The organism is Pseudacidovorax intermedius, from assembly GCF_003350475.1.
In the GTDB taxonomy this organism is placed as follows: Bacteria; Pseudomonadota; Gammaproteobacteria; order Burkholderiales; family Burkholderiaceae_C; genus Xenophilus; species Xenophilus intermedius.
The window spans coordinates 152,395-264,695 of sequence record NZ_QQAV01000008.1 but is presented as its reverse complement, the minus strand read 5'-3'; the positions used below and the strand labels follow the sequence as shown (position 1 = coordinate 264,695).

Sequence of the window (112,301 nt, the reverse complement as noted above, 5' to 3'; positions counted from 1 at the left end):
TCGCGCGGCTCGATGGTCACCGGCTGGTAGACCACGCGCTGCATCTGCTCGTCGTAGCGCATCTCGACATGGCCCGACAGTGGGAAGTCCTTGCGGAACGGGTGGCCGATGAAGCCGTAGTCGGTCAGGATGCGGCGCAGGTCCGGGTGGCCGTCGAAGACGATGCCGTACAGGTCGAAGGCCTCGCGCTCGAACCAGTTGGCCGCGGCCCACAGCTCGTTGACAGAGGCGATCACCGGCAGGTCGTCGTCGGGGCAGAAGACGCGCACGCGCACACGCTGGTTGAGGCTCACCGACAGCAGATGCGCCACCACGGCGAAGCGCGGGCCTTCCCACACCTCGTCGCGCCAGGCGGAATAGTCCATCCCGCACAGGTCGATGAGCTGCTCGAACTGCATGCCGGCGGTGTCGCGCAGCGTCTTCATCACGTCCAGGTAATTGGCGGCGCTGACGATGATCGTCACCTCGCCCAACGCGAGGCTGACCTCGCGCACCTTGTCGCCCAGGGCGAGTGCAAGCTGGTCCTTCAGGACCTGCGGATCAATGGCAATCGATGTCATGGGAGGGGCGCGCTCAGGCACGCGCGATGGTGTTGGTGCGGCGCACCTTCTGCTGCAGCTGGATGATCCCGTAGATCAGCGCCTCGGCCGTCGGCGGGCAGCCGGGCACGTAGACGTCGACCGGCACGATGCGGTCGCAGCCGCGCACCACCGAATAGCTGTAGTGGTAGTAGCCGCCGCCGTTGGCGCAGGAACCCATGGACAGCACCCAGCGGGGCTCGGCCATCTGGTCGTACACCTTGCGCAGGGCCGGCGCCATCTTGTTGCACAGCGTGCCGGCCACGATCATCAGATCGGACTGGCGCGGACTGGCCCGGAACACTTCGGCGCCGAAGCGGCCGATGTCGTAGCGGGCCGCGGCCGCGTGCATCATCTCGACCGCGCAGCAGGCGAGGCCGAAGGTCATGGGCCACAGCGAGCCCGTCTTTGCCCAGTTCACCACCGCGTCGTAGGACGTGGTGATGAAGCCTTCCTTGAACACACCTTCAATGGCCATGGCCAGCTTTTCCTCTCGGGTTGCTTCGCCTCATTCCCAGTCCAGGGCGCCTTTTTTCCACTCGTAGGCGAAGCCCACGACGAGGATGGCCAGGAACACCACCGCCGCCCAGAAGCCCAGCGGACCCACCTCCTTGAAGGCGACGGCCCACGGGAAGAGGAAGGCGATTTCCAGGTCGAAGAGGATGAAGAGAATGGCGACGAGGTAGTAGCGGACGTCGAACTGCATGCGGGCGTTCTCGAACGCCTCGAAGCCGCACTCGTAAGGGGAATTCTTGGCCGCGTCGGGCCGGTTCGGGCCCAGAACGAAACCCAGAACTTGCGGGAGTATGCCTACCGCCACCCCCACCAGAATGAACAACAGAACGGGAAGGTAGGTCGCGAGGTTCATCGGGGGGCTCTATCACCGCTTGCCACCGACCGATGGCCAGACCCGTTGCAGGTTGGCGCATCAGCCGGTGCAGATTGGTGCCGTCGGCGAGACTCGAACTCGCACAGCTTTCGCCACTACCCCCTCAAGATAGCGTGTCTACCAATTTCACCACGACGGCGGTTTACGCTTGCCCCGGATGGCATGAGGAACCAAGAAGGTTATTGGCTTTCCGGGGCAGCCTTGGAGTTTACCCTGAAATGCCCCGGTTTGGACAGGACTGCATCACAAAGTGATGCCCGGGGCATGCCTGTGTCACTTGGCCGGGATCTGGGCCGCGTCCGAAGCGGGCGCAGCAGGTGCGGGCACGGCATTGCCGGCCGGGATCTGGGAAGCCGGCGCCGTGATGGGCGCCCGCTCGAGCAAGCTGTCGCCGCCGGCCGCCCGCGGCGTACCGAAATAGGCCAGCAGCAGCGTGCAGGCAAAGAACAGGGCGGCCAGCACGGCAGTGGTGCGCGACAGGAAGTTGGCACTGCCGCTGGCACCGAACAGGCTGCCGGCACTGCCGCTGCCGAACGCGGCGCCCATGTCGGCGCCTTTGCCGTGCTGCAGGAGGATCAGGCCCACCATGGCGATGGCGGCCAGGATCTGCACGGCGATGAGGATGTTGTGGACGATGGTCATGTGTGGAGAACTCCTTGAAGGGGGCGATCGCGTCAGCGCGCGGCCGCGATGATCTGGAGGAAGTCGGGCGCCTTGAGCGAGGCACCGCCGATGAGGCCGCCGTCGATGTCCGGCTGCGCCAGCAGCGATGCGGCATTGGCGGCGTTCATGCTGCCGCCGTAGAGGATGCGGACCCGTGCGGCAGCATCGCCGGCCGCATGCTGCAGTTGCGCGCGCAGCACGGCGTGCACAGCCTGCGCCTCCTCCGGCGTCGCGGTCTTGCCCGTACCGATGGCCCACACGGGCTCGTACGCGACGACGATCTCGCTGATGCAGTGTCCGTTGGTGTGGATCACGGCGGCCAATTGGCGGCGCACCACCTCTTCCGTCTTGCCGGCTTCGCGCTCGGCCAGCGTCTCGCCGACGCAGACGATGGGTGTGATGCCGCCGGCCAGGGCGGCACCCGCCTTGGCGGCCACCACCTCGTCGGTCTCGCCGTGGTACTGGCGGCGCTCGGAATGGCCGACGATGGCATAGCCCACGCCGAAGTCCTTCAGCATGGACACGGACTGCTCGCCCGTGAAGGCGCCCTGCGCATGTGCCGACACGTCCTGCGCGCCGAGCGCGATGGGCGAGCCCTGCGTCAGCACCTGCACCTGCGCCAGATAGGGCGCGGGCACGCACACCGCGACATCACAGACCGGCTGGCCCACTCCCTGACGAAGCGCACCAATCAGCGCCTCGTTGGCGGCCAGGCCGCCATTCATCTTCCAATTGCCAGCGATGAGTTGTTTTTTCTTGCTCATGGTTCTCGATGGATAAGCCGCCCAGCCCTCACCAGGTCAGCACGATCTTGCCGATATGCTGATTGGACTGCATGAGCGCATGGGCCTTGGCCGCATCCGCGGCCTCGAATGTGGAATGGATCACCGGCTGCACGCCTTTGCGCGTGGCCAGCAGCGGCCACACCTTCTCGCGCAGGCTGCGCGCGATGGCCGCCTTGAAGGCGACCGGACGCGGGCGCAGCGTGGATCCCGTGATCGTCAGCCGACGGCGCAGCACCAGCCCGGCGTTGAAGCCGCTCTCGATGCCGCCCTGCACGGCGATGATCACCAGCCGGCCGTCCTCAGCCAGGCAGCCCACTTCGCGCGCCACGTAGTCGCCAGCGACCATATCGAGGATCACGTCCACGCCACGGCCGCCGGTGATGCGTTTGACCTCTTCGGCGAAGTCCTGCTCGCGGTAGTTGATCGCATGATCGGCACCCAGGGACAGGCAGGCCTTGCACTTGTCGGCACTGCCCGCCGTGGCGATCACGGTCGCGCCGAATGCCTTGGCCAGCTGAATGGCCGTCACGCCGATGCCGCTCGTGCCACCCTGCACCAGGAAGGTCTCGCCCTGCTGCAGTCGGCCGCGGTCGAAGACGTTGCTCCAGACGGTGAAGAAGGTCTCCGGCAGCGCTGCCGCCTCGACGTCCGACCAGCCGTCAGGCACGGACAGGCACTGGCCGATGGGCGCGACGCACAGCTGCGCATAGCCGCCGCCAGCGACCAGCGCACATACGCGGTCGCCCAGCTTGAAGCCGGCCTGCGCCAGTTCGGCCGCATTGCCGCCGACGATCTCGCCGGCGACTTCCAGGCCCGGCAGGTCCGACGCACCCGGCGGCACCGGGTATTGGCCCATGCGCTGCAGCACATCGGGCCGGTTCACACCGCTGGCCGCGACGCGGATCAGCAGTTCGCCGGCGCCCGGCTGCGGATCGTCGCGCGTGCACAGGCGCAGCACCTCGGGGGCGCCATGGCTGCTGATCTCGACGGCTTTCATGCGATCTCCTGTTCAGGGCAGTGATGGACGAAAGCCGGCAGGCCACGCGAGGTGGTCTGCCGGCCTCGGGTCAAGGCCGATCAGCCTTGCTGCTCGGGCCCCTGGGCGCCGCCTTGGGCACCCTGCGGTGCGGCCTGCTGCTGTTGTGCCGCCGCTGCGGCCGCCGCGTCAGCCGTGGGCTCCTGGCTGTTGCCGGGCTCCGCGCGCGGTTGGCGCTCTTCGCGCGGCGGACGGTCACGGCGATCACCACGGTCGCCGCGATCACCACGCTCGCGACGATCGCCACGGTCTTCGCGCGGCGGGCGATCGCCGAACTCGGGCATGCCGGCCGGACGCTCGGCCAGGGCCTTCATCGACAGCTTCACGCGGCCCTTGTCGTCGGTCTCGAGCACCTTGACCTTCACGATCTGGCCTTCGCTCAGGTAGTCGGTGACCTTCTCGACACGCTCATGGGCGATCTGGCTGATGTGCAGCAAGCCGTCCTTGCCGGGCAGCAGGTTGATCAGCGCGCCGAAGTCCAGGATCTTGGTGACCGGGCCTTCGTAGATCTTGCCGATCTCGACTTCCGCCGTGATCTGCTCGATGCGCTGCTTGGCCACGTCGGCCTTGGCGGCGTCGGTCGCCGCGATGGTGATGGTGCCGTCTTCCTCGATGTTGATCTGGCAGCCGGTCTCTTCGGTCAGCGCGCGGATGGTGGCGCCGCCCTTGCCGATCACGTCGCGGATCTTCTCGGGGTTGATCTTCATCGTGTAGAGCTTGGGCGCGAAGGACGAGATCTCGGCCTTGGCCTCGCCCATGGCGTCCTGCATCTTGCCCAGGATGTGCATGCGCGCTTCCTTGGCCTGGGCCAGGGCGACCTGCATGATTTCCTTGGTGATGCCCTGGATCTTGATGTCCATCTGCAGGGCGGTGATGCCGTTGGTCGTGCCGGCCACCTTGAAGTCCATGTCGCCCAGATGATCTTCATCGCCCAGGATGTCGGTCAGCACGGCGAACTTGTTGCCGTCCTTGATCAGGCCCATGGCGATGCCGGCCACGTGCGCCTTCAGCGGCACGCCGGCGTCCATCATCGACAGGCAGCCGCCGCACACCGAGGCCATCGACGAGGAGCCGTTGGATTCGGTGATCTCGCTGACCACGCGGATGGTGTAGGGGAACTCGTCCTTCTGCGGCAGCACGGCCACCAGGGCGCGCTTGGCCAGACGGCCATGGCCCACTTCGCGGCGCTTGGTGGAGCCCATGCGGCCCACTTCGCCGGTGGCGAAGGGAGGCATGTTGTAGTGGAACAGGAAGCGGTCCTCGAACTCGCCGGCCAGCGCGTCGATGCGCTGCGCGTCGCGCTCGGTGCCCAGGGTGGTCACGACCAGCGCCTGCGTCTCGCCGCGGGTGAACAGGGCCGAGCCGTGGGTGCGCGGCAGCACGCTGTTGCGGATCTCGATGGGGCGCACGGTCCGCGTGTCGCGGCCGTCGATGCGGGGCTCGCCCTGCAGGATCTGGCTGCGCACGATGTTGGCCTCGATGGCGAACAGCAGGTCGCTGACCTTGCCGGCGTCGAACTCGGCGCCTTCGGCCTTCAGTGCCTCGAAGACGCTGGCATTGGCTTCACGCAGGGCCTGCGTGCGGGCCTGCTTGCTGCGGATCTGGTAGACGGCACGCAGCTTCTCTTCGGCCAGGCCCTTGATCTTGGATTCGAAGGCCTCGTCCTTGGCTTCGGGCGCCCAGGTGCCGTTCTCGGTCCACAGCGGCTTGCCGGCTTCGCGGGTCAGCTGGTGGATGGCCTCGATGGCGATCTTGCCCTGCTCGTGGCCGAAGACCACGGCGCCCAGCATGATCTCTTCGGACAGTTGCAGCGCTTCGGATTCGACCATCAGCACGGCGGCTTCGGTACCGGCGACCACCAGATCCATCTGCGAGTCGGCACGGGCGGTCTTGCCCGGGTTCAGCACATACTGGCCGTTGATGTAGCCCACGCGCGCGGCGCCGATGGGGCCGCTGAACGGAATGCCCGAGACCGACAGGGCGGCGCTCACGGCGATCATGGCGGCGATGTCGGCGTCGACTTCAGGGTTGAGCGACAGCGTGTGGATGACCACGTGCACTTCGTTCAGGAAGCCTTCGGGGAACAGCGGCCGGATCGGGCGGTCGATCAGGCGGCTGGTCAGCGTCTCGAGTTCGCTGGGCTTGGCTTCGCGCTTGAAGAAGCTGCCGGGGATCTTGCCGGCGGCGTAGGTCTTCTCGATGTAGTCGACGGTCAGCGGGAAGAAGTCCTGGCCGGGCTTGGCCGACTTGGAGGCGACGACGGTGGCCAGCACCACGGTGCCGTCGATGTCCACCAGCACGGCGCCGGTGGCCTGGCGGGCGATCTCGCCGGTTTCCATGACGACGGTCTTGTCGCCCCACTGGAAGGACTTGGTGACTTTGTTGAAGAGGCTCATGCTCTGCTCCTTGGGTGGTGCGGTGCCGGCGTCGAGGCCGGCCCGCGGGTGGCGGAGTGCAGGTGCGGAACACGATGCCATTCCAGCGGGGCCCTTGCGCAAGGGGCCTGTTGGAATGACACAGCTTCGATCCGTTCTGCGGTCTCCGAAGTTAAAAACGCCTGAGCTAGCGGGCTAACTCAGGCGTTCGTGCGATGCGAAGCGGCTTACTTGCGCAGGCCCAGCTTGGCGATCAGGGCGGTGTAGCGCTCGGCGTCCTTGGACTTCAGGTAGTCCAGCAGCTTGCGGCGGCGGCTCACCATGCGCAGCAGGCCGCGGCGACCGTGGTGGTCCTTGGCATGCTGCTTGAAGTGGGGGGTCAGCTCGTTGATGCGAGCCGTCAGCAGGGCGACCTGCACTTCGGGACTGCCGGTGTCGTTAGCAGCGCGGGCATTGGCCTTGACGACCTCGGCCTTCTTTTCGAAAGAAATCATGATGATGTGTCCTGTGATTCCCGACCTGAGGCGGCCTGCGGGGTTGAGACGCGTGGCCGTGGCGCGGGGTTGTTGACTTGCGGCACTCCCTGGAACCGGGGGTGCCGTGGAGCTTTGCAACGCGCAAAGCCTTGAAATTCTAGCAGTTTCTGGTCAGCCAGCCCGAAAGCCGCTCCACGCCCTGCACCAGCCGGCCGGTGTCCCGCGAGGCGAAACACCAGCGCAGCCAGCCCTGCGCCTCGGGCGCGAAGGCATTGCCGGGCGCCAGGCCCAGGCCGGCTTCGGTCACCAGGCGCTTGGCCAGCGCCAGCGAATCGGCCGCGCCCTCGACCTGGAAGAAGGCGTACATGCCGCCCTTGGCGGCCGACACCTTTAGGCCCGGCAGGCGCTGCAGCAGCGGCACCAGCGTGTCGCGGCAGGACTGCAGGTGGGCCACCACCCGTGGCGTGATCTCCGCCTCGTGCGCCAGGGCGGCGATGCCGGCGCGCTGGCTGAACACGCTGGCGCAGGAGGTGTTGAACTCGATCAGCTTGCCCACGGCATCCAGCAGCATCGGCGGCACCACCAGCCAGCCCAGGCGCCAGCCGGTCATGAGGAAGCTCTTGGAGAAGCTGTGCGCCACCACGAGCCGGTCGTCGGCGGTGGCGATGTCCAGGAAGCTGGGCGCGCAGCCGTTGGCGGTGTCGCCCGCGTAGTAGAGGCGCTCGTAGACCTCGTCGGCCAGGATCCAGGTGCCGGTGGCGCGGCAGTGGTCCAGGATGGCCTGCTGCTCGTCGCGGGTCAGCGTCCACCCGGTGGGGTTGTTGGGCGCGTTCAGGATCAGCAGGCGCGTGGCCGGCGTCACCGCGGCGCGCAGCGCGTCCAGGTCCAGCGTCCAGTCGCCGTCGACGGGCTGCAGCGGCAGGCAGCGCACCGTGGCGCCCAGGATGGCGGGCTGCGCCGTCAGGTTGGGCCAGACGGGCGTCACGGCCACCACCTCGTCGCCGGCATCCACCAGCGCCTGCACGGCGATCATGAGCGCGCTGACGCCGCCGGAGGTGACGGCGATGCGCTCCATGCCCACGGCCGGGTGCAGCCGCGAGCTGTAGCGCGCGATGGCCTCGCGCAGTTCGGGCAGGCCCAGGTTGTGGGCGTAGAAGGTCTCGCCGCGCTCGATGGAGTCGATGGCGGCGCGGCGCACCGGCTCCGGCGTGACCTCGTCGCTCTCGCCGAACCAGAAGGCCAGCACGTCGCTGCGGCCCATGCCGGCATTGGCGACTTCACGGATCTTGGAGGCTTCGAGGTTGTCGATGGCTTGGCGCATGGGTGTCCTCGGGATCAGGGCCGCTGCATGCGGCAGGTTGTCGGAAGCTCGGCCTGTTCGGGCGCGATGTCCTTGATGACGCGGAAGCCGTAGCCCGAGCCCTCGACGTCGAAGGCCACGCCCGGCGTGCCCTGGCGGTCCATCAGGCCCACGACCAGCGGCTGCTGGAACTGGTGGTCCGCGGCGCGCATGCGGCCGCTGCGGCCGGCGAGCGACACCCTGGCGTTCTCCAGCTTTGCAGCGACGGCCGCCGCCTCGGTGCTGCCGGCCTGGACGATGGATTGCGCCAGCGCCTCGATCATCAGCTGCATGCGCATGTGCACATAGTCGTCCGCCGGGTTCGGAAAGCGCGACCGGAAGCTGCGGTAGAAGGCCGCCGACTCCGGCGTCGGCACGTTGGGCAGCCAGTCCGCCACCGCGATCACCTTGCCCACGCCAGCCTCGCCCAGCGCAGCCGGCGCGCCCAGGGCGTTGCCATAGAAGGTGTAGAACTTGCCCTCGAAGCCCACCTCGCGCGCCGCCTTGACCAGGAGCGTCAGGTCGTTGCCCCAGTTGCCGGTGAACACGGCCTGCGCGCCGCTGGCCTTGATCTTCACGGCATAGGGCGCAAAGTCCTTGACCTTGCCCATGGGGTGCAGCTCTTCGCCCACGATGCGCACGTCGGGCCGCAACTCGGCGATGCGCCGGCGGCTCTCGCGCAGCACAGCCTGGCCGAAGCTGTAGTCCTGGCCGATCAGGTAGGCGCTGCCCACGGCGCGGTCATCCTTGAAGACGGCCATCAGCGCGGCGATGCGCATGTCGGCATGCGCGTCGAAGCGGAAGTGCCAGTAGCTGCAGCGCTCGTTGGTGAGGATCGGGTCCACCGCCGAATAGTTGAGGAAGAGCAGCCGCCGGCGCGGATCGCGTTCGTTGTGCTTGTCCACCGCATCGAGGATGGCCGCCGCGGTGGCGGAGGAATTGCCCTGCAGCACCGCCTGCGCGCCGTTGTCGATGGCGGAACGCAGCGCCGACAGGGCCTCTTCGGTCTGGCCCTTGCTGTCGTAGCGGTCCAGCTGCAGCGGGCGGGCACCGCCCGGCAGCGCGATGCCGCCGCGCGCGTTGACGCGCTCCACGGCCCACAGAAGATTGCGGAAGACGGCCTCGCCGGTGTTGGCGAAGGGGCCGCTGAGGCTCTCGACCAGGGCCAGCCGGATGGGCTGGCCACCCTGCGCGCGCACCAGGCCGCCGAGGGTCGATGCACATAGCGCCGCAGCGCCGCTTTTCAAGACGCGACGGCGAGAAATAAAGGTCTGGGACATGCTCTTGAAAGCCGTCTGGAGGCGCCTAGATAGGCCTCAAGCGGCACTCACGACTGAAAGGCCGCGCAGTGTAAGGGGCGCATGGTGCGCCCCTGAATCGACCTTCTTTCAGACAGGAGAAAGCACATGTTGTTCGCACCCGCCATCCGTTCCGCCGCCCTCGCTTCGCCCCGCAGCTTCGACCGCGGCTTCGAGCGCTTCGTCAACGACGCCTTCTTCCCGGCCGCCCGCGGCGTTCAGGTCGAAAGCACCGAGCAGGGCTGGACCCTGAGCCTGGACGTGCCCGGCATCGCCCGCGAAGACCTGGGCGTGGGCATCGAAGGCCAGGTGGTGCGCATCGAGACCCGCCCCGAGGCCAAGCGCCAGTACAAGGCCGCCTACGAGCTGCCGCAGGAGATCGACGCGGGCGCCAGCGAAGCCAAGCTGGAGAACGGCGTGCTGACCCTGAAGCTGGCCCGCCTGGCGCCGGTGAGCAAGGTCACGCAGCTGAGCATCGCCTGAGCCTCGAGGTGCACACGGGCGCTTGAGGCGCCCCATGAAGAAACGGCCTCCGCGGAGGCCGTTTCTTCGTGTGCGGCACAACGCAGCGCCGCTCAGCCCGCGCGTGCGAAGGCCGCCGCCTCGGCCACCCGTGCCGCATCCGGTCGCACGCCGGTGTAGAGCGCGAACTGCTCCACCGCCTGCAGCACCATGACTTCCTCACCGGTGATCACCGGCCGGTCCAGGCGGCGCGCGGCACGCACCAGCGGGGTCTCCGACGGCAGCGCCACCACGTCGAACACCCAGGCCGCCGCGGCGATCAGCGCATCGGGAAAGGCCTGCGCCTCCGACTCCGGTGCGCCCGCCATGCCCAGCGGCGTGACGTTGACCAGCACCGCGCCCGGTGCCTCTGCAGGCAACTCGGGCTGCCACTTCAGGCCATGCAGATCGGCCACGGCCCGGCCGCTATCGGTGTTGCGCGCCACCAGCGTGCCGGGGCCCAGGCCATGGTCGACCAGCGCCGCCGCCACTGCCCGCCCCATGCCGCCGCTGCCGCGCAGCACGAAGGGCGTGCCAGGCGACACACCATGCGACTTCAGCAGGGCCGCCACGGCGATGTAGTCGGTGTTGTAGGCCACCAGTCGCCCGTCGGTGTTGACGATGGTGTTGACCGACTGCAGCCGCTCGGCCGAGGGCGTCAACTCGTCCAGCAGCGGGATGCAGGCCTCCTTGAAGGGCATGGACACCGCGCAGCCCCGCACGCCCAGAGCGCGCACGCCGCCGATGGCGGCCGGCAGGTCGGTGGTGGCGAAGGCCTTGTAGACATAGTCCAGGCCCAGCGCCTGGTACAGGTGGTTGTGCAGCCGGGTGCCGAAGTTGCTCGGCCGGCCCGACAGCGACATGCACAGTCTGGTGTCGCGGCTGAGGGTCAGGCGCATGTCCTTCGCAGCACTCATGGATGGCTCTCCTTGGAAATCAGGCGGCGCAGCTTAGCGCGCAAAAAAAAGCGGCGGGCCCGCGCATGCACAGGCCCGCCGGCGGCGGAAGGCGGTGTGCGCTGAATCAGGTCGCCACCACCACCTTCTTCTTGAAGGCACCCAGCGCCAGCGCCGTCACCACACTGCCGATCAGGATGGCCAGCGCATACAGGACGACATGGTTGACCGCATTGGGAATGGCCAGCACGAACACCCCGCCATGCGGCGCCTGCAGGGCGATGCCCCACATCATCGACAACGCACCGGCAGTGGCCGAGCCCAGCACGCAGGCCGGGATCACGCGCAGCGGATCGCGCGCCACATAGGGAATCGCGCCCTCGGTGATGAAGGCCAGGCCCAGCACCGCGGCGGCCTTGCTGGCCTCGCGCTCATCGGGCGTGAACCGGCTGGCGAACAAGCGGCAGGCCAGCGCGATGCCCAGCGGCGGCACCATGCCGGCGGCCATGGCGGCGGCCATCGGCGTGGCCACGCCCGAGGCGATCAGCGTGGTGGAGAACACGTAGGCCGCCTTGTTGATCGGCCCGCCCATGTCGGCCGCCATCATGGCGCCCAGCGTGATGCCCAGCAGCACGGCGCTGCTGGTCTGCATGCCCTTCAGCCAGTCGGTCAGCGCCGCCATGATGGCCGCCACCGGCTGGCCGATGACCAGCATCATGGCCACGCCCGTGATGGCCGCACCCAGCAGCGGCAGGATCAGCACCGGCTTCAGCCCCTCCAGCCCGCGCGGCAGGCGGATCCAGCGGTTGAGCGCGTTCACCGAATAGCCGGCGATGAAGCCCGCCGCGATGCCGCCCAGGAAGCCCGCGCCCACGGTGCCCGCCAGCAGGCCGCCGATCATGCCGGGCGCGATGCCCGGCCGGTCGGCGATGGAGAAAGCGATGTAGCCCGCCAGCGCCGGCACCATCAGCGCGAAGCCGCCCTTGGCGCCGATCTGGAACAACGTCCAGCCCAGCGTGCCCTTGTGCGCGTCGTCGTAGACATAGATGCCGCCCAGCGCGAAGGCCAGCGCGATCAGCAGGCCGCCCGCCACCACGAAGGGCAGCATGAAGGAGACGCCGGTCATCAGGTGCTTGTACGGCCCGGTGGCCGCCACCTTGCCCGCGGGCTTGGCACCGGCCGCGGCACCGGCAGCAGCCGAAGCAGCCGCGCCCTCCCCGCCCCAGACGGCGGCCTCGGCCTGCGCCTTGGCGATCAGGCCCTGCGCATCGTGGATGGCGGCCTTGGTGCCGGAGGAATGCAGCCGCTTGCCGGCGAAGCGGCTGCGGTCCACCTGGGTGTCGGCGGCGATCAGCACCAGGTCGGCCTCGTCGATGGCCTGGGCGCCCAGCGTGTTCTGCGCGCCGACCGAGCCCTGCGTCTCCACCTGGATCTGGTGGCCCAGGGCCTTGGCACCCTGCTCCAGCGCCTCGGCGGCCATGAAGGTGTGGGCCACGCCGGTGGGGCAGGAGGTGATGGCGACGATCTTCAGCGGCTTTGCTGCAGCGGCTGCCACGGGCGCCGCAGCCACAGGCGCCGAAGCCGGCGCGCCGGCCAGGGCCAGCGCCTGGCGCAGCACGGCCCCGGCATCGCGGAACACGGCGTCGGGCGCCACGTCCAGCACGCGGCCGGCGGGCAACGCGCGGCGGTCCACCGCGGCACCGGCATCGGCCGCCACGATGACGGCCGAGGCCTGGGCGAGTTCGGCGGGCGAGAGCTTGCCCTGGGTGCCGAGCGAGCTCTGCACCTGCAGCTTCAGGTCGTGCCCGAGCTGGCGGGCGGCGTCGGCCAGCACCTCGCCCAGCATGAAGCTGTGGGCGGGGCCGGCCTGGCTGGCGGCAATGGCGATGAGTGAGGCCATGGTGTCTCCTGGCGAGGTCTTGGTGGGGTGAGTGACAGAAGGGAAAACGGAAGCTGGAATGCGTCGCCGGCGGGCTTCGATGCCGGTCAGACCGGCTGCAGCACGATGCGCGCGACCAGGGTCTCGATCTCGGCCCGCGGCGGCAGCCCGGGCGCGATCCGCTGGATGCGGGCGGCGGCGCAGGCCATGCCGAAGACGGCGGCCTCGGGAAAGGCCTGGCCTTCGACCAGCGCCGCCAGCGTGCCGGCCACCAGCGCATCGCCGGCGCCGACGGTGGTGGCCACCGGCACGCGCGGCGGCAGGGCCAGCCAGCAGCCGCCCTCGCCCGCGATGACGGCGCCGTCGCCGCCCAGCGAGACGACCACCAGCCCCACGCCACGCGCACGCAGCGCCAGCGCGGCGCGCGCCACGTCGGCCGCAGCGGGCAGCGGCTGGCCGACCAGCTCTTCCAGTTCGGCGCGGTTGGGCTTGAGGAAGTCGGGCGCGGCGGGCAGGCGGTCAAGCAGCTCACCCAGCACCTTGCCGCCGGTGTCCACCATCAGGCGGGCGCCGCGGGCGCGCAGCGCCTCGGCCAGGCGCAGCAGGCTCTCGACGCCCACGCCGGGCGGCAGGCTGCCGGCCAGGGTGCACCAGGTGCCCTCGCCCACCAAAGGCGCCAAGCGCGCCAGCAGCGCGGCCTCGGCCTGCGCGGTCGATTCGGCATCGAAGGCGATGCCGGCCAGGTTGATGTCGGTGCTGTCGCCACGCTCGGCATCGGCCAGCTTGATGTTGGTGCGGGTGTGGCCCGGCACGCGCACCATGGCGTCGGCGATGCCGCGCTCGGCGAAGGCGCGCTCGAAGAGCTGCGGGTTCTGGTCGCCCAGCCAGCCCGAGGCCGCGGTGCGCAGGCCCAGCGCCGCAGCCACGGCCGCCACGCCGATGCCCTTGCCGCCGGCCTCGAACTGCTCGGCGCGGGCGCGGTGCACGGCGCCGGGCTCCAGCCGGTCGAGCGAGACGGTGTGGTCGATCGCCGGGTTGGGCGTGACCGTGATCAGCTGCATCGCGGTGGCCGTCATGCAGCCACCTCGTCGCCGGCCGATGCGGTGTCGCGCAACTGGGCCGCCAGCGCGCGCACGGCGTCGCCGTCGTCCATGTCCAGGGCGGCCTTCGCCAGCGCCTGCAGCTCGGCCAGGCTGTGGCGGCGCAGCAGGGCCTTGACGCCGGCGATGTCGCCCACGCTCATGCTCAATTCCTGCACGCCCAGGCCGGCCAGCAGGGCCGCGCCCAGCGGCTCGCCGGCCAGGCCGCCGCACACGCCCACCCAGCGACCATGGCGCCGGGCGCCTTCCACGGTTTGCGCGACGAGGCGCAGCACGGCCGGATGCAGGCTGTCGGCCATGGTGGCCAGCTGCGGATGCTGGCGGTCCACGGCCAGCGCGTACTGGGTCAGGTCGTTGGTGCCGATGGAGAAGAAGTCCACGTGCGCCGCCAACCGGTCGGCCATCATGGCCGCGGAGGGCACTTCGATCATGATGCCCACCGGAATGCGCCGGCCGCCCTGCTCGGGCGCCAGGCCCAGCGATTGCTGCACCTCGGCCAGGCGCTCGCGCAGGCGGCGCACCTCGTCGAGGGTGCTGATCATCGGGAACATCAGCGACAGCGGCCCTTCCTGTGCGGCGCGCACCAGCGCGCGCAACTGGGGCAGCATCAGGTCGTCGCGGGCCAGGCACAGGCGGGCGCCGCGCAGGCCCAGGAAGGGGTTCTCCTCCACCGGCAGGTCCAGGTGCGGCACCTGCTTGTCGCCGCCGATGTCCAGCGTGCGCACGATCAGCGGTCGGCCGCCCAGGGCGCGCACCATGTCGCGGTAGACGGCGTACTGCTCTTCCTCGTCGGGCACGTGGTCGCGCTCCAGGAAGAGGAATTCGGTGCGCATCAGGCCGACGCTTTCGGCGCCATGGTCCAGCGCCTTGGCCACCTGCTCGGGCTTGTTGATGTTGGCGGCGATCTCCAGGCCGTGGCCGTCCAGCGTGGTCACGGGCTGCAGGCGGCTGCGGGCCTCTTCCGCCTGGCGGCGGGCCAGGCGGTCGATCATGGCCTGGGCCTCGGCCAGCGCCTCGTCGCTGGGGCCGATGTGCAGCTGGCCACGGTAGCCGTCGAGGATGGCGCGTTCGCCGCTGCGGGCCGAAAGCACGGCGGGACCGGCGGCCACCACGGCCGGCAGGCCCAGGGCGCGCGCCAGGATGGCGGTGTGGGCGGTCGGGCCACCGCGGGCGGTGCAGAAGCCCTTGACGCGCTGCACGTCGATCTGCGCCGTGACCGAGGGCGACAGGTCGTCGGCCAGCAGCAGGCTGTCGGCGGGCCAGCGCGACGGATCCTGCGCAGCGGCGCCGGCCTCGCCCACCAGGGCGCGCAGCACGCGGTCGCCCACGTCCTGCAGGTCGGCGGCGCGGGCGGCGAGCACCGGGTCGGCGACGGCGCGCTGGGCCGCCACATGGCCGGCCAGCGCATGGCGCCAGGACCAGGCGGCGCCGTGGCCCTGCACCACCAGCCGTGTGGCGTCGCGCAGCAGTTCCGGGTGGGCCAGGATCTGACGGTGCGCCTCGAAGATGCCGGCCTGCTCGGCGGCGTTCTTGCGGCGGGCGCCTTCGGCCAGCTCGATCAGCTCGCCCTCGGCCGAAGCCAGCGCCGCATCGAGCGCGGCGGCAGCGGCGGCCACGCCCTGGCCGGGCTGATCCGCCACCTCCAGCGCGGGCGCGTCGGCCATCACCAGCGTGCCGATCACCAGCCCCGGGCTGGCGGCGATGCCGCCGATGTGCTGGCGCGCCTCGGGCTGCCAGCCGGCCAGTTCGCGGCCCAGGCCGTGGGCCTGCTTCTCGCGGGCGGCGGCCTGCTCGGCCTGGCGTTTTTCGTCCTGCGCCAGGCGCACGATCACGTCCCTGAGGGCGGCCAACGCCTGCGCGGCATCCGGCCCGGCGGCCGAGATGCGCAGGCGGGCGCCGCGTCCGGCGCCCAGGCCCAGCAGCGCGGGCATGCTGCGCGCGTCGGCCACGGTGTCGCCGTGGCGCACCCGCAGCTCGGCCAGGAAGCGCGAGGCCACCTGGGCCCATTGCGTCGCCGGGCGGGCATGCAGGCCGTTGGGATAGTCGAGCACCACGTCCTGCACCATCGGCAGGTCCTCGGGCACAGCGGTGGCGACCGGCGAGGCGCCGTCGCGGGTGAGTGCGGCCACGATGTCGTCGGCGTCGGCGGTGGCGGCCAGGGCTTCGAGGCGCTGGCCGTCGGCCATCAGGCGCGTGAGGCGGCGCAGCACGGCGATGTGCTGGTCGGAAGCGGCGGCCACCGCCACCACGAGCTGCACGCGGTGGTCCGGCGCGTCCCAGACGACGCCGCCGGGCACCTGCACTACCGCCAGCCCGGTGCGGCGCACCAGGCCCTTGTCTTCCACCATGCCGTGCGGCACCGCCAGGCCGCGGCCCATGTAAGTGGTGGCGACCTGCTCACGGCGCAGCAGGCTGTCGGCATAGGCGGGGTCGCAGAAGCCGGCCTGGACCAGCAGGGCGCCGGCGGCGCGGATGGCGGCCTCACGGTCGGCGACCGCGGTGGCGAGTTGGACTTGCACGGGAAGATCCATACCGTCTCCTGGAAGTTTTGGAATCGATACCAATGATGGAATTATCGAAACGGGCGCCCGGCTGTCCACCAAAACCCGCTGATATGTCTCAAAAATCAGGGTAAACACCGAGATTCAGGCGATAGAACTTCATCGCCTCGCCGCCCTCGGAATGCAAAATCCTGGTATCGATTTCAGCTTTCACTCATGACGCAGCCCCTGCCGCATCGCCAGAGCGCCAGCATCAAGGACGTCGCCGAACGCGCCGGCGCCTCCACCACCACTGTCTCGCGGGTGCTCAGCCACCCGGAGGCTGTGCGGCCCGACCTGCGCCAGCGGGTGCAGCAGGCCATCGACGAGCTGGGCTACCGGCCCAACCTGGCCGCGCGGCGGCTGCGGCAGCAGCGGGCGTCGCTGATCGGACTGATCGTCTCGGACATCCGCAACCCCTTCTTCACCGAGATCAGCCGGGCGGTGGAAGACATCGCCTACCGGCACGGCCTGCGCCTGATCCTGTGCAACAGCGACGAGGACCCGGCCAAGGAGCAGTCCTACCTGGAGCTGATGGCGGATGAGCAGGCCAGCGGCGTGATCCTCTCGCCCACACTGGAGCTGACGCGGCGCTTCCGTGCCGGCCAGCATCCGTTTCCGGTGGTGATGGTCGACCGGGCGCCCGAGGGCAGCACGCCCGCCGACCTGGTGCTGCTGGACAACGCCCCCGCCGCCCGCCGCCTGACCGAGCACCTGATCGCCCAGGGCTGCCGCCGCATCGCGCTGCTGGCGGGCTCGCGCAGCAGCACCGGCCGCGAGCGCCAGGCCGGCTACGAGGCCGCCATGCGCGAGGCAGGCCTCACGCCACAGGTGGTGGCACTGCGCCCGTTGGCGGCCGAAGGTCAGGCGGCGGCCGCCACGCTGCTGGCCCAGGCCGAGCGTCCCGACGCATTGCTGGCCACCAACGGTCTTCTCTTGTTGGGGGCGTGGAAGGCCGCGCGCGAGGCGGGCCTTGCCATGCCGCAAGACATCGCCATCGCCGGCTTCGACAACAACGACTGGACCACCCTGCCCGAGCCCGCCGTCACCGTGATGGCCCAGCCCACCGCCGACATCGGCCGCACCGCCGCCGAACTGCTGCTGCAGCGCATGGCCGAACCCGGCCGGCCACCGCGGCGCATCGTGCTCGAAGGCGAACTGCTGGTGCGCGGCTCGAGCGCGTTCAGGCCGTCGGCGACGGCTGCGGCGTCTCGGCCAGCGCATCCAGCGGCCAGCGCGGCTTGACGTCGAAGGCATAACGCGCCTCCGGCCGCGACAGGCCGGACTGGATGCGCATGGCCGCGGCCAGCGCGATCATGGCGCCGTTGTCGGTGCACAGCGCCAGTTCCGGGTAGTGCACGCGCACCTTGCGCCTGGCGCAGGCTGCATTCAGCTGCTCGCGCAGCAACTTGTTGGCGCCCACCCCACCGGCCACCACCAGGCGCTTGAGGCCGGTACGCTCCAGCGCCGCAAGCGACTTGCGCACCAGCACCTCGACGATGGCCGCCTGGGTCGATGCGGCCAGGTCGGCCTTGCGCGCCTCCAGGTCCGCGCCCAGCTTCTTGGTCTGCGTCAGCACGGCCGTCTTGAGGCCAGCGAAGGAGAAATCCAGGTCGCCGCTGTGGAGCAGCGGACGCGGCAGCTTGAAGGCCTGCGCATCGCCGCCCTCGGCCAGCTTCGACAGCCACGGCCCGCCGGGATAGGGCAGGCCCATCAGCTTGGCGCTCTTGTCGAAGGCCTCGCCGGCGGCGTCGTCGATGGTCTCGCCCAGCAGCTCGTAGCGCCCGACGCCTTCCACCCGCATCAGCTGCGTGTGGCCGCCCGACACCAGCAGCGCCACGAAGGGGAACTGCGGCGGGTCGGCGCTGAGGAAGGGCGAGAGCAGGTGCCCTTCCAGGTGGTGCACGCCCAGCACGGGCCGGCCCAGCGCCGCGCCCAGGGCGCAGGCCACGCCCGCGCCCACCAGCAGCGCGCCGGCCAGGCCGGGGCCGCGGGTGAAGGCGACGACGTCGATGTCGGCCCGCGTCCACCCGGCCTCGGCCAGCACCGCCTCGGTCAGGGGCAGCACGCGGCGGATGTGGTCGCGGCTGGCCAGCTCGGGCACCACGCCGCCGTAGGCCTGGTGCATGGAGATCTGACTGTGCAGGGCGTGGGCGGCCAGACGCGGCACGCCGCCGTCGGCCAGGGTCTCGACGAGGGCCACGCCCGTTTCGTCGCAGGAGGATTCGATGCCCAGGATGCGCATCGCGGCAGTGTAGGCGGCGCTCCGTCGCGGAGCCGCCCGCGCGCGCCATGCCCCTGCGCCGACGCGGTGCGCAAAGCCGGCCGGACGGCCCGGTTGCACGTCGAGGGGCATGGAATTTGCGGCATGCTCACGCCCCCGCGTTTTCCTGCTTCATTGCCGCCTCACCCATGACGACCAGCCTTGGCTTCCTGATCGCCGCCCGCCGTTGCGAGATCGACGAGCTCGACCAGCTCGCCCGCACCAGCGAGCTGGTGGGCACGCTGGGCCGGCTGGTGCATGCGCTGCAGCGCGAGCGCGGCATCACCAACGTCTTCCTGGGCTCGGGCGGCCAGCGCTTCGCCGCTGAGCGCGCCGCGCAGGTGGCCGACTGCCTGGCCCGGGAGCAGCAGGTCCGCGTCGCCCTCGATCCGCTGGTGGACGACCCGCGGCGGCTGGCCGGCGGCGCGCGGCTCTTTCCCCGCGTCGCCTATGTGCTCCAGGGGCTGGACGCCCTGCCTGCCCTGCGCGCGCGCATCGAGGCGCTGTCGATCGGGCCGGACGTCTCCACCGCCGCCTTCGTGAAGCTGATCGCCGGCTTGCTGGCGGTGGTGTTCGAGGCGGCCGACGGTGCCACCGACCCGGACATCTCACGCTGGCTGGTCGCCATGTTCAATTTCATGCAGGGCAAGGAATTCGCCGGCCAGGAGCGTGCCTTCGGCGCCGCCGCCTTCCTGCGCGGCGGCAACGACGACGCCCAGCGCCAGCAGTGGCTGCACCTGATCGAATCGCAAGAGCGCTGCTTCGGCCTGTTCTGCGAGTTCAGCGACGAGACGCTGCGCACCCAGTGGCAGGCGAGCCAGGCACCGGCACAACTCGCCGAACTGGAGCGCCTGCGCCGCATCGGCTGCACCTCGCCGGCCGGCACGGTGCTGGACGCCAACCTGAGCCCGCTGTGGTTCGAGGGCTGCACCCGCCGCATCGACGCCATGCAGGCCATCGAGGATGGCCTGGCGCGCGAGCTGCGCGCCCTGTGCGGCCGGAAGATCGAACAGGCCCGCGCCGAGCTGCAGCGCTACGAGGCGTTGCAGGCCGAGGCGGTGAAGCCCGGCGACTTCTTCGCCGACGCCGCCAGCGAGACCGCCGAAGCCCCCGCGGCCGGCTACGGCCGCAATCTGGAGCGCTCGGTACTGCAGATGGTGCAGGAGCAGTCGCGTCGCCTGCAGGCCATGAACGACGAGCTGCAGACCGTGCGCGCCTCGCTCAACGAGCGCAAGGTGGTGGAACGCGCCAAGGGCCTGCTGATGGCCCACCGCAAGCTCAGCGAGGAAGAGGCCCACAAGATGCTGCGCCAGACCGCCATGAACCAGAACCGCCGGCTGGTGGACGTGGCCGAGTCGGTGCTGGCCATGGCCGACTTCCTGCCGCTGGGCGCCAGCGCGCCGCGCTAACTTCGGCCTCTGCCGAGCCGCGCCCCAGGTTGACACAGACCCGGCGCCGACGCCCGCACCGCAGCTGCTTTTGGTGCACAGCAGCAATGCGCGGTGCACGTCCGTGGCGCATAACGGTCGCCCGGGGACGCATGCGACAGTGGGCTCGGCAAGCCCTGTCCGGCCGTTCTCCCTCTGACGAAGCCACCTTGGACCGCCCATCAGCCCATCCTGGCACACCGCTTGCGTAGTCCTGACCACAGACCGGAAACGGTCGTCCGGCAGGTGGTGCCCAATGGCGGGCGCGGCAGGCCGGATCCAGGACAAAGGCGTCCTCACCCGCTGGTCCCATGGCATGCACCGCATGCGATGGGCCCGGCGCGGCGAGGACGCCTTTTTGTTTTTCCCCTTCGCTGCCCTTCTTGCCCCGGAGTCTGCCCATGACCGACGCCCACCGCCCCGCCCCGCTGAGCCGCCGCCGCGTGCTGCAGGCCGCCGCCGCCAGCGCCCTGACCATCGACCCCGCCCTGCGCGCCGCCGTCTGGGCGCAGGGCTCGGACAAGCCCGAAAAGGAGGAGGTGAAGATCGGCTTCATCCCGCTGACCGATTGCGCGAGCGTCGTCATGGCCTCGGTGCTGGGCATCGACAAGAAGTACGGCGTGAAGATCGTCCCCAGCAAGGAAGCCAGTTGGGCCGGCGTGCGCGACAAGCTGGTCAACGGCGAGCTGGACTTCGCCCACGTTCTGTATGGCCTGGTCTACGGCGTGCACCTGGGCGTCGGCGGCCCCAAGAAGGACATGGCCGTGCTCATGACCCTCAACAACAACGGCCAGGCCATCACGCTGTCGAAGAAGCTGGCCGACAAGGGCGCGGTGGACGGCGCCTCGCTCGCCAAGCTGATGGCCACCGACAAGCGCGAATACACCTTCGCCCAGACCTTCCCCACCGGCACCCATGCCATGTGGCTGTATTACTGGCTGGCCGCCAACGGCGTCAACCCGATGAAGGACGCCAAGGCCATCGTGGTGCCGCCGCCGCAGATGGTGGCCAACATGCGCGTGGGCAACATGGACGGCTTCTGCGTCGGCGAGCCCTGGGGTCACCGCGCCATCATGGACGGCATCGGCATCACCGCCGTGACCACGCAGGACATTTGGAAGGACCATCCCGAGAAGGTGCTGGGCACCTCGGCCGACTTCGTCAAGAAGTACCCCAACACGGCCCGCGCCGTGACGGCCGCCATCCTCGAAGCCGGCAAGTGGATCGACGGCGGCCTCTCGAACAAGAACAAGATGGCCGAGACCATCGCCGAGAAGAGCTACGTCAACACCAGCGTGGACGCCATCAACCAGCGCATCCTGGGCCGCTACCAGAACGGCCTGGGCAAGACCTGGGACGACCCGAACTACATGAAGTTCTACAACGACGGCGCAGTGAACTTCCCCTATCTGTCGGACGGCATGTGGTTCCTCACCCAGCACAAGCGCTGGGGCCTGCTCAAGGAGCATCCGGACTACCTGAAGGTGGCCACCGAGATCAACCGCATCGACATCTACAAGCAGGCCGCCGCCGCCACCAAGACGCCGGTGCCCGCCAGCCCGATGCGCAGCAGCAAGCTCATCGACGGTGTGGTGTGGGACGGCAAGGAGCCGGCCAAGTACGCCGATTCGTTCAAGGTCCGCGCCTGAGGCCGGACTCCACCCAGCAGGAGCCCTTCATCATGGTTGCCGCCGTCTTCCATCTTCCGCGCGAGGCCGACATCGCGGCCCCGATCCCGGCCGTGCATGCGCAGGCCAAGCCCCTCGCCGTGGCGCCCTCGTCCGAAGCGCCGGCGGCCGCTGCCCAGCCGGTCAAGGCACCGCGGGCGCCGCGCGACTTCAGCGGCCTGTGGCTGCGCATAGTCCCGCCGCTTCTGGGTTTCGGCCTGCTGCTGCTGGTGTGGGAGCTGGTGGCCGCGCGCAGCAGCGGCAGTTTTCCGGGCCCGCGCGAGACCTGGGCCCAGGCCGTGACGGTCTTCTCCGATCCCTTCTACAGCAACGGCCCCAACGACCAGGGCGTGGGCTGGAACGTGCTGGCCTCGCTGCAGCGCGTGGCCGTGGGCTTCGGCCTGGCCGCGCTCGTGGGCATTCCCGCCGGCTTCGCGGTCGGCCGCTCGGTGTTCCTGGCGCGCATGTTCAACCCGCTGATCAGCCTGCTGCGCCCGGTGTCGCCGCTGGCGTGGCTGCCCATCGGCCTGCTGGTGTTCAAGGGCGCCAACCCGGCCGCCATCTGGACCATCTTCATCTGCTCGATCTGGCCGATGGTCATCAACACCGCCGTGGGCGTGCAGCGCGTGCCGCAGGACTACATGAACGTGGCCCGCGTGCTGGACCTGTCGGAATGGAAGATCCTGACGCGCATCCTGTTCCCCGCCGTGCTGCCCTACATGCTCACCGGCGTGCGCCTGGCCGTGGGCACCGCCTGGCTGGTGATCGTGGCCGCCGAGATGCTGACCGGCGGCGTGGGCATCGGCTTCTGGGTCTGGGACGAGTGGAACAACCTCAACGTCAAGAACATCATCATCGCCATCTTCGTGATCGGCATCGTGGGCCTGCTGCTGGAGATGGCCCTGGTCAAGCTCGCCACCGCATTCACCTTCGAGGAGGTCAAGTCGTGAACACCGCCGCTTCCACCACCACCTCCGCTGCAGACGCCCGGTTCATCCAGATCCAGGGCGTCGAGCAGGCCTTCAAGACGCCCAAGGGCCGCTTCGTCGCGCTGCAGGGCATCGACCTGACCGTCGCCAAGGGCGAGTTCGTGGCCCTGATCGGCCACTCCGGCTGCGGCAAGAGCACGCTGCTGAACCTGATCGCCGGCCTGACGCAGCCCACGCAGGGCGCGCTGCTGTGCGCCAACAAGGAGATCGCCGGCCCCGGCCCCGAGCGTGCGGTGGTTTTCCAGAACCATTCGCTGCTGCCCTGGCTGACCTGCTTCGAGAACATCTACCTGGGCGTGGAGCGGGTTTTCGGCGGCAGCGAGTCGAAGGCGCAGTTGCGCCAGCGCACCACCGACGCGCTGGCCCTGGTCGGTCTGGACCACGCCGCGCACAAGCGCCCCGGCGAGATCTCCGGCGGCATGAAGCAACGCGTGGGCATCGCCCGCGCCCTGGCCATGGAGCCCAAGGTGCTGCTGATGGATGAGCCCTTCGGCGCGCTCGACGCCCTGACCCGCGCCAAGCTTCAGGACGAGCTGCTGGCCATCGTGCAGAAGACGCAGAGCACCGTGGTCATGGTCACGCACGACGTGGACGAGGCGGTGCTGCTGTCCGACAAGATCGTGATGATGACCAATGGCCCGGCCGCCACCATCGGCGAGGTGCTGGCGGTGGACCTGCCGCGCCCGCGCAACCGCGTCGAGCTCGCCGAGGACCGCGACTACGTGCACTACCGCAAGGCGGTGATCGACTTCCTCTACACCCGCCAGGGCCACGTGGAGAAGCAGGCCGCCTGAGGGCCGCCACGCGGGAACACGGCACGCAGGAGACAAGAATGCGGCAGAAACTGGTGGTGATCGGCAACGGCATGGCCGGCATGCGCACGGTGCAGGAGCTGCTGGCCATCGCGTCGGGGCTCTACGACATCACCGTGTTCGGCGCCGAGCCGCATCCGCACTACAACCGCATCCTGCTGTCGCCGGTGCTGGCCGGCGAGCGCAGCCTGCAGGACATCGTGCTGAGCGACTGGAACTGGTACCGCGAGCAGGGCATCACCCTGCATGCTGGCCGCACCGTCACGCAGGTGGACCGCGCCCGCCGCATCGTGCGCGCCGACGACGGCACCGAGGCCGCCTACGACCGGCTGCTGCTGGCCACCGGCTCCCAACCCGTGCTGCTGCCGGTGCCGGGCGCGGGCCTGCGCGGCGTGCTGGCCCACCGCGACATCGCCGACACCGAGGCCATGATCGAGGCCGCCCGCACGCACCGCCATGCCGTGGTGATCGGCGGCGGCGTGCTGGGGCTGGAGGCCGCCAGCGGCCTGGCCCGGCGCGGCATGGCCGTGACGGTGGTGCACCGCAACGACTGGCTGATGGAGCGCCAGCTCGACGCCGAGGCCGCCACGCTGCTGCGCGAGACGCTGGAAACACAACAAGGCCTGAACTTCCGCCTGGGTGCACAGACCGAGGCGCTGCTGGACGACGGCCAGGGCTGGGTGCGCGCGGTGCGCCTGACGGACGGCAGCGAGCTGCCGGCCGACCTGGTGGTGATGGCCATCGGCATCCGGCCGCACATCGCGCTGGCCCAGCAGATGCGGCTGCATTGCGAGCGAGGCATTGTGGTCAGCGACACGCTGCAAACCGTGACCGACGGCCGCATCTACGCCGTGGGCGAATGCGCCCAGCACCGCGGCGTGGCCTACGGCTTGGTGGCGCCCCTCTTCGAGCAGGGCCGCGTGGCCGCCAACCACCTGGCGCAGATGGGCATCGGCCGCTACGAGGGCAGCACCGTGTCGGCCAAGCTCAAGGTCACGGGCGTGGAGCTGCTGTCGGCCGGCGACTTCATGGGCGGCGAAGGCACCGAGCAGCTGCTGCTGCGCGACCCCGACAGCGGCGTCTACCGCAAGCTGGTGCTCAAGGACGAGCGGCTGATCGGCGCCTGCCTCTACGGCGACGCCGAGGGCGGCGGCTGGTACCTGGACCTGCTGCGCGAAGGCCGCAGCGTGGCGGAGTTGCGCGAGCAGCTGATCTTCGGGGAGCCCGTCCATGGCTGAGAAAACGCGCTCCACCTGCCCGTACTGCGGCGTCGGCTGCGGACACGCCTGCGGCGGTCCGCTTCGCGGCGCATGTGAACACCGCAGCCTGTCCCTGTCGAGCCATGTCTGAAACGAAATCCACCTGCCCCTACTGCGGCGTCGGCTGTGGTGTGCTCATTCAGACCGAGGGCGACCGCATCACCGGCGTGCGCGGCGACCCCTCCCATCCCGCCAACTTCGGCCGCCTGTGCACCAAGGGCAGCACGCTGCACCTGACGGCATCGCCCGCCATCGCGCAGCAGGCGCGGCTGCTGGCACCGGCGCTGCGACCCGCGCGCGGCGAGACGCCCCGGCCCATCGGCTGGAACGAGGCGCTGGACCTGGCCGCCGATCGCTTCGCCCGCGTGATCGCCGAGGACGGCCCGGATGCCGTGGGCTTCTACCTGTCGGGCCAGCTGCTCACCGAGGACTACTACGTCTTCAACAAGCTGGCCAAGGGCCTCGTCGGCACCAACAACCTGGACACCAATTCGCGTCTGTGCATGAGCAGCGCCGTGGCCGGCTACAAGAAGACGCTGGGCGCCGACGCCCCGCCCGCCTGCTACGACGACGTGAAGGACGCCGGCTGCCTGTTCATCGCCGGCAGCAACACGGCCTGGGCCCATCCCATCTTCTTCCGCCGCATCGAGGAGGCGAAGCGCGCCAACCCGGCCATGAAGATCGTGGTGGTCGACCCGCGCCGCACCGACACCTGCGAGATCGCCGACCTGCACCTGGCCCTGCAGCCGGGCAGCGACGTGATGCTCTTCCACGGCCTGCTGCACGTGATGCTGCACGAGGGCTGGACCGACACCGCCTTCATCGACGCCCACACCCAGGGCTTCGAGGCGCTGCGCGAGACGGTGCGTGACTGCGCGCCCGAGCGCGTCGCCGAGGTCTGCGGCCTGGCCGTGGACGACATCGTGCAGGCCGCACGACTCTTCGCCACCGGCGGCAGCGGCGACGCGGCGCAGCGCGCGCCCACGCTCAGCCTCTACTGCATGGGCCTGAACCAGTCTTCGCACGGCACGGACAAGAACGCCGCGCTCATCAACCTGCACCTGGCCACGGGCCAGATCGGCCAACCGGGTGCCGGGCCCTTCTCGCTCACCGGCCAGCCCAATGCCATGGGCGGGCGCGAGGTGGGCGGCCTGTCGAACCTGCTGCCGGCCCACCGCGACATGGCCAACGCCGATCACCGGGCCGAGGTGGCCGCCTTCTGGGGCGTTCCCGCCATCCCGGCCACGCCGGGCCTGAGCGCCATCGAGATGTTCCGCGCCGCCGCCGAAGGCCAGGTGCGCGCGCTGTGGATCGCCTGCACCAACCCGGCCCAGTCCATGCCCGACCAGGCCCTGGTGCGCCGGGCCCTGGAACGCTGCGAATTCGTCGTGCTGCAGGAGGCCTTCGCCACGACCGCCACCGCCGCCTTCGCCGACCTGCTGCTGCCCGCCACCACCTGGGGCGAAAAGGACGGCACCGTCACCAACAGCGAACGACGCATCTCGCGCGTGCGGCCCGCCGTGGCGGCACCCGGCGAGGCGCGCCATGACTGGGCCATCGCGGCCGACTTCGGCCAGCGGCTGCAATCGCGGCTGGCCCTGCAGGCACTGGCGCCCGCCGTGCCCGCCCTCACCGCCTATGACACGCCCGAGCAGGTCTGGAACGAGCACCGCGCCACCACGCGTGGCCGCGACCTCGACATCACAGGCCTGTCCTATGTGCTGCTTGACGAACTCGGCCCGCAGCAGTGGCCGATGCCCGAAGGGCAGGCGGCCGGCACGGCGCGCCTGTACCAGGACGGCGTCTTCGCCACGCCCGACGGCCGCGCCCGCTTCAGCCCCGAGCCCTGGCGCCCGCTGGCCGAGGCGCGCGATGCCGACTGGCCCTATTCCCTCAACACCGGCCGCCTGCGCGACCAGTGGCACGGCATGAGCCGCACCGGCACGCTGGGCCGGCTCTTCGGCCATGTGGCCGAACCGGCACTGCAGATGGCGCCGCAGGACATGGCCCGGGAAGGCCTTGCGGCCGGCGACCTGGTCGAGGTCGCCTCCCGCCGCGGCAGTGCGGTGCTGCCGGTGCAGCCCGATGCCACGCTGGCGCCGGCGCAGACCTTCCTCGCCATGCACTGGGGCGAGGAGTTCCTCGGCGGCCGGGATGCGCAGGGCCGCGAGATGACCGGCGTCAACGGCCTGACGACGCCCACCTTCTGCCCCACTTCCAAGCAGCCCGAACTCAAGCACGCGGCCGTGCGCATCCGCCGCGCGGCCCTGCCCTGGACGCTGCTGGGCATCGCCTGGCTGCCGGCCGACCGGGCGCTGGCCGTGCGGCAGGCATTGCGCGAGGCGGCGCGCGACCTGCGTTTCGTCAGCTGCGTGCCCTTCGGCGACGAAGGTGCAGGCGGCGGCGAAGGCGGCGTGCTGCTGCGCGCCGCGGCCGATGCGCCGCCACCGGCCGCGCTGGTGGACCGCATCGAAGCCCTGCTCGGTCTGGGCGACGGCCAGGCCCTGCGCTACGCCGACCCGGCCCGGGGCCACCGCCGCGCCGTGCGGCTGCAGCGCGACGGCGAGCTGGCGCACGTGCGCGCCGTGCTGCTGGCCGGCGACACGCGGGCCGAGGGCTGGCTCAAGACCCTGATCCAGGACCGCCTGCCGGCGCAGGACTTCGGCCGGCGCCTGCTCTCCTACCAAGCCACGCCGCCGGTGGCCGTGGTGTCGCGCGGCAAGACCGTGTGCAATTGCTTCGGCGTGGCTGAACAGGACATCGCCGGCCACCTGGCCGCCTGCGACGGCAGCGAGGCCGCGCGGCTGGCCGGCCTGCAGCAGGCACTGCGCTGCGGCACCAACTGCGGCTCCTGCGTGCCCGAACTGCGTCGCATGGTGCGCGAGACGCCAGTGCGCCTGCACCGCCAGGCGGCATAAGCGCCCGCGCATTCCGGAATAAGCGCTGCGGGACAATCCAGGCACCCATGGGAAGCATTGCGCACTACATCAAGGACATCGGCCGCGGCGCCCGCGGCGCGAAGCCCCTCGCCCGCGAACAGGCGGCGGACCTCTTCGGCCAGGTGCTGGACGGCAGCGTCACCGATTTGGAGATCGGTGCCTTCTGCCTGGCCATGCGCGTCAAGGGCGAGACCACGCAGGAGATGGCCGGCTTCCTCGACGCCACCCATGCGCGGCTGGCCTGCGTGCAGAGCCTGGCCGGCCCGGTGGTCGTGCTGCCCAGCTACAACGGCGCGCGCCGGCTGCCGGTGCTCACGCCCCTGCTGGCGCTGCTGCTGGCCCGCGAAGGCCTGCCGGTGCTGGTGCACGGCAGCCGCACCGAAAACAGCCGCGTGACGGCCGCCGAGGTGCTGGCCGAACTGGGCCATGCCGAAGCGACGACGCTGACGCCGCTGGACGCCGGCCAGATCGCCGTGGTCGACACCGGCCTGTTGCATCCCGGCCTCAAGCGCCTGCTGGAGGTGCGCCGCGTGGTCGGCCTGCGCAACGCGGGCCACAGCGTGGTCAAGCTGATGCAGCCGGCGGCCGGCCCGGCCGTGGTGGTCGGCAGCTACACCCATCCCGCCTTCGGCACGGTGATGACCGAGCTGTTCGAGCTGCTGGGCATGACGGCCATGCTCTCGCGCGGCCTCGAAGGCGAGGTGGTGGTGGACCCGCGCCGCACGCTGCACATCGAAGGCTTCGTGCGCGGCCAGCGCCAGCCGCTGCAGACGCAGCAGCCCGGCACGTTGGCCGAGATCCCGGGCCTTCCCGCCGGACTGGACGCCGCCGCCACCGCCGCCTACACCCGCCGCGTGCTGGTGGGCGAACTGCCCCTTCCCGACGCGATCGCCGCCCAGGTCGCGCACATCCGCCATCTGGCTGCCCACGCATGAACACGCCCACGAACGCCTCCCGCCCTCTCGGCCGCTGCACCCTCGTCGGTGCGGGGCCCGGCGATCCGGAACTGCTCACCCTCAAGGCCGTGAAGGCCATCCAGGCCGCCACCGTGCTGCTGGTGGACGACCTGGTCAACGACGAGATCCTGCAATGGGCCCGGGCCGACGCGCGCATCGTGCACGTCGGCAAGCGCGGCGGCTGCAAGAGCACGCCGCAGGCCTTCATCGAGAAGCTGATGATCACCGCGGTGCAGGAGGGCGAGACCGTGGTGCGCCTCAAGGGTGGCGACCCCTTCGTCTTCGGCCGCGGCGGCGAGGAGGTCGAGCATCTGCGCGAGGCCGGCATCGCCTGCGAGGTGGTCAACGGCATCACCGCCGGCCTCGCCGCCGTCACCGCCCTGGGCGTGCCCCTGACCCACCGCGACCATGCGGCGGGCGTGGTGTTCGTCACCGGCCATGCCAAGACCGGCGCGGCCGACGCCGCCCGCCACGACAGCACGGACTGGGCCGCCCTGGCCGCCACGGCGCGCGACGCGCGGTTGACGCTGATCATCTACATGGGCGTGGCCGGCGCGGCCCACATCCAGCAGCAGCTGCTGGCCGGCGGCCTGCCGGCCGCCACGCCGGTCGCGGTGGTGCAGCATGCCAGCCTGCCGCGGCAACGACAGATCGTCGCCACCCTGGGCACGCTGGTCACCGACCTGGCGGCGAGCGGGCTGGGCAGCCCGTCCATCATCGTGGTCGGCGACGTGCTGCGCGGCATGGAGGCGGCCGGCGCGCCGGCTGCCTCGCGCTTCGGCACCTGAGCGGCTCACGACGCGACGCCGTGGGGCCGATACTGCGCGGCCCATGTCCTCTTCCTTCGACGCCATCGTCATCGGCGCCGGCGCCGCCGGCCTCTTCTGCGCGGCGCAGGCCGGCCAGCGCGGCCTGCGCGTGCTGCTCATCGACCATGCCGAGCGCGTGGCCGAAAAGATCCGTATCTCCGGCGGCGGCCGGTGCAACTTCACCAACCGCGAACTCGACCCACGCGCGCCGCAGCGCCATTACCTGGGCGAGAACCCGCATTTCTGCCGCTCGGCCCTGGCCCGCTACACGCCGGCCGACTTCATCGCCCTGGTAGATCTACACGGCATCGCTTGGCACGAGAAGCACAAGGGCCAGCTCTTCTGCGACGGGCCCTCGCAGCAGATCATCGACCTGCTGCTGGCCGAATGCGCCGACGGCCACGTCGAGCGCTGGCAGCCCTGCGCCGTGCAGTCGGTCGCCTTCGACGCCGACGCCGGCCGCTACCGCCTGCAGACCGCACGCGGGCAGGTCGAGGCGCCGCAGCTGGTCATCGCCACCGGCGGCCTGGCCATTCCGCAGATCGGCGCCACCGACTTCGGCTGGCGCATCGCGGCGCAGTTCGGCCTGAAGACCATCGCTCCGCGGCCCGCGCTGGTGCCGCTGACTTTCGGCGGCCAGGCCTGGGCGCCCTATGCGCAACTGGCCGGACTGGCGCTGCCCGTGGCCATCAGCACCGGCACCGGCAAGGCGCGCATGCGCTTCGACGAGGATCTGCTGTTCACCCACCGAGGGCTCTCGGGCCCGGCCATCCTGCAGATCTCCACCTACTGGCAGCCCGGCACGGCGCTGACCCTGGACTTTGCACCCGGCACCGACGTGCAGGCCCGCCTGACCGAGGCAAAGCGCGATTCGCGCAAGCGGGTGGCCAATGAACTCGCGACGCTGGTGCCCTCGCGGCTGGCCGACGCCTGGACCGGCGAGGACCCGGGCCTGCAGCGGCCCATCAACGAGGCGGCCGACAAGTCGCTGGCCCAGCTGGCCGAGCGCATCAGCCGCTGGTCGCTGGTGCCCGAGGGCACCGAGGGCTACAAGAAGGCCGAGGTCACCGCCGGCGGCGTGGACACGCGCGAGCTCTCCTCGCAAACCCTGGAAGCCGCGCGCCAGCCCGGCCTCTTCTTCATCGGCGAGACGGTGGACGTGACCGGCTGGCTGGGCGGCTACAACTTCCAGTGGGCCTGGGCCAGCGCCCATGCCTGCGCGCAGGCGCTGCAGGCTGGCTGAATGCGCGAGGCCCCTGCCGGCGCAGCGCGGCGCCGCGGGCCTGCCTTAATGCAGCGCTTCGGCCCCGGCGTCTCCCGCATCGTGCTGGGCCCGGTCGCCAGACTCCCGACACAGCTTGAGCGGCAGCCCCAAACCTGCTACATTAGCCGGCTAACTTTGGCCTACCCCTCAGCGGGCCGCAAATCTTTCGAGTTGAGGACCACCGGCCGGGGGCCTCGATCTTCCCTGGTCACATTCAACACCTCTTTGAATCAATGACCACCATCCGCGTTAAAGAAAACGAGCCCTTCGACGTCGCACTGCGTCGCTTCAAGCGCACCATCGAAAAGATCGGCCTGCTGACCGACCTGCGCGCCCGCGAGTTCTACGAAAAGCCGACCGCCGAGCGCAAGCGCAAGAAGGCCGCTGCCGTCAAGCGCCACTACAAGCGCGTGCGTAGCATGCAGCTGCCCAAGAAGCTGTACTGATCGATCCGCGGGCAACACCGGCACGTCCTCGACGCCGCCGGTCGCGCAACACGCAAGCCGCGCCGGGGAAACCTGCCGCGGCTTTTGTTTTTGTCGCCAGCCGCTCGCCGGCACGACATCGCCCGATCCACGGGCCGGGGCCGCACGCCACGGGGAGCGCGCCGCTCTTTCCTCTCTTCCCCCTGCAGCAAGGACGCACCATGAGCCTCAAGGCCCGCATCACCGAAGACATGAAGACCGCCATGCGCGCCAAGGAAGCCGAGCGCCTGGCCACCATCCGCCTGCTGCTGGCCGCGATGAAGCAGAAGGAAGTGGACGAACGCATCGAGCTGGACGACGCCGCCGTGGTCGGTGTCATCGACAAGATGATCAAGCAGCGCAAGGACTCCATCACCGCCTTCAACCAGGCCGGCCGCACCGAGCTGGCCGACAAGGAAGCCGCTGAAATCGCCGTGCTCGAGGCCTACCTGCCCCAGCGCCTGGGCGCCGACGAGATCGCCGCCGAGGTGAAGGCGATCGTGGCCGAACTGGGCGCCAGCGGCCCTGGCGACATGGGCAAGGTGATGGGCGCCGCCAAGCAGCGCCTGGCCGGCAAGGCCGAGATGGGCCAGGTCAGCGCAGCGGTCAAGGCTGCCCTCGCCGGCTGATCGCATGGACGTGCCCGCCGTCGCGCCCATCGGCAAGGCCTGCGCCTGCGTGGTGGACGCGCGCGGCCGGCTGCTGGTCTTCCACCATCCGGGGGACCGCGGCATGCAACTGGTCAAGGGCACCATCGAGCCCGGCGAGTCACCCGAAGAAGCCGTGCGCCGCGAGCTGCTGGAGGAATCCGGCCTGCGCTTCGACGGTCCGCTGCAGCCCCTGGGCACGCTGTTGCGCCACTGCGATGCGGGCCACGAGGGTAACGACCATACGCACGAGCAGCTGTGGCACCTGTTCCTGATGCGCATCGACGCGCCGTTGCCCGAGCGCTTCGAGCACACGGCCCACGGCAGCCCGGAAGAGGACGGGCTGGTGTTCGCGTTCCGCTGGCTGACGCCACAGGAGCCGCTGGACGGCTTCACGCTGCCGTACCGGCAGACCATCGAGCGGGTCTGGCAGGCGCTCGGCAGGAAATAGCCCACCCCGTTTGGACTTCCTCGCTGCGCGTGGAAGTCCCATCCCCCTCGAGGGGCGCACCCGGCGGCCGGGCCAAGCCCGTTCCGCGGGTGCACTGGCATGGCCTGCTCCGCGGCCCTTCGATCAGAAAAGCGGCGCCGGTTTCATGCCCTGCGGGTAGCGCTCAGCGCCCTGGATCACTGGCATGAACGACGGCTGCCTCAGGCGCGCAGCACCATCCAGCCGCCGAGCACCGCCAGCGCTGCGAAGAAGCAGCGGCGAAACAGGAGCACGGGCATGCGTGCCTGCAGTCGCTGGCCCAACGCCATGCCCAGCCAGGCTGGCACGAGCATCGCCGCCGACGTCCAGCCGCCCCCCGCGGCCATCATCCCGGACGACCCGCCCAGCCCCACGCCCAGTGCCAGCGTGCAGGTGCTGAACGAAAGACCCATGGCCCGCATCAGCGCCGCGCGATCCAGCCCGAGGCTCTGCAGGTAGGGCACCACCGGCATCACGAACACGCCGGTGAGGGCCGTGAGCAGGCCGGTCAGCACGCCCACGACGGGCCCGGCCCAGCGGGCCTGCTCCGCCGTCAGGGCATGCGCCCGACCTGCCAGGCCCCATCCCGCGTAGGCGATCAGCGCCAAGCCGAGCAGCAGGACGCCGGTGCGGCCGGCAGGCGCTCCCCAGACGAGCAGCCCGCCCAGCGTGCCGGCCGCCATGCCGAGCTGCAGGCCGGCCGTGCGACGCAGCAGCGCCAGGGCCTCGCGCCAGGGGCCCGCCTGCCACAGGTTGGTCACCAGCGACGGCAGCACCAGAAAGGCTGCCGCCTCGGCCTGGGGCATCCACAACGCAAGCAGCGCCATCGACACGGTGGGCAGACCCAGGCCAAGCAGCCCCTTGACCGCACCGGCCAGCACGAAGACGCCGGCGGTCAGCGCCCAGGTCGCAAGCGCGGCGGCGTCAACGGCCATGGCGTGCTCCCGGCCGCGGAGCGTTGTTGGATACGGGGACGGGCATGGGGTGTTGGGGAAGGCGCAGCGGCACTGCGGAAGACCGCGAGTCTGGCGGCGGCGCTGCACGGCGCCAATGCGGAAGAGGCGCAGGCGCCTATGGCCGAAACTGAGCCCCTGGCAACCGAAGAGAAGCATCGGCCGATGCATGCCAGAGCCAGAGCGGAATGGACCTGCGCGGATCCAGCCCAGGCGCCCGCGAACCCGCGCTGCGCACCGCCCCGCGTGCTACCTTGCCCCCATGCGATTCGACCTGACCGATCTGCGCCTCTTCGTCCACGTGGTGGAAGCCGGCAGCCTCACCCGCGGCGCCGACCGGGCCCACATGACGCTCGCCTCCGCCAGCCAGCGGGTGCGCGGCATGGAGCAGGCGCTGGGCGGCCCACTGCTGCAGCGGCATGCGGCCGGCGTGACGCCCACCGAGGCCGGCCGCACGCTGCTGCACCATGCGCGCACGGTGCTGGCGCAGATGCAATGCCTGTACGGCGAGATGGCCGAGCACGGCCAGGGCCTGCGCAGCCGCGTGCGCCTGCTCGCCAACACGGCCGCGCTGATGGAGCACCTGCCCGGTCCCCTGGCAGACTTCCTGGCGGCGCATCCGCAGGTCTCGGTGGATCTGGACGAGCGGGCAAGCGCCGACGTGGCGAATGCGGTGCGTGCCGGCCTGGCGGATATCGGCATCGCCTCGCAGCTCGCCGACTTCGGCGGCCTGGTACACCACGCCTTCCGCCGCGACGACCTGGTGCTGGTGCTGCCGCGCGGCCATGCGCTGGCCCGTCGACGCCGCGCAACGCTCGCCGAACTGGGCGACGCGGAATGGGTGGGGTTGGCCGCCGGCAATCCGCTGCAGGAACACATCAGCCGCCAGATCCGCGCAGCCGGGCTGCCGTCGCACTACCGGGCGCGGGTGCGCAGTTTCGACGCGGTGTGCCGCATGGCAGCGCAGGGCATCGGCGCCGGGGTGGTGCCGCACACGGCGGCATCGCGGTGCGCGCGCACCATGGCGCTGGCCCGGGTGCCCCTGGCGGAGGAATGGGCTGGCCGCGAATTGCGGGCCTGCGTGCGCGACGAGGCGGCGCTGTCGCCCCAGGCGCGGGCGCTGCTCGCGCACCTCACGGCACTGCCGCAGGCGGCGCGCTGCGCCTGAAGCCTCAGGCCCCGGCCACCTTCATCCGGTCGATCAGCATCGAGCCGACGGTCTTGGCGCCGTAGTTGTAGGCATCGGCCCCCACGGCCTGGATGCCCATCAGCATCGACTTGAGGTTGCCGGCGATGGTGATCTCCTGCACCGGGAAGGCGATCTGGCCGTTCTCGACCCAGAAGCCGCTCGCGCCACGCGAATAGTCGCCGGTGACGTAGTTGACGCCCTGGCCCATCAGCTCGATGACGAACAGGCCGGTGCCCAGCTTGCGCAGCATTGCATCCAGGTCGTCGGCCGGATCGGTCAGCCGCGAGCGCAGCGTCATGTTGTGCGAGCCGCCGGCATTGCCGGTGGTCTTCATGCCCAGCTTGCGGGCCGAATAGGTCGACAGGAAGTAGCCCTCCAGCCGGCCGGCGTCGACCACGGTGCGCGCCCGGGTGATCACGCCCTCGTCATCGAAGGGCGCGCTGCCCTTGCCGCGGCGGATGTGCGGGTCTTCCGTCACGTCGATGTGCGACGGCAACACGTCCTTGCCCAGCGAGTCGAGCAGGAAGGTGCTGCGCCGGTACAGCGCGCCGCCGCTCACGGCCTGCACCAGCCCGCCGAGCAGGCCGGCGGCCAGGGGCGACTCGAACAGAACCGGGCATTCGGTGGTCTTGATCTTGCGCGACTTCAGCCGGCTCAGCGCCCGCTCGGCCGCATAGCGACCCACGGCCTGCGGCGAGGCCAGTTCGTCCGCCGAGCGCATGGAGCTGTACCACGCGTCGCGCTGCATGTCGTCACCGCGCCCGGCGATGGGCGCCACCGAGATCGAATGGCGCGAGCTGGCATAACCGCCGCGGAAGCCATGCGTGTGCGCACTGAAGAAATGGCTCTGCTGCGCCGACACGCCCGCGCCCTCGCTGTTGGTGATGCGGCGGTCGGTCGACAGGGCCGCCGCCTCGCACTCCAGGGCCAGCTTGGCAGCACCTTCGCTGTCGATGGCCCAGGGATGGAAGAGGTCCAGCTCCGGATGGTCCTTGGCGATGTCCGCCTCGTCGGGCAGGCCGCCGACCGGGTCCTCGGCCGTGAAGCGGGCGATGTCGTAGGCCGCCTGCACCGTCTGGCGGATGGCCGCTTCCGAGAAGTCGGAGGTGCTGGCGTTGCCGCGCCGGTTGCCCACGTAGACGGTGACGCCCAGCGACTTGTCGCGGTTGCGCTCCACGTTCTCGAGCTGGCCCTTGCGCACCGAGACGCTCAGTCCGCAGCCTTCGGACGCCTCCGCGCCGGCATCGGTGGCACCCAGCTTCTTGGCATGCGCCAGGGCGGTGTCGACCAGGTTCTCGAAGTAATCTCGGCTGTAGGCGAAGCCGCTTTCCGCGCGCGAAGTGGTGGTGCTCATGTGAGGGACAATGATAGCGACGCGCCCCCGATGGCCGGGCGGCGCACCCAATTCCCCCGCCATGCCCCGCAAACCCAAAAAAGGCTACTTCGTCCGTGGCCAGTTCGTTGCCGAAGGCAGCGAACTCGACATCGAATACAAGCGCGAGCTCAAAGGCGGCATCGAGACCAGCAAGACTGACCTCAAGCGCGAAAGCGCGGAGCTGCAGGCGCTGGGCGAGGCCCTGCTCACGCTGCGCGGCGAGGCCCGCGAGCGCCTGCAATTGCCCGATCAGCTCATCGAAGCCCTCAAGGAACTCGGCCGCATCACCAACTTCGAGGGCCGCCGCCGCCAGTCGCAGTTCGTCGGCAAGCTGATGCGCAAGCTGGACCCCGAGACGCTGGAGGCCGTACGCACCGCCCTCGACGAGCAGGCCCGCGGCCCCGCCCAGGCCACCGCCATGCTGCACGAGGCCGAGCAGTGGCGCGAGCGCCTGCTGGCCGACGACGACGCCCTGGGCGCCTGGATCGAGACCCACCCCGGCACCGACGCCCAGCAGATGCGCGCCCTGGTGCGCCAAGCCCGCAAGGACCACCAGGCCGGCAAGCCCGGCGAGGCGCCCCGCCAGGGCAAGGCCTTCCGCGAGCTGTTCCAGCGCATCCGCGAGCAGCTGTCGGTGCATGGCGACGACGACCATGCCGACCAGGCCTCGGCCCAGTCGCGCGAGGAAGACGCCTGATGGTCGCCGCCGATTTCGAGCCGGTCAGGATCGGCATCGTCTCGGTCAGCGACCGCGCCAGCAGCGGCGTCTACGAGGACAAGGGCCTGCCCGCCCTGCAGGACTGGCTGACGCGGGCGCTGAAGAACCCCATCGCCTTCGAACCCCGCCTGATCCCCGACGAGGCCGCGCGCATCAGCGCCGCGCTGATCGAGCTGGTGGATGCCGGCTGCAGCCTGGTGCTGACCACCGGCGGCACCGGCCCCGCACCGCGCGACGTCACACCCGAGGCCACGCTGGCCGTCGCCCACAAGGAGATGCCCGGCTTCGGCGAGCAGATGCGGCAGATCGGCCTGCGCTTCGTGCCCACGGCGATCCTGTCGCGCCAGGTGGCGGTGGTCCGCGAGCGCAGCCTGATCATTAACCTGCCCGGCCAGCCCAAGTCCATCGCCGAGACGCTGGAAGGCCTCAAGGCGGCCGACGGCAGCCAGATCGTGCCCGGCATCTTCGCGGCCGTGCCCTACTGCATCGACCTGATCGGCGGGCCCTACCTGGAGACGCACGACGACGTCTGCAAGGCCTTCCGGCCCAAGTCGGCGATTCGGCCGGCCCGGGACTGAGCGTCTTTCGTTCCTGCTCGCCTGGGCACGCCAGGCGCAGGGACGCGGTCAGAACTCCGCGTCGAGTTCGTCGATCTCTTCGGGCTCCTGCAGGGCCGCGGCCATCCATTCGCGCATCGCCGGCAGTTCCAGCACCTGCTGGCTGTAGGAAGCGCACAGATCGTCCAGCTCCACACCGTAGCTGCGAAAGCGCGTCACCACCGGCGCATACATCGCATCGGCCAGGCCCGGCCGGTCGCCGAAGAGGAAAGGGCCGCCATAGGTCGACAGGCATTCGCGCCAGATCGCCACGATGCGGTCGATGTCGGCTTGGGCGCGCGACCACACCTTGAAGTCCTTGAAGCGGGCCTTGATGTTCATGGGCAGCGCACCGCGCAGGGCAGAGAAGCCCGAATGCATCTCGCCGCAGATCGCCCGGCAGTGCGCGCGGGCGGCCGCGTCGGTAGGCAGCAGGCCGGCCTTGGGGAAGTTCTCGTGCAGGTACTCGCCGATGGCCATCGTGTCCCACACCCGGATGCCCCGATGCTCCAGCGAGGGCACGAGCATGGACGAGGACAGCAGCAGCATCTCCGCCTTCATGGCCGGATCGTCGGGCGGGATGACCTTCTCGACAAAATCCAGACCCGCCAGCCTGCACATCAGCCACCCGCGGAGGGCCCATGCGCCGTAGTTCTTGCTGCTGATGGTGAGAACGGCCTTGGCCATGTCGCATTGCTCCAATCGGTGACTCCACCGGCAGCAGTGCAAAGCCTGTGCCAGAACAGTGCATCAGCCGCCGCCCGCCCATGCACCGGCTTGGCCCGCAACTTGCCTTGACCGGGGCATGCTGTACCAGGCCTATCAAATGCAGGCCGACCTGCTGTCGCCGCTGCGGCAGCTGTCGCACTTCTTCGGACATGCCCTCTTTGCCGCGGGCAACGAGCGCACCATTCCCCGGCGCCTGTCGGCGGCGATGGACGTCTTCGACCGGCTCAAGCTCACCCACCAGCGCCCCGACTACGGCATCCGCGAGGTGACGATCAACGGCGAGGCCGTGCCCGTGGTCGAGGAAAAGGCCCTCCAGGCCCCTTTCGGCACGTTGCTGCGCTTTCGCAAGCTGCGGCCGGCCGATGCTCCAGCGGAGCCCCCCGTGCTGTTGGCCGCACCGTTGTCGGGCCATTTCGCCACGCTGCTGCGCGAAACGGTGCGCACCCTGCTGCGCGACCACGATGTCTACATCACCGACTGGCACAACGCGCGCGATGTGTCGCTGGCCCATGGCCGCTTCGGCCTGGACGAGTACACGCTGCAGCTGATGGACTTTCTGCGCGCGGTCGGGCCGGGCGTGCACCTGGTGGCGGTCTGCCAGCCTTGCGTGGCCGCCCTGGCCGCCACCGCGCTGATGGCCGAGGACGACGACCCCGCCACCCCTCGCAGCCTGACGTTGATGGCCGGGCCGGTGGACTGCCGCATCAACCCGACGCAGGTCAACCGCCTCGCCACCGAGCGGCCCATCGACTGGTTCGAGCGCAACCTGATCAGCCATGTGCCGCTGCCGCATGCCGGCTTCATGCGCCGGGTGTACCCGGGCTTCGTGCAGCTGTCGGCGTTCATGAGCATGAACATGGAGCGGCACAAGGAGCAGTTCCGCCGCCTCTATGCTCATCTTGTCGAGGGCGAAATGGACAAGGCCCAGGCGATCCGCACCTTCTATGAAGAGTATTTCGCGGTCAACGACCTGCCGGCCGAGTTCTACCTGGAGACGGTCGAGCGGGTCTTCCAGACCTACGACCTGCCACGCGGCGAGCTGACCGTGGCCGGCCGGCGGGTCGATCCGCGGGCCGTCCGCCGCACGGCCCTACTCACCGTGGAAGGCGAGCGCGACGACATCTGCGCCGTCGGCCAGACGGTGGCCGCGCAGGACCTGTGCAGCAGCATCCGGCCCTATCTCAAGGCGCACCACCTGCAGGCGGGCGTGGGCCACTACGGCGTGTTCAGCGGCAGCAAGTGGAATGCGCAGATCTATCCGCGGGTGCGCGAGACGATCCACCAGGCCACCGAATTGGGCTGACGCAAAAAAGCCGCGTGCCCGGGCGGGCCACGCGGCTCGTCGTGACGGTACTCTGCCTCAGAGCGAGGGTTGGTTCTGCGCGCCTTCCTCCTCGGCCGGCCAGTCGCGGATGTAGGCCTTGAGCATCTTGTTCTCGAAGTTCTGGCTGTCCACCACGGCTTTGGCCACGTCGTAGAAGCTGATCACGCCCATGAGCATGCGCTTGTCCATGACCGGCATATAGCGGGCATGACGCTCCAGCATCATGCGGCGGACCTCGTCGAGGTCGGTGCCGTTGGTGCAGGTCAGGGGCGCGTCGTCCATGGCCGTGCGCACACGGGTGTCGCCGATGGCGCCGCCGTTGCGCTGGATCTGCAGGATCACCTCGCGGAAGGTGAGCATGCCTACCAGGTCACCATGGGACATGACCACCAGGGAGCCGATGTCCTTGTCCGCCATGATGCCCACCGCCTCGGCCAGCGGATCGTCGGGGCCGATCGTGTAGAGCGTGTTGCCCTTCACGCGCAGGATGTCGCTGACTTTCATCGGGTGCTCCTCAAGAAACCGTCCTGAAAATATAGCCCACAATCCCTTGCGACTGGCGCCCGGCCTCGACACTTTTCTCAGGGCCAGCCCGCAGGCACTGACAAGGAGACACGCTTGATACCTCGCCTTTCCGCACGCCCCCTGTTCGGAGCCAAGCCATGAGCGGCTATTCCGACCCCGGCTTCGACACCCTGGCGCTGCATGCCGGCGCAGCGCCGGATCCGACCACGGGTGCCCGCGCGGTGCCCATCCACCTGACGACCTCCTTCGTCTTCGAATCCAGCGACCATGCGGCGGCGCTGTTCAACCTGGAACGCGCCGGCCACGTCTACAGCCGCATCAGCAACCCCACCAACGCGGTGCTGGAGCAGCGGGTGGCCGCCCTCGAAGGCGGCATCGGTGCCATCGCGACCGCCAGCGGCCAGGCCGCGCTGCACCTGGCCGTGGCCACGCTGATGGGCGCCGGCTCGCACATCGTGGCCAGCACGGCGCTCTACGGCGGTTCGCAGAACCTTCTGCACTACACGATGCGGCGCTTCGGCATCGAGACCACCTTCGTCAAGCCTGGCGACATCGACGCCTGGCGCGCCGCCATCCGCCCCGAGACCAAGCTGCTCTTCGGCGAGACCGTCGGCAATCCCGGCCTGGACGTGCTGGACATCCCCACCATCGCCCAGATCGCGCGCGAGGCCAGGGTGCCGCTGCTGGTCGATTCGACGCTCACCTCGCCCTACCTCATCAAGCCCTTCGACTGGGGCGCGGACCTGGTCTACCACTCCGCCACCAAATTCCTGTCGGGCCACGGCACGGTGATCGGCGGCGTGCTGGTCGACGGCGGCAGCTTCGACTGGGAGGCCTCCGGCCGCTTCCCGGAGCTGACGCAGGGCTACGACGGCTTCCACGGCATGGTGTTCAGCGAGGAGAGCACCGTGGGCGCCTTCCTGCTGCGCGCCCGCCGCGAGGGCCTGCGCGACTTCGGCGCGGCCATGAGCCCGCACACGGCCTGGCTGATCCTGCAGGGCATCGAGACGCTGCCGCTGCGCATGGAGCGCCACGTGGCCAACACCGAGCGCGTGGTGCAGTTTCTGGCCAGCCATCCCTTTGTCTCACGCGTGGGGCATCCGCTGCTGGAGTCGCACCCCAGCCACGTGCTGGCCGGCCGGCTGCTGCGCGGCGGCGCACGCGGCGCGGGCGCGGTGTTCAGCTTCGACATCAAGGGCAGCCGGGCGCAGGGCAAGGCCTTCATCGAGGCGCTGCGGCTATTCAGCCACCTGGCCAACGTGGGCGACTGCCGTTCGCTGGTGATCCATCCGGCCAGCACCACGCACTTCCGCATGAGCGACGAGGCGCTGGCTGGCGCCGGCATCGGCCAGGGGACGATCCGCCTGTCCATCGGCCTGGAGGACGCGGACGACCTGATCGACGACCTCAAGCGTGCCCTCAAGGCCGCCGAGAAAGCGGGGGCCTGAGATGGAATTGCAGGTCAACGGCCATCGCGCCTATGCCTACACCGGCGGCAAGCCCTTCGACGCCGCCAAGCCCACCGTGGTCTTCATCCACGGCGTGCTCAACGACCACAGCGTGTGGATCCTGCAGAGCCGCTGGTTCGCGCACCATGGCTGGAACGTGCTGGCGGTCGACCTGCCGGGCCACTGCCGCAGCGCGGGCGCGCCGCCCACTTCGGTCGAGACGGCGGCCGATTTCGTGCTCGCGTTGCTCGATGCCGCGGGCGTGGCGCGCGCCGCGCTGGTGGGCCACAGCTTCGGCTCGCTGATCGCGCTGGAGGCGGCGGCGCGGGCGCCGGACCGCATCACGCATCTGGCGCTGGTGGGCACGGCCTATCCGATGGCGGTGTCGCCGGCCCTGCTCGACAGTTCGCTGAACGCGCCGCAGAAGGCCATCGACATGGTCAACGTGTTCTCGCATTCCATGCTCGCGCCGCCGCCCTCCTCGCTCGGGCCGGGCACCTGGCTGATGGGCGGCTCGCGGGCGCTGATGCGGCGGGTGCTGGCGAGCAACCCGGCCGTCAACGTCTTCCACACCGGCTTCAAGGCCTGCAACGACTATGCGGGCGGCGAGGCGGCGATGGAGAAGGTGCGCTGCCCGGTGCTCTTCCTGCTCGGCGGCGCCGACCAGATGACGCCGCCCCGCGCCACCAAGGCGCTGCGCGACAAGGCGCCGGGCGCCCGCGTGGTGACGGTGAAGGCCGGGCATGCGCTGATGAGCGAGGCGCCCGACGCGGTGCTGTTCGCGCTGCGCGACTTCCTCAGTTGAGGACGATCAGGCGCTCGACCTCCACCTCGGTGGTGCGCAGGCTCTTCTCGAATTCGCCGTGCAGTTCGACGCGCTGCTCGGCGCCGAGCGTGCGGCCGGCCGGGAAGTGCTGCGGCTCGATCTCCACGCGGATGCGGCCGGTGTCGTCGGCGAAGGTGTAGTTCTCGCCACCATCGTGCGACACGATGCGGCCCTGCAGCCGCACCTGCTGGTCGTCGCGGCCGCTGTCGAGCAACTGGCGCACGGTGCTGACGGGCACGGTGCTGGGGCCGCTGTAGCCGCCGGGTGCGGCCGCCGCCTGGGCCGGCGCGGCGCCCGGCGCGGAGGCAGCACTGCCTGCGGCACCGGCCGTGCCGGCGGCCAGCAGCGAGAGGGCGAGGGTCGAGGCGAGGATGGAAGAACGCATGGGGCGAGGCTCCTGAAGAGGGTTGGGACGAGGCCGGTTCGGCGGGACGAATCGACGGGACGAAGGCTGTGCCCGGAATCCCGGGCCAGTGAAGTCATTAGGCGGCCCGAAGATGAAGGCCAACTGATGGCCCTCGGTGCGTGTCAGCGCGGCGGAAAGTCCACGATGGCCGAGAGCCCGCGCCCGTCCAACCCTTCTTCGAAGTGCAGCCGCGCCCCGTGCAGCGCCGCGATGCGCGCCACGATGGACAGGCCCAGCCCATTGCCCGGCTGGCCGCTGCCCAGCACGCGGAAGAAGCGCTCGCCCAACCGCTGGCGCTGCGCGGGCGGCACGCCGGGCCCGTCGTCGCGCACGGCCAGGCGCGTGCCGCCGCCGGGCAATGCGGTGCTTTCCACGCGGATGCGCACGTCGGGGCCGCCGTAGCGGCGGGCGTTGTCGACCAGGTTGCGCACCAGCGTGGCCAGCAGCGCGGGATGGCCGACGATGACCGGAACCGACAGTGCCGCTTCCACGCGCGCGGTGTCGACCGCTTTCGCGCCTGGGTCGCCCCGCCCCGGCCCGACACCCGCCAGCGCGTCATCCACCAGCGGTGCCAGCGACACCGGCTCGACCGCCTCCAGCGTCTTCACCGGGTCCAGCCGCGCCAGCGCCAGCAGGCTTTCGACCAGCTGCGTGCTGCGGTCCACGTCGGCGCGCAGCTGGCGCGCTTCCTCCGCCGGAAGGTGGCCCTGGCGTGCGAGCAGCTGCACGCGGTTGCGCAGGGCGGCCAGGGGCGTGCGCAGCTCGTGCGCGGCGTCGCTGGTGAAGCGGCGCTCGTTTTCCATCGCCATGCCCAGCCGGGCCAGCAGGCCGTCCAGCGCGCCGAGGATGGGACGCAGCTCCTGCGGCATGCCTTGCGCGTCGACGGGCGTCAGATCCTGCGGCGACTTGGCGGCGATGCCGGCCGCGGCGGTCTCCAGCGGCCGCAGCAGCCGGCGGATGGCGAACCAGCACACGGCCACCAGCAGCAGCAGCAGGCCCAGCGCCGGCCACGCCAGGCGCTCGGCGATGTCCTCCAGCAGGTCCAGCCGCTCCTCCCAGGGCTGGCCGACCTGGGCCTGCAGGCCGGTGGCGGGGTCGCGCCGCACATGCACACGCCAGTAGTGGCCGTCGACCCGCACGTTGTAGTGCTCGTCGTCGCCCGTGAGCTGCGTGACGAAGGGCGTGGCCGGCGCCTCCCTGCCCCGCTGCAGCACGCGGCCGTCGGGCGACACCAGTTGGTAGTAGATGCGCAGGCGCAATCCATCGCTGCGCGCGCCGGCCGTCGCCGCCGTGGCGGGCTCGCGACCCAGGCGCAGCACGAGCTGGGCGCTTTCCTCCAGCGCTTCGTCGAAGGTTTCGCTCACGCCGTGCCAGGCCACCTGGATGACGATGGCCAGGCTGACCAGCCAGACCACCACGCTGGCGGCCACGACGGTGGCCAGCAGGCGGCGGCGCAGCGACCAGGGGCGGTCCGCCCTCATGCAGGTGCCAGGCCGTAGCCCTGGTTGCGCACCGTCGTGATGAAGCCGCTGCCAAGCTTGCGCCGCAGGTTGTAGATGTGGACCTCGATGGCGTTGCTTTCCACCTCTTCGCCCCAGCCGTAGAGCGCCTCCTCGATCTGCGCGCGGCTGAGGATGTGGGTGGGCCGGCGCATCAGCGCTTCGAGCACGGCGAACTCGCGCGCCGTCAGCGACACGGGGGCGCCGTCCCGCGTCGCGCGCTTGGCGACCGGGTCGAGCGTGACGCCGCCATGCTGCAGCACCGGCGAAGGCTGCCGGGCTTCGCGCCGCAGCGCCGCGCGCACGCGGGCGGAGAGTTCTTCGAGGTCGAAGGGCTTGACCAGGTAGTCGTCGGCGCCCAGGTCCAGGCCTTCGACGCGGTCGGCCAGCGTGTCGCGGGCGGTGATCAGCAATACCGGCAGCGTGGCGCCGCGGGCGCGCAAGGCCTGCAGCACACCGTCGCCGTCCAGGCCCGGCAGGCCGCGGTCGAGCAGCACGCACTGGTAGTCGTGCGTGGCCAGCGCCGTCACGGCCTGATCGCCGCGCTGCAGCCAGTCCACGGCATGACCGTCCATCTGCAGCCATGACTGCACGGTGGCGCCCAGCGAGGCATCGTCTTCGACCAAAAGGATCCGCATGGGCGCAGGCTAGGGCCGGCAGATGAAGCGAATCTGAGGGCGGTTACGCCCCGTCCACCGCAAAGGCATCGTCCGGGCGCGCCGCCAGCGCCTGCAACAGGGCCGTGACGGCGGCATCGGCGGGCCGGGCGGCCGGCGGCGACTCCAGCATGCGCGCCAGGGTGCCGGCATGCGGCAGCATCGGCCCCAGGAAGTGCACGCCCTGGGGCCCCGCCAGCAGCAGCGTGGGGAAGGTCTCGACGTCGAACTCGTCGGCCAGGTCGGCATGGTCCTCGACGTCGACCCAGGCGAAGCGCAACTGCGGATGCATGCGCTGGGCCTCGGCGAACAGGGGACGGTAGTCGCGGCAGGTGCCGCACCATTCGGCGCACAGGCACACGGCCCAGGTGGTAGCGGCAGCGGCGTCGGTCACGGTGCAGTCGTCAGGGTCTTGGGGGAGGATTTTGGCCCAGGCAAGGGCCGTCGCTATTATGGGCAACGCCCTCAGAGGCGACAGGAGACAGCGATGAATCCCTCCCACGCCGCCACGCGCGCGCCGGCCGGTGCCGCCGTCGATCCGCGCCAGTTCTCGAGCTTTGCCGAGTTCTATCCCTTCTACCTGAGCGAGCATGCCGACCGCACCTGCCGGCGCCTGCATTTCATCGGTTCCACGCTGGCGCTGGCCAGCCTGGCGGTGCTGGTGGTCACGGCCAACCCGTGGTGGCTGCTGGGCGCGCTCTTCGCGGGCTATGGCTTCGCCTGGGTCGGCCACTTCGTCTTCGAGAAGAACAAGCCGGCCTCCTTCAAGCGCCCGCTCTACAGCTTCATGGGCGACTGGGTGATGTACCGGGACATCTGGGCGGGGCGCGTCAAGCTCTGATCGGGGTCCTTCGCGCCGGCTGGCCGCTCGAAGGCCGTCCGGACGCTCAAGCGCTGATGCCGTCCGCCAGCGGGATGCCTTCGGCGGGCACCGCAGACCGCTCCGACGCCAGGGCGTCGGCCAGGGTCAAGCGGGCCAGCGGGCCGCGCTCCCAGATCGGTTCCAGCACCGGCTTGCGAGGCAGAAGCAGCGCCTCGACCATCGGTGCCAGCGCCGTGACCGACGGGTCGACCAACAGCACGTAGCGCGGATCGCCGCTCGCCGGCTCCTCGGCCAGCGGCGCCACCCAGTCGAGCAGGACCAGGGCGTCGACGACCGGGGTCAGCTGCAGCACGTCGGCCCGCAGCCGCCTGGCCATCTCCTGGACCCCCAGCCCCCGCGCCGGCCCCTTTCGGGCCTGCGCCAGCAGGCGCAGCGCCTCGATGCCGAGCTGCATCGGCCAGCCCGGCCGCCCCCCGCGCCGGGCCACGCCGGCGAGCAGCATCGGCAGGTAGGCCGCGATCACCGCACCCAGCAGCACGATCACCCAGGCGGTGTAGATCCAGATCAGCAGGATGGGCGCCGTGGCGAAGGCGCCGTAGAGCACCGAATAGGTGGGCACGAAGCTCAGGTACAACGCGAGCACCCGCTTGGCCACCTCGATCGCCGCCGCGACGAACAGGCCACCCGCCCAGGCATGGGCCCAGCGCACCTGCGTGTTGGGCACATAGTGGTAGAGCGAGGCCATGCCCAGCGCCAGCAGCAGGAACTCGGCGCCGTCGAACAGCCAGCGCAGGTTGAGCCCCGCCTCGCCGATCAGTCCTCGCGAGGCGCTGAACACGTAGGCGGTGGTCGACAGGCTGACCGCGAGTAGCAACGGCCCGAGCGTGATCGACGCCCAGTAGATGAGCACCCGCTGCGCCAGCGGTCGCGGCCGCGGCACGCGCCAGATGCCGTTGAGCGTCTTGTCGATGGTCAGGATCAGCGCAATGGCCGTGATCAGCAGCACGCCCAGGCCCACGATGCCCAGGCCGCTGGCCGCGCCCGCGAACTGCGTGAGGTAGCCCAGCACCTGCCGCGCGATGTTCTCGGGGATCAGGCTCTGCACCAGCCAGCGCTGCAGCCGGTCCTGCAGCGTGGCGAAGATAGGAAAGACGGTGAACAGCGCCAGCGCCACCGTAAAGAAGGGCACCAGGGCGATGGTGGTGGTGAAGGTGAGGCTGCCGGCCGTGAGGGCCAGCCGATCGTCGCGGAATCGCTCGCCCAGCACCGCCGCGGTGCTGCGCCACGGAAAGCGCGTCAGATCCCTCCAGAGCCGATGGCGAATCATGCTGGGTATCATGCCACCGCCCTCCGACACCGCCGTCGCCCTCGCGTGCCGCGGCCCTTTTCCTCCCCTGGTTTGAACACATCCTCCGCCCGTCCCTCGGCGTCCGTCGCCGCCACCCGCACGCTGGCGGTCGGCTGCCTGCTGGGGCTGATCGGGCTGGGCCTGGCCTGGGAGCTGTGGCTGGCGCCGCTGCGTCCCGGCGGCAGCTGGTTGGCGCTGAAGGTGCTGCCGCTGGTGGTGCCGCTCGCCGGGCTGCTCAAGTGGCGGCTGTACACCTACCGCTGGCTGAGCCTGATGATCTGGCTCTATTTCACCGAAGGCGTGGTGCGCGCCTGGAGCGACACGCTGCCGCTCAGCCGCGCGCTCGCGGGCATCGAGATCGCGCTGTGCCTGCTGCTCTTCGTGGCCTGTGCCTGGCATGTGCGCCTGCGGCTGCGGGCTGGCCGGCAGATGCGCGCCGCCGATCCATCGACCTCCTGAGACCATGACCACCCCTGCACTGATCGACTCGCTGCGCGCCCTCGTCGGCGCCGCCCATGTGCTGACCGACGGCGACCTCACCGCCTACGAACAGGACTGGCGCAAGCGCGCCCGGGGCAAGGCCCTGGCCGTGGTCCGCCCCGGCAGCACGGCCGAGGTGGCGTCGGTGGTCAAGGCCTGCGCTGCGGCCGGCACGGCCATCGTGCCGCAGGGCGGCAACACCGGCCTGGCGGTGGGCTCCATCCCCGACGCCAGCGGCTCACAGGTGGTGATGAGCCTGGCGCGCATGGCCGCCGTGCGCGAGATCGACGCCGCCAACCTCACCGTCACGGTCGAGGCCGGCTGCGTGCTGCAGGTGCTGCAGGAGACCGCCGCCAAGGCCGGCTTCCTGTTCCCGCTCAGCCTGGCGGCCGAGGGCAGCTGCACCATCGGCGGCAACCTGGCCACCAACGCCGGCGGCACCCAGGTGCTGCGTTACGGCAATGCGCGCGAACTGTGCCTGGGCCTGGAGGTGGTGACCGCGCAGGGCGAGGTGTGGGACGGCACCAGCGGCCTGCGCAAGGACAACACCGGCTACGACCTGCGCGACCTGATGGTCGGCAGCGAAGGCACGCTGGGCATCATCACGGCGGCCACGCTCAAGCTCTTTCCGCAGCCGGCGGCGCGGCTCACGGCCTGGGCGGCGGTGGGCTCTTTCGATGACGCCGTGCAGTTGCTGGGCCAGGCGCAGCGCCACCTGGGCGCGGGCCTCACCGGCTTCGAGGTGATGGGTCAATTCGCCCTCAGCCTGGTTCGCCGGCACATGCCGCAACTTCGCGTGCCCTTCGCCGACGAGGTGGGCGACGGCCATCCCTACTTCGTGCTGCTGGAGAACTCCGACAGCGAATCCGAGGAACACGCCCGGGCCCGCTTCGAATCGCTGCTCGAAGCGGCCTTCGAATCCGGCTGCGTGGCCGATGCCGTGGTGGCCGAGAACCTGTCGCAGGCGCACGAGCTCTGGCACATCCGCGAGAGCATTCCGCTGGCCCAGGCCGAGGAAGGCCTCAACATCAAGCACGACATCTCCTTGCCGGTGTCGCGCATCCCGGCCTTCTGCGCCGAAACCGACGCCCTGCTGGCGCGCGAGATTGCGGGCGTGCGGCTGGTCAACTTCGGCCACCTGGGCGATGGCAACCTGCACTACAACGTCCAGGCACCGGCCGAGGGCGATGCCAAGGCCTTCCTGCGCGACCAGGAGAAGCGGGTCAACGAACTGGTCTATGCGCAGGTGCAGAAGTTCGGCGGCTCCTTCTCGGCCGAGCACGGCATCGGCAGCCTGAAGGTCCAGACCCTCGAACAGCACAAGTCGCCCGTGGCGCTGGGCATGATGCGGGCCATCAAGTCGGCGCTGGACCCCCAGGGCCTGCTCAATCCAGGCCGGGTACTGGCCGCCTGAACGCCTGCGCGCCCCGGAACCCGGGACACCCCTGCATGCCCCATTCCGTCGCCCGCCTGCGTGCGGACCGTCTCGCGCGCAGCACCAAACCATTCATGGCGCGCGGCGGCTTCAAGCGCGAGCGTTGCCCGGCCTGCCGCCTGGTGCCCAGCCACTGCCTGTGCGCCCTGCGGCCGGCGTTGACCGTGCGCGCGGGCGTGTGCCTGCTCATGGCCGACATCGAGCCGCTCAAGCCCACCAACACCGGCTGGCTGGTCGCCGATGTGGTGCCCGACACCTTCGCCTTCGGCTGGACCCGCACGCAGCCCGACCCCGCCCTGCTGGCGCTGCTGCGCGACCCGCAATGGCAGCCGTTCGTGGTGTTTCCCGGACAGTACGCCGCGCCCGAACGCGTGGTCGAAGTCCTGCCTCCAGCGGCGGGAGGCGCAGAGGCACGACGGCCGCTATTCGTGCTGCTCGATGCCACCTGGACCGAGGCGCGCAAGATGTTCAGGCGCAGCCCCTACCTCGACGACTTTCCCGTGCTGAGCCTGTCGCCCACGCGGCTGTCGCAGTACCGCCTGCGTCAGACCTGTCACGAACACCATCTGTGCACCAGCGAGGTCGCCGCGCTGTGCCTCGAACTCGCCGGCGAGCCGCAGGCGGCCCGCACGCTCGACGCCTACCTGGACGTCTTCACCCACCACTATCTGCAGGCGAAGAACCAGCAGCCGGTCGACCCGGCAAGCGAGGCCCGGCAGCGCCTGCGGGCGCTCTCGGCGCCGCTTGCTGAAGTCGGCACCGGCCCTGCGCTGCCAGAGGGCGCCTTCTAGAATCCCGCCTGCTTTTCCGACCGCCCATGACCCGCGCCGACACCCGCCCCATCCGCTCCCAGTACGAAGACTTCATGCGCCATGTGGACACGCACGGCGTGTTCAAGGCGGACCGCACCGGCACGGGCACCAGGAGCGTGTTCGGCCACCAGATGCGCTTCGACCTGCGCGAGGGCTTTCCGCTGGTCACGACGAAAAAGGTCCACCTCAAGTCCATCATCCACGAGCTGCTGTGGTTCCTGGCGGGCTCGTCCGACAACAACTGGCTGCGTGAGCGCGGCGTGACGATCTGGGACGAATGGGCGCGCGAGGACGGCGACCTCGGCCCCGTGTACGGCGTGCAGTGGCGCAGCTGGCCCACGCCCGATGGCGGTCACATCGACCAGATCGCCCAGGTGGTCGAACAGCTCAAGACCAACCCCGACTCGCGCCGCATCATCGTGAGCGCCTGGAACGTGGCCGAACTCTCGAAGATGGCGCTGATGCCCTGCCATGCCTTCTTCCAGTTCTACGTGGCCGAAGGCCGGCTGTCATGCCAGCTCTACCAGCGCAGCGCCGACATCTTCCTGGGCGTGCCCTTCAACATCGCCAGCTATGCGCTGCTGACCCACATGCTGGCGCAGCAGTGCGACCTGGAGGTGGGCGACTTCATCTGGACCGGCGGCGACTGCCACATCTACAGCAACCATGCCGAGCAGGTGGCGCTGCAGCTCTCGCGCGAGCCGCGCCCCTACCCGACGCTGCACATCAAGCGCCGGCCCGCGAGCATCTTCGACTACCAGTTCGAGGACTTCGAGTTCGAAGGCTACGACCCGCACCCGGCCATCAAGGCGCCGGTGGCCGTCTGAAGCAGGCGCTTCGCCGATGGGCCGCTTGAACCTGATCTTCGCCCGTGCCGCCAACGGCGTCATCGGCAAGGACAACGCCCTGCCCTGGCACCTGCCCGAGGACATGGCGCACTTCCGCGCCCAGACCCGCGGCTGCCCGGTCATCATGGGCCGCCGCACCTGGGATTCGCTGCCGCCGCGCTTCCGGCCGCTGCCCGGACGCACCAACATCGTCGTCACACGTCAGGCGGCCTGGCAGGCGGAGGGCGCCGTGCGCGCCGGCAGCCTGGCCGAAGCCATCGCCGCCGCGGGCGCCGTACCCGAACTGTGGGTGATCGGCGGCGCCCAGCTCTATGCCGAGGCGGCGCCGCTGGCGCAACGGGCCGTCGTCACCGAGATCGACCGCGACTACGAGGGCGATGCCTTCGCACCGGTGCTCGATCCCGGCTGGCGTGAAACGGTGCGGGAAGCACACGTCAGCGCCGCGCCCGAGGCCTTGCCCTTTGCTTTCGTGACCTACGAGCGGGGCTGAGCGCCGTCCGGCGTCCACCGCGTCCGCCGATGAAGCTCAAGCACCTCGAGGTCTTCCACGCCGTCATGCTGACGGGCAGCGTGAGCGCCGCCGCCCGGCTTCTGCATGTGACGCAGCCAGCCGCGACCCAGACCCTGCAGCACGCTGAACTCCAGTTGGGCTATGCCCTGTTCACGCGGCAGCGCAACCGGCTGGTGCCGACGGCCGAGGCGCAGGCGCTGTATGCCGAGGTGCAGCCGCTGATGGCGCAACTGGAGCGGGTGCGCCGTGTGGCGCTGGCGCTCGGCCGCGACGAGGGCACACCGCTGCGCGTGCTGATCGTGCCGTCGCTGGCGGTGCGGGCGCTGCCCGATGCGTTGGCCGTCTTCAAGCGCCGCCATCCCGACATGCCGGTCACCATCCGCACCCTGCATTCGCGCGAGATTGCGCAGGCAATGGCGCTGCACGAGGGCGACGTGGGTGTGGTCTATGGCAGCGCGCCGCATCCGGCCCTGCACGAGGAAGCCATCGCGAGCGGCCGGCTGGTGTGCGTCTCGCGCGTGGACCATGCCGGCGCCGATGCCCGCCCCACCGTGGCCCTGGACGAGGTGCTGCGCAGCCCCATCATCCGCATCGACGAGCGCGACCCCATCGGCACCATGCTGGCCGAGCAGTGGTCCCGCCTGGGCGTGGCGCCCACCGGCGGCATCACGGTGCAGACGCACCACATCGCGCTGGTGCTGGCCGAGCAGGGCTTCGGCCCGGCCATCGTCGATTCCTTCACCGCGCAGGCACGGCGCGACGAAACGCTGCATGTGCGCACGCTGCTGCCCGAGATCACGGTCGAGGTGCGCGCGTTGCTGCCGCAGGGGGTGCGCTCGCCGCGGGCGGTCGCCGACTTCCTGAAGGCGCTGCGGTCGGTCACCGCCGAGCCCCGCTGATCGGCCGGCGGCAGCCTCGCCGGGTCCACGGGCCGGCACGCCCAGGCAGCAGGGCGCCCAGAAGGAGCCGGGGGTCAGGCCGGAACGTTCGCCCGCACCGGCGCTGCTGCGCGTTGCGCCAGGGCCCAGGCCACCGTGGCCCGCGCCAGGGCGGCCGTGGCATCGATCACCGGCAGCCCGGCCCGCTCGGCATCGAGCGCCAGCGGGATCTCCGTGCAGCCCAGCACCAGCGAGCCTGCGCCGCGGTCGGCCAGGGCCTGGGCCGCCTGCCGCAGGCAGGTCGCGCCCTGCGCCAGATCGCCGGCCTTGATGGCCTGGATGCCCGGCATCACCCACCGCGCCAATTCGTCCGGCGTCGGCATCAGCCAGCGTACGGAGGCGTCGGCGCGCTGCACGTACAGGCCCGACGCCTGCGTGGCGCGCGTGGCCAGCAGCCCGATCGCGGCCCCTGCCGGCGTCTGGCTCACCGCCTCACCCAACGCCGCATCCACCAAGTGGAGCATGGGCAGGCCCAGCGTGGCCTGCAGCGGCTCGAACCAGAGGTGCGCCGTGTTGCAGGGCATGACCAGCAGCCGGGCGCCCGCATCCGCCAGCCGCCTGGCGCTGGACACCAGGGCTGGCAGCGGCGACGTGCCCTCGCCGAGAAAGGCGGCCGTCCGATCAGGAATCTGGGGAATGGAACTGACCAGCAGCGGCAGGTGTTCCTGGTCGCAGCGAGCGGGCGTCGCCGCCAGGATCTTGCGCATGAAGTCCACGGTGGCCAGCGGGCCCATGCCCCCCAGGATGCCGATGGGCGCCAGACCAGGCTGCGCCTCTGCGCCGGGCGAATCCAGGGTCGAGAAAGGCAGGGCAGCGCGCATGGGCCCGATGCTAGGCGGCCGAGCGGCGCCGCGGCCATCGCGTCTGCGGCGGCAGCCATCAGCACGGCTTATGGTCTTCGTCATCACCAAACACGGGTCTGGCCGCGAAAATGCGCGCGATGAATGCAGACCCCCTGCGCCCGCGCGTCTACCTGGCGGGCCCGGACATATTCCGGCCCGACCATCCGGCCGTGTTCCGCGAACTCAAGCGGCTGTGCAGTGCCTGCGGCCTGGAAGGCGTGGCGCCTTCCGATGCCGAGCTCGACCTGGCCGGTGCCGTGGGCGACGACGAGGAGGCCCGCCGCATCTACCAGGGCAACGTCGACCTGATCCGCGGTTGCGGCGGCGTGATCGCCAACCTGCAGTGCTTCCGTGGGCTGGAGCCCGATTCGGGCACGGTCTTCGAGGTCGGCTTCGCCATCGCGCTGGGCAAGCCGGTGGTGGCCTACGGGGTGCCGGTCGGCAGCTATGCGGACCGGGTCCGGGCCGCACGGCCCTGCCACACCGATGCCAACGGCGTGCTGCGCGATCAGGCGGACGGCACCGAGGTCGAAGGCCGTGGACAGCGGCTGAACCTGATGCTCACGGGCTCCACGCCATTGGCCGAGGACGCCGCCAGCGCGATCCGGCTGCTCGCCCGTCTGCTGGGGGCCGGCGCCCCATGAGGCCCAACGCTGCGGCAGGTGCACGCCACTGGCGCAGGCTGTGCCTCGGCGCGCTGCTCTGGCTGGGGCTGACGGCCTTGGCCGTGGCGCAGGCCATCGCCCCCTCGCCGTCCGAGCGGCAGGCGCCCGTCGCCATCAGCCGCCAGGCTGGAGGCCTGCCGCTGGCCTGGCACCTGCAGGTGCTGGACGACACCAGCCGCCGCCTCACGCTCGACGACGTGCGCCAACCCGAATGGCAGTCGCGCTTCGCCCTGCCTGACGATCCGCTGCTGGGACGCGAGGCCGACCGGGTGCTGTGGTTCAAGTTCCAGCTGCGTCTGGCGGACCCGGCCGACGCGCCGCAGGAATGGCTGCTGCTGGTGCCCTCGGTGTCCACGCACGAAATGCGCTTCTACGGCCCCTTCGCGCCCGACGGCCATGCGCTGGCCGAGCCCGTGGTAACGGGCATGCGCCATCCGTGGCGCACGCGCCCGGCCTCGTCCGAGCAGATGGCCTGGCGCTTCCACCTGCCCGACGCGCAGCCCTACACGGTCTACGTGCGCGCGGAGTCCACCTTCTCCCGCGTCTACGACATGCGCGTCTGGCGCACCGCCGACTACCTGGAATCCACCCAGGACAAGCGCATGTTCGACGGCATCAGCTACGGCATCCTGATCGGCCTGCTGGTGTACGGCCTGGTGCTGCTGCTGGTCTTCGGCGAGGCGATCTACGTGTATTACCTGCTCTCCTGCCTGTGCGCGCTGGGGGCCATCGCGGGCTTCAACGGACATGTTCTGCGCTATCCCTTCGCCAACTGGCCGTGGGCCGCGGGCGTCTCGTACACGCTCATGCCCGCGCTGTGGGCGATCTGCAAGCTGCAGTTCGGGCGTCGACTGCTCAACCTGCGGCAGTTCGCGCCCTGGCTCGACCGGCTGGTGGTTGGCCTGCTGGCCGCGCTGGGCGTGGCAGCCATCTACGGTCTCTTCGGGCCGCATCCGCTGCTGACCTTCAACCTGGTGCAGGCGTCGGTCGTCCTGGCCTCCGCCGTGCTGCTGGCTGGCGCCATCGTGGCAGGTCGGCGGCGCTACTGGCCGGCGGTGCTGTACTGCGTGGGCGTTGCACTGCTCCTGCTCGCCGTGGGCGCCATCGTCTTCGCCAGCTGGGGCTGGCTGAGCTGGCGGCCCGGTCAGATGAACCTGACCCAGGGGGCACTGGTGCTTGAACTGGTCGTGTTCGCCGTGGCGACCGCGTCGCGCCTGCGGCTGGTGCTGCGCTCCGAGCAGGCGCTGGCGGTCCACAACCTTGAACTGGTCGACGCCCTGCGCACCGACTCGCTCACCGGCGTGGCCAGCCGCGCCGGCCTGGAAGTTCAGGCCGACCGATGGCTGCGCGAGGGCCGCCCCTTCGCCGTGCTGCTGCTGGACCTGGATGGCTTCAAGGCCGTGAACGACCGCCACGGCCATGCAGCCGGCGACGCCGTGCTTGCGGCGCTGGCGGGGCGCCTGCGCGAGTCGGTGCGCGATTCGGACCTGGTGGCGCGCCTCGGTGGCGATGAATTCGCCTTGCTCGTGGCGGGCGACCCCCACCGCGAGGCGCTGGCCGCCCTGGCGCAACGCCTGCTCGCCCAAGCCGCACTGCCGGTCGACTGGGAAGGCCAGGGCCTGCGCGTCGGCATGAGCATCGGCATCGCATGCCGTCCGCAGGAAGGCGACAGCCTCGACGCGCTGCTGCGCGCCGCCGACCGGGCGATGTACCACAGCAAGCAGCAGTCGCACGCGCCCGGATTCAGCTTCGCGGGCGACATGGCCACCCCCTGAAAGCAACAGGCCCGGACATGCCGGGCCTGGTGGATCGCGACACAGCCGGCCGCAGGGCCGACCGCAACAGCAGGGATCAGCGCTCGATGGTCAGCGCCACGCCCATGCCGCCGCCGATGCACAGCGAGGCGATGCCCTTCTTGGCATCCCGGCGGGCCATTTCATGCAGCAGTGTGACCAGGATGCGGCAGCCGGAGGCGCCGATCGGGTGGCCCAGCGCGATGGCGCCGCCGTTGACGTTGACCTTGCTCATGTCCCAGCCCATTTCCTTGTGCACGGCGCAGGCCTGGGCGGCGAAGGCTTCATTGATCTCCAGCAGGTCCAGGTCGGCGGTCTTCCAGCCGGCGCGCTCCAGCGCCTTCTTCGAGGCCGACACCGGGCCCATGCCCATGATGGCCGGATCCAGACCGGTGGTGGCGAAGCTGGCGATGCGGCCCAGGGGCTTGAGGCCCAGAGCGGCCGCCTTCTTCGCGCTCATCACCACAACGGCGGCGGCGCCGTCGTTCAGGCCGGAGGCATTGCCTGCCGTCACGCCGCCAGCCTTGTCGAAGGCGGGACGCAGGCCGGCCAGGCCTTCGGCATTGGTCTTGCGGTTGATGAATTCGTCGGCATTGAAGACGATCGGGTCGCCCTTCTTCTGGGGGATGTTCACGGCCGTGATTTCGTCCTTGAACTTGCCGGCGTCCTGAGCGGCCGCCGCCTTCTGCTGGCTGGCCAGCGCCAGCTCGTCCTGGGCAGCGCGGCTGATGTCGTACTGCTTGGCCACGTTCTCGGCCGTGATGCCCATGTGGTACTGGTTGTACACGTCCCACAGGCCGTCGGTGATCATGGTGTCGACCAGTTTCCAGTCACCCATGCGCTGACCGTTGCGCGAATTGGGCAGCACGTGCGGCGCCATGCTCATGCTTTCCTGGCCGCCGGCCACCACGATCTCGCTGTCGCCGGCGTTGATGGCCTGGGCGGCCAGCATCACGGCCTTCAGGCCCGAGCCGCAGACGGCATTGATGGTCAGGGCCGGCGTCTCCTTGACGCCGCCGCTCTTGAGCCAGGCCTGGCGGGCCGGGTTCTGGCCGGCACCCGCGGCCAGCACCTGGCCCATGATCGCCTCGCCCACCTGGCCGGCCTCGACCTTGGCACGGGCCAGGGCTTCCTTGATGACGATGGCGCCCAGCTCGGTGGCCGGGATGCCGGCCAGCGAACCGCCGAACTTGCCGATGGCGGTGCGGGTGGCCGAGACGATGACGATGTCTTCCATGGTGCTCTCTCTTCAGTGAAATCGAATGGGATGGGTGGGAGGATCAGGCCTTGGCCTTGACGTAGCGGCCTGGCGCGGGCTCGATGGCCTTGTAGGCGGTGCCGTTGCCATAGGCCTTGGGCGCGGCGATCTGCTTGCCGGCATGGCGCTTGAGCCAAGCGTCCCAGTCGGTCCACCAACTGCCCGGGTGCTCGGTGGCGCCCTCCAGCCATTGGGCATGCGTGGTCGGAAAGCTGTCGTCCTCGCGCAACCAGTGGCTGCGCTTCTTCTTGGCAGGCGGGTTGATCACGCCGGCGATGTGGCCCGAGGCGCCCATCACGAAGCGCATCGGCCCCGACAGCAGCTGCGTGGTGGCGTAAGCGCCGCCGATGGGCACGATGTGGTCCTCGCGCGAGCCGTAGATGTAGGCCGGGATGTCGATGCGGCCCAGGTCCACCTTCTCGCCGCAGACCGTGACCGCGTCCTTGTCGGCCAGCTTGTCTTCGAGGTAGGTGTTGCGCAGGTACCAGGCGTACATCGGCCCGGGCAGGTTGGTGGCGTCGCTGTTCCAGTACAGCAGGTCGAAGGGCGGCGGCGACTCGCCCTTGAGGTAGTTGCCCACCACGTAGTTCCAGACCAGGTCGTTGGGCCGCAGGAAGCTGAAGGTGGCCGCCAGGTCGGCGCCGGGCATCAGGCCACCCTGGCCCATCTGCATCTCGCGGAAGCGCACGAAAGCCTCGTCGATGAAGACGTCGAGGATGCCGGTGTCCTCGAAGCGCAGCAGCGTGGTCAGGAAGGTGACCGAGGCCGCCGGCTTCTGGCCGCGCGCCGCGAGCACGGCCAGCGCCGTGCCCAGGATGGTGCCGCCCACGCAGAAGCCCAGCACGTTGATCTTGCCGCCGCGCTTGTCCTGGCCGCTGATGGCCTGCACCGCGCGGATTGCGGTGATGGCGCCTTTCTCGATGTAGTCGTCCCAGGTGGTGTGGGCCAGCGACTCGTCGGGATTGCGCCAGCTGACGACGAAGGTGCGGTGGCCCTGCTCGACGGCATGGCGCACCAGGGAGTTGTCGGGCTGCAGGTCGAGGATGTAGAACTTGTTGATGCAGGGCGGCACCAGCAGCAGCGGGCGTTCGTGCACCTTGTCGCCCAGCGGCTTGTATTCGATGAGCTGGAACAGTTCATTCTCGAACACGACGGCACCTTCGGTGGTGGCCACGTTGCGGCCGACCTCGAACGCGCTCTCGTCCGTCATGCTGACATGGCCCTGGCGCATGTCGTGCATCAGGTTCTGCATGCCGCGGGCGATGCTCTCGCCCTGCGTCTTGAGGGCCTTCTGCTGCGCCTCGGCATTGAAGGCCAGGAAGTTGCTGGGCGCCGAAGCGGCCATCCACTGCTCGACCGCGAAGCGCAGCCGGGCCTGGGTCTTGGCGTCGGCCTCGACCGCCTCGGTCATGGCCAGCAGCGTGCGGGCATTGAGCAGATAGGCCGCGGCCGAGAAGGCGGCCATGGGGTTGGCCGCCCAGCCTTCGCCCGCGAAGCGCTTGTCGCCCGGCGGCGGCACCGAGAGGCCCTGGCGCCACAGGGCGCCGGCCTCTTCCACATACTGCTGCTGGATGGCCTGCAGGCGCCCCGGATCGAAGGAGAAACGCGGCAACTCGGGCTGCGCTGCGCCGCCGAAGCTGCCGCCGTTGCCGAGCTGGCCGAAGGCGCTCATCGCCTTGCCCCAACCATCGGTCAATGCCTGCTGAAACGGCCCGAACATGGCGTTCATCTGGGCCTTCGCGTCTTGCTGGTTCATGGAGTCTCCGGTGCCTCACCTGACGGATGGTCCGGCGGAGTATCCTGCATTTTCGAGACCCTTCTTCCCCCGGAAAGCCTACCTCTAAAGCCGCCCCGTGTTCCTCCATCTCGTCGTGATCGCCTGGCTCTACGTGGCCGTGATGATGGCCGTGGCCGAGGCCACGAACACCAACGGTAGCCTGCTCGGCGCCATCGTCACCTTCGTGCTGTACGGGCTGCTGCCCATGGGCATCGTTGCCTACATCCTGGCCACGCCGGCGAGGCGCCGGGCCCGGCGTGCGCGGGAGGCGGCGCAGGAGACGCCGACGGAACCTTCCGCCTCAGTCCCGCCAGACCAGCGCCGCGAAGCGCCCGCTGACGCGCCCGTCGCGCCGGTACGAAAAGAAGACTGAGGGATTGCCGACGGTGCACCAGGCGGCGCTGCCGTCGTTGCCGTGCACGCTTTGCACGCCCAGCGCGGCCAGGCGGCGTCGCGCCAAGGCCGGCAGGTCGGCCAGCCATTTGCCCTCGGCGACGCCCGGCACGAAGCAGGCCTGCGCGCCTTCGTCACGCGCCAGGAAGGCGGCGCGCACCTCGGGCCCCACCTCGAAGGCCGTCGGGCCGATGCAGGGCCCGAGCCAGGCCATCAATTCGCTGCCGGGCTCGAAGGCGGCGCAGGCGCTGTCGAGCACGCCCGCCGCCAGGCCGCGCCAGCCGCAATGGGCGGCGGCCACCCGCCGGCCCATCGCGTCGCACAACAACACAGGCAGGCAGTCGGCCACCATGATCGTGCAGGCGATGCCGGGCTTGGCGGTCGTGCAGGCGTCTGCCTCGAGGCCATCCGGGCTGCGTGCGTCGAGCGGCGCGCAGGCCGTGCCATGCACCTGCTGCAGGTAGACGGGACGCACACCAGCGGCCTCGGCCAGCCGGGCGCGGTTCTCGGCCACGGCCGCCGGGTCGTCACCCACATGCGTGCCCAGGTTCAGGCCCGCCCAGCCGCCACCCTGCGCGCTGCCGGAGACGCCGCCGTCGCGCGTGGTGCACAGGGCATGCACGCCAGGCGGCGCCGGCCAGTCGGGGCAGATCATTTGCATGCCCGCGCTCCGGCCATCGATCCGAGGCTCATTCCGCGTCGGGACATTGCGAAGGCTGCGCCGCCTGGAAGGCCGGCAGTTCCATGCAGGCGTCGTACGCGGCCATGGTGCGCGGCAGGCCCGACAGGTCGCTGTCGAACCGGCGGGCGTTGAAGATCTGCGGCACCAGGCAGCAGTCGGCCAGCGTGGGCGTGTCGCCCCAGCAGAAGCGGCCCTCGGGTGAGGCGGCCAGCTGGCGTTCGAAAGCCAACAGCCCGTCGCGCACCCAGTGGCGGTACCAGTCGTTCTTGGCCTCTTCGCTCAGCTTGAGCTCGCGCACCAGGTACTTGAGCACGCGCAGGTTGTTCAGCGGATGGATCTCGCAGGCGATGGACTGCGCCAGCGCGCGCACGTGGGCGCGGGCGGCCGCGTCGCGCGGCAGCAGGGCCGGCTCGGGATGCAGCTCGTCCAGGTACTCGATGATCGCCATGGACTGCGAAAAGCGCTGGCCGTCGTCCGTCTCCAGCAGCGGCACCAGCTGGTCGGCCGACAGTTGCGAATACGGCGCGGTCTTGTGGTCGCCGCGGGCGATGTGCACCGGCACGTAGTCGTAGGCCAGGCCCTTGAGCTGCAGGGCGATGCGCACGCGGAAGGAGGCCGAGGAGCGAAAGTAGTTGTGCAGCTTGATCATGGTCGCCGAGCATACGACGGCGCCGCCTCTGGCACACTCGCCCTTCCCTTCCTCCAACCCTCCCAAGAGCAGTCTCCATGGCTTCCCAGGATTTCGTCTTTGCGCCGGCACCGGTGGTGTCGGTTCCCGTGGCGGGCGGCGCCGCGCGCTTCCCGATCCATCGCATCTACTGCGTCGGTCGCAACTACGAGGAGCACGCCAAGGAGATGGGCTTCACCGGCCGCGAGCCGCCCTTCTTCTTCATGAAGCCGGCCGATGCGGCCGTGGTGGTCGATGCCGGCACCACCGGCACCGCGGCTTACCCCACGCTGACCAAGAACCTGCACCACGAGATCGAGCTGGTGGTGGCCATCGGCACCGGCGGCAAGAACATCGCCGCCGCCGACGCCCACAAGCACATCTTCGGCTACGCCGTGGGCCTGGACATGACCCGCCGCGACCTGCAGAACGACATGAAGAAGCAGGGCCGCCCCTGGGACATCGGCAAGAGCTTCGAGCAGAGCGCGCCCATCGGCCCGATCGTGCCCAAGGCCGAGGCCGGCGACATCGAGAAGGCCGCGATCTCGCTGCAGGTCAACGGCACCGACCGCCAGCGCAGCAACGTGAGCCAGCTGATCTGGAACATCGCCGAGACCATCGAGCACCTGTCGGCCGCCTGGGAGCTGCAGCCCGGCGACCTGATCTATACCGGCACGCCCGAGGGCGTGGCCGCGGTCGTGAAGGGCGACCTGCTGGAGGGCGAGGTGGCCGGCCTGCCGCGCCTGTCGGTCCGCATCGCCTGATCGGCCACCGAGGAGCCGGCGCCCCATGTTCGAGCGACCCCGCATCAAGCACTGCAAGGCCTGCGGCACCGCGGTGGTCTACCGCGTGCCCGACGACGGCGACACGCGCGAGCGCGCCGTCTGTCCGGCCTGCGGCACTATCCACTACGAGAACCCGCTGAACGTGGTGGGCACGGTGCCGGTGCTGGGCACGCGCGTACTGCTGTGCAAGCGCAACATCGAGCCGCGCTGGGGCAAGTGGACACTGCCGGCCGGCTTCATGGAGCTGGGCGAGACCACCGCCGACGGCGCCGCGCGCGAGACGGTCGAGGAGGCCGGGGCCCAGTTCAGGATGGGCGAGCTCTTCGCCCTCATGAACGTGATGCGCGTCGGCCAGGTCCACCTGTTCTACCTGGCCGAGCTGCAGAGTGATCGCTTCGACCCTGGCCACGAGACCATCGAAGCCAGGCTGTTCGAGGAAGACGAGATCCCCTGGGACGAGATCGCCTTCCGCACCGTGCGCGAGGCGCTGCGCTGCTTCTTCGAGGACCGGCGCGCCGGCCGCTTCCAGTTCCACACGCTGGACATCCAATGATGCGCGCACCGCTGCTCCTGCCGCTGCTGCTGGCTGCCGCCGCCGGCGTGGCCCAGGCCCAGAACAGCAAGGTCGGCGAGGTCAGCACCGCCTTCAAGCTCATCGGCCCCGACCACAAGGTGGTGGTGGAGGCCTATGACGATCCGAAGGTCACGGGCGTGACCTGCTATGTCTCGCGGGCGAAGACCGGCGGCCTGTCGGGCGCCGTGGGCCTGGCCGAGGACAAGGCCGAGGCCTCCATCGCCTGCCGCCAGGTCGGGCCCATCGCCATCGCCAATCCCCTGCCGCAGCAGGAAGAGGTCTACAGCGAGCGGCAGTCGATCCTGTTCAAGCGGCTGCGCGTGGTGCGCATGGTCGATGCCAAGCGCAACACGCTGGTCTACCTCACCTATTCCGACAAGCTGATCGACGGCTCGCCCACCAATGCGGTCACCGCCGTGCCGGTCGACCGCGGCACGCCCATCCCGCTCAAGTAAGGCCGCGCGGCGATGGCGACGTCGTCTCCCGCCCATGCGGTCCGCGAGCTCTACCAGGCGCTGTGGTGCCATGCCTCGGGCGTGCGCACGCACCTGGTGGGCGCGACGACGCTCATCTCGGCCTCGCAGCTCATCCGCCTGACCCTGCCCTGGCTGGCCGGTCGCGCCATCGACACGCTGCAGCGCGGCGACATCGCCGGCTCGGGCCGCTGGATCCTGCTGCTGCTGGCCATCTACCTCGTCTCGTGGATGCTGCACGGCCCCGGCCGCGTGCTGGAGCGCAACGTGGGCCTGCGCGTGCGCGAGCGGGTGGCCGACCAGCTCTATGCCCGCATCGCCGCCGCGCCGCTGGTGTGGCGCGACGGCCACCATTCCGGCGAACTGCAGCACCGCGTGCACCAGGCCAGCCGCGCGCTGTCGGACTTCACCCAGAACCAGTTCGTCTACGTGCAGAACGCCTTCAGCTTCATCGGCCCGCTGGTGGCCCTGGCGCTGCTGGCGCCGGCCAGCGGGCTGATCGCGCTGGTGGGCTTCGTCGCCATCGCGGTCGTCATCGTGCGTTTCGACCGCACGCTGATGCAGCTCGCCCGCGCCGAGAACGACGCCGACCGGCGCTATGCCGCCGCCCTGTTCGATTTCATCGGCAATGCCGGCACGGTGATCGGGCTGCGGCTGCAGGCCGCCTCGCGCCGGCTGCTCGGGCGGCGCATGGGCGCGGTGTCGGCGCCGCTGAAGCGGGCCGTGGTCGTGAACGAAGGCAAGTGGTTCACCGTCGACCTGCTGGGCCTGGGCCTGACCTGGGCGCTGGTCATGGAATACGTGTGGCAGAACCGCGTCCCCGGCCAGCCGGTGATGCTGGGCACCGTGTTCATGATCTACCAGTACGCGCAGCAGGCCGCGTCCGTCGTGGGCTCCATGGCGGCCAACTTCCAGAGCTTCGCGCGCATGCACACCGACTGGGGCAGTGCGGCCCCCATCTGGGCTGCGCCGGGCGATCCATCGCAACCCGTGCCGCCGGTGGACAGGCAAGCCGCCTGGGCGACGCTTTCGCTGGAGGCGATGCAATGGCGCTATGCCGATGGCAGCCGCGGCCATGGCCTGCAGGGCATCGACCTGCAGTTGCGGCGCGGCAGCCGGGTCGCGCTCGTCGGCCCCAGCGGGGGCGGCAAGAGCACGCTGCTGCGCGTGCTGGCCGGGCTGTACGCGCCCCAGGCGGGATCGCTGCTGCTGGACGGCCGCCCGGCCGATTGGGCCAGCCTGCGCCAGATGGCCACCCTGATCCCGCAGGAGGCCGAGGTCTTCGAGGCCAGCGTGCGCGAGAACCTGGACTTTGGCGAAGACCGGCCCGATGCCGACCTGCAGGCGGCAGCCACCGCCAGCGCCTTCGACGAAGTGCTGGCGCGCCTGCCGCAGGGCCTGGACAGTCCGCTCACCGAGCGCGGCTTCAATCTTTCCGGAGGCCAGCGGCAGCGCCTGGCCCTGGCGCGCGGCGCCCTGGCCGCTGCCGGCAGTTCGCTGCTGTTGCTGGACGAACCGACCAGCGCCCTCGACGCCGCGACCGAGGCCCAGGTGCTCGAGCGGCTCTCGGCCGCCTTCCCCCAGGCCTGCGTGGTCGCCTCCATCCACCGGCTGGCCCTGCTCGGCCGCTTCGACACGGTCGTTCTCATGGAGGCGGGGCGTGTGGCCGATGCAGGCCCGCGCGATGCCGTGCTGGCGCGGCACCCGGCGCTGGCGGCGCAGGTCGCTGGCGCCTCCGCCTGAGCGCCTGAACTCCCCTCCGGCATGCTTCGCGCACACCTCCGCACCCTGCGGCGCTGAACCCTCGGCCCGCCAATCGCTCCAAGCGCCCCATGTTCAATCCCATTTCCCTGCTGCTGCGGCGCCGCCCGCGGCCAACGCGCCCGCCATCGGCGGGCTGGGCCGCCCTGCTGGGCGGCAGCCTGATGCTCGCGGCCAGCCTCGCCATGGCCGCCCCGGCCAGCCACACGCCGGCCAAATCGGCGAAACCCGCCGCTTCCAAGCCGGCCGCCTCCAAGTCCAGACAGGCCGCGCCGGCACGCAGCGCCGGGCGGGCCAAACCCGCGCAGGCCACCCGCGGGACGAGCGCGCGGGGCCGTCCAGCCCCCGGCAAGAAAGGCCGTTCGGTCGCCCGCCGCGCCGCCCCGGCCGCGGCCGGCGCTGCCGCCCTGAGCGCCGCGCCCGGCGAGATGCCGCGTTTCGCCGCGCCAGCACCCGGCGCCGTGCTCCAGGCCTTCGATGGCGAGCAGAACAAGGGCGTCGACATCGCCGGCCATGCCGGCGATCCGGTGGCCGTGGCCGCCGACGGCAAGGTGGCGTTCGTGGGCACCGAGCTGGCGGGCTACGGCCGCACGGTGATCGTGGAACACGGCGGCCAAGTGATCAGCGCCTATGCCCATGTGCGCAACATCCGCGTGCGTGAGCAGCAGATGGTCCGCCAGGGCGAGGTGATCGCCGAGATCGACGACGGCGATGCGGGCGAAGAAAGCCGCCTGCACTTCGAGATCCGACGCCAGGGTGTGGCGGTCGATCCGCAGCTGTACATGTCGCGCTGACACGTCCCTCGGGTGCCCGGTGATGCAACCGGGCGTCGGCGATGCACCAGCATGGGGCAAGGTCGCGGCACGCAATTTGCAAGAAATTGTGTCCAAAAGCATCCCTCATGTTGAACTTTCTTTCGCGCCGCCTCGGACGGCTCAGCGTCGGCCGCAAGCTCCTGGTGATCTATCTGCTGGACCTCACGGCGGTGATCTTCATCAGCGGCATCCTGATCAACGAGAAGTTCATCGCCATCGATTTCGGCCGCAAGGAAGCCGCAGGCACGGCCTACATCGACGGCGTGCGGCCCACCCTGATGGCGCTGGCCGGCTGGCAGGGCGCGCGGGCGGCGGACGACGCCACGCTGGCGCGCGTCGAGCGGCACTGGGGCGAAGGCATGCAGAGCGCCGAGGCCAGTCGCCACTTCCGCCATGACGCCCAGGCCTGGCGGCGGGCGCCGCAGCCCGAGCGCGACGCCGCGGCCCGGGCGGCACTGGAGAGCGGCCGGGCGCTGGTCACGCGCGTGGGCAACCAGTCCAACCTGATCCTCGATCCGGACCTGGACAGCTACTACACCATGTCGCTGCTGCTGCTGCGCTTTCCGGAGCTGATGGAGCTGGGCGCGGCCATGCGCAGCCAGCTCGTCGCCCATCGCCAGACCCGCACGCCCCTGGAGCGGACGGAATCGAACACGCGCTTCTTCATCCTGGAGGGCCGGCTCGACACCGTGGCCGCCGCCATCCGCAGCGACTACGGCGAGGCCTTCGCCGCCGCGCGGGGTCCGCTGGCCGGCGCGCTGGATGCTTCCCGCGGCCGGCTGCTGTCCGCCATCGAGGACTTCCGCCGCGCTGCCCGCGCGGCCCAGGAGCAGGACAGCGCACCGCTGGCCGCCTTCGACCCCGCCCAGCAGGCGCTGTTCGCCCGGCTGGACGAGGCCTGGAGCGCCACCAGCCGCGAGATGAGTACGCTGCTCGCCGTGCGCGAACACGGCTTCTTCACCCGCATGTGGCTGCACCTGGGCACGGCGCTGTTCCTGCTGCTCTTGATCCTGAGCGCAGTGTTCTATGTGGCACGGCAGATCTCCAAGCCGCTGCGCCGCCTGTCGGACGTGGTGGACACGGTGCGCCGCACCGGCGACCACACGCTGCGCGCCAGCTGGCACAGCAACGACGAGATCGGCCGCCTGGTGGTGGGCTTCAACGACATGCTGGCCCAGCTCGACCGCGAGCGCCGCATCCAGCAGGAGCTGGCGGCCTCGGCGCGGGCGGCGGATGCCCAGCGCGAGCTGGTCGAATCGATCCCGATCCCGCTGATGGTCACGGCCATCCCGGGCCACGAGGTGCTCAACGCCAATGCGCCGGCGCAGGCCTGGCTGGGCGGCCGCTCGCAGGATCCGTGGGCCCAGGGGCTGGAGCCGGGCGTGCGCGCCCGCTTCTTCCAGCAGCTGGCCGACCGCCGCGCCGTCGACGAATTCGAGGTGCGCTGGCAGGGCGGCGGCGCCCCGGGCTGGGCGGTGCTGTCGGCCCGGTTGATCCACTACCAGGGCCAGGAGGCGATGCTCACCGCCTTCACGCCGATCAACCAGCTCAAGCACATGGAGCAGCGTCTCAAGCTGTGGGCCAAGGTGTTCGAGGCCTCGTCCGAAGGCATCCTGATCATCAATGCCGAGCACGACATCATCACCGTGAACAACGCGCTGTGCCGCGGCACCGGGCACGACCTGGCCGACCTGGTCGGCCAGAGCCCGGCCCTGCTGCTGGCCGACGACGGCGCCCACCTGCGCACGCTGTGGCCGGCGCTGGACAAGCGCGGCGCCTGGCAGGGCGAGGTGCTGATGCGCCGCCGCGACGGCCATGCCTACCCGGCCTGGATCGTGGCCAGCGTGGTGCGCGACGGGCCGGACCGCATCTCGCACTACATCTTCACCTCCATCGACATCAGCGACCGCAAGCGCAGCGAGGAGCGCATCCGCTACCTGGCGCTGCACGACGTGCTCACCGGCCTGCCCAACCGCTCCCTGTGTGCCGAGCGGCTGCGCGAGGCCATCGACCGGGCGCAGTCCGCCGGCCGCGGCGTGGGCGTGCTCTTCATCGACCTGGACCGCTTCAAGAACATCAACGATTCGCTGGGCCACCATGTGGGCGATGCACTGTTGCGCTCGGTGGCGCAGCGCTTTGCCGACTCGGTGCGGCCCGTGGACACGGTCAGCCGCCTGGGCGGCGACGAGTTCATGGTCATCCTCGACGGTGTGCGCGGCAGCGACGACCTGGCCGCGGTGGTAGAGCAGCGCATCCTGCCCGCCGTGCGCGAGCCGCACGAGGTGCACGGCTCGCGCCTTTACGTCTCGTGCAGCGTGGGCATGGCCATGTACCCGGAAGACGGCGCCGACATCGACACGCTGATGCGGCATGCCGACATGGCGATGTACGACAGCAAGTCCAGCGGCCGCGACACCGCCCGCTTCTTCACGCCGGCCATGAACGCCCGTGCGCAACAGCGCCAGCAGGTCGAGTCCTGCCTGCGCCACGCCATCGAGCGCGGCGAGCTGTGGCTGGCCTACCAACCGCGCATCGAGGCAGGCTCGGGCCGCACCATCGGTGTGGAGGCGCTGCTGCGCTGGCACAGCCCCGAGCTGGGCGCCGTTCCGCCGGCCGAGTTCATTCCCATCGCGGAGGAAAGCGGACAGATCGTGGCGCTCGGCGACTGGGTGATCCAGCAGGCCTGCGCCCAGCACGATGCCTGGCGACGCTCCGGCCTGGGCGAGCTCACCGTCTCGCTCAACATGTCGGCCGTGCAGCTGCGCACCAGCGGCGTGCCCGAAGTGCTGCGCGCGGCACTGGCTCGCCACCAGGTCAATCCGGCCCACCTGGAGGTGGAACTGACCGAGTCCACGCTGATGGAGACGGCCGAGGAGACCATGGCCCAGCTGCACGCGCTCAAGGCCCTGGGGCTGACGCTGTCCATCGACGACTTCGGCACGGGCTACTCGAACCTCAACTACCTCAACCGCTTCCCCATCGACAAGCTCAAGATCGACCGCTCCTTCGTCCAGCAGATGCTGGAGGACCCGGCGCAGCTGGCCATCGCGCGGGCCATCATCGGCCTGGGCCACACGCTGGGCCTGCGGGTGGTGGCCGAAGGCGTGGAGCGGCCCGAGCATGCGCAGATGCTGCATGCCGCGCGCTGCGACGAACTGCAGGGCTTCCACTTCGGCCGGCCGATGCCGCCCGCCGAACTGGAGCGCTGGCTGCGCAGCCAGCGGCCGGCGGAGCTCGTAGCGGCCTGATCGCCTGGCGCGGTTGGGTCGCGAGGGCTTCCTCAGACGCCGGGCGCGGCGCACTCGGGCGCCACGCGGTCCATCGCCTTCGCCAGTTGCGCCGTCAGCCGCTCGGCATAGCGCGGCCCCGGGTGCACGCCGTCGGCCATGTCGGCCGGATCGAAGTGCACCGCGCCCCAGTCGGCGAACACGCTCCCGGTCTCGGCAGCGATGCGGCGGGCGATGGCGTCGTTCTCGTCGCGGCCTGCCATTCCGCCGATCACCCGCGACAGCCCGGTGATGAGCGGCGTGCGCCCCTGGGCCTTCACATGCGCCACCATCGCCCGGAATGAGGGCTCGTAGGGATAGTGGTGGCCGGCATCGTTGATGCCGTACTGCAGCACCACGATGCGGGCCCGCAGTGTGAGCCGTTCGAACTGCGGCTGGCGCGCATAGGCGCTGTCGCCGGGCACCGAGTTGTCCTCCACTCCATAGAGCGGTCGCAGGCGCTTGAGGATGGCGGCCGGCGGCTCGGCCAGCCGATGGGCGCCGTTGTGGGCGCCATGCAGGATGGAATCGCCCCACAGCGCGACGCTGCAGTCGGGCTGCTGCTGCAGCTTCTGCTGGCGGCTCCATTGCTCCTCGTCCTGCGGCGACAAGTTGCGCCACGCAACGCGGCTGGGTGCACAGCCCGCGAGCGCGGCTGCCAGCACCAGCCACGGCAACGCCCGCGCCACCGCGCCGGCAGTTCTTTCATTCATTGCCCTACTCCCTGAAGAATCTCGCCGCGGCGGGGCTGCAGCGGCGGGCCCGGTCAAATGCCGGGCGGCAGGAATGTTAGGGCGATTCTGGAAAGCAACCTTGAGGTGAACTGGGAGAAGCCAGGCCACGCAGCGGTGCAGCGCGCAACCGTCCGCTCATGGCGAGCCTCAGCCCGGGCTCAACGCGTCGACCTGGGGAGGTCGGACGCGGCGGCTGCCGGCGTGCGCAGCCAGTCGGCCTCCCATCCGCCCCCGAGCGCCTGGATGAGCGCCACCGCCGAGGCCTGCCGCGACAGCTGGGCATTGAGCAGGCTGCGCCGCGCGCTCAGGGCCGAGGCCTGGGCCGTCACCACGTCGGTGTAGTTCACCTGGCCAGCGCGGTAGCGGTTGAGAATCTGCTGCTCCGTCAGGTCCGCGGCTTCCGAGGCCTGGCGCAGCAGCACGGCCTGCTCGGCCTGCGCAGCGGCATTGCTCAACTGGTCCTCCACCGCCTGGAAGGCAGTCAGTACGGTCTGCCGGTAGCTGGCCACCGCGCCCTGGTAGGTGGCGCCGGCCGCATCCACCTGGGCCGCGATAGCGCCGCCATCGAACACCGTCTGCGCGGCCGAGAGGCCCAGCGCCCACAGCAGGTTGGAGGCATTGAACAGGTCGCCCACCCGGCTCGCGCTGCCGGTGACCGAGGCCGTGAGATTGAGGCTGGGAAAGTAGGCGCTGCGGGCGATGCCGATCTGCGCATTGGCCCGCGCCATCGCGCGTTCGGCCGCCGCGATGTCGGGCCGGCGCTGCAGCAGTTCGGCCGGCAGGCTGAGCGGCACCGCGGGCACCACCGGCAGCCAGTCTGCCTGCGGTGCGATGCGGAAGTCGGCCGGCGCCACGCCCACCAGCACGGCGATCGCATGCTCCAGCACGGCCCGGTCGCGCACCAGGCCCGCACGGTCCGAACGCGCGCTGACCAGTTGGGTCTGAGCCTGCAGCACGTCGGTCTGCGCCGCGATGCCCGCCTGGTAGCGGTTGCGCGTGATGGTCAGCGAGCGCTCGTAGCCTTCGAGCGTGCGATCCAGCAGCGCGATCTCGGCATCCGTCGCGCGCAGCTGCAGGTAGTTGGTGGCCAGCGCGCCCGTGGCCGACAGCCGGGCCGCCGCCAGGTCGGCCTGGCTGGCCTGCGCGCTGGCACTGGCGCTTTCCACCGACAGGCGCAGGCGGCCCCAGAGGTCGGCGTCCCAGCTCGCCGTGAGCCCGGCCGAGAAGCTGTTGGACGGCGACGTGCCGCTGTTGCTCCGGACAGGCCCGCTGCGGCGGCCGCTGCCGCTGGCCGTGAGCGACGGCAGCAGCGAGGCGCGCTGCTCGCGCACCAGCGCCTGGGCCTGGCTGTAGGCGGCCACGGCAACGGCGATGTTCTGGTTGTTCACCTGCACGCGCTCGGCCAGCGTATCGAGCTGGGCATCGTCGAAGCGCTTCCACCACGGCCCCTTGTCCAGCGTGTCGCCCGGCGTGGCGGGCAACCAGCCGGCCACGGCCGGTGCCTCCTTGAAGGCCATGGGGGCGGCATCGGCCGGCTGCATATAGCGCGGCCCCACGGCGCAGCCGGCCAGCAGGACGGCTGCCGGCGCCGCCAGCAGCAGCTGCCGGCGCGCGAGGAAGGCGGAAGGAGCGAGGCGGGTCATCATCGGGTGGGAGCGTGTTCGTGGATGCCGATGGGCGGCACGCGGCCGCCGCCGGGACGCAGGCGGTCCATCAGCACATAGATGACGGGCACGGTGAGCAGCGTGAGCAGCTGGCTGGCGACGAGGCCGCCGATGATGGTCACGCCCAGCGGCTGGCGCAGTTCCGAGCCCACGCCGAAGCCGATGGCCAGCGGCAGCGCGCCCAGCATGGCGGCCAGGGTGGTCATGAGGATGGGCCGCAGCCGCAGCAGGCTGGCCTCGCGCACTGCCTCGGTGGCCGTGAGACCGCGCTGGCGCTGCGCCTCCAGCGCGAAGTCGATGATCATGATGGCGTTCTTCTTGACGATGCCGATCAGCAGGAAGAGACCGATGAGCGCCATGATCGACAGGTCCATGCGCAGCATCAGCAGCGCCAGCACTGCACCCACGCCGGCCGAGGGCAGCGTGGTGAGTACCGTCACCGGATGGATCAGGCTCTCGTACAGGATGCCCAGCACGATGTAGATGACCACGATGGCCCCGACGATCAGCAGCGCCTGCTGGTTGCCGCTCTGCTGCGCCGCGCGCGCCGTGCCGCCGAAGCTGCCACGCACGTTGATGGGCAGGGCCACGTCGTTCTCGGCCTGCTTGATGGCCGCCTGCGCCTCCTGCAGCGTCACGCCCTCGGGCAGGTTGAAGGAGATGGTGCTCGACAGCTCGGTGTCTTCATGGCTGATGGAGCTGGGCACCGCCCTTTCCTTTAGCGTGGCGAAGGCCGACAGCGGGACCAGGGTCGTCGTGCTGGTGGCCAGCGCCTGGCCGGTGGAGGCGCCGCGCTGCCCCGGGTTGGCCGAGGTGGTGGTCGAGGTGCCGGTGCTGGTGTCGGTATTCGCCTGCAGCGAGGTGCTGCCCGTGCTGCCGTCCGCGTTGGTCGTGCTGCTGAGCGTCGAAGGCACGTACAGGTCCTTCAGCGCCAGCGGCGAGGTCTGGAAGCGCGGCGCCCATTCCATGATCACCGAGTACTGGTTGAGGTCGTTGTAGATGGTCGCCACCGAGCGCTGACCGTAGGCGTTGTAGAGCGCACTGTTGAGGGCCGTCGTGTTGACACCCAGCCGCGCGGCCGCGTCGCGGTCCACCGACAGAAAGGTCTCGACGCCGTTGTCGTTGGAGCTCTCGCCGTCCACATCGGCCAGCTGCGGCAGCTCGGCCATGCGCGCCGCCAGCTTGGCCGAGGCGGCGCGCAGATCGGTGATGTTGTCGGCGCGCAGGGTGTACTGGTAGGTGGAATTGCTGGAGCGTCCGCCCATGCGCAGCTCCTGCACCGGCCCCAGGGAGACCCGCAGGCCCGTGAGCTGGTTGAGCTGCGGCCGCAGCCGGTCGATCACCACCTGGGTCTTCACGCCGCGCTCGGCCAGCGGCTTGAGGTTGACGAACATGAAGCCGCCCCCTGCACGCGTGCCGCCGGTGAAGCCCACCACCGTGTCCACGGCCGGGTCGGCCTTGATGATGTCCACCGCCTGCTTGAGCTTGGCCGACAGCGCGACGGACGAGATGCTCTGGTCGGCCCGCAGGCCGGCGTTGATCTGCCCGTTGTCCTGCTGCGGGAAGTAGCCCTTGGGCACGTGGACGAACAGGTAGACGTTCAGGCCGATCACCGCCAGCAGCGAGATCACCACGATGGTCTTGCTGGCCAGCGCCCAGTCCAGGCTGCGGGCATAGCCACGAAGGATGCCGCCCCACAGACGGTCGCCCTGGCGGCCCAGCCAGGCGCTGACCGGGGCCCAGCGGCGGCCCAGCGGCCCGGGCGGGCGGCGCTGGTACCAGCTCTCGGCCCGCAGCAGGGCCGCGCACATCATGGGCGTGGTGGTGAGCGAGATCACCAGCGAGATCAGCACCGCCACCGACAGCGTCACGGCGAATTCGTGGAACAGCCGCCCCACCTGCCCGCCCATGAACAGCAGCGGGATGAACACCGCCACCAGTGACAGGCTGATGGACAGCACGGTGAAGCCCACCTCGCGCGCGCCCTGCAGCGCCGCCTGCAGCCGGCCCATGCCGTTCTCGATGTGGCGCTGCGTGTTCTCCAGCACCACGATGGCGTCGTCCACCACGAAGCCGGTGGCCACCGTGAGCGCCATCAGGCTCAGGTTGTTGAGCGAGAAGCCCAGCAGGTACATCACGCCGAAGGTGCCCAGCAGCGACACCACCGTGGCCACGGTCGGGATGATGGTGGCCCGCGCCCGGCGCAGGAAGAGCCCCACCACCAGCACCACCAGCGCGACCGAGATCATCAGCGTGAACTCGACCTCGTGCAGCGCCGCGCGGATGGAGGCGGTGCGGTCCGAGGCCACCTGCACCTCGATGTCCTGCGGCAGCTGGGCCTTGAGCGAGGGGATGAGCGCGCGCACCGCGTCCACCGTCTCGATCACGTTGGCATCGGCCTGCGCCCGCAGCAGCACCACGATGGCTGGTTGGCCGTTGAACAGGCCCAGCGTGCGCGTGTTCTCCACGCTGTCGATCACCTCGGCCACGTCCTTCAGGCGCACCGCCGCGTTGTTGCGCCAGGCGATCACCAGGTCGCGGTAGTCGGCCGCGCGCAGGCCGGGGGATGGCGTGTAGATCTGCAGCCGCCGGTCCTCGCTCTCGATCACGCCCTTGGGACGGTTGGCGTTGTTGGCCTGGATGGCGGCACGCACGTCCTCGGTGCTGATGCCCAGTCGGTTGAGGCTGAAGGGCTCCAGCTCCACCCGCACGGCGGGCAGCGAGCCGCCGCCGATCTCCACGTCGCCCACGCCCTCGACCTGCGAGAGGCGCTGGCTCACGATGTTGGAGACCGTGTCGTAGATCTGCCCGGGCGTTCGCGTCTTGGAGGTGAGCGCGATGATCATGACCGGCGCCGCAGCCGGGTTGGCCTTGCGGTAGGTCGGGTTGCTGCGCAGCGTGGCGGGCAGGTCGACGCGGGCCGCATTGATGGCGGCCTGCACCTCGCGCGCGGCCGAATCGATGTCGCGGTCCAGGTCGAACTGCAGCGTGATGCGCGTGGAGCCCACCGAGCTGGTGGAGGTCAGCTCATTCACGCCGGGAATCACGCCCAGCCGCCGCTCCAGCGGCGTGGCCACGCTGCTGGCCATGGTGTCGGGACTGGCGCCGGCGATGCTGGCACTGACGCTGATGACCGGGAAGTCCACCTTGGGAAGCGGCGACACCGGCAGCTTGAAGAAGGCCAGGATGCCCGCCAGCGCGATGCCGAGTGTCAGCAGCACCGTGGCCACCGGCCGCAACACGAAGGGGCGCGACAGGTTCACGCGCGTGCCTCCGGCGCATGAACCGCAGGACCGCCGTCGTCGTCATCCTCGGGACCGCGCTTGCGCGAGAAGCGCCGGCCCAGCCGGTCGAAGGCCAGGTAGATCACAGGCGTGGTGAACAGCGTGAGCAGCTGCGACAGCACCAGCCCGCCGAAGATCGACAGGCCCAGCGGCCGGCGCAGCTCGGCGCCCTCACCCAGGCCCAGCATCAGCGGCACCGCCGCGAACAGCGCCGCCAGTGTCGTCATCAGGATGGGCCGGAAGCGCAGCAACGCGGCCTGGCGGATGGCTTCTTCCGGCGGCTTGCCCTCGTTGCGTTCGGCGTCGATGGCGAAGTCGATCATCATGATCGCGTTCTTCTTGACGATGCCAATCAGCAGGATGATGCCGATGATGCCGATCACGCCCAGGTCGTTGCCGGTGAGCATCAGCGCCAGCAGCGCGCCCACGCCCGCCGAGGGCAGCGTCGAGAGGATGGTCATCGGGTGCACATAGCTCTCGTACAGCACGCCGAGCACGATGTACACGCACACCACCGCCGCCAGGATCAGCCACAGCTGGCTGGTGAGCGAGTTCTCGTAGGCCCCGGCCGCGCCCAGGAAGCGCAGGTTGATGCTGGCGGGCACGCCGATCTCCTTCGCCGCCGCGCGGATGGCGGACACCGACTTGCCCAGCGCCACGCCCGGCGCGGTGTCGAAGCCGACGGTGGCCGCGGGGTACTGCGCCACCCGCGTGATCTGCAGCGGCGCGGGCTGCTCGCGCACAGTGGCGAAGGCCGACAGCGGCGTGGCCGTACCGCCGCCGGTGCGCAGCTGCAGGCTGCCCAGGCCCTGGGGCGAATCGAGCCCCTCGCGCTGCGCCTCCAGGATCACGCGGTACTGGTTGGTCTCGGTGAAGATGGTGGAGACGATGCGCTGGCCGAAGGCGCTGTAGAGCGCATCGTCCACCGAGCTGGCCGTGACCGACAGGCGCGAGGCCGTGTTGCGGTCGACGTCCACATAGGCGGCCAGGCCCTGCGCGCCGGCGTCGGTGGTGGCATTGCGCACCAGCGGCTCGTTGCCCAGGCGCGCCACGAGCTTCTTCGCCCAGTCGTTGACAGTGGCCGTGTCCGAGCCCTCCAGCGCCACACGGAATTCGGTGGGGCCGGATTCGGCATCGATGGTCAGGTCCTGCGTGGGTTGCAGGTAGAGCTTGACGCCCGCCACCTGCGCCCGCACCGCCTGCGTCAGCCGGTTCATCACCACGTCCTGCGCGTCGCGGCTGCGGCGCAGGTTGATGAGCATGCTGCCGGTGTTCAGGGCCATGTTGCTGGCGCCGTCCACGCCCACCACCGAGCTCACGCTCTGCACATCGGCATCGGCCAGCACGACGGCGGCCGCGCGCTCCTGCAACTGGGCCATGCGCTCGTACGACACGTCCTGCGAGGCCTCGATTCGGGCCTTGAGCTGGCCGGTGTCCTGCGTGGGGAACAGGCCCTTGGGGATGACCACGTACAGCAGCGCCGTGAGTGCCAGCGTGGCCACCGCCACCACCAGCGTCAGGCCCTGGTGGCGCAGCACCCAGCCCAGGCCCACGTCGTAGCGGGCGATCACGCGGTCGAAGAAGCGCTGCACCGTACGCCCGAGCCGGCCGCCGCTCTTCGATTCGGGTTCGAGCCAGCGGGCGGCCATCATCGGCACCAGCGTGAGGGAGACCACGGCCGAGATCAGGATGGTGATGGCCAGCGTGACCGCGAACTCGCGGAACAGCCGGCCGACGACGTCCTGCATGAACAGCAGCGGGATCAGCACCGCGATCAGCGACACCGTGAGCGAGATGATGGTGAAGCCGATCTGCGAGGCGCCGTCGAGCGCGGCCTTGAACGGCGGCTCGCCCTCCTCCAGCTTGCGGGCGATGTTCTCGATCATCACGATGGCATCGTCCACCACGAAGCCAGTGGCGATGGTCATGGCCATCAGGCTCAGGTTGTTGAGCGAATAGCCCAGCAGGTACATCACGCCGGCCGTGCCGATGAGCGAGATGGGCACCGCGATGCTGGCGATGATGGTGGCGCGCAGGCTGTGCAGGAACAGGAAGATGACCAGCACCACCAGCACCACGGCCAGCACGAGTTCCATCTGCACATGCTCGACCGAGGCGCGGATGCCGGAGGTGCGGTCCGACAGCACCTCCACCCGCACGTTGGCCGGCATGGCCGCCTGCAGCTCGGGCAGGCGGGCGCGGATCGCATCCACGGTCGAGATCACGTTGGCGCCCGGCTGGCGCTGCACGTTGACGATGATCGACTGGCGCAGCGAGCCGTCGCCGGCCCCGTTGGCCTGGGGCTGGTCGTCCTTGAGGCCGGCCCAGGCGCCCAACTGCGCGTTCTCGGCGCCGTCGACCACGCGTGCCACGTCCGACAGCCGCACCGGCGCGTTGTTCTTCCAGGCGACGATCAGCTTCTTGTAGTCGGCCGCGGTGAGCAGCGCGTCATTGGCGTTGATGGTGTAGGCGCGCTGCGGCCCGTCGAAGCTGCCCTTGGCGCCGTTGGCATTGGCCGCGGCGATGGCGTTGCGCAGCGTGTCCAGCCCGATGCCGGCCGAGGCCAGCGCCTGGGTGTTGGCCTGGATGCGCACGGCCGGCCGCTGGCCGCCTGCCAGCGTGACCAGGCCCACGCCGCTGACCTGGCTGATCTTCTGCGCCAGCCGGGTGTTGACGATGTTCTGCACCTCGGTCAGCGGCAGGGTGTCGGCCGTGACCGCCAGCGTCATGATGGGCGCGTCGGCCGGGTTGACCTTGGCATAGACCGGCGGCGCGGGAAGGTCGGTGGGCAGGAAGGAACCGCCCGCGTTGATGGCGGCCTGCACCTGCTGCTCGGCGACGTCCAGCGTCTGGTCCAGGTCGAACTGCAGCGTGACGATGGACACGCCCGCCGCGCTGGTCGAGCTCATGCGGTTGAGGCCGGCCATCTGGCCGAACTGGCGCTCCAGCGGCGCGCTGACCGTGCGGCTCATGACCTCGGGGCTGGCGCCCGGGTAGAGCGTCTGCACCTGGATGGTCGGATAGTCCACCTGCGGCAGCGCCGCCAGCGGCAGGAAGCGCAGGCCCACCAGGCCGGCCAGCACGATGGCCAGCATCAGCAGCCCGGTGGCGACCGGCCGCTCGATGAAGGGACGCGAGGGATTCATCGGCCTTCACCGCTGCCGCCACCACCGCCGCCTTCGCGCCGACGCTGTTGCAGGCGCTGCCAGCGCTCGATGGCTTCGGGATCGCCCTTGTCCAGGCCGTCGAGCATCGCCTGGATGCGGGCCAGCCGTTCGGGGTTGTCGCGGGCACTGTCGAGCATGCGCTGGCGCTGCTCGGGCGTGGGCAGTGCGGGCGCAGGCGAGGCGGCAGCGGACGCAGGCGCGCCGGCAGCGGGCGCCGAGGCCCCTGCTTGCGGCGCCGACGCACCGGCGGCGGGCGCGCCCGTACCCTCGGCCCCGCGGCGGCGTTGCCCGCCCTGGCGTGGGCCGGTGGCCGGGCGCTCACCCTGCAGTTGAACGCGTGAGCCGTCGTTGAGCCGGTCGCCGCCTTCGGTCACCACCTTATCGCCGGCTTGCAGGCCCGAGGTGATGGCGATCACCTCCGGCGTGGACTCGCCGCGCTTGACGGGCCGCACCTCCACCGTGCGGTCGTCGCGGATCACATAGACATAGGGGCCGGTGGGCCCGGTGCGCACCGCGGTCACCGGCACCACCAGCGCGTCAACCGTGCGCAGCGTGAGCCGCAGGTTCACGAACTGGCTGGGAAAGAGCTTGGCCTGCGTGTTGTCGAAGCGGGCCTTGGCCTTGACGGTGCCGGTGCCCACGTCGACCACGTTGTCGAGCGTGGAGAACACGCCTTGATCGAGCACGTCGCTGCGGGTGCGATCCAGCGCCGTGGCCTGCAGCCTGGACCCGGTGGCCTGCTGCGCCTGGATGTCGGGCACGCGGTCCTGCGGCACCGAGAACTGCACGTCGATCGGGTTCATCTGCGTGATGACGGCGACGCCGGTGGTCGCATTGGCCGCCACGTAGTTGCCCGGGTCCACGGCACGCAGGCCGATGCGGCCCGTCACCGGGGCGGTGATGCGGGTGAAGTCGAGGTTGAGCTGCGCACTGGCCTCGGCGGCCTTGTCGCTGACCACCGTGCCTTCGAGCTGGCGCACCAGCGCGGCCTGGGTATCCACGTCCTGACGGGCGATGGAGTCCTGCGAGAGCAGCGTGCGGTAGCGCTCCAGCGTGACGCGGGCAGCAGCCAGTTGGGCCTCATCGCGAAGACGCGTCCCACGCGCCTGGTCCAGTGCCTGCTGGTAGGGGCGCGGGTCGATACGGGCCAGCAATTGGCCCTTTCGCACCATCTGGCCTTCGGTGAACAACACCTCGGTCAGCACGCCGCCGACCTGCGGCTTGAGCGTGACGGTCGCCAGGGGCGTGACCGTGCCGAGTGCGTCAAGCGTGATCGGCAACTGCATGCTGCGCACCACGGCATGGCCGACGGTGACGCTGCCGAAGGCACCTGCCGCCCCACCAGGCCCACCAGGCCCACCGGGACCGCCCGGGCCTCCGGGGCCTCCGGGTCCACCGCGGCCCGGCGGCCCGCCGAAGGCGGCGCTGCCTTCGGCAGCCGGGCGGTGCACCAGGTACCAGCCGAGCCCCACCAGGCCGGCCACCAGCACGAGCACCGCCGCGCCCCCCAGCCAGCGGCTGCGCCGCCCCGGAGGCCGCGCGGGCGGCACCACCGGCTCTGCGGCGTTCGAAGTCTCGGAAGGGGGAGTGTGGCGAGGGTCCATGGATGCGTGGCAGGCGTGCGGCTGGGCGTGCCGCGAGTAGAGCGGGAAATCGTAGCTGCGATGTGGGAGCGACCGTAAAGCGGCGGTAAAGCCTCGCCCCTGTCGGCCGCCGCCCCGTCGGGCGACTCGCGGGCGGCCGCCGCGCAGCCTCAGCCCGCTGCCGTTCGCGCCGCCATCCTGCCGTTCGCGCCAAGCTGGCGCCATTCATCGCAGGCCGGTGGCGGCGGGCCCGGGCCGCCGGCACAGTCCCCTCCCATCGCAGCCTGCCTGCCGGCGGCCCTCATCCACCTGACCTCACTCAAGGAGTTTCCATGCTCACCGATTCCATGCTCTTCCAGATCGTCGCGCACACCCCCACCTGGGTGTTCGCCGTCTTCGCGGTGCTGGCCTGGCGCGGCGCGCGGCAGTTGGTGACGCGCGAGGTCAGCCTGGCCGGCGTCACCGTGCTGCCGCTGGCGCTGGTCGGCTTCGCGCTCTATGGCGTGGCCTCGGCCTTCGGCCATTCGCAGGCTGGCCTGCTGGCCCTGGTGGCCTGGGTGGTCGCTGCCGCCGCCAGCGGCTTCTGGATGCAGGCGCGGCCGCTGTCGCCGCGCACCCAGTACGACCCCGAGCTGCGCGAGTTCCTGCTGCCCGGCAGCCCCTGGCCGCTGGTGCGGATGATGGGCATCTTCCTCACCAAGTACGTCGTCGGCGTGACGCTGGTCTTCCATCCCGGCCTGGCGCAGGACAGCGGCTTCGCCCTGGGCATCAGCGCCCTGTACGGCCTGTTCAGCGGCATCTTCGCGGGCGGCGCCCTGCGGCTGTGGCGCCTTGCGATCAGCGCCGACCGTGCCGCGTCGCTGGCCTGATCCTTCTCCACCCATTGCCGCGAATCCATCATGCGCCCCGAACTGTCTTCCGCCGCCCTCGATGTCCTGGCACAACGCCGTGCCCGGGCCAAGCTGGGCTGGTTCTGCCACGCCGCCATCTATGCGCTCGTGAACCTCGGACTGATCGTGCTGTCGCTCGCGCAGGGCCGGCACTGGGCAGTCTTCCCGCTGCTGGGCTGGGGCCTGGGCCTGTTCTTCCATGGCCTGGGCGTGTGGGTCTTCGCGCCCGGCAACCCGGTGATGGCACACATGGTGCAACGCGAGCGGGAGCGACTGGCCCGGACCGGCCGCTGACGTCCCGTCCCTCCTTGCTTTCTGAGGCAACATCGCGCCCCATGATCACCGTCCATCACCTCGAAAACTCCCGTTCCCAGCGCGTACTCTGGCTGCTGGAAGAACTCCAGCTTCCCTACGAGATCGTGCAGTACAAGCGCGACCCGGCCACCATGCTGGCGCCGCCCGAGCTCAAGCGGGTGCATCCCCTGGGCAAGGCGCCGGTCGTCACACTCGACGACGGCAGCGTGCTCGCCGAATCCGGCGCCATCCTGGAGACGCTGGCCGAGCGCTACCCCGCGGCCGCCCTGCTGCCCGAGGCCGGTAGCCCCGAGGCCCTGCGCTGCCGCTACTGGCTGCACTACGGCGAGGGTTCGGCCATGCCGCCGCTGCTGCTCACGCTGGTGTTCAACCGCATCAAGGGCGCGAAGATGCCCTTCTTCGTCAAGCCCATCGCCCGCGGCATCGCCGACAAGGCCATGGCCAGCTTCGTGCAGCCACAGCTGCGCCAGCACCTGGACTTCATGGAGTCCGAGCTGGCCCAGCGCGACTGGTTCGCCGGCCCGTACTTCAGCGTGGCCGACATCCAGATGAGCTTCCCGGTCGAGGCGGCCCGCGCCCGGGCCGGCTTGGACGGCAGCCGGCCGAAGCTGATGGCGTGGCTCGAACGCATCCACGCACGGCCGGCCTACCAGCGCGCGCTGCAGCGTGGCGGCCCCTACGCCCTGATGGATTGAGCGCAGCGCCGGCGTCCTTTCCCCAACACCTCGTCCGGAGCGCGCCGCTATGCCCGTTCTTCTGCTCATCCTCAAGTTCGCCGTCGTGACGGTGCTGGTCGCCTCGCTGCTGGAGGCCGCGGTACTGTCGTGGCGCCACACCCGCGGGCTGGGGCCGGCCTACGACTGGAAGTCCGCCGGGCTGTCGGTGATCGACTTCCTGGTGCGCGAATACCCGCTGCGCTGGCTGCTGCCGCTGGCCTTCTGGGTGGGCTGGATGGACTGGCTCTATGCGCACCGGCTGTTCACCCTGCCGCTGGACCACTGGACGGGCTGGGTGGCGGCCTTCCTGCTGCAGGAGTTCTGCTATTACTGGTACCACCGCGCGGCACACCGCGTGCGCTGGTTCTGGTGCACGCATTCCATCCACCATTCGCCCAACGACCTCAACCTGTCGGCGGCCTACCGCTTCGGCTGGACGGGCAAGCTCACCGGCGTCCTGGCCTTCTTCCTGCTCGCTCCGCTGCTGGGCGCGCCGCCGCGGCTGATCCTGCTGATGTTCACGCTCAACCTGCTCTACCAGTTCTGGATCCATGCCACCTGGATCCCGCGCCTGGGCCCGCTGGAATGGGTGCTCAACACGCCCTCGGCGCACCGCGTGCACCATGCGTCGAACCTCGAATACCTGGACGGCAACTACGGCGGCGTGCTGATCATTTTCGACCGCCTGTTCGGCACCTACATCGCCGAGCGCGAGGACGTGAAGCCGCGCTACGGCCTGGTCAAGCCACAGACCTCGTACAACCTGCTGGCCATCGAGTTCGACGGCTGGCGCGCGCTGTGGCGCGACCTTCGCGGCGCGAAGTCGGTGGACGAGGCGCTGGGCTACCTGTGGCGCCCGCCGGGATGGCGGCCCGGCGGCGGCGAGACGACGGAAGAACTGCGTCGCCATGCAATGCGGGCGTCACCGGCTCTGACGCCGGCACCCGTGCCGCGCGGCCCGACGACGGACGCGGTGATCGCGCCACCGCTGCCGGCCCCATGACCCAGCCCTCGGATGCAGCGCCTGGAGGCCGGCCGCCGGCGACCGGCGCATCGGCGATGACCGTCCTGCTGCGCAGCCTCCTGCGCCACTACCTGCATGTGCTGGCCTTGTGCTGCGTGGTGACGGTGTTCACCACGCTGATGTGGCCCACGCGCAGCTACCTGATCCAGCTCGTCTATTCGGTGTGCATCGGCACGATCTGCTGGGCCACGATGGAAGCCGGCCGTTACCTGGTCGACCCGCGCCACTGCCATGGCAACCCCGAGGGCGGCCGTGGCTGGCCCAAGGGCTGGCGCGGACTGGTCCTCACCGTCACCGGCATCCTGGTGGGCTTCTACGTGGGCGACGAGGTGGCCTACTGGCTGATCGGCCCCGGCGACAGCGACGCCGGCCCCGCCAACAAGAACATCATCGGGCTGTACATCACGGTGGCGGCCGGCGCCATCGGCTCCTTCTACTTCCACGCCAAGGGCAAGTCGGCCGCGATGGCCGCAGAGATCGCCGCTGCCGCCCGCGACGCCTCCGAGGCGCGGCTGAAGCTGCTGGAGACGCAGCTGGAACCGCACATGCTGTTCAACACCCTGGCCAACCTGCGCGTGCTGATCGGCACCGATCCCGAACGGGCCGTGGCCATGCTGGACCGGCTCAACGACTACCTGCGCGCCACGCTGGGCGGCTCGCGCAGCACGCTGCATCCGCTGTCGCAGGAATTCGACCGCCTTGCCGACTACCTGGCGCTGATGGCCGTGCGCATGGGGCCGCGCCTGCGCTGCACGCTCGAGTTGCCGCCCGGGCTGCGCGAGGTGCCGGTGCCCCCGCTGCTGCTGCAGCCGCTGGTCGAGAACGCCATTCGCCACGGGCTGGAGCCCCAGGTCGAAGGCGGCGAGATCCGCGTGCTGGCCCGGCGCGAGGACGGCGACCTCGTCATCGACGTCATCGACACGGGCGCGGGCCTGGCCACGGCACCGGATGGCCGGCCTGGCGAAGGCGCAGGCCCGCCGCCTTCGGACGACGGCGCGGCGTCCGCGGGCGGCTTCGGCCTCACGCAGGTGCGCGAGCGCCTGCGCACCCTGCATGGCGAGCGCGGCACGCTCACGCTGAGTTCGCCGCCCGGCGGCGGCACCCGCGCCACCGTCACCCTGCCCCTGCCCGCTTCCGCCTGACCACGCCCTGCCGATGCCGACCGCCCTGATCGCCGAAGACGAACCGCTGCTCGCCCAGTCCCTGCAGGTCGAGCTGGCCCGCGCCTGGCCCGCCCTGCAGGTGACGGCCGTCGTCGGCGATGGCCTGAGCGCCGCCCGCGAGGCGCTACGGCTGCGCCCCGACGTGCTGTTCATGGACATCCGCATGCCCGGTCAGGACGGCCTGGCCGCCGCCGAAGAAATCGCGGAGCGCTGGCCTGCCGACGAAGCGCCCATGCCGCAACTGGTCTTCGTCACCGCCTACGACGAATACGCCGCCCGCGCCTTCGAGGCGCAGGCGCTGGACTACCTGATGAAGCCGGTTCAGCCGCAGCGGCTCGCGCGCACCGTCGCCCGCCTGCAGGAACGCCTGGCCGCGCCCGCGGCCCTGCCGCAGCAGGCACTGGCGCAGTGGCGCGACCTGCTGGGCGCCGCCTCGCCGCCGCGCGGGGAATCGGCGCCACTCAAGTTCATCGCGGCCAGCAATGCGGGCGGCACGACCGTGCGCATGGTGCCGGTGGACGAGGTGCTGTACTTCGAGGCCGCCGACAAGTACGTACGGGTGCTGACGGCCGACGCCGAACACCTGATCCGCACGCCGCTCAAGCAGTTGCTGCCGCAGCTCGATCCGCAGCGCTTCTGGCAGATCCACCGCGCGGTGGTGGTGCGGGCCGATGCCGTCGACGCCGTCCACCGCGACGAAGCCGGCCGCATGCAGCTGACGCTGCGGGGCCGCCCGGATGAGCCGTTGCCCGTGAGCCGACTCTACGCGCCGCTGTTCCGGGCGATGTAGCGCGTGGTGCAGGCGCATGCGAGCGCCCACGAAAAAGCCGCCTGCCGGCAAGCGGCGAGGCGGCTTGGGCGCTGCACGGATCGGCCCTTGGGCCGATCCGCTGCCATCAGCGCCAGTGGTGATGGTGGCGGTAGTAGTACGGTCCGGGGCCGTAGTAGACCGGTGCCGGCTCATACACCACCTGCGGCGGCGGGCGGTAGTACACCGGCGGCGGCGGCCGGTAATACACCGGGGCCGGGGGCGCCACGTAATAGGCTGGCGGGGGGCCGTAGTAAGCAGGCGGAGGGGCCGCCACGCCCACGGCCACGCCCGGCACCGACACGCCCAGCGACCAGCTCACCTGCGCGCTGGCCGACGATGCGGCAAACAGGGCACCCGCCGCAACGGCGGCAGCCGCCGCCAACTTGAAGAAGCCCGTGCGAGAGACATTCATCTCGATCTCCTGGAAAAACTGGGGAAGGACGCCATTCGCAAAACTGCCGTCCACCTGACCCATAGAACGGCCAAAGCCCCGGAAAGGTTCACCCGTGAACGTGACGTTGGTTGCCAGACGTAACCCCTCCGGCATCGTGGGCGCCACTTGCGCTGCAGCGCGGCGAAACCATCGACGCCGGCCCACCCATAAAATTCCCCGATGACTTCTCCCACTGCCCCGCACGGCGACAACAAGAACAACGGCGGCAAGCAGGCTGCCGCGTCCGCGGCCCCGGCCGCCCCGAGCAACTTCCTGCGCCACGTCATCGAAACCGACCTGGAACAGGGCACCTATGACTCGCGCCGCTGGGGCGGTGGCCCGGGCGACGGGCCCTTCCACCAGGCCGGCATGCCCGATCCGGCGAAGATTCGCACCCGCTTTCCCCCCGAGCCCAACGGCTACCTGCACATCGGCCATGCCAAGAGCATCTGGCTGAACTTCGAGCTCGCCAGGGAATACGGCGGCGTGTGCCACCTGCGCTTCGACGACACCAACCCCGAGAAGGAAGAGCAGGAATACGTCGACTCCATCCGCGAGGCGATCCGGTGGATGGGCTATTCCACCGCGCTGGCGGACGTGCCAACGCAGCCCGGCGCCGCGCAGGATCACATCTACTACGCCAGCAACTACTTCGACTTCATGTACCGCGCGGCCGAGCACCTGGTAACGGCCGGCCATGCCTACGTGGACGAGCAGACGCCCGAGCAGATGCGCGCCAACCGCGGCGACTTCGGCACGCCCGGCACCGACAGTCCCTTCCGCAGCCGCACGCCGGAAGAGAACCTCGTCCGCCTGCGCCAGATGAAGAACGGCGAACTGCCCGACGGCGCCGCGGTGCTGCGCGCCAAGATCGACATGGCGAGCCCCAACATCAACCTGCGCGACCCCACGCTCTACCGCATCCGCCGCGCCACGCACCACAACACCGGCGACCAGTGGTGCATCTACCCGATGTACACCTTCGCGCACCCCATCGAGGACGCGCTGGAGCAGATCACCCACAGCATCTGCACGCTGGAGTTCGAGGACCAGCGCCCCTTCTACGACTGGCTGATGGCGCGCCTGATCGAAGGTGGGCTGCTCACCGCCCCGCCGCCGCGCCAGTACGAATTCGCCCGCCTCAACGTCACCCACGTCATCACCAGCAAGCGCAAGCTGCGCCAGCTGGTCGAGGAAGGCCATGTGGACGGCTGGGACGACCCGCGCATGCCCACCCTGGCCGGCCTGCGCCGGCGCGGCTACACGCCCGAGGCACTCAAGCTCTTCTGCGAGCGCAGCGGCACCACCAAGTCCGGCGGCGCCTGGACCGAGTACGCCGCCCTCGAAGCCGCGCTGCGCGATGCGCTGGATCCGGTCGCGCCGCGGGCCATGGCGGTGCTGGACCCGCTGGCCCTGGAGATCACGAACTGGGACGCCACCCTGGGCGCCGGCCACCTGGAGCCCTGCCACGCCCCGGTGAATCCGCACGACGAATCCGCCGGACAGCGCCACTTCACCTTCGGCAAGAGGCTGTGGATCGAACGCGAGGACTTCCAGGCCGTGCCCGAGAAGGGCTACCGCCGCCTCTACCCGCCGCATACCAACGCCAGCAAGCAGGCCATCGACGGCAACAAGGTGCGCTTGAAGTACGGCTACGTCGTGCAATGCACGGGCTTCGAGCAGGACGCCGACGGCAAGGTCACCAAGGTGCTGGCCGAGGTGCTGCCCGACACCAAGAGCGGCACGCCGGGCGCCGACAGCGTGAAGGTCAAGGGCGTGATCGGCTGGGTGGGCGCGCATGACGCCGTGCCCGCCGAGATCCGCCTCTACGAGCGCCTGTTCAAGACAGAGCAGCCCGGCAGCGCCGACACCATCGCCGACGAGCTGAACGACGCCAGCCTGAGCACCGTGCAGGGCTACGTCGAAGCCGGCCTGGCCGGCTCCGCGGCCGAAACGAACTACCAGTTCGAGCGCCTGGGCTACTTCGTGGTCGACGCGAAGGGCTCGGCCGTGGGGCGGCTGGTGTTCAACCGCACGAGCGGGTTGAAGGACAGCTGGGGGAAATGAGCGCTTCGTGTTCGGTCTCGGCCGATACGCAGCAGGCAAGGGCCGGTCCGCAGACCGGCCCTTTTGCATGGAGGGCCTGCAACGCCGCCTAAAATCTGACCTTTCTGGTCAGAACGGGAGAAAACGATGCAGAAATGGCAGATGCAGGACGCCAAGGCGCGCATGTCCGAGCTGGTGAAGTCCGCCCAGGAACAGCCGCAGGACATCACGGTGCACGGCAAGTCGGTGGCGGTGGTCGTCTCCCGCCAGACCTTTGACCGTCTGTCTCAGGCGCAGGGCTCGCTGCTGGACTTCATGCAGCGCTCGCCGCTGGCGGGCCAGGACGACCTGGTGTTCGAGCGCGACCCCAGCCCCACGCGCGACGCGGCATTCTGAGTCGTGAGCTACCTGGTCGACACCAACGCGCTGTCCGAGTTGCGGCGGCGCGTGCCCGATGCGAACGTGGCCGCCTGGTTCGCCAGGCGGCCACCCACGACGCTGTACCTCAGCGTGCTGACGCTGGGCGAGATCCGAAAGGGCATCGCCGGCGTGCCGGAGCCCGCCAGGCGCCAGGTGCTGGCAGACTGGCTGGAGGTCGACCTGCCGCTCTTCTTCACGGGCCGCGTCCTGGGCATCGACGCCGCGGTTGCCGACCGCTGGGGACGGCTGGTCGCAGAGGCTGGCCGCCCCCTGCCGGCCATCGACAGCCTGCTCGCCGCCACGGCGCTCGTCCATGACCTGGTGCTGGTCACGCGCAACACGCGGGACTTCGCCGGCATGCCGGTGCAGGTCTTCAACCCCTGGCAGGCGGTCTGACCAGCGTCCCTGCCGCCTCGCCTCGATGCCTCTCCCGTCAGCGAACGATGACCTGCACCCGCCTTTCAGCCGCCCAGCACGCCGCCTTCCGCCGCCTGGCGCAGGACCTGCCCGGCATCGACCGCGAGGCCTACGAATCCGCCGGCCGCGACTGGCGCGATCCGGTCATCGGGCTGGGGCCGCGGGACGCGGCGCTGTGCATCTTCGGCCGCGACCCGGGGCGCACCGAGGCGCAGCAGGGGCAGCCCTTTCTGGGCAAGGGCGGGCAACTGGTGCGGGCGGCGCTGCACAGGCAGCGGCATGGGCCAGACGCGCCGGCGCCGGACTTCGCGGAATCCATCGAGGCCGGATCGGGCGTGTTCTGGCTCAACACCGCGCCCTACAAGCCGGTGGGCAACAAGGCCTGGTCGATGGCGGTCAAGCGGCGCTTCCAGCCGCTGATGGCGGAACTGCTCATCGACCTGTGGCACGGCCGCGGTGGCCGGCGCACCGTGATCGCGCTGGGCCGCGAGGCCTTCTTCTGGTTCGGCATCGGGCAACCAGCCGAGGTGAATGCGGCCCTCGACGACTTCTGGGCGCTGGGCGACGAGCGCTATGGCCGCACGCTGGAAGTCGGCTACGCGCACGGCGGCGTCACGCACCCCGTCACGCTCGCGCCGCTGCCGCATCCGTCGCCGGCCAATGCGGTGTGGTTCTCGCGCTTCTCGGCGCTGATGGATGCACGCCTGCGGCACTTGAGCTGACGCCCCGGCGCCTCAATGCGCTTTGCCGCGAAGAGGCCGCGGACGATTGCGCCATGGCGGCGACCGGACTTCAGGGCGGGGCTATGCTCGCCGCCGTCCATGACTGCGCCGCCCCCCCGCCTCATCCGCTTCAACAAACCCTACGGCGTGCTCAGCCAGTTCACGCCCGAGGGGCGCTGGCGCGGGCTCAAGGAGTTCATCGACCTGCCCGGCGTGCATGCGGCCGGCCGGCTCGACGCCGACAGCGAAGGCCTGCTGCTGCTGACCAGCGACGGCCCGCTGCAGGCGCGGATCGCCGATCCGCGGCACAAGATGGAAAAGACCTACTGGGTGCAGGTGGAGGGCCTGTGCACCGACGAGGCGCTGGCGCAGCTGCGCCACGGTGTCGTGCTCAACGACGGGCCGACGCTGCCGGCGCGCGCGCGCCGGCTCGATCCGCCACCGCAACTGCCGCCGCGCGAGCCGCCGATCCGCGAGCGCAAGAACATTCCCACCGACTGGGTCGAGCTGGCCATCCGAGAGGGCCGCAACCGGCAGGTGCGGCGGATGACGGCGGCGGTAGGACTGCCGACGCTGCGGCTGATCCGCGTCGCCATCGGCCCCTTCGTGCTCGACGGGCTGGCGGCCGGCACCTGGGCGGCGCTGGAGGTGCCGCCGGTGCTCGATGCGCCGGTGCCCCGAACTGCCGCGCCCCCGCGCCGCAGCCCACCCCGCCGCCGCCCATGACCCTGCGCACCAAGATCATCGCCCTGGCCGTGCTGCCGCTGCTGGCGGCTCTGGGCCTGGTCGCCTTCGGCCTGCAGCACCAGTCGCGCGACCTGCACCAGCGCGAGCGGCTCCTGATCGAGCAGAGTCACATGGCCCAGCGCCGCGGCGAGCTCCGCAGCTACGTGGACCTGGCTCTGAGCGTGATCCGCCCGCTCTACCAGCGCGGCGACGACGCGGTCACGCGGCAGGAGGCGCTGCGCCTGCTCGGCACGCTGGACTATGGCAACGACGGCTACTTCTTCGTCTACGACCTGCAGGGCCATGTGCTGATGCATTCGCGCCAGCCCGAGCTGGTCGGCCAGTCGCTGTGGGATCTGCGCGATTCGCAGGGCCGCTACACCATCCGCGACCTGATCGGCCGGGCCCGCGCGGGCGGCGGCTACGTCGAATACGAATGGCGCAAGCCCTCGGCGGGCGGTCTGGCGCCCAAGCTGGGCTATGTGCAGGCGCTGGACCGCTGGCAATGGATGGTCGGCACCGGCCTGTACCTGGACGACATCCAGGCCACGCTCGACGCGCTGGACCAGCAGACGAGCGGCAACGTCAGCGGCACGCTGCTGTGGATCGCGGCCATCGCCACGCTCTCGCTCGCGGCCGTGAGCGCGGGCGGCCTGCTGCTCAACCTCAGCGAGCACCGCGTGGCCGAGGCCAAGCTGCGCCAGTTGGCGCGGCGCGTGGTGCAGTCGCAGGAAGAAGAGCGCGCCCACCTGGCCCGCGAGCTGCACGACGGCACCAGCCAGACGTTGGTGTCGGCCAAGCTGCTGGTCGAGTCGGCCGTGGACGGCCTGCAGCGCGAGGGCCGCCCGGTGCCGCCGCTGCTCGCGCGGGCGCTGCAGCGCCTGGGCGAGGCGCTGCTGGAAGTGCGCCACATCTCGCACCGACTGCGGCCCGCGCTGCTCGACACCCTGGGCCTGCCCGCCGCGCTGGAACGGCTGGTGGACGAGGCCGGTGGCGCCGGCCCCACGGTCGCGCTGCAGGTCACGGGCGAGGCCGGCGAGCTGTCGGCCGAGGCCAAGACCGCCCTCTTCCGCGTCGCGCAGGAGGCGCTGACCAATGTCCAGAAGCATGCCGGCGCGGTCCATGTCGACCTGCAGCTGCATTTCGACCCCGGGCTCGTGCGCCTCACGGTGGCGGACGACGGGCTCGGCTTCGATGTGGAGGCGGCGCAGGCCGATCCGCACCGCGGCCTGGGCCTGCGCCACATGCGCGAGCGCATGGAAGCGGCCGGCGGGCGCCTGCGCCTGCAGTCCACGCCCGGCCACACCCGCGTGACGGCCGAACTGCCGCGCGCTTTCAAGGAAGACTCCGCATGACCTCCGCCACGCCCGTGCGCCTGTTCCTGGTCGACGACCATCCGCTGGTGCGCGATGGCCTGCGCGCCCGACTGGAGGCGCTGCCCGGCCTGCGCATCGTCGGCGAGGCCGGCAGCGCCGCCGAGGCCCTGGCCCAGGTCGATGCCGCGCGGCCCGATCTGATGCTGGTCGACGTCGGTATGAAGGACATGAACGGCATCGAGCTGGCCGCCCTGCTGCTGGCCCGGCCGGCGCCGCCGCACGTCGTCATGCTCAGCATGTACGACAACCCCGAGTACGTGCAGCGCGCCCTGCAGGCCGGCGCCCAGGGCTATGTGCTCAAGGACGCGCCGGCCTCCGAGATCGTCGCCGCCATCGAGGCCGTGGCGGCCGGCGGCACCTTCCTGAGCCCGGCGGTGTCGAAAAAGCTGTTCCGCAACCAGGCGCCGCGGCCGCTGCTCACCCCGCGCGAAAGCGAGATCCTGTCGGCCATCGGCCGCGGCGAATCCAGCAAGCAGATCGCCCGCGACCTGGGCCTGTCGGTGCGCACGGTGGACGCGCACCGGCAGAGCATCAAGCGCCGGCTTGGGATCGAGGGGCAGGCGGAGCTGATCCGCTATGCGGTGGAGCACACGCGGCAGTTCGGCCCGGACGGCCGCTGAAGGCCTCGCACAGCGCACCAGGGTTGTCCCTTAGGCAATACCTCGCGGACCGCCCACGCACTGCAACGGATGCGCCGCGCGGCGCCGCTTCCGACACTCGATGGGTTATCCCAACCCTCGAGAGACAACGCACATGCAAAGCCTCCGCCGCCACCTGGTGTGGCTCGTGGTGGCGGTCGTCGGCGCCTTCGCGCTGGCCACTGTCGCCCTCACGCGCGGCGAAAGCGTCAACGCCCTGTGGGTCGTGACCGCCGCCGTCTGCACCTACCTCATCGCCTACCGCTACTACAGCCTCTTCATCGCCGACAAGGTGCTGGGGCTGGACGGCTCGCGCAAGACCCCCGCGCACCGGCACAACGACGGCCTGGACTACGTGCCCACCGACAAGAACGTGCTGTTCGGCCACCACTTCGCGGCCATCGCGGGCGCGGGGCCGCTGGTGGGCCCGGTGCTGGCGGCGCAGATGGGCTACCTGCCCGGGCTGCTGTGGGTGCTGGCCGGCGTGGTGTTCGCCGGCGCGGTGCAGGACTTCATCGTGCTGTTCATCTCCACCCGCCGCGACGGCCGATCGCTGGGCGACCTGGTCAAGCAGGAGATGGGCACCGTGCCCGGCATGATCGCCCTCTTCGGCACCTTCATGATCATGATCATCATCCTGGCGGTGCTGGCCCTGATCGTGGTGAAGGCGCTGGCCGAATCGCCCTGGGGCACCTTCACGGTCGCGGCCACGGTGCCGGTGGCCGTGTTCATGGGCCTGTACCTGCGCTACCTCCGCCCGGGCCGCATTGGCGAGGTGTCGATCATCGGCTTCGTGCTGCTGATGGCCGCCATCTTCGGCGGCCAGGCGGTGAGCGAGAACGCGGCCTGGGCCGCGATGTTCACCTTCGACGGCAAGGCGCTGACGTGGATGCTGATCGGCTACGGCTTCGTGGCCGCCAGCCTGCCGGTGTGGCTGCTGCTGGCACCGCGCGACTACCTGTCGACCTTCCTCAAGATCGGCACCATCGTGGCGCTGGCCATCGGCATCGTGATCGTGATGCCGCAGCTGCAGATGCCCGCGCTCACGCAGTTCGCCGATGGCAACGGCCCGGTGTGGTCGGGCTCGATGTTCCCCTTCCTGTTCATCACCATCGCCTGTGGCGCGGTGTCGGGCTTCCATGCGCTGATCTCCTCGGGCACCACGCCCAAGATGCTCGACAACGAGCGCCATGCCCGCTTCATCGGCTACGGCGGCATGCTGGCCGAGTCCTTCGTCGCGGTGATGGCGCTGGTGGCGGCCTCATGCATCGAGCCCGGCATCTACTTCGCCATGAACAGCCCGGCCGCGCTGGTGGGCAGCACCGCCCAGCAGGCCGCGGCCACCATCTCCGGCTGGGGCTTCATGGTCACGCCCGAGATGCTGGCGCAGACCGCGAAGGACGTGGGCGAGCACACCATCCTGGGCCGTGCCGGCGGCGCGCCCACGCTGGCCGTGGGCATGGCGCACATCCTGCACCAGGTGATCGGCGGCCAGGCCATGATGGCCTTCTGGTACCACTTCGCGATCCTGTTCGAGGCGCTGTTCATCCTGACGGCGGTGGACGCCGGCACGCGCGCCGGCCGCTTCATGCTGCAGGACCTGCTGGGCAGCTTCGTGCCCGTGCTCAAGCGCACCGACTCGCTGCCGGCCAACCTGCTGGCCACGGCACTGACGGTGGCGGCCTGGGGCTACTTCCTGTACCAGGGCGTGGTCGATCCGCTGGGCGGCATCAACACGCTGTGGCCGCTGTTCGGCATCTCCAACCAGATGCTGGCCGCCGTGGCGCTCCTGCTGGGTGTGGTGGTGCTGTTCCGCATGAAGCGCGAGCGCTATGCCTGGGTGGCGGCCGCGCCGGCCGTGTGGCTGCTGGCCTGCACGCTGACGGCGGGCTGGCAGAAGATCTTCTCGTCCGACCCCAAGGTCGGCTTCCTGGCCCATGCTGCGAAGTACACCGAGGGCATCGCCAACGGCGTGCTGGTGGCGCCGGCCAAGACGCCCGAGGCCATGGCCCGCATCGTGTTCAACGACCGGCTCGACGCCGGGCTGTGCGCCCTCTTCATGTTCGTGGTGCTGAGCGTGCTGGTCTACACCGTCCGCGCCTGCCTGTCGGCCCGGGCCGCCAACCGGCCGACGGTGCACGAGACGCCCTACGAGCCGATGGCCGCGGGCGCGCGTGCGGCCGGGGCCCATTGACCGGCATGTGCGCGCCATGGTGAGCCTCGCCACGCTGCCCGAGACCGGGCGCTACATCGCCCGCTCGGTGCGCCAGTCGCTGCGGCTGATGGTGGGCCTGCCCGACTACGACACCTACCTGTCGCACATGGCGCAGACCCATCCGGACCGCGCGCCGATGAGCTACGAGGAATTCTTCCGCGAGCGGCTGGAGGCGCGCTACGGCGCGGGCAAGGGGCGCTGCTGCTGATAAGGGATGGAGCGCTGCCGCCGGCCTTCGCTTCAGCGCTCGGTCATGCCATCACGAAGAGGCGTTCCGTAGGGAGGGATCCACCTCAGTGAGAAACGCATACCGCCCATCGCGTTTCCGGGTGCCAAAAAGGGTTGCGTAGGGAAAGAGGCCCTCGCGCACGTTGCGAACGAAGAGGACGAAGCCGAGATTGAGAACGACGGCGGCGACGGTCTGACCCGGATGGGCTCCCCATCCCCCCAACAAACTCGGCAGCTGCATCAGCGAAAGATAGATGTACGCGTTGTAGGCTCCCACCAGATTCCGCATGAAGGCCCATAACAGCAACGCAGGAATGAGGGCAATTCCGCCAGCGATGCAAAGCTGCAGCACGGCGCCATGTCGCGCGCCGAGGACAAGGCCCGAGCCCAAGGCAAGGATCAACTGCAGAGAGGCAAGGGCGATGACCAATCGCCGCTTGACCCTGTGTGCCTGGCAAAGCAGTGGATCCGGATAGGCCGCAATGATTTGCGCCAGCCGGGAATCCTTGGCCCCAGCCCCCTGAAACTTGGCAAAGGCTTCGGCCTTGCTCATGCCCTGCGATAGACATTCGTGTATCTGTTGCTTGAGGCTCTTTTTCCCCATTTGTCGCTCCCTTTGTTGGGGGAGCAATTTAATCGCTGCCCTGGCCTACCTGCGCCGCACGGCGTGACTTACTGCACGTTCGCCCCCAACAGAGCGCGGCAGGTATCCCTGGAAGCCTCCAGACGAACGGGGCACGTCCAACAGAGGCTGTTGGACGTGCCGGCGCCGTCGCCGCTTGTCGAAGACCAACGAGGGCTTACCGACAGCCGAAGCTGGCCGCCTTGTCGGCATCGCCGCCCAGGTACTGCGCCGCCTTCGGATAGGCGCACACCGGCCGGCTGCGTTCGCTGCCGTCGGCGCGGCGCTGGGTGGCCAGCAGCGCGGCGGGCGCGCGGCCTGTCTCGGTCCAGTCGATCACGGCCGTGACCGCATCGAGCACATTCGGCGCGTCGCCGCCGTTGCAGTGCTGCATGCCGGGCACCATGAACACGCGGTAGCTGTCGTCCAGCTTGGGCGTGGCGCGCGCCGCTTCCTCGTGGTAGCCCATGCTCATCATCGGGTTGAGGGCCGGGTCGGCCCAGCCGTGGTAGGTGATCATCTTGCCGCCGCGGGCCGCGAAGGCGCTCAGGTCGGGGTTGCGTGCATCCACCAGCGTGCTGATGAAGCCGGTGGCGCGGAAGCCCTGGTCCAGGTCGAAGCTACGCCAGTCGGCATCGGGCCGGCTGGCGGGCTGGTCGGCGAAGTAGCGCAGGAAGGTCTGGGCATAGGCGCTCTGGCGGGTCTCGCCAGACGGCAGGGCCTGCGCGCCAGAAGTGGCGGCCGGGGCCCGCGGCATCGAGACGAACCATTCCGCCCAGCCGCTGGTGCCGCTGGCGTCGGGCGCCTCCGAGCCCCAGGGCCAGGCCGGGAACACGGCCTGGCCCTTGTGCTGCATGTCGCGGTGCACGGCCTCCAGCGCAGTGACCTGCGCCTCGCTCAGGCCCGGAAAGTCCGCCCTCGGATCGATGACGCAACGGCGCGGGTCGGTGATCACGCCATCCTTCAGCCCGTCCACCGCGTCGCACTTGGCCACGATGGCCCGGCCGATCTGCGACAGCTGCGCGCCGGTGAAGCCGGCCTTGGCGATCAGCGGCGCGTACGACACGTAGTCGTACATCGTGCCGGTGAAGTTGAGCACCGGCGCACCGGCGGCGATGCCGTCGAAGTCGGCCGGGTAGCGCTGGGCCGACATCAGGCCCTGCCGCCCGCCGGTGGAGCAGCCGTCGAAGTAGGACTTGGCCGGCTTGCGGCCATAGAAGGCCGCGGCCAGGTCCTTCGACGCCTGCGCCGTCAGGTGCACGGCACGGAAGCTGTAGTCGACCAGCTTTGCGAGGTCGTTCTGCGCAAAGCTGCCCAGCGGTTGCGCGATGGCATCGTGGCCGGTGTTGGTCTGCGCGGCGACGAAGCCGCGCTTGAGCGCCTCGTCGCGCAGGGCCACGCGGCTGGGCGCGTCGATGCGCTCGCCGGCATAGCCGCCGTTGCCGCGCATGTAGAGCCGGCCGTTCCAGCGCATGGGCAGCGCCACTTCAACGAGCACCTCGGGGTCGAGCACGGCGACGATGCGGCAGAAGTCCGGCACGCCCTGCGCAGCGGGCGTGGCGGTGGCGCTGAGGACCGTCAGCCGCGTGCCCTCGACCGAGGTCACCTGCTGGCCGAGCCGCGCGCAATCGCCGGTGGCGGCAAGGCTGGCTTCGGCATAGCGCGACGCCGACTGGGCGGAATCGCGGAAGCTGCCGGCGTTCTGCGCCTGGGCGGCACAGCCCAGTGCCGCAAGGCAGAGGGTGGACATGCGAAGGGGGGATGGACGGATCACGCTTGGCTCCTGGTTGTTGGCATTCCGCCGTCGGAAGACGCGTCCCGGCCGGCAGCGGGCTTTGCTGATGAAGCCCGCACCCAGTGTGCCCGTCCGGCGGACGAGCCATCGTCACCTGCGCTACGCGGCGCGGACGGGTGCGCCGCCCGCGAACCGGATCAGGCACCGAGGACGAGGCGGCTGACCACTGCCCCGCCCACCACCAGCCACAGGGCCAGCACGGCGGCGAGCAGCAGCGGTCGGGGACCGGCCTGCCGGATGGCGCCCAGCCGCGTGCTGAAGCCCAGGGCGCCCATCGCCATGGCAAGCAGCAGGTTGTCCAGCGCGTTGGCCGCCTGCACGGCCTCGGCCGGCAGCCAGTGCAGCGAATTGAACAGCACCACCGCCACGAAGCCGAAGGCGAACCAGGGCACGGCCAGCCGTGCGGCGGGCGCGGTGCCGTCTCCGGGGTTCACGCCGTGCGCCGCATGGCGGGCTTCGCGTCGCCGGCCCAGCCAGGCCGCCAGCATCAACAGGAAGGGCGCCAGCATCATCACGCGCACCATCTTCGCGATGACCGCGACGTCTGCGGCCTCGGGTCCGATGCCCCGCGCAGCGGCCACCACCTGCGCGACCTCGTGGATGGTGGCGCCGGCATAGAGCCCGAAGCCGTGCTGGCCACCCGGCACCAGCGCCCAGTGCTGGTTGAGCGCATACAGCGCCGGGTACGTGAAGATGGCCAGCGTGCCGAAGACCACCACCGTGGCCACGGCCACCGTCACCTGCGCGGGCCGTCCCCGGACCACCGGCTCGGTCGCCATCACCGCGGCAGCGCCGCAGATCGCGCTGCCGGCACCGATCAGCATCACCGTCTCGCGCTCCATGCGCAGCCAGCGCAGGCCGACCCAGCAGGCAATGCCGAAGGTGGACGCCAGCATCAGCGCGTCGACCAGCACGCCCGCCAGGCCCACGTGGCCGATGTCCTGCACCGTCAGGCGCAGGCCGTAGAGCACCACGCCCATCCGCAGCAGCTGCTGCTTGGCGAAGCCGATGCCCGGCCCGGGCCGGGCATGCCAGTGCGCCGGCACCCCGTTGCCGACCAGCATGCCCAGCACGATGGCCGGGGTGAGCGCGCTCAACCCGCTGTGGGCCAGCGCCGGGACCTGGCCCAGCGCCATGCCCCCGGCGGCCAGCAGCCCGGCCAGGGCCAGCCCGGGCAGCAGATGCGCGCCCCGGGACGCCGGTGCCGTGGCCGGCAGGGCATGGGCAGGATGGGAATGGACCTCGGTGTTCATGGCAAGCCGCTCCTTCAATGGGAATGGCTTCGACTCTAGGCACCGGCTTTCGACCCGTCCAACGGGTAATCTGGCTAGGATCGAGCGACTGGATCGCTCGATGGAAAACACTCCGCCATGGACATGCCCCGCCTCACCCTGCGCCAGATGCGCGTCTTCGCCGCCATTGCCCAGGCGGGCAGCACCGCCGCCGCCGCGCAGGCCATCGCGCTGTCGCAGTCGGCCACCAGCTCGGCACTGAACGAGCTGGAGCGCCTGCTGGGGCTGCGCCTGTTCGACCGCACCGGCAAGCGCCTGGTGCTCAACGACGACGGCCGCAGCGTGCTGCCGCGCGCCCTCGCACTGCTCGACGCCGCGGCCGACATCGAGCGCCTGGCCCACGAGGGCGGCGGTGCCGACGCGCTCGCACTGCGCATCGGCGCCAGCACCACGCTGGGCAACCATGTGCTGCCCGCGCTGCTGCGCGACTTCCTCGGCGCCCAGTTGCAGGCCGCGCCGTCCGGCTGGCAGGCGCGCGTGCGCATCGGCAACACCGAGGCCATCTGCGAAGCGGTGGCCGCCTTCGAGCTGGACGTGGGCCTGATCGAGGGCCCCAACCGGCTGCCCACCCTGGCCAGCACGCCCTGGCTGCAGGACGAGATGGTGCTGGTCGCCGCGCCCGGCACCTTCGGCGCTGCCGACGACGCGGCGCGCGTGCCCATGCGCCGGCTGCGCGAGGCGCTGTGGCTGCTGCGCGAGCCCGGCTCCGGCACCCGCGAGGTGACCGACCAGCTGCTGCTGCCGCACCTGGGCGCACATGCCCGCAGCCTGGAGCTGGGCAGCTCCGAGGCGATCCAGCAGGCGGCGGTGGAAGGACTGGGCGTGGCCTGCCTGTCGCGCTGGGTGGTGCAGGAGGCGCTGGCCGCCGGCCGGCTGGTGGCGCTGCAGACGGCGCTGCCGCCGCTGCGGCGGCAATGTCATCTGGTGCTGCACCGGCACAAGCAGCCGACGCGGGCGCTGTCGCGCTTCTGGGCCATGGCCATGGCGCGGTCCGCGGCAGACTGAAGCCGCGCGCCACATCGCGTGGCGCGGCGGTGGGTCAGCCGACGTGCGCCAGCGCCGTGCCGGCCGCCACGTAGGCCCCGGCGGCCGCCTTCAGCGACACGCGTCCGGCCCGGTGGGCACAGACCTGCATCTCCATCTTCATGGCCTCCATCACCGCGATGAGCTGGCCTTCGGCGACCTCCTCGCCCTCCTGCACCTTCCAGGCCTGCACGGTGCCGGCGATGGGCGCGGACACGGCGGCCGGGTCGGCGGCGGAAGCGACCTGCGCATCGGCCGGGGCGCCGCCGCCGGCGCCCGCCGCCAGGCCGCGCAGCAGCAGCGCGGGCAGGCCCAGGCTCACGCGCCGGCCGTCGATCTCGATGGCGGTGCGCTGCAGCGCCTCGGCCGGCGCGGGCTCGGCCCGCACAGCCGCGGCCAGGGGCTCGGCGAAGTCGGTCTCGATCCAGCGCGTGTGCACCTTGAAGCCGTCGCGGCCGATGAAGTCCGGCTGCTGCAGCACTGCGCGGTGGAAGGGCAGCACCGTGGCCACGCCCTCGATGCGGAACTCGGCCAGCGCGCGCCGTGCGCGGGCCAGCGCCTGCTCGCGCGTGGCGCCCATGACGATCAGCTTGGCCATCAGCGAGTCGAAGCTGCCGGGCACCACGGCGCCGCTGTAGACGCCCGCGTCGACCCGCACGCCCGGCCCGGCCGGCGGCTCGAACAGCGTCACGGGCCCGGGCGCGGGCAGAAAGCCGCGGCCCACATCCTCGGCGTTGATGCGGAATTCGATGGCATGGCCGCGCGGCACAGGCGTCTCGCGCAGCGTGAGGGGCAGGCCATCGGCCACGCGCAGTTGCTCGACCACCAGGTCGAGGCCGCAGGTTTCCTCGGTCACCGGGTGCTCCACCTGCAGCCGCGTGTTCACCTCCAGGAAGGAGATGGCGCCCGTGTTGCTCAGCAGGAACTCGACCGTGCCCGCGCCCACGTAGCCGGCCTCGGCGCAGATGTCGCGCGCCGCCTGATGGATGCGTTCGCGTTGCGCTTCGCTGATGAAGGGCGCGGGCGCCTCTTCCACCAGCTTCTGGTTGCGCCGCTGCAGCGAGCAGTCGCGGGTGCCGAGCACCAGCACATGGCCGTGCGTGTCGGCGATGACCTGGGCCTCGATGTGGCGCGGCCGGTCCAGGAACTGCTCGACGAAGCATTCGCCGCGGCCGAAGGCGGTCACGGCCTCGCGCACCGCCGATTCGTACAGCTCGGCCACCTCGTCCACGCGCCAGGCGATCTTCATGCCGCGGCCACCGCCGCCGAAGGCCGCCTTGATGATGATCGGCAGGCCATGGGCGCGGGCGAAGGCCTCGACCTCGGCGGCGTTCTTCACCGGGTCGGCCGTGCCTTCCACCAGCGGCGCGCCCACCTTCAGCGCGATCTTGCGCGCCTCGACCTTGTCGCCCAGCCGGGCGATGGCCGATGGCGGCGGGCCGATCCACGTCAGGCCTGCGTCGATGACGGCCTGGGCGAAGGCCGCGTTCTCGGACAGGAAGCCGTAGCCGGGATGCACCGCATCGGCGCCGCTGCGGCGCGCGATGGCCAGCAGCTTGTCGATGTGCAGGTAGGTGTCGGCGGGACGCTGGCCATCGAGGCCGTAGGCCTCGTCGGCCACGCGCACATGCAGCGCGTCGATATCGGCATCGGCATACACGGCGACCGACTGCACGCCGTAGTCGGCACAGGCGCGGGCGATGCGCACCGCGATCTCGCCGCGGTTGGCGATGAGGACTTTCTTCATGGGATCAGTCTCGGAATTCGATGGGCGTGAAGCCGGCGACGACATGGAAGCGGATGCGCGCACCGACGGGGATCTGGCCCGCCAGGTCCAGGTGCCAGGGCGCGATGCAGCCGATGACGGGATAGCCGCCGGTGAGCGGATGGTCGGCCAGGAAGAGCACCGGCTGGCCGCTGGCCGGCACCTGGATGGCGCCCAGCGCCGTGCCCTCGCTGGGCAGCTCGGCGGTGACGGCGCGGGTGAGCGGCTCGGCGCCCTGGATGCGCAGGCCGACGCGGTTGGACTGGGGCGTGACGGTCCATTCCTGCGCGGCCAGCAGCGCCACGGCCTCGGGCGTGAACCAGTCGGTGCGCGGGCCCAGCTGGATGTCGAGGGTGACGAGCGCGCCGGCACGGGGCAGGTCGTCGCGGGGCGCCTCGGCATCGCCGACGGCGCGCAGGCCGCGGGCCGTGTCGGCGTGCGCGGGCAGCCAGTCGTCGGCGACGAGCGGCGCGGGGCCGACCTGGGCCAGCGTGTCGAAGGCGAGGCTGCCCATCACCGACGCGCGGGCGATGCCGCCGCGCAGCGCGATGTAGCTGCGCACGCCGGCCTCGGGCTCGCCCAGCAGCAGGCGGTCGCCGTCGCCCAGCGCCAGCGGCGCATGGCGGGGCACCGGCCACTGGCGACCGTCGGGCGCGCGCAGGGTGAGCGGGCCGATGGCGCCAGTGACCGCCACCACCGTGTCTCCACGGCTCTGCAGCACGAAGCCGCCCTGTGCCACTTCGATGCAGGCGGTGTCGATGACGTTGCCAACCAGCCGGTTGGCGGCGCGCAGCGCGCCGCGGTCCATGGCGCCGGAGGCCGACACGCCCTGCCCGGCCTGGCCCGGCCGGCCGGCGTCCTGCAGCAGGGCCTGGAGGCCGGGCTGGACGATGCGCAGGCCGGCCGCCTGAACGCCGTCCACCGGCGGCGAGTGCGACGCATCGGCAAGCACCGGTGCGGCGGAAACGGGCACGGCCACCGGTCGTGCGCCCGCATCCACGAAGCGCACGCGCTGCCCGGGCTGCAACAGCGCGGGCGGGTCACGGTCCAGGTCCCACATGGGCACCGGCGTCTGGCCCAGCAGTTGCCAGCCGCCGGGGCTGGCCTTCGGATAGACGCCGCTGAAGCCGCCCGCGACCGCCACGGCACCCGGCGGGATGCGCGTGCGCGGCGAGTTCCGCCGCGGCACGCGCCGCAGCAGCTCGTCGCCACCGCTCAGGTAGGCGAAGCCCGGCGCGAAGCCGGTGAAGGCCACGAACCAGTCGGTGCCGGTGTGGCGGCGCACCACGTCCTCGGGCGTGGTGCCGAGTAGCGCCGCCACGTCGGCGAGGTCCTCGCCGTCGTAGTGCACGGGCAACTCGACCACGGCGCCGCCCCGGGCCTCCACGGCTTCGCGCGGACGGGCGGCCAGGGCCGCGGCCAGGCGTTCGCGGCCGATGCGCAGCGGATCGAACTCGACCAGCAGCGTGCGCGCGCCGGGCACGATCTCGCCCACGCCGTCGATGGGGCTGGCCTGCAGCGAGGCCAGCAGGCCCAGGGTCTGGGCCAGATCGTCCAGTTCCACCAGCACCAAGCGGGCGGAGGCAGGCAACACGCGCAGACTCACGCGGGCACTCCTTCTTCGGCTTCCACGAAGCTGCGGATGGTCACGCCTTCGGCCAGCAGGCGCTCGCGCAGCGCGCGCGCCATGGCGACCGCGCCGGGGCTGTCGCCATGCAGGCAGATGGACTGGGCCTCGATGCACACCGTGCTGCCATCGTCGGCGGTGACAGTGCCGTCGCGCACCAGGCGGGCCATGCGCTGGGCCACGGCTGCGGGGTCGTGCAGCACGGCGCCGGGCTGGCTGCGCGGCACCAGGCTGCCGTCGGGCCGGTAGCCGCGGTCGGCAAAGGCCTCGGCCACGGTACGCAGGCCCGCGGCGCGGGCCCAGCCCGTCAGCGGCGAGCCGGCCAGCACCACCAGCGCGAGCGAAGCATCGATGGCGCGGACGGCGGCGATCACGTCCTGCGCCTGCCGCTCGTCGTGGGCGATGAAGTTGTAGAGCGCGCCATGCGGCTTGACGTAGCGCACCCGCGTGCCGGCCGCGGCGGCCAGGCCCTGCAGTGCGCCGATCTGGTAGATGACGGCAGCGCGCAGGTCGCTGCTGGCCATGTCCATGTTGCGGCGGCCGAAGCCGGCCAGGTCCGGATAGGACACATGCGCGCCCACCGTGACGCCGCGCGCGGCAGCCGCCCGCAGCGTGGCGAGGATGCCGGCCGGGTCGCCCGCATGGAAGCCGCAGGCCACGTTGGCGCTGCTAACGACGTCGAGCATGGCGGCGTCGTCGCCCATGCGCCAGGCGCCGAAGCTTTCGCCCAGGTCGCTGTTGAGGTCGATGTTCATGGAGGTCACCGCGCTCAGAAGGCGGCCAGCTCGCTGTTGCGCACATCGGCCACCAGCATGTGGCCGGGCTTGTGCGTGAAGGCCAGGGGCGGGCGCGCCACGCGGATGGCCTGCTGGGGCGTCACGCCGCAGGCCCAGAAGACGGGCACCTCGCCCTCGCGGATCTCGGAAGGCACACCGTAGTCGGGGCGCGCGAGGTCGGCGATGCCGATGGCAGCCGGGTCGCCGAAGTGCACCGGCGCGCCGTGCACCGCCGGAAAGCGGGACGTGACCTGGATGGCCCGGATGGCCTGCGCCGGCGTCATCGGCCGCATGCTCACCACCATGTTGCCGCCGAAGCGGCCGGCCTGCCCATTGGGCAGGTTGGTGTTGTACATGGGCACCGTGTGGTCATCGTCGATGTGGCGCACCGGCACAAGGGCGTCGAGCAGCGCCGCCTCGAAGGACAGCGAGCAGCCCAGCACGAAGCCGACCATGTCGTCCTGCCAGAGTTCGCCCAGGTCGGCCACCTCGCCGACCTTCTCGCCATCGCGGAAGACACAGTAGCCGGGCACGTCGAAGCGCAGGTCGATGTCGGCGCCCAGTTCGGGCACGCGCGGATCGCCCGGCTCGGTCATGCCGATCACCGGGCAAGGCTTGGGATTGAGGCGGCAGAAGCGCAGGAACTCGTCGGCATAGGCACGCGGCAGGATGGCCAGGTTGCCCTGGGCGTAGCCGGGCGCCTGGCCGGCGGTGTGGCCGCGGAATTCCTTGCGGCGGATGGCTTGGCGCAACTCTGCGGGCTGCTGCCAGATCTGGGGGAGCGACATGAGAGAGTCCTCGGGGGCAATGGTCTGGATTCGGGGCGGGGGTGATGCAGGCGGACGCGCCTGCATCGCTCACATGCCCAGGTAGGCCCGGCGCACGTCCGGGTCGGCGCTGATCTGCGCGGCGGTGCCGCTGAGCATCACGCGACCGGTCTGCAACACGTAGGCGCGGTCGGCGATCTCCAGGCTCTCGACCAGCCGCTGCTCGACCAGCAGCACGGTCACGCCGCCGGCACGGATGGTCTTGACGGCCTCGAAGATCTCGTCGACCAGCTTGGGCATGATGCCCTGCGAGGGCTCGTCGAGCATCAGCAGGCGCGGGCGCGTCATGAGCGCGCGGCCGATGGCCAGCATCTGCTGCTCGCCGCCCGAGAGCGTCTCGGCCCGCTGCGGCAGGCGCTCCTTCAGCCGCGGGAACAGCGTGAAGACCTGCTCCAGCGGCGCCTCGCGGTCGGCCTGCTTGCGGTAGAGGTAGCTGCCCAGGCGCAGGTTGTCGGCCACCGACAGCCGCGGGAAGAGACGGCGGTTCTCGGGCACGTAGGCCAAGCCGCGCTGCGGGATCTGGTGGGCGGGCATGGCGTCGATGGGCGTACCGTCGAAGCGCACGCTGCCGCCCTGGGGCCGCTCCATCCCGGCGATGGACTTCAGCAAGGTGGACTTGCCCGCGCCGTTGGCGCCGGCCACCACCACGATCTCGCCCTCTGCCACGTTCATCGAGATGTCCGAGATGGCGATCAGCCCGTTGTAGGCCGTGGTGAGGTTGGACACTTCAAGCAGCACGATGGCGGTCTCCAAGGTAGGCGGCCACGACGGCCGGATCGCGCACCACCTCCTGCGGCGCGCCCTGGCTGAGCACGCGGCCGAGGTTGAGCACGATGGCCCGGTCCACCAGGGGCATGACGATCTCCATCACGTGCTCGACCATGATGACGGTGATGCCGCGGTCGCGGATGCGGCGGATGAGCTCCACGCCCTTGCGCGCCTCGCTGGGCGTCAGGCCGGTCATCACCTCGTCCAGCAGCAGCAGGCGCGGTTCAGTGGCGAGGGCGCGGGCCACTTCCAGGCGGCGCTTCTCGGGCGGCGTGAGGTCGCCGGCCGAGGCGCCGGCGCGGCCGATGAGGCCCGTGAAGTCCAGCACCTCCAGCGCGGCCTCGCGGGCGGCGGCGGCGCGGGTGTGGCGCGAGAAGCTGCCCACCATCACGTTGTCCAGCACGCTCATGCTGTCGAAGGAGCGCGGCACCTGGTAGGTGCGGGCGATGCCCAGCGCGCAGCGTGCGGGCGCATCCAGCCGGGTGACGTCGCGGCCTTCGAACACCACCTGGCCCTGCACCGGCGCGCGGGCACCGGCGATGATGCCGAACAGCGTGGACTTGCCCGCGCCGTTGGGGCCGATGAGTCCGAGGATCTGGCCGCGGGGCACGTCGAAGGTGACTTCGGCATTGGCCACCAGGCCGCCGAAGCGCTGCCAGATATCGGTCAGCTGCAGGATGGGCCGGTCGGCTGCCGGCGTCGTCGCCGGGCGGGCGTCGTTGGCGGCATTCATGCGGCACCTGCCTTGCGGCGCAGGCCGCTGAACAGGCCGATCAGGCCTTCGGGCTTGAGTACGGCCACGCCCATCACGAGCGCGCCGTAGACGATGAGGTCGGTGCCGGTGCCCGAGCCGCCCATGTAGCTGCGGATGGCCTCGGTCAGCGGGATCAGGATCACCGCGCCCAGCAGCGGCCCCCACAGGGTGCCGATGCCGCCGAGCACCACCGGCAGCACCATGAGCAGCGAGAAGCGGAAGTGCATGACGCTGTCCGGGTCGATGTAGGCCACGAAGGCCGCATAGAAGCCGCCGCCGATGGCCGTGAGGCTGGCCGACAGGGCGGCCGCCGCCATCTTGGAGCGGAACACCGTCACGCCCAGGCTCTCGCTGGCCTCGGGGTTGTCCTTGACGGCGCGCCACCAGTAACCCCAGCGCGAGCCCTCGACCCAGAAAGTGATCAGCCAGGTCAGCGCGAACAGGCCCAGCACGAAGTAGAAGTACGGCCCCTTGTCGCGTGCGAACTGCAGCGTGGCCCAGCTGTCGGGGCCCAGCGGCCACTGGATGCCCATGGCGGCGCCCACGTAGTCCCAGTTGTGCACCAGCAGCAGGCCGATCTCGGCGATCACCAGCGTGGCGATGGCGAAGTAGTGGCCCTTGAGGCGAAAGCACAGCCAGCCCAGCAGCAGCGCCATCACGGCCGCGAGCAGCGCGCCGGCCACCATGCCGAACCAGGGCAGCACGCCGAAGTTCACGAACAGCACGCTGGTGGTGTAGGCGCCGGCACCGAAGTACAGCGCATGGCCCAGAGAGATCTGGCCGCAGTAGCCGCCCAGGATGTTCCAGGCCTGTGCCAGCGCGGCGTACATCAGGGTGAGGATCAGGATGTTACGCAGGTAGGCATCGCCCACCAGCAGCGGCACGGCGGCCAGCAGCACCAGCACGACGGCGCCGGTCAGCAACTGGCGGCGCCGCTGCGCGGCATGGGCCTGCAGCGCACCCGAGGCCGGCGCACGGCCGGCGGGAACAGCAATCGCTGCGTCGGTCATCAGAGTCTCCCGAAAAGGCCGCTGGGACGCAGCAGGACCACCAGCAGGTACAGGGCATACACGCCCACGGTCTTGAGCGAGGCGGGCAGCACCAGCGTGGTCATGGCCTCGACCAGCCCGACCACCACGCCGCCCACCAGCGCACCGAACACGCTGCCGAAGCCGCCGAGGGCGACCACGACATAGGCGATGCCGCTGAAGGCGCCGCCCACCTGCGGATGGATGTAATAGAAATTGGCCAGCATGGCACCGGCCACGCCCACCATGGCCAGGCCCAGGCCCCAGCCCAGCGCGAAGACGCGGTTGCGGTCGATGCCCACCAGCGCCACGGCGCCCTGGTCCTCGCGCGTGGCTTCCAGCGCGCGGCCGAAGTCGGTGCGCGACATCAGCAGGTACAGCCCGCCGAAGGCCAGCAGCGAGACCACCGCACCGGCGATCTGCGGCTGCGGCAGGAAGACGCCGCCGATCTCCACCGTCTTGTTGGCCAGCCAGCTGTTGCTGATCTGCCGGTAGTCGGGCGTGAAGAAGTACTGGGCCAGGCCCTGCATCAGCGTGCCCAGGCCGAAGGTGGAGAAGATCTGCACCATGCCCACGTTGGCCTTGGCCCGCATGGCATGGCGCACGATCAGCAGATACACCAGCACGCCCGCCATGAACAGCACCGCGCCGACGATCGGCATGCCGATCAGCGGGTCCAGGTGCAGGCCCACGGCCAGGCCGAAGGTGAGGTACATGCCCATCATCAGGAACTCGCCGTGGGCGAAGTTCACGACGTCCATCAGCCCGAAGATGAGCGACAGGCCGACGGCGATGAGCGCATACATGAGCCCCATCAGCACGCCGCTGGCGAGCACCTGCGCGATTGCTTGCGCGTTCATTCGTGCTTCCCGGCTCAGCCGTTCATCGGCCACACGGGCTGGCCCATCGCCACCGCCGTCGGGAAGACGGTGACGAAGCCCGTGCCCTTGAACTGCTGCAGCACCGGGCTGGCGAAGGTGTTCTGGCCGCTGGCGTCGAACTTGACGCGCGACCACGGCATGATGGTCTTGTCGCCCGGAATGTCGGTGGCGGCCAGGGCCGCGCGCAGCTTCTCGCTGTCGGTGGAGCCGGCGCGCTGCAGCGCGTCGCCCAGCACGATGGCCGCCATGAATTGCCGCGAGCTGGCGTCGTTGAGGTCGCGGCCCGCGCGGGCCTTGAAGGCGGTGTTGACGAAGCCGATGGACGGCCGCTTGCCGGCGGTGTCCAGTGCGAAGCTGGCGCGGGTGATCATGCCCTGCAGCTTGTCGCCCACCACGTCGAGCGCGGCCTTCTCCACGAAGCCGGCAGCCTGCGCCACGATGTTGCGCGGCTTGTAGCCCAGCTGCGTGCAGGTGTTCATCAGCAGGATGACGTCGGTGGTGTAGCAGGAGGGCAGCAGCACGTCCGCGTTGGCAGACTTGAGCTGCTGCACCTCGGCCGACAGCGAGGGCGAGTTGGCGCGGAACTTCACGTCCGCCGCCACCTTGTAGCCGCGCTCGGCGGCCAGCTTGCGCTGCACGGTGGACGAGTCGGTGCCGAAGATGGTGTCCTCGAAGAACAGGGCCACGGTCTCGACCTTCTTGCCCTGCTTCTTCTGCAGATCCATGAAGTCGAACATGGCCTCGGAGAACATCTCGTCGTGCGCGGCCGGCCGGAAGAAGGTCTTGAGATTGCGGCGATGCAGGCTGGGCGAGGAGGAGTCCGCGCACACGAAGGGCACGCCATAGCGCTCGCAGGTGGTGCTGACGGTGGCGGCCACCGAGGAGTGGAAGCAGCCGATGATGGCCACGGCCTTCTCCTGCGTGATCAGGCGCTCGGCTTCGGCGCGGCCCTTCTGCGGGTCGGCCTGGTGATCGGCGTAGACCACCCGCAACTTGCGGCCACCCAGGCTGGCGATCCCCGAGCCGGCGGCACCGGGCAGATCGACCTGCGTGGGCGTGTTGATGATCTGCAGGGCCGTGTCGATGGCGTGGCGCGCGTCCACGCCCACCTGGGCGTTGGGGCCGCTCATGGGATAGATGGCGCCGACCACGATGTCGTCGTCGGCAGCCCAACTGGGCGACGCGCTCATCGCCAGGGCGCCAAGGCCAGCCATCTGCATCAGGATTTCTCTGCGGTTCATCAGCAACTCCTCAAAAAGGTTGATCGACATCAGTGCCGGCACAGCGCCGGCGGCTACAGGCTTGTCGTGCTTGTGACGCAAAACCCATGCCATACTCCAACAACGCGATCCATCAAATCCAACAACACAATATTGATTGTTGAACAATATTGGGGCGCGAAAAGCCCGGGTTTGCCCTGCCACGGTGCAGGCAGCGGTCCTCGTGGTGCACGTCAGCGGACCGGAGGAGTGCTGATCCGGATGATCGAGGACTCGCGAACCTGCCCGCCGAGGGCGGTGCCTCGGCGGGCGTTTGCTCTCTCCATGTCGAACCGCCAGGGGCGGCGTGCCGTAAGTGTTCTGTGCATGCGGACGGCGCCTGGAAAAAATCCCGCGCTCAAAAGAAACCGAATTTGATGGAAATCAAGAATGCAGTGGAATACGCATGATCCATGCCAAACAAAATGCATTGTCGATTCGAACAAATGCACCAGCCCGTGCGCCACCTCAATTGGGCACGCCCAGGAAAGGGCATGAGGCACCAGATTCGGGATTCGAGCCTAAAGTTAATGTCGACTCGCCCGGCGGGCATCCTTGGTCGGAAAATTTGTCCTTTTATGACAACAACTTGCAGAGCCACGAACACCAAACCAAAACCAATCTGGCGCGAGGAACGAGGCCCTTTCTTGCACCTCGCTCGCCATTGATCTCCAATAAAAAAAGCGCCCGGTTTAAAACCGGGCGCTTTTCCCGCCGGCCCTGCTGGGCACGGCACGGAGCGGAAACTATTTACTTGGCGAAAAGCCGCGTGATGTCCTTGAACGCCTTGATTTCCATGGCATTGCCGGCCGGATCCAAAAAGAACATCGTGGCCTGTTCACCCACCTCGCCCTTGAAACGGACATAGGGCTCGATCACGAATTCGACGCCCGCAGCACGCAGCCGCTGGGCCATGTCCTCCCACTGCGCCATGGGCAGAACGATGCCGAAGTGGCGCACCGGCACGCCGTGGCCGTCCACCGCGTTGCGCTGGGCCAGCCCGCATTCGCCGGGGGCCAGGTGCGCCACGATCTGGTGGCCGTAGAAGTTGAAGTCGATCCAGTCCTCCGAACTCCGGCCCTCGGGGCAGCCCAGCAGTTCGCCGTAGAAGGTGCGCGCCTTGGCAAGGTCGTCGACCGGGAAGGCGAGGTGGAAGGGCGACATCAGGGTGGGATTGGTGGTCACGTCGAGCATGGCAGTGAGAGGGTGGGGAAGCTGGGCGCCAGTCTAGGAAGGCTTGAAGAAAAATAAAATCAATATATTTTTCTGAATTCAATCAATAAAATTGATCGATCATGATCCGCGAGCTCAAGACATTCATTGCCATCGCCGAGGAAGGCACCTTCGTCCGCGCAGGACAGCGGATCGGCCTCACCCAGGCCGCCGTCAGCGCCCAGATGCAACGGCTGGAGGAACAGCTGGGCCACGCGCTCTTCATCCGCGAGGGACGCACCGCCCGGCTCAACCCACAGGGCCTGAATGCGCTGGCGCAGGCGCGCGAGGTGGTGCGCCTGTTCGACGACATGGCGGCCCAGTCGCGGAGCCGGCCGTTGAGCGGCCGCCTGTCGCTGGGCGCCATCGCCTCGGCGCAGTCGCGCGTGTTGCCGCGGGTGCTGATGCACTTTCGCGCACAGCATCCGGGCGTCCATGTGCGCGTGGTGCCGGGCGTGTCCTTCCAGTTGCTCAACCAGGTGGACGCCGGCGAACTGGACGCCGCGATCATGATCCGCCCGGTGTTCGGCCTGCAGGCCGACCTGGCCTGGACGCCGCTGACGCAGGAGCCCTTCTGGCTGCTGGTTCCCACCGCGCTGCCGGAGTCCGAGGACTGGCGCGGCGTCCTGGCCACGCAACCCTTCATCCGCTACGACCGCACCTCCTTCGGCGGCCGGCTGGTCGAGCGCTTCCTGCGCGATGCCTGCCTGAGCGTGCAGGACTGCGTCGAGATCGACGAGCTCGACGCGATCGCGCAGATGGTGGCATGCGGCATGGGCGTCTCCCTGGTGCCGCAATCCTTCGGCAAGGCGCCGTGGCCCGATGGCGTGCGCGCCGTGTCGCTGGGCGAGCACACCTTCTTCCGCGAGATCGGGCTGGTGACCCGCACCCGCAGCAGCCCCGCCCCGGCCCTGCTCGATCTGTTGCAACTGATCGGCCAGGCCTACACCGACTAGCGCGGCCGGCGCCGCCGTGTCAGCGCAGGCTGCCGCCCTGCTCCCGCAGGTCCGTCTGCACGGTCAGCGCCGTCTGCAGCAGGACGCGCAGCGCCTGCACCTGCATCTCCAGGCCGAGGCTCGGCATGCCCGGCATCCGCGCGGCCTGCTCGGGCAAGGCCGGCACATGGACGAAGCCACCGCGCACGCCCTGCAGTCCGGCCTGCGTGGCCAGCCGGTGCATCAGCCCATAGAAGACATGGTTGCAGACGAAGGTCCCGGCACTGTTCGACACCGAGGCCGGGAGCCCCTCGCGGCGAAGCGCCTGCACGATGGCCTTGACGGGCAGGGTGGAGAAGTAGGCGGCCGGCCCCTGCGCGACCACGGGCCGATCCACGGGCTGCCGCCCCGCGTTGTCGGGGATGCGCGCATCGTCCACGTTGAGGGCCGCGCGCTCCGGCGTCACCTCGGTACGCCCGCCTGCCAGGCCCAGGCCGATCACCAGCACGGGCCGCTCCCCCACAGCCAGGGCGGCATCGAGCCGCTCCAGCGCTTCGCCGAACACGCAGGGCAAGCGCACCGCCTGCACGGTCGCGCCATCGACCTGCCAGCCGTCCAATGCCCGCGCCACCTCCCAGGACGGATTGACGGTGTCGCGATCGAAGGGCTCGAAGCCGGAGAGCAGGATGCGGGGCATGGCGAAAGCAGAATAATCGACAGCCGCCCGGCACCCCCCCAAGACGCCGGATCGTCGCTCCTGTTCGCTACGCATGACCAAGACCCCCTCCTCCGCCACGGCCGGCCCGGCTGCCGACGACGCCGCCTCCGCCCGCACGCTCACGGAGCGCGTGGCCGAGCAGATCCGCCAGAAGATCACCCACGGCGAGTTCGCGCCCGGCCAGCGGCTGTCGGAGCAGACGCTGAGCGACAGCCTCGCCATCTCGCGCAATACCCTGCGCGAGGTGTTCCGCCTGCTCACCAAGGACGGCCTGCTGCGTCACGAGCCCAACCGGGGCGTGTTCGTGGCCATCCCGAGCATCGCGGCCATCATCGACATCTACCGCGTGCGCCGGCTGATCGAATGCCAGGCCCTGGCCCAGGCCTACCCGCGGCATCCGGCCAAGAAGCGCATGCGCGAGGCGGTGGAGGCAGCCGTGCGCGCCCGCGATGCCGGCGACTGGCTGGGCGTGGGAACGGCCAACATGGCCTTCCACATGGGCATCGTGGAACTGGCGGACAGCGAGCGGCTCAACCAGCTCTTCGGCCAGGTGCTGGCCGAGCTGCGGCTGGCCTTCGGCATGCTGCGCGACCCCGAGTTCCTGCACGCGCCCTACGTGGACATGAACCAGCGCATCCTGGAACTGACCGAGGCCGGCGACTTCGCCAAGGCGAGCACCGCGCTGAGCGACTACCTCGTGCATTCGGAGCGCATCGTGCTGGCGGTCTATGCCCGGCGCATGGCCGATGGCGGGCTGGGCGCGGGCTGAGCGCCTGGCCGCAAAGGGGGACGCCTGTCGCGCGCCGACAGGCGGCCGCCCGGACGACGCGCCATCTTCGCCAAAGACCTGAACCGAACGAATGACCGACCTGCCCCGCTTCTCTACTTCCGCTTCGACGCATGCCGGCACCCGCCGACGCGCCTTCCTCTCGATCGCGGCGGCCTGCGCCGCGCTCCCCGTCCTGGCCCTGGACGCCGCGGCCAGGGCCCGCACCGGCGATCCATCGACCGAGGCCGAGCCGGGCGTGTGGCCGCACGCCCTCCAGGTGCCGGGCGGCGTGGCACGACTGCCGCTGGGCCCCGCCAACCATCACCCGCGCGTGACGACGGAAGCGGGCCTGCCGGTGCTGGTGGTGGGCGACGCCATCGCCTGGACCGCCATCGTCGGCATTCCGCTTGCCGCGCAGCCCGGCGAGGCCCACGTGCGGGTCGGCGAGGCGGGCGGCAGCCGCCGCATCCCCTATGCCATCGCGCCCAAGCGCTATGCCGAGCAGCGCCTCACCGTGGCGCCGAAGACCGTCGACCTCTCCGCCGCGGACCAGGCCCGCTACGAGCGCGAGCGCGACCACCAGGCCGGCGTGATGGCCACCTTCAGCGACCCGCTGCCCGCCGAACTGGCGATGGCGGTGCCGGTGCCCGGGCGACGCTCCAGCTCCTTCGGCCTGCGCCGCGTCTTCAACGGCCAGGCCCGCAATCCGCACAGCGGCATGGACATCGCCGCCGCCACCGGCGCGCCCGTGCGCGCGCCGCTGCCCGGACGGGTGATCGACACGGGCGACTACTTCTTCAACGGCGGCACCGTCTGGCTGGACCATGGCGGCGGACTGCTGAGCATGTACTGCCACCTCAGCCGCATCGATGCGAAGGTGGGCGACCGCCTGGCCACGGGCGACGCCTTCTGCGCCGTCGGCGCCACCGGCCGCGTGACGGGGCCGCACCTGCACTGGGGCGTGATGCTCAACCGGACGATGGTGGACCCGGCGCTCTTCATCGAGGCCTGAAGGCTTCGGCCGGCCTCAACCAGGAAAGCGACCCTGCCGCGCTGCAGCATGCGCCGCCGTCCGACACGGCATCCGGCCCCGGCCCTGATGCAATCCGCAGCGAGGCGGGTCGCAGTGGAAGGCCCGCCCGAACCATCGTCCGAGGAGAAACGAATGCCCCGATTTGCCACCATCCATGGCCACGTCACCTTCACGCCCGGCGACGGCGCGCCCATCGAGATCCCGGAGGGCCGGGTCGAGATCCTGGAAGCCGACGACAGCGTCACCCTGTCGTGGGAAGCCGAGCCCGGCACCGTCGGCACCACGGCCATGCCGCGGCTGCAGTACGACCAGTACGTGGAGGCTGGAAAGATCCGCCCCGAAAGAGGCGACCAAGCCGCCGCCTAGGCGATGCAGGACGCCTATCCCAACACGCCCGACGGCACGAGGTAGGCGTCCTGCCCCAGCAGGTCGATCCCGCACTGCAGGGATTCGGCCCAGTCCAGAAAAGCGCCGATGGCCGGCCCCGCGAGCGGCGCGCCGTGCTGCGGCACCAGCAGTGCGATGTCCAGCTGCCGTGCCATGCGCACCCACAGCCGCATGACCTTGTTGGACACCATGTAGCGGCGGTGGAAGGCTTCCATGTGCGGGCAGATGCGGGCGAAGTCCGTCACCGGCGTCTGCGCCTCGGCACCGCCCACCATCGAGGCCCCCAGATCCCCCGAGAACAGGATGCGGCTCACAGGGTCGTAGAACTGGAAGTTGCCTTCCGAATGCAGGAAGTGCGCGGGCAGCAACCACAACTCGCTGCCGCCCAGCCGCAGCCGCCCGCCCGCATCGGGCACCGACAGCACACGCTCCGTCGTCTTGCCGCTCTTGGCGAAGTGCGGCGCAAAGCGGGCCCAGATGCGCGAGATCACCAGCTGCGCCGAGGTGGTGGTCAGCCAGCGGTCCAGCGAGGCAATGATGTCGGGGTCGGCATGCGAGGCGATCAGATAGCTCAGCCGGTTCGGCGGGAAGTGCCGCGTCATGCCCAGGAAGAGCTCGTTGAAGGCGATGTTGCCGCCCGGATCGATGATGGCGCCCACGCCCTGGTCGATCAGCAGGAACTGGTTGCACTGCACCGCCTCGCCGCCGTCGCGGACCAGGTCGGTGAACATCAGGCAGGCATGCTGCG

105 protein-coding genes, 1 tRNA gene and 1 pseudogene (2 of these 107 only partly in view) are annotated in these 112,301 nt (G+C 70.4%); 56 read left to right on the top strand and 51 right to left on the bottom strand.

Annotated features, from left to right (window positions below):
* The 11 genes from DFR41_RS19610 to DFR41_RS19560 all read right to left on the bottom strand — a co-directional run.
* On the bottom strand, positions 1-560 hold the 5' portion of the coding sequence (locus tag DFR41_RS19610; RefSeq protein WP_114803973.1) for an NADH-quinone oxidoreductase subunit C. Its footprint begins 49 nt before the window's first position; the window shows 560 of its 609 coding nt (coding positions 1-560); its start codon is at positions 558-560; the stop codon falls past the left edge of the window.
* A 13-nt stretch (positions 561-573) separates the two neighbouring features.
* Positions 574-1,056: a NuoB/complex I 20 kDa subunit family protein gene (locus DFR41_RS19605; protein ID WP_017756931.1), complete on the bottom strand. Its 483-nt coding sequence runs from the start codon at positions 1,054-1,056 to the stop codon at positions 574-576.
* Positions 1,057-1,086: 30 nt separating this feature from the next.
* Positions 1,087-1,446 (bottom strand): NADH-quinone oxidoreductase subunit A, encoded by a 360-nt coding sequence (locus tag DFR41_RS19600; RefSeq protein ID WP_017756932.1) that lies wholly within the window; start codon positions 1,444-1,446, stop codon positions 1,087-1,089.
* Positions 1,447-1,521: 75 nt separating this feature from the next.
* Positions 1,522-1,606, bottom strand: a tRNA-Leu gene (locus DFR41_RS19595).
* A 134-nt stretch (positions 1,607-1,740) separates the two neighbouring features.
* Complete coding sequence (gene secG / locus DFR41_RS19590; protein ID WP_017756933.1) at positions 1,741-2,109, bottom strand: preprotein translocase subunit SecG; 369 nt, start codon at positions 2,107-2,109, stop codon at positions 1,741-1,743.
* A gap of 32 nt (positions 2,110-2,141) precedes the next feature.
* On the bottom strand, positions 2,142-2,894 hold the full coding sequence (tpiA, locus tag DFR41_RS19585) for a triose-phosphate isomerase (protein WP_114803972.1): 753 nt from the start codon (positions 2,892-2,894) through the stop codon (positions 2,142-2,144).
* A 28-nt stretch (positions 2,895-2,922) separates the two neighbouring features.
* A complete protein-coding gene (locus DFR41_RS19580; protein ID WP_114803971.1) occupies positions 2,923-3,912 on the bottom strand; it encodes an NAD(P)H-quinone oxidoreductase in 990 nt (329 codons plus the stop codon).
* 80 nt (positions 3,913-3,992) lie between these two features.
* A complete protein-coding gene (pnp, locus tag DFR41_RS19575) occupies positions 3,993-6,347 on the bottom strand; it encodes a polyribonucleotide nucleotidyltransferase (RefSeq protein WP_017756936.1) in 2,355 nt (784 codons plus the stop codon).
* Between the two features lie 206 nt (positions 6,348-6,553).
* On the bottom strand, positions 6,554-6,820 hold the full coding sequence (rpsO, locus tag DFR41_RS19570) for a 30S ribosomal protein S15 (RefSeq protein ID WP_017756937.1): 267 nt from the start codon (positions 6,818-6,820) through the stop codon (positions 6,554-6,556).
* 139 nt (positions 6,821-6,959) lie between these two features.
* Positions 6,960-8,123: a pyridoxal phosphate-dependent aminotransferase gene (locus DFR41_RS19565; RefSeq protein WP_017756938.1), complete on the bottom strand. Its 1,164-nt coding sequence runs from the start codon at positions 8,121-8,123 to the stop codon at positions 6,960-6,962.
* Between the two features lie 14 nt (positions 8,124-8,137).
* Positions 8,138-9,421, bottom strand: a complete 1,284-nt coding sequence (locus tag DFR41_RS19560; protein WP_043114103.1) for a branched-chain amino acid ABC transporter substrate-binding protein — start codon at positions 9,419-9,421, stop codon at positions 8,138-8,140.
* 126 nt (positions 9,422-9,547) lie between these two features.
* Here DFR41_RS19560 and DFR41_RS19555 point away from each other — a divergent pair, with 126 nt between their 5' ends.
* Entirely contained in the window at positions 9,548-9,922 is a 375-nt protein-coding gene (locus tag DFR41_RS19555; RefSeq protein ID WP_017756940.1) for an Hsp20/alpha crystallin family protein, read from the top strand.
* Positions 9,923-10,014: 92 nt separating this feature from the next.
* On the opposite strand, the gene DFR41_RS19550 is transcribed toward DFR41_RS19555, so the two are convergent.
* The 4 genes from DFR41_RS19550 to ptsP all read right to left on the bottom strand — a co-directional run bounded on the left by DFR41_RS19550 (position 10,015) and on the right by ptsP (position 16,346).
* Positions 10,015-10,857, bottom strand: coding sequence for a shikimate 5-dehydrogenase (locus DFR41_RS19550; protein ID WP_017756941.1), 843 nt, complete (start codon positions 10,855-10,857; stop codon positions 10,015-10,017).
* Positions 10,858-10,963: 106 nt separating this feature from the next.
* Complete coding sequence (locus tag DFR41_RS19545; RefSeq protein WP_114803970.1) at positions 10,964-12,736, bottom strand: PTS fructose-like transporter subunit IIB; 1,773 nt, start codon at positions 12,734-12,736, stop codon at positions 10,964-10,966.
* An 86-nt stretch (positions 12,737-12,822) separates the two neighbouring features.
* The gene (locus DFR41_RS19540) at positions 12,823-13,791 is read right to left on the bottom strand and encodes a 1-phosphofructokinase family hexose kinase (RefSeq protein ID WP_114803969.1); all 969 of its coding nucleotides are present in this window, start codon (positions 13,789-13,791) and stop codon (positions 12,823-12,825) included.
* Positions 13,788-16,346: a phosphoenolpyruvate--protein phosphotransferase gene (gene ptsP / locus DFR41_RS19535; RefSeq protein WP_114803968.1), complete on the bottom strand. Its 2,559-nt coding sequence runs from the start codon at positions 16,344-16,346 to the stop codon at positions 13,788-13,790. The genes DFR41_RS19540 and ptsP overlap by 4 nt, the downstream gene beginning before the upstream one ends.
* A 186-nt stretch (positions 16,347-16,532) precedes the next feature.
* Between ptsP and DFR41_RS19530 the strand changes: the two genes are divergently transcribed.
* The gene (locus tag DFR41_RS19530; protein ID WP_114803967.1) at positions 16,533-17,600 is read left to right on the top strand and encodes a LacI family DNA-binding transcriptional regulator; all 1,068 of its coding nucleotides are present in this window, start codon (positions 16,533-16,535) and stop codon (positions 17,598-17,600) included.
* On the opposite strand, the gene tsaD is transcribed toward DFR41_RS19530, so the two are convergent.
* The gene (gene tsaD / locus DFR41_RS19525) at positions 17,539-18,600 is read right to left on the bottom strand and encodes a tRNA (adenosine(37)-N6)-threonylcarbamoyltransferase complex transferase subunit TsaD (protein ID WP_114803966.1); all 1,062 of its coding nucleotides are present in this window, start codon (positions 18,598-18,600) and stop codon (positions 17,539-17,541) included. The genes DFR41_RS19530 and tsaD overlap by 62 nt on opposite strands.
* A 167-nt stretch (positions 18,601-18,767) precedes the next feature.
* On the opposite strand from tsaD, the gene DFR41_RS19520 reads away from it, so the two are divergent.
* From DFR41_RS19520 to DFR41_RS19465, 12 genes and pseudogenes are all read left to right on the top strand, one after another.
* Positions 18,768-20,027: a nitrate regulatory protein gene (locus tag DFR41_RS19520; protein WP_017761341.1), complete on the top strand. Its 1,260-nt coding sequence runs from the start codon at positions 18,768-18,770 to the stop codon at positions 20,025-20,027.
* Positions 20,028-20,446: 419 nt separating this feature from the next.
* Positions 20,447-21,694, top strand: coding sequence for a CmpA/NrtA family ABC transporter substrate-binding protein (locus DFR41_RS19515; RefSeq protein ID WP_114803965.1), 1,248 nt, complete (start codon positions 20,447-20,449; stop codon positions 21,692-21,694).
* Positions 21,695-21,726: 32 nt separating this feature from the next.
* Positions 21,727-22,662, top strand: a complete 936-nt coding sequence (gene ntrB / locus DFR41_RS19510) for a nitrate ABC transporter permease (protein ID WP_017761339.1) — start codon at positions 21,727-21,729, stop codon at positions 22,660-22,662.
* The gene (locus DFR41_RS19505) at positions 22,659-23,495 is read left to right on the top strand and encodes an ABC transporter ATP-binding protein (protein ID WP_114803964.1); all 837 of its coding nucleotides are present in this window, start codon (positions 22,659-22,661) and stop codon (positions 23,493-23,495) included. Before ntrB ends, DFR41_RS19505 begins: the two co-directional genes overlap by 4 nt.
* Before the next feature lie 38 nt (positions 23,496-23,533).
* Positions 23,534-24,736, top strand: a pseudogene (locus DFR41_RS19500) (NAD(P)/FAD-dependent oxidoreductase); the annotation flags it as partial.
* Between the two features lie 119 nt (positions 24,737-24,855).
* Positions 24,856-27,690, top strand: coding sequence for a nitrate reductase (locus DFR41_RS19495; protein ID WP_114803962.1), 2,835 nt, complete (start codon positions 24,856-24,858; stop codon positions 27,688-27,690).
* Between the two features lie 47 nt (positions 27,691-27,737).
* Positions 27,738-28,646, top strand: coding sequence for a DNA-binding protein YbiB (gene ybiB, locus DFR41_RS19490; RefSeq protein ID WP_114803961.1), 909 nt, complete (start codon positions 27,738-27,740; stop codon positions 28,644-28,646).
* Positions 28,643-29,455, top strand: a complete 813-nt coding sequence (gene cobA, locus DFR41_RS19485; protein ID WP_114803960.1) for a uroporphyrinogen-III C-methyltransferase — start codon at positions 28,643-28,645, stop codon at positions 29,453-29,455. Before ybiB ends, cobA begins: the two co-directional genes overlap by 4 nt.
* Before the next feature lie 43 nt (positions 29,456-29,498).
* Positions 29,499-30,719, top strand: coding sequence for a BaiN/RdsA family NAD(P)/FAD-dependent oxidoreductase (locus DFR41_RS19480; RefSeq protein ID WP_114803959.1), 1,221 nt, complete (start codon positions 29,499-29,501; stop codon positions 30,717-30,719).
* 254 nt (positions 30,720-30,973) lie between these two features.
* A complete protein-coding gene (gene rpsU, locus DFR41_RS19475) occupies positions 30,974-31,186 on the top strand; it encodes a 30S ribosomal protein S21 (protein ID WP_017760239.1) in 213 nt (70 codons plus the stop codon).
* 200 nt (positions 31,187-31,386) lie between these two features.
* Entirely contained in the window at positions 31,387-31,833 is a 447-nt protein-coding gene (locus tag DFR41_RS19470; protein ID WP_017760238.1) for a GatB/YqeY domain-containing protein, read from the top strand.
* Between the two features lie 4 nt (positions 31,834-31,837).
* Positions 31,838-32,302, top strand: a complete 465-nt coding sequence (locus DFR41_RS19465) for an NUDIX domain-containing protein (protein WP_017760237.1) — start codon at positions 31,838-31,840, stop codon at positions 32,300-32,302.
* A gap of 200 nt (positions 32,303-32,502) precedes the next feature.
* Here the strand turns inward: DFR41_RS19465 and DFR41_RS19460 are convergent, their stop codons facing one another.
* A complete protein-coding gene (locus tag DFR41_RS19460; protein WP_114803958.1) occupies positions 32,503-33,255 on the bottom strand; it encodes a sulfite exporter TauE/SafE family protein in 753 nt (250 codons plus the stop codon).
* Positions 33,256-33,535: 280 nt separating this feature from the next.
* Here DFR41_RS19460 and DFR41_RS19455 point away from each other — a divergent pair, with 280 nt between their 5' ends.
* Entirely contained in the window at positions 33,536-34,441 is a 906-nt protein-coding gene (locus DFR41_RS19455; RefSeq protein ID WP_114803957.1) for a LysR family transcriptional regulator, read from the top strand.
* A 4-nt stretch (positions 34,442-34,445) separates the two neighbouring features.
* Here the strand turns inward: DFR41_RS19455 and pmbA are convergent, their stop codons facing one another.
* The gene (gene pmbA / locus DFR41_RS19450) at positions 34,446-35,816 is read right to left on the bottom strand and encodes a metalloprotease PmbA (protein WP_114803956.1); all 1,371 of its coding nucleotides are present in this window, start codon (positions 35,814-35,816) and stop codon (positions 34,446-34,448) included.
* A 61-nt stretch (positions 35,817-35,877) separates the two neighbouring features.
* Here pmbA and yjgA point away from each other — a divergent pair, with 61 nt between their 5' ends.
* Both yjgA and mog read left to right on the top strand, forming a co-directional pair.
* A complete protein-coding gene (gene yjgA / locus DFR41_RS19445) occupies positions 35,878-36,534 on the top strand; it encodes a ribosome biogenesis factor YjgA (protein ID WP_114803955.1) in 657 nt (218 codons plus the stop codon).
* A complete protein-coding gene (gene mog, locus DFR41_RS19440; RefSeq protein WP_017759392.1) occupies positions 36,534-37,133 on the top strand; it encodes a molybdopterin adenylyltransferase in 600 nt (199 codons plus the stop codon). The genes yjgA and mog overlap by 1 nt, the downstream gene beginning before the upstream one ends.
* Positions 37,134-37,181: 48 nt before the next feature.
* Here mog and DFR41_RS19435 read toward each other — a convergent pair whose 3' ends face one another.
* Positions 37,182-37,838, bottom strand: coding sequence for a glutathione S-transferase (locus DFR41_RS19435; protein ID WP_114804000.1), 657 nt, complete (start codon positions 37,836-37,838; stop codon positions 37,182-37,184).
* A 118-nt stretch (positions 37,839-37,956) separates the two neighbouring features.
* Between DFR41_RS19435 and DFR41_RS19430 the strand changes: the two genes are divergently transcribed.
* A complete protein-coding gene (locus DFR41_RS19430; RefSeq protein ID WP_017761720.1) occupies positions 37,957-39,183 on the top strand; it encodes a polyhydroxyalkanoate depolymerase in 1,227 nt (408 codons plus the stop codon).
* A 57-nt stretch (positions 39,184-39,240) separates the two neighbouring features.
* Here the strand turns inward: DFR41_RS19430 and DFR41_RS19425 are convergent, their stop codons facing one another.
* Entirely contained in the window at positions 39,241-39,708 is a 468-nt protein-coding gene (locus DFR41_RS19425; protein ID WP_017761719.1) for a CBS domain-containing protein, read from the bottom strand.
* A gap of 158 nt (positions 39,709-39,866) precedes the next feature.
* On the opposite strand from DFR41_RS19425, the gene DFR41_RS19420 reads away from it, so the two are divergent.
* Together DFR41_RS19420 and DFR41_RS19415 are read left to right on the top strand one after the other, a co-directional pair.
* On the top strand, positions 39,867-41,177 hold the full coding sequence (locus DFR41_RS19420) for an O-acetylhomoserine aminocarboxypropyltransferase (protein ID WP_114803954.1): 1,311 nt from the start codon (positions 39,867-39,869) through the stop codon (positions 41,175-41,177).
* Position 41,178: 1 nt separating this feature from the next.
* Positions 41,179-41,982, top strand: coding sequence for an alpha/beta fold hydrolase (locus DFR41_RS19415; protein ID WP_017761717.1), 804 nt, complete (start codon positions 41,179-41,181; stop codon positions 41,980-41,982).
* Here the strand turns inward: DFR41_RS19415 and DFR41_RS19410 are convergent.
* From DFR41_RS19410 to DFR41_RS19395, 4 genes are all read right to left on the bottom strand, one after another.
* A complete protein-coding gene (locus tag DFR41_RS19410) occupies positions 41,975-42,388 on the bottom strand; it encodes a YgiW/YdeI family stress tolerance OB fold protein (RefSeq protein WP_114803953.1) in 414 nt (137 codons plus the stop codon). The genes DFR41_RS19415 and DFR41_RS19410 overlap by 8 nt on opposite strands.
* Before the next feature lie 143 nt (positions 42,389-42,531).
* Positions 42,532-43,890, bottom strand: a complete 1,359-nt coding sequence (locus DFR41_RS28190; RefSeq protein WP_114803952.1) for an ATP-binding protein — start codon at positions 43,888-43,890, stop codon at positions 42,532-42,534.
* Positions 43,887-44,546: a response regulator transcription factor gene (locus tag DFR41_RS19400; RefSeq protein ID WP_114803951.1), complete on the bottom strand. Its 660-nt coding sequence runs from the start codon at positions 44,544-44,546 to the stop codon at positions 43,887-43,889. The genes DFR41_RS28190 and DFR41_RS19400 overlap by 4 nt, the downstream gene beginning before the upstream one ends.
* 43 nt (positions 44,547-44,589) lie before the next feature.
* Positions 44,590-44,958, bottom strand: coding sequence for a thioredoxin family protein (locus DFR41_RS19395; protein ID WP_017757617.1), 369 nt, complete (start codon positions 44,956-44,958; stop codon positions 44,590-44,592).
* Positions 44,959-45,051: 93 nt separating this feature from the next.
* Here DFR41_RS19395 and DFR41_RS19390 point away from each other — a divergent pair, with 93 nt between their 5' ends.
* The gene (locus DFR41_RS19390) at positions 45,052-45,405 is read left to right on the top strand and encodes an Mpo1-like protein (RefSeq protein WP_017757618.1); all 354 of its coding nucleotides are present in this window, start codon (positions 45,052-45,054) and stop codon (positions 45,403-45,405) included.
* 46 nt (positions 45,406-45,451) lie between these two features.
* Here the strand turns inward: DFR41_RS19390 and DFR41_RS19385 are convergent, their stop codons facing one another.
* A complete protein-coding gene (locus DFR41_RS19385) occupies positions 45,452-46,726 on the bottom strand; it encodes a YihY family inner membrane protein (RefSeq protein ID WP_052383663.1) in 1,275 nt (424 codons plus the stop codon).
* 60 nt (positions 46,727-46,786) lie between these two features.
* On the opposite strand from DFR41_RS19385, the gene DFR41_RS19380 reads away from it, so the two are divergent.
* From DFR41_RS19380 to DFR41_RS19355, 6 genes are read left to right on the top strand one after another with little or no spacing between them, the layout of a single operon-like run.
* Complete coding sequence (locus DFR41_RS19380; protein WP_017757620.1) at positions 46,787-47,194, top strand: DUF2069 domain-containing protein; 408 nt, start codon at positions 46,787-46,789, stop codon at positions 47,192-47,194.
* A gap of 4 nt (positions 47,195-47,198) precedes the next feature.
* Positions 47,199-48,629, top strand: a complete 1,431-nt coding sequence (locus DFR41_RS19375) for an FAD-binding oxidoreductase (RefSeq protein ID WP_114803950.1) — start codon at positions 47,199-47,201, stop codon at positions 48,627-48,629.
* A gap of 35 nt (positions 48,630-48,664) precedes the next feature.
* Complete coding sequence (locus DFR41_RS19370) at positions 48,665-49,441, top strand: tRNA-uridine aminocarboxypropyltransferase (RefSeq protein ID WP_114803949.1); 777 nt, start codon at positions 48,665-48,667, stop codon at positions 49,439-49,441.
* A 26-nt stretch (positions 49,442-49,467) separates the two neighbouring features.
* Positions 49,468-50,289 (top strand): thymidylate synthase, encoded by an 822-nt coding sequence (locus DFR41_RS19365; protein WP_017760866.1) that lies wholly within the window; start codon positions 49,468-49,470, stop codon positions 50,287-50,289.
* A 16-nt stretch (positions 50,290-50,305) separates the two neighbouring features.
* On the top strand, positions 50,306-50,800 hold the full coding sequence (locus tag DFR41_RS19360) for a dihydrofolate reductase (RefSeq protein ID WP_017760867.1): 495 nt from the start codon (positions 50,306-50,308) through the stop codon (positions 50,798-50,800).
* Between the two features lie 29 nt (positions 50,801-50,829).
* Entirely contained in the window at positions 50,830-51,720 is an 891-nt protein-coding gene (locus DFR41_RS19355) for a LysR family transcriptional regulator (RefSeq protein ID WP_114803948.1), read from the top strand.
* 74 nt (positions 51,721-51,794) lie between these two features.
* Here DFR41_RS19355 and cuyB read toward each other — a convergent pair whose 3' ends face one another.
* Entirely contained in the window at positions 51,795-52,580 is a 786-nt protein-coding gene (gene cuyB / locus DFR41_RS19350) for a cysteate racemase (RefSeq protein WP_170159427.1), read from the bottom strand.
* A 119-nt stretch (positions 52,581-52,699) separates the two neighbouring features.
* On the opposite strand from cuyB, the gene DFR41_RS19345 reads away from it, so the two are divergent.
* Together DFR41_RS19345 and DFR41_RS19340 are read left to right on the top strand one after the other, a co-directional pair.
* On the top strand, positions 52,700-53,245 hold the full coding sequence (locus DFR41_RS19345; RefSeq protein WP_244917806.1) for a nucleoside 2-deoxyribosyltransferase: 546 nt from the start codon (positions 52,700-52,702) through the stop codon (positions 53,243-53,245).
* Positions 53,242-55,041, top strand: coding sequence for a sensor domain-containing diguanylate cyclase (locus DFR41_RS19340; protein ID WP_114803945.1), 1,800 nt, complete (start codon positions 53,242-53,244; stop codon positions 55,039-55,041). Before DFR41_RS19345 ends, DFR41_RS19340 begins: the two co-directional genes overlap by 4 nt.
* A 76-nt stretch (positions 55,042-55,117) precedes the next feature.
* Here the strand turns inward: DFR41_RS19340 and DFR41_RS19335 are convergent, their stop codons facing one another.
* Together DFR41_RS19335 and phaC are read right to left on the bottom strand one after the other, a co-directional pair.
* Positions 55,118-56,296, bottom strand: coding sequence for an acetyl-CoA C-acetyltransferase (locus DFR41_RS19335; RefSeq protein WP_114803944.1), 1,179 nt, complete (start codon positions 56,294-56,296; stop codon positions 55,118-55,120).
* 43 nt (positions 56,297-56,339) lie between these two features.
* A complete protein-coding gene (gene phaC / locus DFR41_RS19330) occupies positions 56,340-58,073 on the bottom strand; it encodes a class I poly(R)-hydroxyalkanoic acid synthase (RefSeq protein WP_244917805.1) in 1,734 nt (577 codons plus the stop codon).
* Positions 58,074-58,170: 97 nt separating this feature from the next.
* Here phaC and DFR41_RS19325 point away from each other — a divergent pair, with 97 nt between their 5' ends.
* The gene (locus tag DFR41_RS19325; RefSeq protein ID WP_114803943.1) at positions 58,171-58,467 is read left to right on the top strand and encodes a hypothetical protein; all 297 of its coding nucleotides are present in this window, start codon (positions 58,171-58,173) and stop codon (positions 58,465-58,467) included.
* Here DFR41_RS19325 and pgeF read toward each other — a convergent pair.
* Positions 58,396-59,148 carry a peptidoglycan editing factor PgeF gene (pgeF, locus tag DFR41_RS19320; protein ID WP_114803942.1) on the bottom strand — a complete coding sequence of 251 codons (753 nt, stop codon included), beginning with the start codon at positions 59,146-59,148 and terminating at the stop codon, positions 58,396-58,398. The genes DFR41_RS19325 and pgeF overlap by 72 nt on opposite strands.
* A gap of 28 nt (positions 59,149-59,176) precedes the next feature.
* A complete protein-coding gene (gene maiA, locus DFR41_RS19315) occupies positions 59,177-59,815 on the bottom strand; it encodes a maleylacetoacetate isomerase (RefSeq protein WP_114803997.1) in 639 nt (212 codons plus the stop codon).
* Between the two features lie 80 nt (positions 59,816-59,895).
* On the opposite strand from maiA, the gene DFR41_RS19310 reads away from it, so the two are divergent.
* The 6 genes from DFR41_RS19310 (at position 59,896) to DFR41_RS19285 (ending at position 67,492) form a co-directional block, all read left to right on the top strand.
* Entirely contained in the window at positions 59,896-60,600 is a 705-nt protein-coding gene (locus DFR41_RS19310) for a fumarylacetoacetate hydrolase family protein (protein WP_114803941.1), read from the top strand.
* A 25-nt stretch (positions 60,601-60,625) separates the two neighbouring features.
* Positions 60,626-61,174 carry an NUDIX hydrolase gene (locus DFR41_RS19305; RefSeq protein WP_114803940.1) on the top strand — a complete coding sequence of 183 codons (549 nt, stop codon included), beginning with the start codon at positions 60,626-60,628 and terminating at the stop codon, positions 61,172-61,174.
* Entirely contained in the window at positions 61,171-61,650 is a 480-nt protein-coding gene (locus DFR41_RS19300; RefSeq protein WP_425326712.1) for a CreA family protein, read from the top strand. The genes DFR41_RS19305 and DFR41_RS19300 overlap by 4 nt, the downstream gene beginning before the upstream one ends.
* A 12-nt stretch (positions 61,651-61,662) precedes the next feature.
* Positions 61,663-63,411, top strand: coding sequence for an ATP-binding cassette domain-containing protein (locus DFR41_RS19295; RefSeq protein ID WP_114803939.1), 1,749 nt, complete (start codon positions 61,663-61,665; stop codon positions 63,409-63,411).
* An 89-nt stretch (positions 63,412-63,500) separates the two neighbouring features.
* Positions 63,501-64,223, top strand: a complete 723-nt coding sequence (locus tag DFR41_RS19290; protein WP_114803938.1) for a murein hydrolase activator EnvC family protein — start codon at positions 63,501-63,503, stop codon at positions 64,221-64,223.
* Positions 64,224-64,330: 107 nt separating this feature from the next.
* Entirely contained in the window at positions 64,331-67,492 is a 3,162-nt protein-coding gene (locus DFR41_RS19285; protein WP_114803937.1) for an EAL domain-containing protein, read from the top strand.
* Positions 67,493-67,524: 32 nt separating this feature from the next.
* On the opposite strand, the gene DFR41_RS19280 is transcribed toward DFR41_RS19285, so the two are convergent.
* The 5 genes from DFR41_RS19280 to DFR41_RS19260 all read right to left on the bottom strand — a co-directional run bounded on the left by DFR41_RS19280 (position 67,525) and on the right by DFR41_RS19260 (position 77,963).
* Positions 67,525-68,223, bottom strand: a complete 699-nt coding sequence (locus tag DFR41_RS19280) for an SGNH/GDSL hydrolase family protein (protein ID WP_147284397.1) — start codon at positions 68,221-68,223, stop codon at positions 67,525-67,527.
* Between the two features lie 179 nt (positions 68,224-68,402).
* Positions 68,403-69,887, bottom strand: coding sequence for an efflux transporter outer membrane subunit (locus DFR41_RS19275; RefSeq protein ID WP_211322632.1), 1,485 nt, complete (start codon positions 69,885-69,887; stop codon positions 68,403-68,405).
* Positions 69,887-73,171 (bottom strand): efflux RND transporter permease subunit, encoded by a 3,285-nt coding sequence (locus DFR41_RS19270; RefSeq protein WP_114803934.1) that lies wholly within the window; start codon positions 73,169-73,171, stop codon positions 69,887-69,889. Before DFR41_RS19270 ends, DFR41_RS19275 begins: the two co-directional genes overlap by 1 nt.
* Entirely contained in the window at positions 73,168-76,338 is a 3,171-nt protein-coding gene (locus DFR41_RS19265) for an efflux RND transporter permease subunit (RefSeq protein WP_114803933.1), read from the bottom strand. Before DFR41_RS19265 ends, DFR41_RS19270 begins: the two co-directional genes overlap by 4 nt.
* Complete coding sequence (locus DFR41_RS19260) at positions 76,335-77,963, bottom strand: efflux RND transporter periplasmic adaptor subunit (RefSeq protein WP_114803932.1); 1,629 nt, start codon at positions 77,961-77,963, stop codon at positions 76,335-76,337. The genes DFR41_RS19265 and DFR41_RS19260 overlap by 4 nt, the downstream gene beginning before the upstream one ends.
* Positions 77,964-78,274: 311 nt before the next feature.
* On the opposite strand from DFR41_RS19260, the gene DFR41_RS19255 reads away from it, so the two are divergent.
* The 6 genes from DFR41_RS19255 to DFR41_RS19230 are packed head-to-tail and all read left to right on the top strand — an operon-like array spanning position 78,275 to position 82,840.
* Positions 78,275-78,811, top strand: coding sequence for a DUF6622 family protein (locus DFR41_RS19255; RefSeq protein WP_017762169.1), 537 nt, complete (start codon positions 78,275-78,277; stop codon positions 78,809-78,811).
* Positions 78,812-78,841: 30 nt separating this feature from the next.
* Complete coding sequence (locus tag DFR41_RS19250; RefSeq protein WP_017762168.1) at positions 78,842-79,126, top strand: 2TM domain-containing protein; 285 nt, start codon at positions 78,842-78,844, stop codon at positions 79,124-79,126.
* 41 nt (positions 79,127-79,167) lie between these two features.
* The gene (locus tag DFR41_RS19245; RefSeq protein WP_017762167.1) at positions 79,168-79,842 is read left to right on the top strand and encodes a glutathione S-transferase family protein; all 675 of its coding nucleotides are present in this window, start codon (positions 79,168-79,170) and stop codon (positions 79,840-79,842) included.
* Between the two features lie 49 nt (positions 79,843-79,891).
* Positions 79,892-80,866, top strand: coding sequence for a sterol desaturase family protein (locus tag DFR41_RS19240; RefSeq protein ID WP_114803931.1), 975 nt, complete (start codon positions 79,892-79,894; stop codon positions 80,864-80,866).
* 56 nt (positions 80,867-80,922) lie between these two features.
* Entirely contained in the window at positions 80,923-82,029 is a 1,107-nt protein-coding gene (locus tag DFR41_RS19235; RefSeq protein WP_114803930.1) for a sensor histidine kinase, read from the top strand.
* A gap of 13 nt (positions 82,030-82,042) precedes the next feature.
* The gene (locus DFR41_RS19230; RefSeq protein ID WP_114803929.1) at positions 82,043-82,840 is read left to right on the top strand and encodes a LytR/AlgR family response regulator transcription factor; all 798 of its coding nucleotides are present in this window, start codon (positions 82,043-82,045) and stop codon (positions 82,838-82,840) included.
* Positions 82,841-82,946: 106 nt separating this feature from the next.
* Here the strand turns inward: DFR41_RS19230 and DFR41_RS19225 are convergent, their stop codons facing one another.
* The gene (locus tag DFR41_RS19225) at positions 82,947-83,273 is read right to left on the bottom strand and encodes a hypothetical protein (RefSeq protein WP_114803928.1); all 327 of its coding nucleotides are present in this window, start codon (positions 83,271-83,273) and stop codon (positions 82,947-82,949) included.
* A gap of 201 nt (positions 83,274-83,474) precedes the next feature.
* Here DFR41_RS19225 and DFR41_RS19220 point away from each other — a divergent pair, with 201 nt between their 5' ends.
* From DFR41_RS19220 to DFR41_RS19180, 9 genes are all read left to right on the top strand, one after another.
* Positions 83,475-85,361, top strand: coding sequence for a glutamine--tRNA ligase/YqeY domain fusion protein (locus tag DFR41_RS19220; protein WP_017758958.1), 1,887 nt, complete (start codon positions 83,475-83,477; stop codon positions 85,359-85,361).
* A 126-nt stretch (positions 85,362-85,487) separates the two neighbouring features.
* The gene (locus DFR41_RS19215) at positions 85,488-85,736 is read left to right on the top strand and encodes a type II toxin-antitoxin system Phd/YefM family antitoxin (protein WP_017758957.1); all 249 of its coding nucleotides are present in this window, start codon (positions 85,488-85,490) and stop codon (positions 85,734-85,736) included.
* Positions 85,737-85,739: 3 nt separating this feature from the next.
* Positions 85,740-86,156 carry a type II toxin-antitoxin system VapC family toxin gene (locus DFR41_RS19210; RefSeq protein ID WP_114803927.1) on the top strand — a complete coding sequence of 139 codons (417 nt, stop codon included), beginning with the start codon at positions 85,740-85,742 and terminating at the stop codon, positions 86,154-86,156.
* A 47-nt stretch (positions 86,157-86,203) separates the two neighbouring features.
* Positions 86,204-86,899: a uracil-DNA glycosylase family protein gene (locus tag DFR41_RS19205; RefSeq protein ID WP_114803926.1), complete on the top strand. Its 696-nt coding sequence runs from the start codon at positions 86,204-86,206 to the stop codon at positions 86,897-86,899.
* 99 nt (positions 86,900-86,998) lie between these two features.
* Positions 86,999-87,625: a pseudouridine synthase gene (locus DFR41_RS19200; protein ID WP_211322628.1), complete on the top strand. Its 627-nt coding sequence runs from the start codon at positions 86,999-87,001 to the stop codon at positions 87,623-87,625.
* Positions 87,622-88,980 carry a cache domain-containing protein gene (locus tag DFR41_RS19195; RefSeq protein ID WP_114803924.1) on the top strand — a complete coding sequence of 453 codons (1,359 nt, stop codon included), beginning with the start codon at positions 87,622-87,624 and terminating at the stop codon, positions 88,978-88,980. The genes DFR41_RS19200 and DFR41_RS19195 overlap by 4 nt, the downstream gene beginning before the upstream one ends.
* The gene (locus DFR41_RS19190) at positions 88,977-89,621 is read left to right on the top strand and encodes a response regulator (RefSeq protein ID WP_114803923.1); all 645 of its coding nucleotides are present in this window, start codon (positions 88,977-88,979) and stop codon (positions 89,619-89,621) included. The genes DFR41_RS19195 and DFR41_RS19190 overlap by 4 nt, the downstream gene beginning before the upstream one ends.
* Before the next feature lie 133 nt (positions 89,622-89,754).
* Positions 89,755-91,833, top strand: a complete 2,079-nt coding sequence (locus tag DFR41_RS19185) for a carbon starvation CstA family protein (protein ID WP_114803922.1) — start codon at positions 89,755-89,757, stop codon at positions 91,831-91,833.
* A gap of 16 nt (positions 91,834-91,849) precedes the next feature.
* Positions 91,850-92,062 (top strand): YbdD/YjiX family protein, encoded by a 213-nt coding sequence (locus DFR41_RS19180; RefSeq protein WP_043112959.1) that lies wholly within the window; start codon positions 91,850-91,852, stop codon positions 92,060-92,062.
* Positions 92,063-92,113: 51 nt separating this feature from the next.
* On the opposite strand, the gene DFR41_RS19175 is transcribed toward DFR41_RS19180, so the two are convergent.
* From DFR41_RS19175 to DFR41_RS19165, 3 genes are all read right to left on the bottom strand, one after another.
* Positions 92,114-92,686 (bottom strand): hypothetical protein, encoded by a 573-nt coding sequence (locus tag DFR41_RS19175; protein ID WP_114803921.1) that lies wholly within the window; start codon positions 92,684-92,686, stop codon positions 92,114-92,116.
* Positions 92,687-92,882: 196 nt separating this feature from the next.
* A complete protein-coding gene (locus tag DFR41_RS19170; RefSeq protein WP_114803920.1) occupies positions 92,883-94,454 on the bottom strand; it encodes a tannase/feruloyl esterase family alpha/beta hydrolase in 1,572 nt (523 codons plus the stop codon).
* Between the two features lie 182 nt (positions 94,455-94,636).
* The gene (locus DFR41_RS19165; RefSeq protein WP_114803919.1) at positions 94,637-95,752 is read right to left on the bottom strand and encodes a YeiH family protein; all 1,116 of its coding nucleotides are present in this window, start codon (positions 95,750-95,752) and stop codon (positions 94,637-94,639) included.
* Positions 95,753-95,869: 117 nt separating this feature from the next.
* Here DFR41_RS19165 and DFR41_RS19160 point away from each other — a divergent pair, with 117 nt between their 5' ends.
* Positions 95,870-96,796: a LysR family transcriptional regulator gene (locus DFR41_RS19160; RefSeq protein ID WP_114803918.1), complete on the top strand. Its 927-nt coding sequence runs from the start codon at positions 95,870-95,872 to the stop codon at positions 96,794-96,796.
* Between the two features lie 34 nt (positions 96,797-96,830).
* Here DFR41_RS19160 and DFR41_RS19155 read toward each other — a convergent pair whose 3' ends face one another.
* The 10 genes from DFR41_RS19155 to DFR41_RS19110 form a co-directional block, all read right to left on the bottom strand.
* Positions 96,831-98,561, bottom strand: a complete 1,731-nt coding sequence (locus DFR41_RS19155; RefSeq protein ID WP_114803917.1) for an acetyl/propionyl/methylcrotonyl-CoA carboxylase subunit alpha — start codon at positions 98,559-98,561, stop codon at positions 96,831-96,833.
* A gap of 4 nt (positions 98,562-98,565) precedes the next feature.
* Positions 98,566-100,179, bottom strand: coding sequence for a 5-oxoprolinase subunit B/C family protein (locus DFR41_RS19150; RefSeq protein ID WP_114803995.1), 1,614 nt, complete (start codon positions 100,177-100,179; stop codon positions 98,566-98,568).
* Positions 100,180-100,181: 2 nt separating this feature from the next.
* On the bottom strand, positions 100,182-100,961 hold the full coding sequence (locus tag DFR41_RS19145) for a LamB/YcsF family protein (RefSeq protein ID WP_114803916.1): 780 nt from the start codon (positions 100,959-100,961) through the stop codon (positions 100,182-100,184).
* A gap of 14 nt (positions 100,962-100,975) precedes the next feature.
* Positions 100,976-101,770, bottom strand: a complete 795-nt coding sequence (locus DFR41_RS19140) for a putative hydro-lyase (RefSeq protein WP_017762352.1) — start codon at positions 101,768-101,770, stop codon at positions 100,976-100,978.
* Positions 101,771-101,839: 69 nt separating this feature from the next.
* Complete coding sequence (locus DFR41_RS19135; RefSeq protein ID WP_043114882.1) at positions 101,840-102,544, bottom strand: ABC transporter ATP-binding protein; 705 nt, start codon at positions 102,542-102,544, stop codon at positions 101,840-101,842.
* On the bottom strand, positions 102,537-103,310 hold the full coding sequence (locus tag DFR41_RS19130) for an ABC transporter ATP-binding protein (RefSeq protein ID WP_114803915.1): 774 nt from the start codon (positions 103,308-103,310) through the stop codon (positions 102,537-102,539). Before DFR41_RS19130 ends, DFR41_RS19135 begins: the two co-directional genes overlap by 8 nt.
* The gene (locus tag DFR41_RS19125; RefSeq protein WP_017762349.1) at positions 103,307-104,341 is read right to left on the bottom strand and encodes a branched-chain amino acid ABC transporter permease; all 1,035 of its coding nucleotides are present in this window, start codon (positions 104,339-104,341) and stop codon (positions 103,307-103,309) included. Before DFR41_RS19125 ends, DFR41_RS19130 begins: the two co-directional genes overlap by 4 nt.
* Positions 104,341-105,219: a branched-chain amino acid ABC transporter permease gene (locus tag DFR41_RS19120; RefSeq protein WP_076506637.1), complete on the bottom strand. Its 879-nt coding sequence runs from the start codon at positions 105,217-105,219 to the stop codon at positions 104,341-104,343. Before DFR41_RS19120 ends, DFR41_RS19125 begins: the two co-directional genes overlap by 1 nt.
* Positions 105,220-105,233: 14 nt before the next feature.
* Entirely contained in the window at positions 105,234-106,481 is a 1,248-nt protein-coding gene (locus DFR41_RS19115; RefSeq protein ID WP_114803914.1) for an ABC transporter substrate-binding protein, read from the bottom strand.
* A 768-nt stretch (positions 106,482-107,249) separates the two neighbouring features.
* Positions 107,250-107,693 carry a VOC family protein gene (locus tag DFR41_RS19110; RefSeq protein ID WP_170159426.1) on the bottom strand — a complete coding sequence of 148 codons (444 nt, stop codon included), beginning with the start codon at positions 107,691-107,693 and terminating at the stop codon, positions 107,250-107,252.
* A 101-nt stretch (positions 107,694-107,794) separates the two neighbouring features.
* On the opposite strand from DFR41_RS19110, the gene DFR41_RS19105 reads away from it, so the two are divergent.
* On the top strand, positions 107,795-108,667 hold the full coding sequence (locus DFR41_RS19105) for a LysR family transcriptional regulator (protein ID WP_017759422.1): 873 nt from the start codon (positions 107,795-107,797) through the stop codon (positions 108,665-108,667).
* 19 nt (positions 108,668-108,686) lie between these two features.
* On the opposite strand, the gene pcp is transcribed toward DFR41_RS19105, so the two are convergent.
* Positions 108,687-109,343 (bottom strand): pyroglutamyl-peptidase I, encoded by a 657-nt coding sequence (gene pcp, locus DFR41_RS19100; RefSeq protein ID WP_114803913.1) that lies wholly within the window; start codon positions 109,341-109,343, stop codon positions 108,687-108,689.
* 73 nt (positions 109,344-109,416) lie between these two features.
* On the opposite strand from pcp, the gene DFR41_RS19095 reads away from it, so the two are divergent.
* The 3 genes from DFR41_RS19095 to DFR41_RS19085 all read left to right on the top strand — a co-directional run bounded on the left by DFR41_RS19095 (position 109,417) and on the right by DFR41_RS19085 (position 111,532).
* Positions 109,417-110,133: a GntR family transcriptional regulator gene (locus DFR41_RS19095; protein WP_017759420.1), complete on the top strand. Its 717-nt coding sequence runs from the start codon at positions 109,417-109,419 to the stop codon at positions 110,131-110,133.
* 91 nt (positions 110,134-110,224) lie between these two features.
* Complete coding sequence (locus DFR41_RS19090; protein ID WP_114803912.1) at positions 110,225-111,145, top strand: peptidoglycan DD-metalloendopeptidase family protein; 921 nt, start codon at positions 110,225-110,227, stop codon at positions 111,143-111,145.
* 153 nt (positions 111,146-111,298) lie between these two features.
* Positions 111,299-111,532: a hypothetical protein gene (locus DFR41_RS19085; RefSeq protein WP_114803911.1), complete on the top strand. Its 234-nt coding sequence runs from the start codon at positions 111,299-111,301 to the stop codon at positions 111,530-111,532.
* Between the two features lie 14 nt (positions 111,533-111,546).
* On the opposite strand, the gene DFR41_RS19080 is transcribed toward DFR41_RS19085, so the two are convergent.
* Positions 111,547-112,301 carry the 3' portion of an oxygen-binding di-iron domain-containing protein gene (locus tag DFR41_RS19080; RefSeq protein WP_017757091.1) on the bottom strand. 25 nt of this gene lie beyond the right edge of the window, so the window shows 755 of its 780 coding nt (coding positions 26-780); the start codon falls outside the window, past its right edge — the gene reads right to left on this strand; it ends in the stop codon at positions 111,547-111,549.

Coding starts and splice junctions, on each gene's coding strand:
- DFR41_RS19605 (WP_017756931.1), bottom strand. CDS start 1,056: ATGGCCATTGAAGGTGTGTTCAAGGAAGGCTTCATCACCACGTCCTAC.
- DFR41_RS19600 (WP_017756932.1), bottom strand. CDS start 1,446: ATGAACCTCGCGACCTACCTTCCCGTTCTGTTGTTCATTCTGGTGGGG.
- secG (WP_017756933.1), bottom strand. CDS start 2,109: ATGACCATCGTCCACAACATCCTCATCGCCGTGCAGATCCTGGCCGCC.
- tpiA (WP_114803972.1), bottom strand. CDS start 2,894: ATGAGCAAGAAAAAACAACTCATCGCTGGCAATTGGAAGATGAATGGC.
- DFR41_RS19580 (WP_114803971.1), bottom strand. CDS start 3,912: ATGAAAGCCGTCGAGATCAGCAGCCATGGCGCCCCCGAGGTGCTGCGC.
- pnp (WP_017756936.1), bottom strand. CDS start 6,347: ATGAGCCTCTTCAACAAAGTCACCAAGTCCTTCCAGTGGGGCGACAAG.
- rpsO (WP_017756937.1), bottom strand. CDS start 6,820: ATGATTTCTTTCGAAAAGAAGGCCGAGGTCGTCAAGGCCAATGCCCGC.
- DFR41_RS19565 (WP_017756938.1), bottom strand. CDS start 8,123: ATGCGCCAAGCCATCGACAACCTCGAAGCCTCCAAGATCCGTGAAGTC.
- DFR41_RS19560 (WP_043114103.1), bottom strand. CDS start 9,421: ATGTCCCAGACCTTTATTTCTCGCCGTCGCGTCTTGAAAAGCGGCGCT.
- DFR41_RS19555 (WP_017756940.1), top strand. CDS start 9,548: ATGTTGTTCGCACCCGCCATCCGTTCCGCCGCCCTCGCTTCGCCCCGC.
- DFR41_RS19550 (WP_017756941.1), bottom strand. CDS start 10,857: ATGAGTGCTGCGAAGGACATGCGCCTGACCCTCAGCCGCGACACCAGA.
- DFR41_RS19545 (WP_114803970.1), bottom strand. CDS start 12,736: ATGGCCTCACTCATCGCCATTGCCGCCAGCCAGGCCGGCCCCGCCCAC.
- DFR41_RS19540 (WP_114803969.1), bottom strand. CDS start 13,791: ATGACGGCCACCGCGATGCAGCTGATCACGGTCACGCCCAACCCGGCG.
- ptsP (WP_114803968.1), bottom strand. CDS start 16,346: ATGGATCTTCCCGTGCAAGTCCAACTCGCCACCGCGGTCGCCGACCGT.
- DFR41_RS19530 (WP_114803967.1), top strand. CDS start 16,533: ATGACGCAGCCCCTGCCGCATCGCCAGAGCGCCAGCATCAAGGACGTC.
- tsaD (WP_114803966.1), bottom strand. CDS start 18,600: ATGCGCATCCTGGGCATCGAATCCTCCTGCGACGAAACGGGCGTGGCC.
- DFR41_RS19520 (WP_017761341.1), top strand. CDS start 18,768: ATGACGACCAGCCTTGGCTTCCTGATCGCCGCCCGCCGTTGCGAGATC.
- DFR41_RS19515 (WP_114803965.1), top strand. CDS start 20,447: ATGACCGACGCCCACCGCCCCGCCCCGCTGAGCCGCCGCCGCGTGCTG.
- ntrB (WP_017761339.1), top strand. CDS start 21,727: ATGGTTGCCGCCGTCTTCCATCTTCCGCGCGAGGCCGACATCGCGGCC.
- DFR41_RS19495 (WP_114803962.1), top strand. CDS start 24,856: ATGTCTGAAACGAAATCCACCTGCCCCTACTGCGGCGTCGGCTGTGGT.
- ybiB (WP_114803961.1), top strand. CDS start 27,738: ATGGGAAGCATTGCGCACTACATCAAGGACATCGGCCGCGGCGCCCGC.
- cobA (WP_114803960.1), top strand. CDS start 28,643: ATGAACACGCCCACGAACGCCTCCCGCCCTCTCGGCCGCTGCACCCTC.
- DFR41_RS19480 (WP_114803959.1), top strand. CDS start 29,499: ATGTCCTCTTCCTTCGACGCCATCGTCATCGGCGCCGGCGCCGCCGGC.
- rpsU (WP_017760239.1), top strand. CDS start 30,974: ATGACCACCATCCGCGTTAAAGAAAACGAGCCCTTCGACGTCGCACTG.
- DFR41_RS19470 (WP_017760238.1), top strand. CDS start 31,387: ATGAGCCTCAAGGCCCGCATCACCGAAGACATGAAGACCGCCATGCGC.
- DFR41_RS19465 (WP_017760237.1), top strand. CDS start 31,838: ATGGACGTGCCCGCCGTCGCGCCCATCGGCAAGGCCTGCGCCTGCGTG.
- DFR41_RS19460 (WP_114803958.1), bottom strand. CDS start 33,255: ATGGCCGTTGACGCCGCCGCGCTTGCGACCTGGGCGCTGACCGCCGGC.
- DFR41_RS19455 (WP_114803957.1), top strand. CDS start 33,536: ATGCGATTCGACCTGACCGATCTGCGCCTCTTCGTCCACGTGGTGGAA.
- pmbA (WP_114803956.1), bottom strand. CDS start 35,816: ATGAGCACCACCACTTCGCGCGCGGAAAGCGGCTTCGCCTACAGCCGA.
- yjgA (WP_114803955.1), top strand. CDS start 35,878: ATGCCCCGCAAACCCAAAAAAGGCTACTTCGTCCGTGGCCAGTTCGTT.
- mog (WP_017759392.1), top strand. CDS start 36,534: ATGGTCGCCGCCGATTTCGAGCCGGTCAGGATCGGCATCGTCTCGGTC.
- DFR41_RS19435 (WP_114804000.1), bottom strand. CDS start 37,838: ATGGCCAAGGCCGTTCTCACCATCAGCAGCAAGAACTACGGCGCATGG.
- DFR41_RS19430 (WP_017761720.1), top strand. CDS start 37,957: ATGCTGTACCAGGCCTATCAAATGCAGGCCGACCTGCTGTCGCCGCTG.
- DFR41_RS19425 (WP_017761719.1), bottom strand. CDS start 39,708: ATGAAAGTCAGCGACATCCTGCGCGTGAAGGGCAACACGCTCTACACG.
- DFR41_RS19420 (WP_114803954.1), top strand. CDS start 39,867: ATGAGCGGCTATTCCGACCCCGGCTTCGACACCCTGGCGCTGCATGCC.
- DFR41_RS19415 (WP_017761717.1), top strand. CDS start 41,179: ATGGAATTGCAGGTCAACGGCCATCGCGCCTATGCCTACACCGGCGGC.
- DFR41_RS19410 (WP_114803953.1), bottom strand. CDS start 42,388: ATGCGTTCTTCCATCCTCGCCTCGACCCTCGCCCTCTCGCTGCTGGCC.
- DFR41_RS28190 (WP_114803952.1), bottom strand. CDS start 43,890: ATGAGGGCGGACCGCCCCTGGTCGCTGCGCCGCCGCCTGCTGGCCACC.
- DFR41_RS19400 (WP_114803951.1), bottom strand. CDS start 44,546: ATGCGGATCCTTTTGGTCGAAGACGATGCCTCGCTGGGCGCCACCGTG.
- DFR41_RS19390 (WP_017757618.1), top strand. CDS start 45,052: ATGAATCCCTCCCACGCCGCCACGCGCGCGCCGGCCGGTGCCGCCGTC.
- DFR41_RS19385 (WP_052383663.1), bottom strand. CDS start 46,726: ATGATACCCAGCATGATTCGCCATCGGCTCTGGAGGGATCTGACGCGC.
- DFR41_RS19375 (WP_114803950.1), top strand. CDS start 47,199: ATGACCACCCCTGCACTGATCGACTCGCTGCGCGCCCTCGTCGGCGCC.
- DFR41_RS19370 (WP_114803949.1), top strand. CDS start 48,665: ATGCCCCATTCCGTCGCCCGCCTGCGTGCGGACCGTCTCGCGCGCAGC.
- DFR41_RS19365 (WP_017760866.1), top strand. CDS start 49,468: ATGACCCGCGCCGACACCCGCCCCATCCGCTCCCAGTACGAAGACTTC.
- DFR41_RS19360 (WP_017760867.1), top strand. CDS start 50,306: ATGGGCCGCTTGAACCTGATCTTCGCCCGTGCCGCCAACGGCGTCATC.
- DFR41_RS19355 (WP_114803948.1), top strand. CDS start 50,830: ATGAAGCTCAAGCACCTCGAGGTCTTCCACGCCGTCATGCTGACGGGC.
- cuyB (WP_170159427.1), bottom strand. CDS start 52,580: ATGCGCGCTGCCCTGCCTTTCTCGACCCTGGATTCGCCCGGCGCAGAG.
- DFR41_RS19345 (WP_244917806.1), top strand. CDS start 52,700: ATGAATGCAGACCCCCTGCGCCCGCGCGTCTACCTGGCGGGCCCGGAC.
- DFR41_RS19340 (WP_114803945.1), top strand. CDS start 53,242: ATGAGGCCCAACGCTGCGGCAGGTGCACGCCACTGGCGCAGGCTGTGC.
- DFR41_RS19335 (WP_114803944.1), bottom strand. CDS start 56,296: ATGGAAGACATCGTCATCGTCTCGGCCACCCGCACCGCCATCGGCAAG.
- phaC (WP_244917805.1), bottom strand. CDS start 58,073: ATGAACCAGCAAGACGCGAAGGCCCAGATGAACGCCATGTTCGGGCCG.
- pgeF (WP_114803942.1), bottom strand. CDS start 59,148: ATGCAAATGATCTGCCCCGACTGGCCGGCGCCGCCTGGCGTGCATGCC.
- DFR41_RS19310 (WP_114803941.1), top strand. CDS start 59,896: ATGGCTTCCCAGGATTTCGTCTTTGCGCCGGCACCGGTGGTGTCGGTT.
- DFR41_RS19305 (WP_114803940.1), top strand. CDS start 60,626: ATGTTCGAGCGACCCCGCATCAAGCACTGCAAGGCCTGCGGCACCGCG.
- DFR41_RS19300 (WP_425326712.1), top strand. CDS start 61,171: ATGATGCGCGCACCGCTGCTCCTGCCGCTGCTGCTGGCTGCCGCCGCC.
- DFR41_RS19295 (WP_114803939.1), top strand. CDS start 61,663: ATGGCGACGTCGTCTCCCGCCCATGCGGTCCGCGAGCTCTACCAGGCG.
- DFR41_RS19290 (WP_114803938.1), top strand. CDS start 63,501: ATGTTCAATCCCATTTCCCTGCTGCTGCGGCGCCGCCCGCGGCCAACG.
- DFR41_RS19285 (WP_114803937.1), top strand. CDS start 64,331: ATGTTGAACTTTCTTTCGCGCCGCCTCGGACGGCTCAGCGTCGGCCGC.
- DFR41_RS19280 (WP_147284397.1), bottom strand. CDS start 68,223: ATGAATGAAAGAACTGCCGGCGCGGTGGCGCGGGCGTTGCCGTGGCTG.
- DFR41_RS19275 (WP_211322632.1), bottom strand. CDS start 69,887: ATGACCCGCCTCGCTCCTTCCGCCTTCCTCGCGCGCCGGCAGCTGCTG.
- DFR41_RS19265 (WP_114803933.1), bottom strand. CDS start 76,338: ATGAATCCCTCGCGTCCCTTCATCGAGCGGCCGGTCGCCACCGGGCTG.
- DFR41_RS19260 (WP_114803932.1), bottom strand. CDS start 77,963: ATGGACCCTCGCCACACTCCCCCTTCCGAGACTTCGAACGCCGCAGAG.
- DFR41_RS19255 (WP_017762169.1), top strand. CDS start 78,275: ATGCTCACCGATTCCATGCTCTTCCAGATCGTCGCGCACACCCCCACC.
- DFR41_RS19250 (WP_017762168.1), top strand. CDS start 78,842: ATGCGCCCCGAACTGTCTTCCGCCGCCCTCGATGTCCTGGCACAACGC.
- DFR41_RS19245 (WP_017762167.1), top strand. CDS start 79,168: ATGATCACCGTCCATCACCTCGAAAACTCCCGTTCCCAGCGCGTACTC.
- DFR41_RS19240 (WP_114803931.1), top strand. CDS start 79,892: ATGCCCGTTCTTCTGCTCATCCTCAAGTTCGCCGTCGTGACGGTGCTG.
- DFR41_RS19235 (WP_114803930.1), top strand. CDS start 80,923: ATGACCGTCCTGCTGCGCAGCCTCCTGCGCCACTACCTGCATGTGCTG.
- DFR41_RS19230 (WP_114803929.1), top strand. CDS start 82,043: ATGCCGACCGCCCTGATCGCCGAAGACGAACCGCTGCTCGCCCAGTCC.
- DFR41_RS19225 (WP_114803928.1), bottom strand. CDS start 83,273: ATGAATGTCTCTCGCACGGGCTTCTTCAAGTTGGCGGCGGCTGCCGCC.
- DFR41_RS19220 (WP_017758958.1), top strand. CDS start 83,475: ATGACTTCTCCCACTGCCCCGCACGGCGACAACAAGAACAACGGCGGC.
- DFR41_RS19215 (WP_017758957.1), top strand. CDS start 85,488: ATGCAGAAATGGCAGATGCAGGACGCCAAGGCGCGCATGTCCGAGCTG.
- DFR41_RS19205 (WP_114803926.1), top strand. CDS start 86,204: ATGACCTGCACCCGCCTTTCAGCCGCCCAGCACGCCGCCTTCCGCCGC.
- DFR41_RS19200 (WP_211322628.1), top strand. CDS start 86,999: ATGACTGCGCCGCCCCCCCGCCTCATCCGCTTCAACAAACCCTACGGC.
- DFR41_RS19195 (WP_114803924.1), top strand. CDS start 87,622: ATGACCCTGCGCACCAAGATCATCGCCCTGGCCGTGCTGCCGCTGCTG.
- DFR41_RS19190 (WP_114803923.1), top strand. CDS start 88,977: ATGACCTCCGCCACGCCCGTGCGCCTGTTCCTGGTCGACGACCATCCG.
- DFR41_RS19185 (WP_114803922.1), top strand. CDS start 89,755: ATGCAAAGCCTCCGCCGCCACCTGGTGTGGCTCGTGGTGGCGGTCGTC.
- DFR41_RS19180 (WP_043112959.1), top strand. CDS start 91,850: ATGGTGAGCCTCGCCACGCTGCCCGAGACCGGGCGCTACATCGCCCGC.
- DFR41_RS19175 (WP_114803921.1), bottom strand. CDS start 92,686: ATGGGGAAAAAGAGCCTCAAGCAACAGATACACGAATGTCTATCGCAG.
- DFR41_RS19170 (WP_114803920.1), bottom strand. CDS start 94,454: ATGTCCACCCTCTGCCTTGCGGCACTGGGCTGTGCCGCCCAGGCGCAG.
- DFR41_RS19165 (WP_114803919.1), bottom strand. CDS start 95,752: ATGAACACCGAGGTCCATTCCCATCCTGCCCATGCCCTGCCGGCCACG.
- DFR41_RS19160 (WP_114803918.1), top strand. CDS start 95,870: ATGGACATGCCCCGCCTCACCCTGCGCCAGATGCGCGTCTTCGCCGCC.
- DFR41_RS19155 (WP_114803917.1), bottom strand. CDS start 98,561: ATGAAGAAAGTCCTCATCGCCAACCGCGGCGAGATCGCGGTGCGCATC.
- DFR41_RS19145 (WP_114803916.1), bottom strand. CDS start 100,961: ATGAACATCGACCTCAACAGCGACCTGGGCGAAAGCTTCGGCGCCTGG.
- DFR41_RS19140 (WP_017762352.1), bottom strand. CDS start 101,770: ATGTCGCTCCCCCAGATCTGGCAGCAGCCCGCAGAGTTGCGCCAAGCC.
- DFR41_RS19130 (WP_114803915.1), bottom strand. CDS start 103,310: ATGAATGCCGCCAACGACGCCCGCCCGGCGACGACGCCGGCAGCCGAC.
- DFR41_RS19125 (WP_017762349.1), bottom strand. CDS start 104,341: ATGACCGACGCAGCGATTGCTGTTCCCGCCGGCCGTGCGCCGGCCTCG.
- DFR41_RS19120 (WP_076506637.1), bottom strand. CDS start 105,219: ATGAACGCGCAAGCAATCGCGCAGGTGCTCGCCAGCGGCGTGCTGATG.
- DFR41_RS19115 (WP_114803914.1), bottom strand. CDS start 106,481: ATGAACCGCAGAGAAATCCTGATGCAGATGGCTGGCCTTGGCGCCCTG.
- DFR41_RS19110 (WP_170159426.1), bottom strand. CDS start 107,693: ATGCTCGACGTGACCACCAATCCCACCCTGATGTCGCCCTTCCACCTC.
- DFR41_RS19105 (WP_017759422.1), top strand. CDS start 107,795: ATGATCCGCGAGCTCAAGACATTCATTGCCATCGCCGAGGAAGGCACC.
- pcp (WP_114803913.1), bottom strand. CDS start 109,343: ATGCCCCGCATCCTGCTCTCCGGCTTCGAGCCCTTCGATCGCGACACC.
- DFR41_RS19095 (WP_017759420.1), top strand. CDS start 109,417: ATGACCAAGACCCCCTCCTCCGCCACGGCCGGCCCGGCTGCCGACGAC.
- DFR41_RS19090 (WP_114803912.1), top strand. CDS start 110,225: ATGACCGACCTGCCCCGCTTCTCTACTTCCGCTTCGACGCATGCCGGC.
- DFR41_RS19085 (WP_114803911.1), top strand. CDS start 111,299: ATGCCCCGATTTGCCACCATCCATGGCCACGTCACCTTCACGCCCGGC.